At 33.0% G+C, this 115,343-nt stretch carries 105 protein-coding genes, 3 tRNA genes and 1 pseudogene (1 of these 109 running past the window's edge); 45 read left to right on the top strand and 64 right to left on the bottom strand.

Going from position 1 to position 115,343, the window contains the following annotated elements; translation table 11 throughout:
• From J8M14_RS21755 to J8M14_RS21705, 11 genes are all read left to right on the top strand, one after another.
• On the top strand, positions 1 to 330 hold the 3' portion of the coding sequence (locus J8M14_RS21755; protein WP_211076936.1) for a hypothetical protein. The gene continues 306 nt to the left of window position 1, outside the view; 330 of the gene's 636 nt are visible here — the last part of the coding sequence; the start codon falls outside the window, past its left edge; the stop codon is at positions 328 to 330.
• A gap of 3 nt (positions 331 to 333) precedes the next feature.
• On the top strand, positions 334 to 2,463 hold the full coding sequence (scpA, locus tag J8M14_RS21750) for a methylmalonyl-CoA mutase (RefSeq protein WP_211076935.1): 2,130 nt from the start codon (positions 334 to 336) through the stop codon (positions 2,461 to 2,463).
• Positions 2,464 to 2,545: 82 nt separating this feature from the next.
• Positions 2,546 to 3,427, top strand: a complete 882-nt coding sequence (locus tag J8M14_RS21745) for an SDR family oxidoreductase (protein ID WP_211076934.1) — start codon at positions 2,546 to 2,548, stop codon at positions 3,425 to 3,427.
• Positions 3,428 to 3,464: 37 nt separating this feature from the next.
• Entirely contained in the window at positions 3,465 to 6,314 is a 2,850-nt protein-coding gene (locus J8M14_RS21740) for an insulinase family protein (RefSeq protein WP_211076933.1), read from the top strand.
• A 129-nt stretch (positions 6,315 to 6,443) separates the two neighbouring features.
• On the top strand, positions 6,444 to 7,205 hold the full coding sequence (locus J8M14_RS21735; RefSeq protein WP_211076932.1) for an AAA family ATPase: 762 nt from the start codon (positions 6,444 to 6,446) through the stop codon (positions 7,203 to 7,205).
• A gap of 9 nt (positions 7,206 to 7,214) precedes the next feature.
• Positions 7,215 to 8,132: a ParB/RepB/Spo0J family partition protein gene (locus J8M14_RS21730; RefSeq protein ID WP_211076931.1), complete on the top strand. Its 918-nt coding sequence runs from the start codon at positions 7,215 to 7,217 to the stop codon at positions 8,130 to 8,132.
• Entirely contained in the window at positions 8,122 to 8,712 is a 591-nt protein-coding gene (locus tag J8M14_RS21725) for a DUF5683 domain-containing protein (protein ID WP_348772864.1), read from the top strand. The genes J8M14_RS21730 and J8M14_RS21725 overlap by 11 nt, the downstream gene beginning before the upstream one ends.
• Before the next feature lie 42 nt (positions 8,713 to 8,754).
• A complete protein-coding gene (dapB, locus tag J8M14_RS21720) occupies positions 8,755 to 9,453 on the top strand; it encodes a 4-hydroxy-tetrahydrodipicolinate reductase (protein ID WP_211076930.1) in 699 nt (232 codons plus the stop codon).
• Positions 9,454 to 9,505: 52 nt separating this feature from the next.
• On the top strand, positions 9,506 to 11,071 hold the full coding sequence (lepB, locus tag J8M14_RS21715; protein ID WP_211076929.1) for a signal peptidase I: 1,566 nt from the start codon (positions 9,506 to 9,508) through the stop codon (positions 11,069 to 11,071).
• A gap of 26 nt (positions 11,072 to 11,097) precedes the next feature.
• Positions 11,098 to 11,724: a WbqC family protein gene (locus J8M14_RS21710; RefSeq protein WP_211076928.1), complete on the top strand. Its 627-nt coding sequence runs from the start codon at positions 11,098 to 11,100 to the stop codon at positions 11,722 to 11,724.
• Positions 11,721 to 12,029, top strand: a complete 309-nt coding sequence (locus J8M14_RS21705; RefSeq protein WP_211076927.1) for a DUF6122 family protein — start codon at positions 11,721 to 11,723, stop codon at positions 12,027 to 12,029. Before J8M14_RS21710 ends, J8M14_RS21705 begins: the two co-directional genes overlap by 4 nt.
• 2 nt (positions 12,030 to 12,031) lie before the next feature.
• Here J8M14_RS21705 and J8M14_RS21700 read toward each other — a convergent pair whose 3' ends face one another.
• The 9 genes from J8M14_RS21700 to J8M14_RS21660 all read right to left on the bottom strand — a co-directional run bounded on the left by J8M14_RS21700 (position 12,032) and on the right by J8M14_RS21660 (position 20,944).
• Complete coding sequence (locus J8M14_RS21700) at positions 12,032 to 13,261, bottom strand: tetratricopeptide repeat protein (RefSeq protein ID WP_211076926.1); 1,230 nt, start codon at positions 13,259 to 13,261, stop codon at positions 12,032 to 12,034.
• Positions 13,262 to 14,575 (bottom strand): AAA family ATPase, encoded by a 1,314-nt coding sequence (locus J8M14_RS21695; protein ID WP_211076925.1) that lies wholly within the window; start codon positions 14,573 to 14,575, stop codon positions 13,262 to 13,264.
• A 62-nt stretch (positions 14,576 to 14,637) separates the two neighbouring features.
• The gene (locus J8M14_RS21690) at positions 14,638 to 15,621 is read right to left on the bottom strand and encodes an endonuclease/exonuclease/phosphatase family protein (RefSeq protein ID WP_247672737.1); all 984 of its coding nucleotides are present in this window, start codon (positions 15,619 to 15,621) and stop codon (positions 14,638 to 14,640) included.
• A gap of 35 nt (positions 15,622 to 15,656) precedes the next feature.
• Entirely contained in the window at positions 15,657 to 16,532 is an 876-nt protein-coding gene (locus J8M14_RS21685) for a rhomboid family intramembrane serine protease (RefSeq protein ID WP_211076923.1), read from the bottom strand.
• Between the two features lies 1 nt (position 16,533).
• Positions 16,534 to 17,286 (bottom strand): rhomboid family intramembrane serine protease, encoded by a 753-nt coding sequence (locus tag J8M14_RS21680; RefSeq protein ID WP_211076922.1) that lies wholly within the window; start codon positions 17,284 to 17,286, stop codon positions 16,534 to 16,536.
• Positions 17,287 to 17,293: 7 nt separating this feature from the next.
• Positions 17,294 to 19,162, bottom strand: a complete 1,869-nt coding sequence (mutL, locus tag J8M14_RS21675) for a DNA mismatch repair endonuclease MutL (protein WP_211076921.1) — start codon at positions 19,160 to 19,162, stop codon at positions 17,294 to 17,296.
• On the bottom strand, positions 19,163 to 19,456 hold the full coding sequence (locus tag J8M14_RS21670) for a hypothetical protein (protein WP_211076920.1): 294 nt from the start codon (positions 19,454 to 19,456) through the stop codon (positions 19,163 to 19,165).
• Between the two features lie 132 nt (positions 19,457 to 19,588).
• The gene (gene ribH, locus J8M14_RS21665) at positions 19,589 to 20,092 is read right to left on the bottom strand and encodes a 6,7-dimethyl-8-ribityllumazine synthase (RefSeq protein WP_211076919.1); all 504 of its coding nucleotides are present in this window, start codon (positions 20,090 to 20,092) and stop codon (positions 19,589 to 19,591) included.
• Positions 20,093 to 20,173: 81 nt separating this feature from the next.
• The gene (locus tag J8M14_RS21660; protein ID WP_211076918.1) at positions 20,174 to 20,944 is read right to left on the bottom strand and encodes a tetratricopeptide repeat protein; all 771 of its coding nucleotides are present in this window, start codon (positions 20,942 to 20,944) and stop codon (positions 20,174 to 20,176) included.
• A gap of 136 nt (positions 20,945 to 21,080) precedes the next feature.
• Here J8M14_RS21660 and J8M14_RS21655 point away from each other — a divergent pair, with 136 nt between their 5' ends.
• From J8M14_RS21655 to J8M14_RS21645, 3 genes are read left to right on the top strand one after another with little or no spacing between them, the layout of a single operon-like run.
• The gene (locus J8M14_RS21655; protein ID WP_211076917.1) at positions 21,081 to 22,178 is read left to right on the top strand and encodes a DNA replication/repair protein RecF; all 1,098 of its coding nucleotides are present in this window, start codon (positions 21,081 to 21,083) and stop codon (positions 22,176 to 22,178) included.
• A complete protein-coding gene (locus J8M14_RS21650) occupies positions 22,168 to 22,584 on the top strand; it encodes a lipocalin family protein (protein WP_211076916.1) in 417 nt (138 codons plus the stop codon). Before J8M14_RS21655 ends, J8M14_RS21650 begins: the two co-directional genes overlap by 11 nt.
• On the top strand, positions 22,584 to 22,880 hold the full coding sequence (locus J8M14_RS21645) for a DUF721 domain-containing protein (protein ID WP_211076915.1): 297 nt from the start codon (positions 22,584 to 22,586) through the stop codon (positions 22,878 to 22,880). The genes J8M14_RS21650 and J8M14_RS21645 overlap by 1 nt, the downstream gene beginning before the upstream one ends.
• On the opposite strand, the gene J8M14_RS21640 is transcribed toward J8M14_RS21645, so the two are convergent.
• The 3 genes from J8M14_RS21640 to J8M14_RS21630 form a co-directional block, all read right to left on the bottom strand.
• Positions 22,866 to 23,267 (bottom strand): hotdog domain-containing protein, encoded by a 402-nt coding sequence (locus tag J8M14_RS21640; RefSeq protein WP_211076914.1) that lies wholly within the window; start codon positions 23,265 to 23,267, stop codon positions 22,866 to 22,868. The genes J8M14_RS21645 and J8M14_RS21640 overlap by 15 nt on opposite strands.
• 179 nt (positions 23,268 to 23,446) lie before the next feature.
• Positions 23,447 to 24,919, bottom strand: coding sequence for a hypothetical protein (locus J8M14_RS21635; protein ID WP_211076913.1), 1,473 nt, complete (start codon positions 24,917 to 24,919; stop codon positions 23,447 to 23,449).
• A gap of 191 nt (positions 24,920 to 25,110) precedes the next feature.
• Entirely contained in the window at positions 25,111 to 26,547 is a 1,437-nt protein-coding gene (locus J8M14_RS21630) for a hypothetical protein (RefSeq protein WP_211076912.1), read from the bottom strand.
• A 350-nt stretch (positions 26,548 to 26,897) separates the two neighbouring features.
• On the opposite strand from J8M14_RS21630, the gene J8M14_RS21625 reads away from it, so the two are divergent.
• The 3 genes from J8M14_RS21625 to J8M14_RS21615 all read left to right on the top strand — a co-directional run bounded on the left by J8M14_RS21625 (position 26,898) and on the right by J8M14_RS21615 (position 31,033).
• Positions 26,898 to 27,419, top strand: a complete 522-nt coding sequence (locus J8M14_RS21625; RefSeq protein ID WP_211076911.1) for an RNA polymerase sigma-70 factor — start codon at positions 26,898 to 26,900, stop codon at positions 27,417 to 27,419.
• Positions 27,420 to 27,564: 145 nt separating this feature from the next.
• Positions 27,565 to 28,479: a FecR domain-containing protein gene (locus J8M14_RS21620; RefSeq protein ID WP_211076910.1), complete on the top strand. Its 915-nt coding sequence runs from the start codon at positions 27,565 to 27,567 to the stop codon at positions 28,477 to 28,479.
• 4 nt (positions 28,480 to 28,483) lie between these two features.
• Positions 28,484 to 31,033 carry a TonB-dependent receptor gene (locus J8M14_RS21615; protein ID WP_211076909.1) on the top strand — a complete coding sequence of 850 codons (2,550 nt, stop codon included), beginning with the start codon at positions 28,484 to 28,486 and terminating at the stop codon, positions 31,031 to 31,033.
• A 110-nt stretch (positions 31,034 to 31,143) separates the two neighbouring features.
• On the opposite strand, the gene J8M14_RS21610 is transcribed toward J8M14_RS21615, so the two are convergent.
• Complete coding sequence (locus J8M14_RS21610; RefSeq protein ID WP_211076908.1) at positions 31,144 to 31,563, bottom strand: nucleoside-diphosphate kinase; 420 nt, start codon at positions 31,561 to 31,563, stop codon at positions 31,144 to 31,146.
• Between the two features lie 174 nt (positions 31,564 to 31,737).
• Positions 31,738 to 32,769 (bottom strand): alkaline phosphatase D family protein, encoded by a 1,032-nt coding sequence (locus J8M14_RS21605; protein WP_211076907.1) that lies wholly within the window; start codon positions 32,767 to 32,769, stop codon positions 31,738 to 31,740.
• Between the two features lie 78 nt (positions 32,770 to 32,847).
• Between J8M14_RS21605 and J8M14_RS21600 the strand changes: the two genes are divergently transcribed.
• Genes J8M14_RS21600 through J8M14_RS21590 form a run of 3 tightly spaced genes read left to right on the top strand, consistent with a single transcriptional unit; the run spans position 32,848 to position 35,562 of the window.
• Positions 32,848 to 33,864 carry a bifunctional oligoribonuclease/PAP phosphatase NrnA gene (locus J8M14_RS21600; protein WP_211076906.1) on the top strand — a complete coding sequence of 339 codons (1,017 nt, stop codon included), beginning with the start codon at positions 32,848 to 32,850 and terminating at the stop codon, positions 33,862 to 33,864.
• Positions 33,861 to 34,412 (top strand): gliding motility-associated peptidyl-prolyl isomerase GldI, encoded by a 552-nt coding sequence (gldI, locus tag J8M14_RS21595; protein ID WP_211076905.1) that lies wholly within the window; start codon positions 33,861 to 33,863, stop codon positions 34,410 to 34,412. Before J8M14_RS21600 ends, gldI begins: the two co-directional genes overlap by 4 nt.
• Positions 34,413 to 34,428: 16 nt before the next feature.
• A complete protein-coding gene (locus tag J8M14_RS21590) occupies positions 34,429 to 35,562 on the top strand; it encodes a peptidylprolyl isomerase (protein ID WP_211076904.1) in 1,134 nt (377 codons plus the stop codon).
• A 62-nt stretch (positions 35,563 to 35,624) separates the two neighbouring features.
• Here the strand turns inward: J8M14_RS21590 and J8M14_RS21585 are convergent, their stop codons facing one another.
• Entirely contained in the window at positions 35,625 to 37,085 is a 1,461-nt protein-coding gene (locus J8M14_RS21585; RefSeq protein ID WP_211076903.1) for an aminoacyl-histidine dipeptidase, read from the bottom strand.
• On the opposite strand from J8M14_RS21585, the gene J8M14_RS21580 reads away from it, so the two are divergent.
• The 3 genes from J8M14_RS21580 (at position 37,084) to J8M14_RS21570 (ending at position 42,648) form a co-directional block, all read left to right on the top strand.
• Positions 37,084 to 38,259, top strand: a complete 1,176-nt coding sequence (locus tag J8M14_RS21580; protein ID WP_348772863.1) for a DUF3810 domain-containing protein — start codon at positions 37,084 to 37,086, stop codon at positions 38,257 to 38,259. The two genes, J8M14_RS21585 and J8M14_RS21580, sit on opposite strands and share 2 nt — an antisense overlap.
• A gap of 89 nt (positions 38,260 to 38,348) precedes the next feature.
• Positions 38,349 to 41,342, top strand: coding sequence for an amidohydrolase family protein (locus tag J8M14_RS21575; RefSeq protein WP_211076902.1), 2,994 nt, complete (start codon positions 38,349 to 38,351; stop codon positions 41,340 to 41,342).
• 16 nt (positions 41,343 to 41,358) lie between these two features.
• Positions 41,359 to 42,648: an amidohydrolase family protein gene (locus J8M14_RS21570; protein WP_211076901.1), complete on the top strand. Its 1,290-nt coding sequence runs from the start codon at positions 41,359 to 41,361 to the stop codon at positions 42,646 to 42,648.
• Between the two features lie 149 nt (positions 42,649 to 42,797).
• On the opposite strand, the gene J8M14_RS21565 is transcribed toward J8M14_RS21570, so the two are convergent.
• The 9 genes from J8M14_RS21565 to tgt all read right to left on the bottom strand — a co-directional run bounded on the left by J8M14_RS21565 (position 42,798) and on the right by tgt (position 53,548).
• Positions 42,798 to 44,063, bottom strand: coding sequence for a TlpA disulfide reductase family protein (locus tag J8M14_RS21565; protein ID WP_211076900.1), 1,266 nt, complete (start codon positions 44,061 to 44,063; stop codon positions 42,798 to 42,800).
• A 70-nt stretch (positions 44,064 to 44,133) separates the two neighbouring features.
• On the bottom strand, positions 44,134 to 45,258 hold the full coding sequence (locus J8M14_RS21560) for an alanine--glyoxylate aminotransferase family protein (protein WP_211076899.1): 1,125 nt from the start codon (positions 45,256 to 45,258) through the stop codon (positions 44,134 to 44,136).
• A gap of 265 nt (positions 45,259 to 45,523) precedes the next feature.
• Positions 45,524 to 46,333, bottom strand: coding sequence for a DUF6503 family protein (locus tag J8M14_RS21555; RefSeq protein WP_211076898.1), 810 nt, complete (start codon positions 46,331 to 46,333; stop codon positions 45,524 to 45,526).
• A 68-nt stretch (positions 46,334 to 46,401) separates the two neighbouring features.
• The gene (locus J8M14_RS21550) at positions 46,402 to 47,724 is read right to left on the bottom strand and encodes an asparagine synthetase B (protein ID WP_247672736.1); all 1,323 of its coding nucleotides are present in this window, start codon (positions 47,722 to 47,724) and stop codon (positions 46,402 to 46,404) included.
• Positions 47,702 to 49,246, bottom strand: coding sequence for a replicative DNA helicase (gene dnaB / locus J8M14_RS21545; protein WP_211076897.1), 1,545 nt, complete (start codon positions 49,244 to 49,246; stop codon positions 47,702 to 47,704). The genes J8M14_RS21550 and dnaB overlap by 23 nt, the downstream gene beginning before the upstream one ends.
• 169 nt (positions 49,247 to 49,415) lie before the next feature.
• Positions 49,416 to 50,369 (bottom strand): acetyl-CoA carboxylase carboxyltransferase subunit alpha, encoded by a 954-nt coding sequence (locus J8M14_RS21540; protein ID WP_211076896.1) that lies wholly within the window; start codon positions 50,367 to 50,369, stop codon positions 49,416 to 49,418.
• A 51-nt stretch (positions 50,370 to 50,420) separates the two neighbouring features.
• Positions 50,421 to 51,353: a DMT family transporter gene (locus J8M14_RS21535; protein WP_211076895.1), complete on the bottom strand. Its 933-nt coding sequence runs from the start codon at positions 51,351 to 51,353 to the stop codon at positions 50,421 to 50,423.
• On the bottom strand, positions 51,340 to 52,416 hold the full coding sequence (locus tag J8M14_RS21530) for an LptF/LptG family permease (protein WP_211076894.1): 1,077 nt from the start codon (positions 52,414 to 52,416) through the stop codon (positions 51,340 to 51,342). Before J8M14_RS21530 ends, J8M14_RS21535 begins: the two co-directional genes overlap by 14 nt.
• 1 nt (position 52,417) lies before the next feature.
• Positions 52,418 to 53,548: a tRNA guanosine(34) transglycosylase Tgt gene (gene tgt, locus J8M14_RS21525; protein WP_211076893.1), complete on the bottom strand. Its 1,131-nt coding sequence runs from the start codon at positions 53,546 to 53,548 to the stop codon at positions 52,418 to 52,420.
• A 176-nt stretch (positions 53,549 to 53,724) separates the two neighbouring features.
• Between tgt and J8M14_RS21520 the strand changes: the two genes are divergently transcribed.
• Together J8M14_RS21520 and J8M14_RS21515 are read left to right on the top strand one after the other, a co-directional pair.
• Positions 53,725 to 54,570, top strand: coding sequence for a transketolase (locus J8M14_RS21520; RefSeq protein ID WP_211076892.1), 846 nt, complete (start codon positions 53,725 to 53,727; stop codon positions 54,568 to 54,570).
• A 21-nt stretch (positions 54,571 to 54,591) separates the two neighbouring features.
• On the top strand, positions 54,592 to 55,545 hold the full coding sequence (locus tag J8M14_RS21515; RefSeq protein WP_211076891.1) for a transketolase C-terminal domain-containing protein: 954 nt from the start codon (positions 54,592 to 54,594) through the stop codon (positions 55,543 to 55,545).
• A 124-nt stretch (positions 55,546 to 55,669) separates the two neighbouring features.
• Here the strand turns inward: J8M14_RS21515 and J8M14_RS21510 are convergent, their stop codons facing one another.
• Complete coding sequence (locus J8M14_RS21510; protein ID WP_211076890.1) at positions 55,670 to 56,896, bottom strand: hypothetical protein; 1,227 nt, start codon at positions 56,894 to 56,896, stop codon at positions 55,670 to 55,672.
• 89 nt (positions 56,897 to 56,985) lie between these two features.
• Between J8M14_RS21510 and J8M14_RS21505 the strand changes: the two genes are divergently transcribed.
• Together J8M14_RS21505 and J8M14_RS21500 are read left to right on the top strand one after the other, a co-directional pair.
• Positions 56,986 to 57,372 (top strand): S4 domain-containing protein, encoded by a 387-nt coding sequence (locus J8M14_RS21505; RefSeq protein ID WP_211076889.1) that lies wholly within the window; start codon positions 56,986 to 56,988, stop codon positions 57,370 to 57,372.
• Between the two features lie 108 nt (positions 57,373 to 57,480).
• On the top strand, positions 57,481 to 57,981 hold the full coding sequence (locus J8M14_RS21500) for a phosphoribosyltransferase family protein (protein WP_211076888.1): 501 nt from the start codon (positions 57,481 to 57,483) through the stop codon (positions 57,979 to 57,981).
• On the opposite strand, the gene J8M14_RS21495 is transcribed toward J8M14_RS21500, so the two are convergent.
• Entirely contained in the window at positions 57,973 to 58,494 is a 522-nt protein-coding gene (locus J8M14_RS21495) for a shikimate kinase (RefSeq protein WP_211076887.1), read from the bottom strand. The genes J8M14_RS21500 and J8M14_RS21495 overlap by 9 nt on opposite strands.
• Positions 58,495 to 58,627: 133 nt before the next feature.
• Between J8M14_RS21495 and J8M14_RS21490 the strand changes: the two genes are divergently transcribed.
• The 7 genes from J8M14_RS21490 to J8M14_RS21460 all read left to right on the top strand — a co-directional run bounded on the left by J8M14_RS21490 (position 58,628) and on the right by J8M14_RS21460 (position 62,975).
• A tRNA-Lys gene (locus tag J8M14_RS21490) sits at positions 58,628 to 58,700 on the top strand.
• A gap of 62 nt (positions 58,701 to 58,762) precedes the next feature.
• Positions 58,763 to 58,835 (top strand) — tRNA-Lys (locus J8M14_RS21485).
• A gap of 67 nt (positions 58,836 to 58,902) precedes the next feature.
• Positions 58,903 to 58,986, top strand: a tRNA-Leu gene (locus J8M14_RS21480).
• Between the two features lie 270 nt (positions 58,987 to 59,256).
• Entirely contained in the window at positions 59,257 to 60,153 is an 897-nt protein-coding gene (locus J8M14_RS21475; protein ID WP_211076886.1) for a MerR family transcriptional regulator, read from the top strand.
• A gap of 7 nt (positions 60,154 to 60,160) precedes the next feature.
• The gene (gene crtI, locus J8M14_RS21470; protein ID WP_211076885.1) at positions 60,161 to 61,654 is read left to right on the top strand and encodes a phytoene desaturase family protein; all 1,494 of its coding nucleotides are present in this window, start codon (positions 60,161 to 60,163) and stop codon (positions 61,652 to 61,654) included.
• A 24-nt stretch (positions 61,655 to 61,678) separates the two neighbouring features.
• Entirely contained in the window at positions 61,679 to 62,518 is an 840-nt protein-coding gene (locus J8M14_RS21465) for a phytoene/squalene synthase family protein (protein ID WP_211076884.1), read from the top strand.
• A gap of 7 nt (positions 62,519 to 62,525) precedes the next feature.
• Entirely contained in the window at positions 62,526 to 62,975 is a 450-nt protein-coding gene (locus J8M14_RS21460; protein ID WP_211076883.1) for a sterol desaturase family protein, read from the top strand.
• An 11-nt stretch (positions 62,976 to 62,986) separates the two neighbouring features.
• On the opposite strand, the gene J8M14_RS21455 is transcribed toward J8M14_RS21460, so the two are convergent.
• The 21 genes and pseudogenes from J8M14_RS21455 to J8M14_RS21350 form a co-directional block, all read right to left on the bottom strand.
• Positions 62,987 to 63,547, bottom strand: coding sequence for a TlpA disulfide reductase family protein (locus J8M14_RS21455; protein ID WP_211076882.1), 561 nt, complete (start codon positions 63,545 to 63,547; stop codon positions 62,987 to 62,989).
• Between the two features lie 187 nt (positions 63,548 to 63,734).
• On the bottom strand, positions 63,735 to 64,829 hold the full coding sequence (locus J8M14_RS21450; protein ID WP_211076881.1) for a hypothetical protein: 1,095 nt from the start codon (positions 64,827 to 64,829) through the stop codon (positions 63,735 to 63,737).
• Positions 64,830 to 64,914: 85 nt separating this feature from the next.
• Positions 64,915 to 65,583, bottom strand: a complete 669-nt coding sequence (locus tag J8M14_RS21445; RefSeq protein ID WP_211076880.1) for a Crp/Fnr family transcriptional regulator — start codon at positions 65,581 to 65,583, stop codon at positions 64,915 to 64,917.
• Between the two features lie 129 nt (positions 65,584 to 65,712).
• On the bottom strand, positions 65,713 to 67,155 hold the full coding sequence (locus J8M14_RS21440; protein ID WP_211076879.1) for a nicotinate phosphoribosyltransferase: 1,443 nt from the start codon (positions 67,153 to 67,155) through the stop codon (positions 65,713 to 65,715).
• Between the two features lie 111 nt (positions 67,156 to 67,266).
• Positions 67,267 to 68,421, bottom strand: coding sequence for a hypothetical protein (locus tag J8M14_RS21435; RefSeq protein WP_211076878.1), 1,155 nt, complete (start codon positions 68,419 to 68,421; stop codon positions 67,267 to 67,269).
• Between the two features lie 76 nt (positions 68,422 to 68,497).
• Complete coding sequence (locus tag J8M14_RS21430; protein WP_211076877.1) at positions 68,498 to 69,232, bottom strand: metallophosphoesterase family protein; 735 nt, start codon at positions 69,230 to 69,232, stop codon at positions 68,498 to 68,500.
• Between the two features lie 52 nt (positions 69,233 to 69,284).
• Positions 69,285 to 69,830 carry an RNA 2'-phosphotransferase gene (locus J8M14_RS21425; protein ID WP_211076876.1) on the bottom strand — a complete coding sequence of 182 codons (546 nt, stop codon included), beginning with the start codon at positions 69,828 to 69,830 and terminating at the stop codon, positions 69,285 to 69,287.
• 103 nt (positions 69,831 to 69,933) lie between these two features.
• On the bottom strand, positions 69,934 to 70,482 hold the full coding sequence (locus J8M14_RS21420) for an LOG family protein (protein ID WP_211076875.1): 549 nt from the start codon (positions 70,480 to 70,482) through the stop codon (positions 69,934 to 69,936).
• 23 nt (positions 70,483 to 70,505) lie between these two features.
• Positions 70,506 to 71,093, bottom strand: coding sequence for a DUF4291 domain-containing protein (locus J8M14_RS21415; protein WP_211076874.1), 588 nt, complete (start codon positions 71,091 to 71,093; stop codon positions 70,506 to 70,508).
• Positions 71,090 to 71,916, bottom strand: a pseudogene (locus J8M14_RS23215) (TIGR02452 family protein). Before J8M14_RS23215 ends, J8M14_RS21415 begins: the two are co-directional and overlap by 4 nt.
• Before the next feature lie 24 nt (positions 71,917 to 71,940).
• Positions 71,941 to 72,489: an NADAR family protein gene (locus J8M14_RS21400; RefSeq protein WP_211076872.1), complete on the bottom strand. Its 549-nt coding sequence runs from the start codon at positions 72,487 to 72,489 to the stop codon at positions 71,941 to 71,943.
• A complete protein-coding gene (locus J8M14_RS21395; protein WP_211076871.1) occupies positions 72,486 to 72,944 on the bottom strand; it encodes a nucleoside 2-deoxyribosyltransferase domain-containing protein in 459 nt (152 codons plus the stop codon). Before J8M14_RS21395 ends, J8M14_RS21400 begins: the two co-directional genes overlap by 4 nt.
• A gap of 45 nt (positions 72,945 to 72,989) precedes the next feature.
• The gene (gene prs, locus J8M14_RS21390) at positions 72,990 to 73,811 is read right to left on the bottom strand and encodes a ribose-phosphate diphosphokinase (RefSeq protein ID WP_211076870.1); all 822 of its coding nucleotides are present in this window, start codon (positions 73,809 to 73,811) and stop codon (positions 72,990 to 72,992) included.
• Between the two features lie 213 nt (positions 73,812 to 74,024).
• A complete protein-coding gene (locus J8M14_RS21385; RefSeq protein ID WP_211076869.1) occupies positions 74,025 to 74,705 on the bottom strand; it encodes an NUDIX domain-containing protein in 681 nt (226 codons plus the stop codon).
• A gap of 96 nt (positions 74,706 to 74,801) precedes the next feature.
• The gene (locus tag J8M14_RS21380) at positions 74,802 to 77,069 is read right to left on the bottom strand and encodes an aconitate hydratase (protein ID WP_211076868.1); all 2,268 of its coding nucleotides are present in this window, start codon (positions 77,067 to 77,069) and stop codon (positions 74,802 to 74,804) included.
• Between the two features lie 313 nt (positions 77,070 to 77,382).
• Positions 77,383 to 80,160, bottom strand: coding sequence for a bifunctional aconitate hydratase 2/2-methylisocitrate dehydratase (locus J8M14_RS21375; RefSeq protein WP_211076867.1), 2,778 nt, complete (start codon positions 80,158 to 80,160; stop codon positions 77,383 to 77,385).
• 625 nt (positions 80,161 to 80,785) lie between these two features.
• The gene (locus tag J8M14_RS21370; protein WP_211076866.1) at positions 80,786 to 81,196 is read right to left on the bottom strand and encodes a hypothetical protein; all 411 of its coding nucleotides are present in this window, start codon (positions 81,194 to 81,196) and stop codon (positions 80,786 to 80,788) included.
• Between the two features lie 199 nt (positions 81,197 to 81,395).
• Entirely contained in the window at positions 81,396 to 82,352 is a 957-nt protein-coding gene (locus tag J8M14_RS21365) for a MoxR family ATPase (protein ID WP_211076865.1), read from the bottom strand.
• Between the two features lies 1 nt (position 82,353).
• Complete coding sequence (locus J8M14_RS21360; RefSeq protein WP_211076864.1) at positions 82,354 to 83,808, bottom strand: peptidylprolyl isomerase; 1,455 nt, start codon at positions 83,806 to 83,808, stop codon at positions 82,354 to 82,356.
• Positions 83,771 to 84,619 (bottom strand): peptidyl-prolyl cis-trans isomerase, encoded by an 849-nt coding sequence (locus J8M14_RS21355; RefSeq protein WP_211076863.1) that lies wholly within the window; start codon positions 84,617 to 84,619, stop codon positions 83,771 to 83,773. The genes J8M14_RS21360 and J8M14_RS21355 overlap by 38 nt, the downstream gene beginning before the upstream one ends.
• On the bottom strand, positions 84,620 to 86,572 hold the full coding sequence (locus tag J8M14_RS21350; protein ID WP_211076862.1) for a peptidylprolyl isomerase: 1,953 nt from the start codon (positions 86,570 to 86,572) through the stop codon (positions 84,620 to 84,622).
• Positions 86,573 to 86,745: 173 nt separating this feature from the next.
• Here J8M14_RS21350 and J8M14_RS21345 point away from each other — a divergent pair, with 173 nt between their 5' ends.
• Positions 86,746 to 86,985: a hypothetical protein gene (locus J8M14_RS21345; protein WP_211076861.1), complete on the top strand. Its 240-nt coding sequence runs from the start codon at positions 86,746 to 86,748 to the stop codon at positions 86,983 to 86,985.
• Positions 86,986 to 87,073: 88 nt separating this feature from the next.
• Complete coding sequence (locus J8M14_RS21340) at positions 87,074 to 87,589, top strand: OmpH family outer membrane protein (protein ID WP_211076860.1); 516 nt, start codon at positions 87,074 to 87,076, stop codon at positions 87,587 to 87,589.
• 77 nt (positions 87,590 to 87,666) lie between these two features.
• Here the strand turns inward: J8M14_RS21340 and guaB are convergent, their stop codons facing one another.
• Positions 87,667 to 89,142: an IMP dehydrogenase gene (guaB, locus tag J8M14_RS21335; protein WP_211076859.1), complete on the bottom strand. Its 1,476-nt coding sequence runs from the start codon at positions 89,140 to 89,142 to the stop codon at positions 87,667 to 87,669.
• Between the two features lie 347 nt (positions 89,143 to 89,489).
• Here guaB and J8M14_RS21330 point away from each other — a divergent pair, with 347 nt between their 5' ends.
• The 4 genes from J8M14_RS21330 to J8M14_RS21315 all read left to right on the top strand — a co-directional run bounded on the left by J8M14_RS21330 (position 89,490) and on the right by J8M14_RS21315 (position 93,705).
• Complete coding sequence (locus J8M14_RS21330) at positions 89,490 to 90,251, top strand: phosphatase PAP2 family protein (RefSeq protein WP_247672735.1); 762 nt, start codon at positions 89,490 to 89,492, stop codon at positions 90,249 to 90,251.
• A 494-nt stretch (positions 90,252 to 90,745) separates the two neighbouring features.
• Positions 90,746 to 91,600: a family 16 glycosylhydrolase gene (locus tag J8M14_RS21325; RefSeq protein ID WP_211076858.1), complete on the top strand. Its 855-nt coding sequence runs from the start codon at positions 90,746 to 90,748 to the stop codon at positions 91,598 to 91,600.
• A gap of 205 nt (positions 91,601 to 91,805) precedes the next feature.
• Positions 91,806 to 92,546, top strand: coding sequence for a slipin family protein (locus J8M14_RS21320; RefSeq protein ID WP_211076857.1), 741 nt, complete (start codon positions 91,806 to 91,808; stop codon positions 92,544 to 92,546).
• A gap of 82 nt (positions 92,547 to 92,628) precedes the next feature.
• Entirely contained in the window at positions 92,629 to 93,705 is a 1,077-nt protein-coding gene (locus J8M14_RS21315) for an acyloxyacyl hydrolase (protein WP_211076856.1), read from the top strand.
• 40 nt (positions 93,706 to 93,745) lie between these two features.
• Here J8M14_RS21315 and J8M14_RS21310 read toward each other — a convergent pair whose 3' ends face one another.
• The 9 genes from J8M14_RS21310 to J8M14_RS21270 form a co-directional block, all read right to left on the bottom strand.
• The gene (locus J8M14_RS21310; protein ID WP_211076855.1) at positions 93,746 to 95,053 is read right to left on the bottom strand and encodes a sigma-70 family RNA polymerase sigma factor; all 1,308 of its coding nucleotides are present in this window, start codon (positions 95,051 to 95,053) and stop codon (positions 93,746 to 93,748) included.
• Positions 95,031 to 95,375 (bottom strand): YciI family protein, encoded by a 345-nt coding sequence (locus tag J8M14_RS21305; protein WP_211076854.1) that lies wholly within the window; start codon positions 95,373 to 95,375, stop codon positions 95,031 to 95,033. The genes J8M14_RS21310 and J8M14_RS21305 overlap by 23 nt, the downstream gene beginning before the upstream one ends.
• Positions 95,376 to 95,404: 29 nt before the next feature.
• The gene (locus J8M14_RS21300) at positions 95,405 to 95,752 is read right to left on the bottom strand and encodes a YciI family protein (RefSeq protein ID WP_211076853.1); all 348 of its coding nucleotides are present in this window, start codon (positions 95,750 to 95,752) and stop codon (positions 95,405 to 95,407) included.
• Between the two features lie 152 nt (positions 95,753 to 95,904).
• Entirely contained in the window at positions 95,905 to 96,648 is a 744-nt protein-coding gene (locus J8M14_RS21295) for a hypothetical protein (RefSeq protein ID WP_247672734.1), read from the bottom strand.
• Between the two features lie 23 nt (positions 96,649 to 96,671).
• Complete coding sequence (locus J8M14_RS21290; RefSeq protein WP_211076852.1) at positions 96,672 to 97,436, bottom strand: YARHG domain-containing protein; 765 nt, start codon at positions 97,434 to 97,436, stop codon at positions 96,672 to 96,674.
• 453 nt (positions 97,437 to 97,889) lie between these two features.
• Positions 97,890 to 99,125: a DUF3999 family protein gene (locus J8M14_RS21285; protein WP_211076851.1), complete on the bottom strand. Its 1,236-nt coding sequence runs from the start codon at positions 99,123 to 99,125 to the stop codon at positions 97,890 to 97,892.
• A complete protein-coding gene (locus J8M14_RS21280) occupies positions 99,112 to 101,475 on the bottom strand; it encodes a DUF2339 domain-containing protein (RefSeq protein ID WP_211076850.1) in 2,364 nt (787 codons plus the stop codon). Before J8M14_RS21280 ends, J8M14_RS21285 begins: the two co-directional genes overlap by 14 nt.
• A 157-nt stretch (positions 101,476 to 101,632) precedes the next feature.
• Positions 101,633 to 102,559 carry a hypothetical protein gene (locus J8M14_RS21275; RefSeq protein ID WP_247672733.1) on the bottom strand — a complete coding sequence of 309 codons (927 nt, stop codon included), beginning with the start codon at positions 102,557 to 102,559 and terminating at the stop codon, positions 101,633 to 101,635.
• Entirely contained in the window at positions 102,540 to 102,965 is a 426-nt protein-coding gene (locus J8M14_RS21270) for a nuclear transport factor 2 family protein (protein ID WP_211076849.1), read from the bottom strand. Before J8M14_RS21270 ends, J8M14_RS21275 begins: the two co-directional genes overlap by 20 nt.
• 255 nt (positions 102,966 to 103,220) lie before the next feature.
• Between J8M14_RS21270 and J8M14_RS21265 the strand changes: the two genes are divergently transcribed.
• The 5 genes from J8M14_RS21265 to J8M14_RS21245 all read left to right on the top strand — a co-directional run bounded on the left by J8M14_RS21265 (position 103,221) and on the right by J8M14_RS21245 (position 108,604).
• Positions 103,221 to 104,633 (top strand): MBOAT family O-acyltransferase, encoded by a 1,413-nt coding sequence (locus J8M14_RS21265; protein WP_211076848.1) that lies wholly within the window; start codon positions 103,221 to 103,223, stop codon positions 104,631 to 104,633.
• 155 nt (positions 104,634 to 104,788) lie between these two features.
• A complete protein-coding gene (locus J8M14_RS21260; RefSeq protein WP_211076847.1) occupies positions 104,789 to 105,337 on the top strand; it encodes a hypothetical protein in 549 nt (182 codons plus the stop codon).
• A 186-nt stretch (positions 105,338 to 105,523) separates the two neighbouring features.
• Positions 105,524 to 106,114 (top strand): hypothetical protein, encoded by a 591-nt coding sequence (locus tag J8M14_RS21255; RefSeq protein WP_211076846.1) that lies wholly within the window; start codon positions 105,524 to 105,526, stop codon positions 106,112 to 106,114.
• A 518-nt stretch (positions 106,115 to 106,632) separates the two neighbouring features.
• A complete protein-coding gene (locus J8M14_RS21250) occupies positions 106,633 to 107,679 on the top strand; it encodes a glycosyltransferase family 2 protein (protein ID WP_211076845.1) in 1,047 nt (348 codons plus the stop codon).
• Positions 107,680 to 107,683: 4 nt separating this feature from the next.
• Complete coding sequence (locus tag J8M14_RS21245; protein ID WP_211076844.1) at positions 107,684 to 108,604, top strand: glycosyltransferase family 2 protein; 921 nt, start codon at positions 107,684 to 107,686, stop codon at positions 108,602 to 108,604.
• Between the two features lie 29 nt (positions 108,605 to 108,633).
• On the opposite strand, the gene J8M14_RS21240 is transcribed toward J8M14_RS21245, so the two are convergent.
• The 7 genes from J8M14_RS21240 to J8M14_RS21210 all read right to left on the bottom strand — a co-directional run bounded on the left by J8M14_RS21240 (position 108,634) and on the right by J8M14_RS21210 (position 115,337).
• On the bottom strand, positions 108,634 to 110,457 hold the full coding sequence (locus tag J8M14_RS21240; RefSeq protein WP_211076843.1) for an ABC transporter ATP-binding protein: 1,824 nt from the start codon (positions 110,455 to 110,457) through the stop codon (positions 108,634 to 108,636).
• A gap of 442 nt (positions 110,458 to 110,899) precedes the next feature.
• Entirely contained in the window at positions 110,900 to 111,379 is a 480-nt protein-coding gene (locus J8M14_RS21235) for a DUF1203 domain-containing protein (RefSeq protein ID WP_211076842.1), read from the bottom strand.
• 66 nt (positions 111,380 to 111,445) lie between these two features.
• Positions 111,446 to 112,288: a methylated-DNA--[protein]-cysteine S-methyltransferase gene (locus J8M14_RS21230; protein WP_211076841.1), complete on the bottom strand. Its 843-nt coding sequence runs from the start codon at positions 112,286 to 112,288 to the stop codon at positions 111,446 to 111,448.
• A gap of 108 nt (positions 112,289 to 112,396) precedes the next feature.
• On the bottom strand, positions 112,397 to 113,644 hold the full coding sequence (locus J8M14_RS21225; protein WP_247672731.1) for a DUF3570 domain-containing protein: 1,248 nt from the start codon (positions 113,642 to 113,644) through the stop codon (positions 112,397 to 112,399).
• 92 nt (positions 113,645 to 113,736) lie between these two features.
• Positions 113,737 to 113,946, bottom strand: coding sequence for a DUF4266 domain-containing protein (locus tag J8M14_RS21220; protein ID WP_211076840.1), 210 nt, complete (start codon positions 113,944 to 113,946; stop codon positions 113,737 to 113,739).
• A 7-nt stretch (positions 113,947 to 113,953) separates the two neighbouring features.
• Positions 113,954 to 114,847 (bottom strand): FAD:protein FMN transferase, encoded by an 894-nt coding sequence (locus J8M14_RS21215; RefSeq protein WP_211076839.1) that lies wholly within the window; start codon positions 114,845 to 114,847, stop codon positions 113,954 to 113,956.
• Between the two features lie 91 nt (positions 114,848 to 114,938).
• Positions 114,939 to 115,337 carry a thioredoxin family protein gene (locus J8M14_RS21210; RefSeq protein WP_211076942.1) on the bottom strand — a complete coding sequence of 133 codons (399 nt, stop codon included), beginning with the start codon at positions 115,335 to 115,337 and terminating at the stop codon, positions 114,939 to 114,941.
• Positions 115,338 to 115,343 lie beyond the last annotated feature (6 nt).

Here is a 115,343-nt window from a genome sequence, read left to right as displayed (position 1 = left end):
ATCACTGGTTCTACATATACCATAAATACATTCCCATTTACACCATTTAATCGTAATGATGCCAAAATGTTATTGGCAATGATGCGCAAAAATAATGATAAGGTTAGCCTAACCACTGATCTGAATTTCAAAAAAATAACAGCTACTTTTAAGAAAACTGATGATTTCACTATGTTTAGATCTATCTTTCAAATTGATAATATAAAAAACGATCATATTTCTTATAGTAGCACATATTTTATTACAGCAAAAAAGCAAACGTTTGTGATTAATCTAACCACACCATTTCAGGTTAACTTCGATCGTTATATTGAAAAAATGAAGTTCTAAAAAATGACTAGAAAAAATCTTCAACACATAACATTAAATTCAGAATTCAGAATTCAGAATTCTGAATCAAAAATGCATACAACCTCAGAAGGAATTGATATAAAATCATCTTATACTAAAAATGATGTTGAACATCTAGAACACCTAAACTTTGCTGCAGGACTCCCTCCATATTTAAGAGGCCCCTATTCTACAATGTATGTGCGCAGGCCTTGGACAATTAGACAGTATGCCGGATTCTCTACTGCAGAAGAAAGTAATGCTTTCTATAGGCGAAACCTTGCTGCAGGACAAAAAGGGCTTTCGGTTGCATTTGATCTTGCAACGCATAGAGGATATGATAGTGATCACGAACGGGTATTTGGTGATGTGGGTATGGCAGGTGTAGCCATAGATACCGTGGAAGATATGAAGATTCTTTTTGATCAAATTCCATTGGATAAAATGTCTGTTTCTATGACTATGAATGGTGCTGTACTACCTATTATGGCATTCTACATTGTAGCAGCAGAAGAACAAGGTGTTGATAAAAACTTACTTTCCGGGACCATCCAGAATGATATCCTCAAGGAATTTATGGTACGTAATACATATGTGTATCCTCCTACTCCATCGATGCGTATCATTGGTGACATTTTTAAGTATTGCTCCAAGAATATGCCAAAATTTAATCCTATTAGTATCTCAGGATATCACATGCAAGAGGCTGGAGCCACCTGTGATATAGAATTAGCATATACGCTGGCGGATGGTTTAGAATATATCAGAAAAGGAATTGAAGCCGGAATGGATGTAGATGCTTTTGCTCCTCGCTTATCTTTTTTTTGGGCGATTGGAATGAATCATTTTATGGAAATTGCCAAAATGCGCGCAGCACGTATGCTTTGGGCAAAACTGATCAAACAATTCAATCCAAAGAATCCAAAATCTTTAATGCTTCGTACACATTGTCAAACCAGTGGTTGGAGCTTAACTGCTCAAGACCCTTTTAATAATGTAGCTCGTACTTGTATTGAAGCTAGTGCAGCTGCTTTTGGTGGCACACAGAGCTTGCATACCAATGCCCTAGATGAAGCTATTGCATTACCTACAGATTTTTCTGCAAGAATTGCCAGAAATACACAAATCTATTTACAGGAAGAAACTCAAATTACACGAACAGTTGACCCTTGGGCAGGTAGTTATTATGTAGAATCTTTGACCAATGATATAGCAGAAAAAGCCTGGAATCTTATAGAAGAAGTAGAAGAGCTAGGCGGAATGACTAAAGCTATTGAAGCTGGAATTCCTAAAATGCGTATCGAAGAAGCTGCCGCCAGAAAGCAGGCCAGAATTGACAGTGAACAAGACGTCATTATAGGAGTCAACAAATACAAATTAGAGCAGGAAGAAGCTATTAGTACCCTTAAAGTAGATAATCAAGCGGTTAGAGACCAACAAATAGAAAGTTTGACAAGGGTAAAAGCTTCTAGAGATGAAAAAGCAGTAGAACAAGCCTTACTCAATTTAACCAATGGAGCCACTAATGAGACCGAAAATTTATTAGCTTTAGCAGTAGATGCTGCACGATTAAGAGCTACTTTAGGAGAAATTAGTGATGCGCTGGAGAAGAAATTCGGAAGACATAAAGCACAAATTAAAACATTTACAGGAGTGTATGCCAAAGAAATAAAAAATGATGAGTCCTTTAACAAAGCAAGAGAACTAGCGAATCAATTTGCAGAACTTGATGGTCGTAGACCTAGAATTATGATTGCAAAAATGGGACAAGACGGTCATGACCGCGGTGCAAAGGTAGTTGCCACTAGTTATGCAGATGTTGGTTTTGATGTAGATATAGGACCTTTATTCCAAACTCCGATTGAAGCAGCTAAACAAGCTGTGGAGAATGATGTTCACGTAGTTGGTGTTTCTTCGTTAGCAGGTGGACACTCGACTTTAGTACCACAAATCATCGCTGAACTAAAAAAATATGGACGAGAAGACATTATGGTAATTGTTGGTGGTGTAATTCCTCCAGATGATTATGAGTTCTTATTTGAATCTGGTGCAGTGGCTATATTTGGCCCTGGAACTAAAATAAGTGATGCAGCCATAACCATTTTAGACATTTTGATTTCGACATTTGAATAAAATGAATAACAAACAAAAAACTATGCACGCATAGTTTTTTGAAGTATAAATTGTAACTTTCCACCAATAACAATATAACATTATGAAGTATACAGATAAAATGCTTCGGGATGGAGCGCTCGAAGGAAAAAATATAGTGGTTACCGGAGGAGGTAGCGGATTAGGAAAAGCAATGACTAAATACTTTATGGAACTTGGAGCTAAAGTTGCCATAACTTCCAGAAATCTAGAAAAACTTCAAGGCACTGCAAAAGAACTTGAGGAAGAAACTGGTGGTACTTGTTTGCCTTTACAATGTGATGTAAGACACTATGATCAGGTCGAAAAAATGAAAGATGATGTTCTGGAAGCATTTGGATCAGTAGACGTTTTGCTTAATAATGCCGCAGGAAATTTTATTTCACCAACCGAACGTTTATCTGCTAATGCTTTTGATACTATAATAGATATTGTACTTAAAGGTACTAAAAACTGTACTCTGGCATTTGGAAAACACTGGATTGATACTAAATATCAAAATACTACTGTACTTAACATTGTTACAACATATGCCTGGACTGGTTCTGCCTATGTAGTACCTAGTGCTACTGCCAAAGCTGGGGTTTTAGCATTGACTAGATCACTAGCCGTGGAATGGGCAAAATACGGAATGCGTTTTAATGCTATTGCTCCGGGACCATTTCCTACCAAAGGAGCTTGGGACAGATTAATGCCTGGTGATCTTAAGGAAAAACTAGATATCACAAAACAAGTACCTCTAGGACGTGTTGGAAACCATCAAGAATTAGCCAATCTAGCCGCTTATCTAGTGTCAGATTTCTCTGCTTATGTTAATGGAGAAGTAATGACTATAGATGGTGGAGAATGGTTAAAAGGCGCTGGGGAGTTTAACATGTTAGAACAGGTTCCGGAAGCTATGTGGGATATGTTAGAAGCTTCAATTCGCTCTAAAAACAAAAAGTAAGTAAACTAAAATAACATTTATATTAAACAATTCATCAATGAATAAATCGATTTTGAATTTTTTTATTGGAGCTTTTATTTTAAGTACTCCAATTATATGTCATGGTCAAAATACTGCAAATGCAGAGCTAAAAACTTCGGCTGCTATAAACGAAGGAATCATTCCGGTTGATCCTAACGTAAAAGTAGGCAAATTAGATAATGGCCTTACCTATTACATTCGCAACAATGGTAAGCCTGAAGATAAAGTAGAGCTAAGACTTGTAGTGAATGCTGGTTCAATACTAGAAGATGAAAGTCAATTAGGTTTGGCTCATTTTATGGAACACATGAACTTTAACGGGACTAAAAATTTCAAGAAAAATGATTTAATCGATTATCTTCAGAGCATAGGTGTAAAATTTGGCGCTGACCTTAATGCTTATACCAGTTTTGATCAAACGGTATATATTCTGCCAATTCCAAGTGATGATCCTGAAAAGTTAGAAAAGGGATTTCAAATCCTTGAAGACTGGGCTCATAATGCGGAACTTACAGAAGAAGCCATCGATGGAGAAAGAGGTGTGGTATTAGAAGAATATCGTTTAGGACAAGGTGCTCAACAAAGAATGTTACAAAAATATCTTCCTTTAATTGCTTATAACTCTAAATACTCTGAAAGACTTCCTATAGGAACTAAAGAAGTTTTAGAAAACTTCAAATATGAAGATGTAAGAAGATTTTATAAGGATTGGTACAGACCAGACCTTATGTCTGTAATCGCTGTAGGTGACCTTGATGTGGCTACTTTGGAGAAAAAAATTAAAGATCATTTTACCGGACTTAAAATGCCGGAAAATCCAAAGAAAAGAGAATATTTTGACACTCCAAATCACAAAGAAACATTAGTAGCTGTTGTCTCAGACAAAGAAGCTCCTAATTCTGTAGTTAGGCTTATCTATAAGGACAGGGAAATGTCTCAACCAATGAAAACGATTGCTGACTATAGAGGTAACCTCATAGAAGGGCTTTTTGCTCAGATGATGAACAATCGCCTTAATGAATTAAGGAATAAACCAAATCCTCCATTCATTTTTGCAGGAAGTAGTCATAGTGGAACATTTGCAAGAAAAAGAGAAGCTTATCAATCATTTGCTTTAACTTCTGAAACCGGTCAATTAGATGCTCTTAAAGCTATATTACAAGAAAACAAAAGAGTACAGCAATACGGATTCAAAAACGGTGAGTTCGATAGAGCAAAAAAAGATGTAATTGCCAGTATAGAAAAGTTATTTAAAGACAAAGATAAAAGAGAGTCTTCCAGAATTATCGGAGAATATATAAACAATTATTTAGAAGAAGAAGCAATTCCTGGTCTTGAGTGGGAATATGAACAAACCGTTTCGCAACTACCAACTATCAAGTTAGAAGAAGTGAATTCGTTAATAAAAAACTTCTTGCACGATGATAACAGAGCCGTTGTAATGACCGGGCCTGAAAAAGAAGAACTAAAGCAAGTTACTAAAGAAGAGGTGTTAAAACTATTAAAAGAAGTTGAAACTTCTAAAATAGAAGACTACGAGGATGAAAAAGTGCGTGAAAATTTAATTGAAAAAATGCCAACTCCCGGAAAAATAGTAGATACCAAGAAAAATGAAGAGTTTGACTATACGGTATTAGAGCTAAGTAATGGCGCAAAAGTGACATACAAAAAAACTGATTTCAAAAATGATGAGGTTTTATTTACTGCGTATAGTTATGGAGGAAGCTCTCTATATTCTGATGAAGATTATCACCAGACTGTTTTCGCAAACAATAGTATATCACAAACTGGTCTTGGAGGACTGTCATTAAATGACATGAATAAAATGATGTCAGGAAAAATAGTTAATGTAAGACCTTTTATTGGAGGTATCTCTGAAGGGTTTAGCGGTTCTTCTACACCAAAAGACTTAGAAACTTTATTCCAACAAGTATACCTATACTATACAGGTGTAAACAAAGACAAAGAAGCCTGGAAATCTGATATGGATAAACAAAAAGGATTCTTGGCCAATATTTTGGCAAACCCACAAAACTATTTTAGCATCGAATTTGGAAAATTCCAAAATCAAGGTAATCCAAGATATTCTGGTTTTCCAACTCCAGAAAAGTTAGATGCTGCAAATTACGAATTAGCATACCAAAAATATAAAGAAAGGTTTGCCGGTGCAGGAGGTTTTAACTTCTATTTTGTAGGTAACATTGATGAAGCAAAACTAAAAGAATATGCTGAGAAGTATATCGCTAGTTTACCAGATACCGGAAAAGATGAAACTTATAAAGTATTTAACTACAGACCTTTATCCGGATCGCATGAAAAAATAATTTATAAAGGAGCAGATCCTAAAAGTACAGTTAATATTATCTGGAGAGGTGAAACTAAATACGACAAAAAGGAAGATCTAGCATTAGCAGCTACTGGTGAAATCTTAACGATTAAACTTATCGAAAAGCTAAGAGAAGAAGAAGGTGGTGTATATGGTGTTGGAGCAAGAGGAAATATAAATAAATTACCTTATGGTAGTTACAGCTTTAGCATAGGATTTCCTTGTGGACCTGAAAATGTAAAAAAATTAACTGAAGCAGCTCTTGCAGAACTTAAGAAAATAATCAACGAAGGACCTACCGATAAAGATCTAGCTAAAATAAAAGAAGCTAGGCTATTAGATTACAAAGAAAAAAGCAAGCAAAATAAATTCTGGCTGGATAATCTTAAAAACACAGATTACAATCAGCAATCCATGGAGAATTCAAAAAGTTATACAACTATGGTAAACAACATTTCAAAAGAAGAAATCCAGGAAGTAGCCAAAAAATATTTAGACAAAGGTCATATCCTAGGGGTGCTTATGCCAGAGAAAAAATAATTTTTTATAAATGTTTATGCAACAGACCACCTGAGAAGGTGGTCTTTTTTATAATCATCTGTTAATATTTTTCATTTTTATAATATATAATTAATTGTATTTTTACCTCTTAAATCCAAATCTCCCCACATGGGTAAAATAATAGCGATTGCCAATCAAAAAGGTGGAGTCGGAAAAACGACTACCTCAGTAAATTTAGCTGCTTCTCTTGGTGTTTTAGAGAAAAAAGTGCTTCTAATCGATGCGGATCCGCAGGCTAATGCGACTTCAGGTCTAGGCTTGGATGTAGAAACCATTGAGAAAGGAACATATCAAATTCTGGAACATACCGTAAAGCCAGAAGAAGCAATTGTAAAAACCAGTTCCCCTAACGTGGATATTATTCCGGCTCATATTGATCTGGTAGCCATAGAAATTGAATTGGTTGATAAAGATCAGCGAGAATATATGCTAAAAACAGCAATTGAAGGGCTACAATCACAATATGATTATATCCTGATTGACTGTGCTCCTTCTCTAGGACTATTAACTCTAAATGCTTTGACAGCATCGAATTCGGTTCTTATTCCTATTCAGTGTGAGTATTTTGCATTAGAAGGTCTGGGAAAGTTATTAAATACTATAAAAAGTGTTCAAAAGATTCACAACACTACATTAGATATAGAAGGGCTTTTATTAACAATGTATGACTCCAGACTAAGATTATCTAATCAGGTAGTTGAAGAAGTTCAAAAGCACTTTAATGAAATGGTGTTCAAAACAATCATTCAAAGGAATATTCGTTTAAGTGAAGCACCTAGTTATGGAGAAAGCATAATTAACTATGATGCCACTAGTAAAGGAGCAAGTAATTACTTAAGTTTGGCACACGAAATTATAAAGAAAAATTAGTAAGGATTTATGGCGAAGGCAACGAAAAAACAAGCATTAGGAAGAGGCCTTTCAGCTTTGCTGAAAGACCCTGAGAATGATATTAAGTCAGCAGATGATAAAAATGCAGATAAAGTAGTTGGTAATATCATAGAGTTAGAACTCGAAAGCATTGAGGTTAACCCTTTTCAACCACGTACCAGTTTCAATGATGAAACCTTACGCGAATTGGCAACCTCAATCAAAGAAATCGGTGTTATACAACCGATTACTGTACGTAAACTCGACTTCAATAAATTTCAGCTCGTAAGTGGAGAAAGACGTTATCGTGCTTCTAAGTTAGCCGGTATAGAAAAAATACCTGCTTATATAAGAATTGCAAACGATCAAGAGTCTTTAACCATGGCTTTGGTCGAGAATATACAACGTCAGGATTTAGATCCTATCGAAATTGCACTATCTTATCAACGTCTTATCGATGAAATCAATCTTACACAAGAACAATTAAGTGATAGAGTTGGTAAAAAAAGATCCACCATTGCTAATTATTTAAGATTATTAAAATTAGACCCTATTGTTCAGACAGGAATGCGAGATGGCTTTATCTCTATGGGGCATGGTCGTGCATTGATCAATATTGAAAACCAACAAGAACAACTTGACATATACGAAAAGATTATAGGCAACTCACTTTCTGTTCGTGATACAGAAAGCTTAGTACGATCCTTAAACAATAAAGATGAGAAGCCTAATATCAAGGGATCAAGTGCTAGTTCTAAAAACGAAATGCCAAGACATATTGCCAAAGGAATTAAAGATTTTTCAGAATATTTTGGTGCAAAAATTGATGTAAAGGTTTCAAGCAAAGGAAGTGGTAAACTAATCATTCCATTTTCTTCTGAAGAAGATTTTAAACGCTTAAAGAAACTTATCAATAGTGAAGAGTAAATCCTTTTATATTATTCTTTTTTTTACGTGTTTAATTACTCAAAATATTTTCTCACAGGAAGATGAAGAATTAAAGATTACTACAGAAGAAGTTGTTGTAAAAAAGAAAAAAGAAAAGAAGAGTAGACCTTATGAACCTTTGGCTCCAGCACGTGCAGCATTTTATTCTGCAATACTTCCAGGTTTAGGACAAGCTTATTCTGGCAAATACTGGAAAATACCTATTGTATATGCCGCTTTAGGCACAGGAATTTATTTTTATATTGATAACAATAATAACTATAATAGATTTAGAGATGCCTATAAGCTTAGATTAGCAGGCTTACCTATTAATGATGCTCAAATTGAAAATTTTTCTAATGATAGACTTATTGATTTGCAAAGACGTTTTCGACGAGAACAAGAATTATCTTTATTAGTAACAGTAGGGTTATATGTCCTTAATATTGTTGACGCCAATGTGACCGCGCATTTACAGCAGTATAATGTCTCAGAAGACTTATCATTAAAACCAAAAGTTAATTTTAATAATCTTGATGCAAAACCCAGTTTTGGATTATCGCTTAATTATAGTTTTTAGCAACTAAAAATTTAAACCAAGAACACTAACCACCAAAAGAATATGAAAATTGCACTGCTAGGATATGGCAAAATGGGTAAAACAATAGAAAAAATTGCTATTGAAAGAGGCCATACAATTGTACTCAAAGTTGATAAAGATGATAAAGATTACAATGTTTCAGTAGCAGATGTAGCAATTGACTTTAGTATTCCCTCTGCTGCGGTTAGCAATATTACCAATTGTTTTAATGCTAATGTGCCTATAGTTTCTGGTACAACAGGCTGGTTGGAACACTATGAGCAGATATTAGAGTTATGCAAAGAAAAAAAAGGAGCTTTTATCTATGCTTCTAATTATAGTTTAGGTGTTAACCTTTTCTTTGAACTTAACAAAAAATTAGCCAGTATGATGAACAATGTCGAAGGTTATGATATTGCCATGGAAGAAATTCATCATACTGAAAAACTGGATGCACCAAGTGGTACAGCAATCACCCTTGCTGAAGGCGTTATAGAAAACTCAAGCAAAAAAGATTGGAAATTGGATCAAGGAGATGACAATACAATTCCTATAGTAGCAAAAAGAATAGATAAAGTTCCTGGAACTCATACTGTGGCATACACCTCCGCGGTAGATGATATAGAAATTAAGCATACTGCACATAACCGTAACGGATTTGCACTAGGTGCGGTAGTTGCAGCAGAATGGTTACATGATAAAACCGGAATTTTTACAATGAAAGACGTTTTAGGTTTATAATATTGTAACACATTAGAAAGAAAAAGTACTTATACTAAAAAAATACTGACAAATGACACTTACTGAATGGTTTATATTTTTCCTTGTACTACAGGTTATTCATTTTCTGGGAACCTGGAAATTATACATTAAAGCTGGCAGAAAGGCTTGGGAAGCTGCAGTACCTGTATATAATGCTGTAATTTTAATGAAAATCATTAACCGCCCTTGGTGGTGGGTAATTCTGTTATTCGTTCCGGTAATCAACGTAATCATGCTACCCGTGATTTGGGTAGAAACCATCAGAAGTTTTGGGAGAAATAATAGAAACGATACCATATTAGTCTTGGTAACTTTAGGTTTCTATATTTTTTATGTCAATTATATGCTTGATGTAACCTATATAGAAGATCGAAGCTTAAAACCTAGAACATCTCTTGGAGAATGGGTTAGTTCTATTGTATTTGCGGTTGTAGCAGCAACGATAGTACACACCTATTTTATGCAGCCCTATACGATCCCTACAGGATCATTAGAAAGAACATTGCTTGTTGGTGATTTCTTATTCGTAAGTAAGTTTCATTATGGAGCGAGAACTCCAATGACATCTATAACCTTTCCTATGGTACATGATACCATTCCCGTGTTAAGAAAGAAGTCTTATTTTAGTAAACTTCAATATCCATTTTTTAGAATACCAGGTTTTCAAAAAATAAAAAGAAACGATATTGTTGTATTTAGCTGGCCTATAGATACTGTTAATGCATTTCAGCAATGGGGAGATGGTAAATATCATTACAAACCTATTGACAAAAAATCAAACTACGTAAAACGTTGTGTAGGTGTTCCCGGAGATTCACTGGCTGTAGTTGATGGATATGTTCATATTAATGGAGCACGGACAGAATTACCTGATCGAGCTGAAGTTCAGTTTTCTCATTTAGTTACTCCAAAAGGAGGAAGATTTAATCCTCAGAATCTTTATGACCGCTATAAGATCAAACCTACCGAATTTATTCCTCTGAATAATGGAAGGTTTAGAGTCTTGTTAACAAAAGAAAACGCACAGAAGTTTAAAAACCATCCAAATGTTGTAAGTGTAGAAAGAAATATTGCCCCAAAAGGAGCGAAAGACCCGAGAATTTTCCCAAATAATGGCAAAGTAAATTGGAACATAGATAATTTTGGCGCTATATATATCCCAAAAGCCGGAGTTACCGTAAAAATGGACCTAAAAAGCTTTTCTCTATATCGTAGAATCATAGAAGTTTATGAAGGATCTGAATTGGGTATTGATAATAAATTAACTGCAAACGGAACTCAAATTTTACTTAACGGGGAGCCTATAGATAGTTACACCTTTAAACAAGACTACTATTGGATGATGGGTGATAATCGTCATAATAGTGAGGATAGTAGAAATTGGGGGTATGTTCCCGCTAATCATATAGTAGGTAAACCTGTTTTTGTATGGTTTAGCTGGGATACTAATGGTAAAGGTTTCAATAAAATAAGATGGGATCGTATGTTCACTACCGTTGGAGGAAGTGGAGAGCCTGTTTCTTATTTCAAATACTTCTTAATTGTCCTATTTGGTTGGATTATTTATGGTCAGTATAAAAAGAGAAAAAAGGCTTAATAAAAAACCTTTTATGGTTTGAAATTATGAATCCTACCCTACTACACCCTATGTATTTTGGATCTATAGCTCAATATATAGCTATAGCTCAATCAGATTCGATAGTTTTTGAAAATACAGATAATTATCAAAAACAAACCTATCGTAATAGAACCTATATCTATGGAGCTAATGGAAAGTTATTATTAACTATTCCTATAAAACATACAGGAAATGGAGATCGTCAGCTATATAAAGATGTTCGTGTTGAAAATGATTTTCAATGGCAAATCTTACATTGGAGATCCCTGGAAACCGCTTATAGAACATCTCCATTTTTTGAATATTATGAAGACGAATTTGCTCATTTATTTGAGAAACCAAAAGAATTTCTTTTAGATTTCAATTATGAATGTATGGAAGCGGTTTTTGATTGCCTTCAATTAGATAGTAATTACACAAAGACAGAAGTCTTTCAAAAAAATCCTGAAGAAATCAATGATCTAAGAAATCTGGTTAATGCCAAAAAAGAAAAAACCTATGATATGAAATCCTATATCCAGGTATTTTCAGAAAAATATGGGTTCCTCTCTAATCTTTCTATTTTGGATTTGCTTTTTAATGAAGGTACTAATGCTTTGACTTATCTGGAGAGTCAATCTATTTTTTCATGATTCGACCAATCATACACTACGGGTTTCATTTTATTGTTCCATTATGTATAGCGCTACTTTTCTTCCCTAAACAATGGAAAAAAGTGTATTTCATATGTATAGCAGCTATGCTTATTGATCTGGATCATTTGATTGCCAATCCTATTTTTGACCCTAATCGTTGTAGCGTTGGGTTTCACCCTTTACATAGCTATTATGTAATAGGTGGGTATTTTATATTATGCATACCTAAAAAAACAAGAATTATTGGTTTAGCCCTGTTATGGCATATTTTTTCAGATCAAATAGATTGTTGGATGATGTAAGTTTACTCTTTTAAAAGCCCATAAATCCATGTATAAGCAACCACTCCTAGTGGCACCGAAGCACCCAACCAAAAAAGATTTTTAATAAAAAGAAAACCAAAAAACCCCATAAAAAAAGTATAACCGACAATAGCAAAACTTACTATTTTGGTCAACCTATTATCAACTAGAATCCCTTTACTTGCAGGGATTATTGATGCAAAAAACGATATTGAAATTAAAAACAATAACACATGACCCCAAATAAAATACGAAACAATACTAAAGGTTCCTAGTACTAATAATATAAAAAAGACAACCCCGGAAACCTTCTGTTTATTGGTTAACAAGTATTTTCCAAAACTATTAAACCTCAAAATCATATTGGATAAAGGGTCGACTATCCACCCCCCTAAAACGAATATCAAATAAGGAATAATTACAATATATGCCATATTCTCGTTACCCGAAGATTCTAAAACTTTTACTAATATCCTATAGACAATAAATAACCCAATAATAAAAGCAAATTGATTTTTGGAACTCTTATTAGACATCCAAAATGCGTACTTTAAATAACCTCTATAGACAAAGTTTTTAGCTTTAATAGCTTCCAGCATGCCCTCTTGTGCATATCTTGAAGTAGGGTCATTCTTAAGGGATTCCTTAAAATGTGTCATTGCTTCTTTATGATTCCCATGCTCTAATTGAACCCAACCCACATTAGCATGAGAAAAACTACCTTCTGGATCCTGATTTAGGGTATTACCAATAGTTTCTTGTGCTTCTTCTTTTCTTTTTAGTTTAGTAAGAGCTTGTGCCCTAACATTTAAACAAAGTACATTGTTAGGATCTAATTCTAATCCTTTATTAGCATAATTCAGGCTTGGTTGATACTGTTTAGATTCTAAAAATAAAAAACCTTTATATCCAAAGTAATCCGGTTCATAAGGATTTAGTCTTATAGCTTCATCGATAGCCTTCTTAGCCTCAGTGTTATTTTCATTATGTCTTTCAATAACAGATCTATTATAAAATAAATCATCTTCGTTTGGATATTCGGAGATCAATAATTCATTTAGTGATTCTGCTTTTTGGTAATCCTCCAATTCTAGATAACATTTAATCAGAAGATTTTTAGAAAGATAATCCTCCGGATCTTTTTGCAATCCTTCTTGTAAATATCTTATTGCCTCATTATATTTTTTTACCTGAAATAGCTGAAAACCTCTTTCAAAAAGCACATTATCCATTTACTTCTTTATTTTCAAATAGGTTAATATTTCATCATACAATCCAGAATCATTAGCATACAGAGCATAATTCTTTGAAGTTGTAAACCACTCTTTAGTACTTGGGTTGACCTGTTTTATTGCTTTAAGAATATCTTTTGTAGATAATGGTTTAGGAATTCCATCACTAAAGGACTGCATCAACTTTTGTTCAATTGCAACATCAACTGAAGCTTTTATATCTGCTCCAGAAAATTCTTTTGAGTTCTTTGCTAAAACATTATAATCTATTCTTTCTATAGGCTTATCCTTCAACATAATTTCATAAATGGCAGATTTTGCTTTGATATCTGGAGGTGAAACAAAAATAATTCGATCAAACCTACCTGGCCTTCTAAAAGCCGGATCCAAATGCCAAGGAGTATTTGTCGCCCCAAGTATCAAAATACCATCATTATCGCTATCAATACCATCTAATTCAGCAAGAAATTGATTAATAACATTCCTACCTGCTGATTTATTCATATCATTCCTATTAGCGCCGAGAGCGTCTATTTCATCAATAAAAATAACACAGGGAGTATTCTTTCTAGCAGTTTCAAATACTTCATGAAGATTTTGTTCACTGCTTCCAATCCACATATCCAATATATCATTAATACCTATACTAATAAAATTGGCATTAATCTCTCCTGCCGTAGCTCTTGCCAGATGTGTCTTCCCGCATCCCGGAGGGCCATAAAGTAATATTCCTCCACCAATTTTTTTACCGTAAGCTTTATATAAATCTTTATGTTCCAAAGGTTTAATGATTTTTAAAGAAATTTGATTCTTTACTTCATCCATACCTCCAACATCTGAAAAATCAATAGTAGGTTTTTTAAGAAATTTTTTAGCATCATTATCCACAAAGTTTTCCTCTTTACTAGGACCGCTCATTAATCTTAATTTATGATCAAAATCATCGTTCTGATATAAGCTGTCTATATTCAATATAGTTTGATAAGTATCCTTTGCTTCTGAAATATTATTTGATTCTAATTGACAATAACAAAGTAATTCTAAATAAGAAATATTACGATTATCAACATCTAATAATTCTTCTAAAATAATTTCTGCGGGTGCGACCTTATTCAGCTTATAATAACAATTTGCTAATCCAAATTTAGCTTCGATAATATCATGCTGGAGATTAATAACTTCTAAATAATGTTGCTCTGCATTACTAAAATCACTTTTATCAAAGTATGACTTTGCTATCCTAAGTCTTAGCGGAATATTATCTGGAGAAAACGAAAGTGCTTCTAACAGATCATTTATAAAATCGTTGCTCATTAAATAAATTATTTACAAATCAATATACTCGATTAACTCCCCATCCAAAAAGTAAAACAAATCTAAAATTTTATTCTAGAAAGAATTGGATAATGATCAGAAAGTTCCATATCAAAATTGTTAAACCCTAACACTTCGAATTCTTCTGAAACCAATATAAAATCAATCCTTACCGGAAATAAGTCAAACTCATATGTTTTGCCAAATCCTTTACCCGCTTCCTTAAATGTATCCTGAAGATTTTCGGAAGTAATTTTGTTATATATATATGAGTATGCGGTATTATTAAAGTCCCCCATCACAATATTCTTATACGGAGAAGTTTTTAAATGTTCTAAAATTTTATCCACTTGCTCCTGTTGTCTTTCAAAAGAAAACTGGATTCTTTGTAATAGTTTTTGCGAATCTTCTTTAGCCAGCATATCCGTATCAGGATTGATTTTATGAGATTGCAAATGCACATTATATACTCGTACAGTATCATTTTTTATGACAATATCTGTAAAAATAGCATTGTTTGCAGTCTTCTTAAATCCTAAAGAGCCACGATTAATAATGGGAAATTTTGAAAAAACAACTAATGCCAACTCTCCATTGTCATTATTAAAATCCTGATATTCGTATGGATATTGGCTAAAATCTATATCTGGATTATTATAAAACTCTTGTGCACAAAATATATCCGGGTTCTGAGCTTTTACCAACTTAGAAATATCTTGTGGAATATTATCAGAATCTATCCAATCAAAACGATTAAAACTATGGACGTTAAAAGTCATCAATGAAATACTTCCTTCTGCAGCATCAGATGACTTACCACTTAACTTATACAAAGATGATACATGCGAAATTCCTAAAACCAAGACAACCAAAGATAATATTGCTTTCTTATTCAACAGAACAACCCAATACAATAAAAAAAACAAATTGATGATAATCAAAATAGGTACCGTTAAACTCAGTACTGATAATAATGGAAATGATTTAGGAGATACATAAGGTAAAAGATATGATAACAACAATGCAAATGCTGCGACAGAATTCATTACAAAAACTATCTTGTTTATCAATTTCCTCATTCTTACTCCTTACCTGCTTTAAACAAAAAGTCTTTTTCTTCCTTGGTTAAACTATCATATCCACTTTTACTGATTTTATCCAAAATAGCATCAATCTGAGCTTGATTTGGGTTTTTAGTGGCAGTTTTGGTCTTTTTGGCTGTTGTTTTTCTTGACTTAGATTTATGAACCGTTTTTAAAGGGCTTTTCTTTTTGGGTTTAAACATGGTAGCTATCCCATCCATTAGTTTTTCGAACCAGGCTCCAATATCTTTCCCTTTTTTAAGCTGAATAGCGTAGAGATAACCAAAAACAGCCCCTCCTAAATGTGCTATTAAACCTCCCGCATTTCCTGAGTTCGGTAACTGAATTAAATCTGATAATACAACAAACAAACCTATTTGCCATAATTTAACATTAAAAAAGATGATCCTAACTTCAGAGTTTGGCGTATATGCTGCAATAAAGATCATAATTGCTCTCACTGCAGCCGAAGCACCAATCAAATAAGCCATTGTACCGTTCAAAACAGGAAAAACGTTATAAGCTACTACAAACAAAATCCCTCCACATATGGCACCTAACAAATAAATAGTAAGAAACCTTTTCTCTGTAAATAAATTAAGTACGTATTGACCAAACCAATACAAAATCAACATATTCCAGAAGATATGCCAAAAATCAAAATGTAAAAAACTATAGGTAAGAACACCCCACACTTGAAGGATAAGAGATTCTAACTCCGTTGGCAGCACGAACCACTTCATTAAAGCTCCAGGGGTTATATTAAATATCCAGGATCCTAATGTTGCAAACAAAAATAATAGAGTATTGATTACAATAAGCTTAACAATGATGTTAGCCGTTTTATATTGATATGTTAGGTTATTTGCTGCCATATTAATACCAACGATGTTGATTAAACGAATTCTTTTTCCAATACCACATAGTTATAAAACCAATTACAGCACCCCCAATATGCGCCCAATGTGCTATATTAGAAACTCCATAAAAACTCGTACTAGTAATTGCACCCATTATATCAGGTACGAAATAAAGTAGCATTAAATATTTTGCTTTTATTGGAAAAGGAATAAAAAGAAGATATATCTTTTCGTTCCAAAATAAAATTCCAAATGCAGCGATAACTCCTGATACAGCACCGGAAGCGCCAACCATATGACTATAATAAGAACGATACATGTTAGTTACAGTATCTTGATCAGTAAATTGCAAAACAGCTGTGTTATATCTTTCTTCTCTCATAAATTCTAGGATTTCATTTTTAACGAAACCTGCATCAATAAATGCTTGATAACCTGGAATGAAGTATAAATAATAAAATAATAGTTGTAGAGCTAACGCTCCAAATCCAGCTGAAAAATACAAAAACAAAAACTTTTTTTGACCTATACGATATTCCAAATCACTACCAAGCAGAAACAATAATAACATATTAAAAAAGATATGTGATATCCCCTGATGACTATGCATAAACATATATGTTAATATCTGCCAAAAATGAAAGTTATCATTATATGGAAACCAAAAAGCAAATAAACTAAATGATGTTCCTTGTAGTGTCAATGAACCAATAAAAAATATTACATTGACAATAATTAAAACCTTAACTGTTTCTGTAATTCTCCCCATTTAGTTTTTAAAATTTCTTATCAATCTCATCAACTGTTAACGTGATGAAAGTTGGCTTATTATCTGGTGATATGGTTGGTTCTGTACAAGCAAATAAGCTATTGACCATATACTTTTGTTGCTCAGGGTCCAAATCAACTCCTGATCGAATTGCAATATCCTTAGACATTGATTTAGCTAGTAAATCTGTTTGCGAGAAACCACTGTCTGGCACTTCGTTTTCCAGGTCGCTTAACAATTGTTCTAACAACTGAGAGACTTCTTTCTCTGAAGCCACACTAGGAATCCCAGTAATCTCAATCTCTCCTAGTGCAAATTCTCCAAAAATAAACCCTGTATTCTGTAGTTGCTCTTTTACAGTTTCTAATAACGTAATTTCTTTTTTAGAAAAAGAAAGTTTCAGAGGAAATAACAATTGCTGACTAACAGCACTTGCCATCGTAATATTACGAAGTAATTCTTCATATACAATTCGCTGATGGGCACGATGCTGATTAATTATGACCATACCGCTTTTAATCGTAGTTACTATATATTTACGATTAAGCTGATATGTAGTGTGTTGTTCCAATTCTTTTTTCTTATCGCCTTCAAACAAAGAACCTGTTACTTCGGTACTTTCAAATTGAACAGACGAGAAATCATTCTCATTAGATGTTGGAGTAGTCATCTCTGATTCTAATCCTACATACAGATTTTCCCAATCTCCTGCTGACTCTTTTTTATATCCTGTATAATTTTTTCCTGAGCTGCTTGATGACTTCTCCTCCTTAAAGGGATTAAAACTACGGTCAACTTCTATATGAGGAGTCTGAGCAACTTTGCTTTTATACTCATACGGAGTATCCATAGAAGCGTCTCTATTAAAATCCAATATAGGAGCAACGTTAAACTGTCCTAGACTATGTTTTATAGTAGATCGAAGCATGGCATACAATGCATGTTCATCATCAAACTTAATCTCAGTTTTAGTTGGATGAATATTAATATCTATAGAATTGGGATCTACTTCCAGATAAATAAAATAACTAGGATGCGCTTTATCTTTTAATAATCCTTCAAAAGCTGCATTAACCGCATGATTCAGGTATGCACTTTTGATAAATCTATTATTTACAAAGAAAAATTGCTCTCCTCTAGTTCTTTTAGCATATTCAGGTTTACCTACAAAACCTCCAATAGTCACTAAATCCGTTTCCTCCTTAATCGGAACTAACTTTTCATTAGTTTTTCCTCCAAAAACATGAACAATTCGCTGCCGCTGATTCGAAGTAGGCAATTTAAACACTTCACTATCATTATGATACATATCAAATCGAATATCCGGGTGCGCCATAGCTACACGATGAAATTCATCAATAATATGTCGAAGCTCTACCGAATTTGATTTCAAAAAATTACGTCTGGCAGGTATATTATAAAATAAGTTTTTAACACTAATTGAAGTTCCTTTTGGAGTAACACATACTTCTTGCGAGGTTACTTCACTGCCTTCTATTTTGATTTCGGTTCCTACTTCATCTTTTTCTTGGCGTGTTTTTAGCTCCACATGAGCAATCGCAGCAATAGAAGCTAAAGCTTCTCCTCTAAAACCTTTAGTATTTAACTCAAAAAGATCTTCTGCAGTTTTTATTTTAGAAGTAGCATGACGCTCAAAACTAAGTCTGGCATCAGTGACACTCATTCCTACTCCATCATCAATAACCTGAATAAGTGTTTTACCTGCTTCTTTAATAATTAATTTTATCTGGGTAGCTTTAGCATCAATGGCATTTTCCAGTAATTCTTTTACCACTGAAGCAGGTCTTTGAACCACCTCTCCAGCAGCGATCTGATTAGCTACGTGATCTGGTAATAGTTGAATGATATCAGACATTTATCGTCTTGCAGTAAATATGGATAAATCAAACTCGATTAAATACAAAAAGATGAAAACCAGAATAACGACAATATAAATTATCCTTTTATTAATTTCTCGATTTCCACGGTGTCTACTCGCTTTACGAGCTTCTGCCCAGTGAGACCCAAAATCAATATCGTTAGTAGTATCCCTATATTTGGTAATTCTATTCTCGAAATCATAGATGTTACCTTCACTCTTACCATTATAATACCGTGGGGTATAGTTATATCTTCGGTTCGTTCTTCTCTTAGGGATATTAAACTTCACAATCTGTTCCTATCTTAATATTATCCAAATATACTTAAAATGCAGTGTAATCTAAAGCTTTTAGCATTACAATAACATCGATATACCATCAACAAGGATCATACCGCTTTTTAAAACCTGTAAAAGAAAATACTATTTATAGAACTTAGCGTCTTTGCGAAGTTGCGCCATTTTTATAGCTGCTATCGCAGCTTCTGTTCCTTTATTACCGTGTTTACCTCCAGAACGATCTATTGATTGTTGCAATGTATTATCAGTAAGTACACAAAAAATTACAGGGATGTCATTATTGATATTTAAATCTTTAATTCCTTGGGTCACCCCTTCACAAACAAAATCAAAATGTTTGGTTTCGCCCTGAATCACAGAACCGATAGCAATAACAGCATCAAGCATATCAAAAGATTCTTGCATTTTTTTGCAGCCATAGATCAATTCGAAACTACCGGGAACATTCCATCTCACGATATTTTCTTTAATAGCTCCGCAATCAATAAAAGCATCAAAAGCGCCTTGAAAAAGTCCTTCTGTAATTTGGTCATTCCATTCTGAAACAACAATCCCAAACCGAAAGTTCTTCGCGTTTGGGATTGTCGACTTATCGTATTGTGATAAATTTTTATTTTCTGTAGCCATTAGTTTATGGTTAAAGGTTTCTTGCTTGTAGCTTGTTGCACTCCATAACCTGAAACCGCAAACCAGAAACTACAAACTATACTATTGCATCGCTTTAGCTCTTCCTAAATGTACATCTACCTGATTAGCTTCTACACTTTTAGAAAATTCTTCTTTGATTCTTTCTAAATGAGGAATCGCAACTTCAGGCTTATTCAGTGAAATTGCAGTTAGTGCAGCTTTTAGTAAAAACTTAGGAGTAGTATACTCATTATTCTTTGTAGCAGCAGCTTTTTCATAGTATGATAATGCCTCTTCAGTTTGGTCCAACTGAGAAAAAGCATCACCTATTCCTCCAATTGCCAAAGGACCTAACATCTCATCATCACTTTTAAAAGCATCTAGATAATCAATAGCTTCCTGATACTTTTTCATATTCAGGTAAGCAAAGCCTGCATAATAATTAGATAAATTAGCTGCTTTTGTTCCTCCATAATTATCTATAATCTGTAGGAAACCATATTTACCTTCTCCACCATTAAGTGCTAAAGTATATAATGAATCACGTAAGGTGCTATTGCCATTTACTGCATTATCAAAATACTGCTGAGCTTTGAACATTTCGTTAGAAGCTTCTTGCTCTTTTGGCTCCTGAATAAACTTATCATATCCAAGATATCCTAAAACTACAAGTGCTACAACTCCAACTATTATAAAAATATATTTTTGATTAGCCGCAACCCATTCTTCTGTTTTAGAAGCTGTTTCATCCAGGGTATTAAATACTTCTGCAGTTGTAGATTGATCTTCTATCTGTTCTACCTCTTCAGTTTTAGTTTTAGGTTTATATCCTCGTTTCTTATACGTTGCCATAAATTTTCTTTAATGAACGGCAAAAATAAAATTTTTATTCATAATTAAAAGCACAACTATTTAATATTTTTCAATATTTTGCGCAAGATAGTTACGAATATTACAACAATCACGACTCCTTGACGATCAACGATTTATGATTTTAAAATCACTTTCTTTAATAAATTATAAGAATTTTGAATCCATCAATTTTGATTTTGATGATAAGATAAATTGCTTCGTGGGAAATAATGGGGTCGGAAAAACGAATATTCTGGATGCTATTTACCACCTCTCTTTTGGTAAAAGTTATTTTAACCCTATTACCGGACAAAACATTAGACATGATTCTGATTTTTTTGTTGTAGAAGGTCTTTATGAAAAAGAAAACAGGGAAGAAAAGGTAATTGTAAGTGCTAAAAGAGGACAAAAGAAAGTTATAAAACGTAACGGAAAGGCGTATGACACTTTTAGCGAGCATATCGGGTTTTTACCTTTAGTTATTATCTCCCCTGCAGACAGAGATCTTATTACCGAGGGAAGCGATACTCGCCGTAAATTTATTGATGGGGTCATCTCACAAAGCGACCATAACTATCTAACTACCCTTATAAAATATTCTAAAATTGTATCTCAGCGTAATTCATTATTAAAATATTTTACGGTTAATAATACTTTTGACGGTACCACACTAGAGGTTTATAATCAACAACTTCACGAGTATGGGACAATTATTTTTCAAAAGAGGGCAGCTTTTCTGGAAACCTTCATCCCTATATTTATTAAACGTTATGAAGCTATTACCTCGGGTAGCGAGACAGTATCTCTACAGTACCAAAGTAAATTGGCTGATTCGGATCTTTTAACCTTATTAGAACAAAATATTGCCAAGGATAGAATGCTTCAATACACAAGTGTTGGAGTTCATAAAGATGATTTATCTTTTGAGATTGATGGGTATCCTATAAAGAAATTTGGCAGTCAGGGACAACAAAAATCCTTTCTTATAGCATTAAAGCTAGCACAATTTGATTTTATCAAAAAACAAAGCAAAGTAAATCCAATATTACTTTTGGATGATATTTTTGATAAATTAGATGAGAAACGTGTAGAGCATATCATCAAACTGGTTGATGATCAAAATTTTGGCCAATTATTTATTAGTGACACTCACGCCGACAGAACAGAAGGTGTTGTAAAAAAGATTTCTCAATCCTACAAAATCATAAAATTAGAAGAGAACAATGCTGAATAAAATTCTATATATAACATCGTTTTTATTTTTTGTTTCTTGCTCTTCTTCTAACCCTGAAGCACAAATACAGTATCTCGATGGTTATTGGGAAATTGAAAAAGTAATATTATCAGACGGGACAGAAAAGAAATACAATTTTAACCAGAGTATTGATTTTTTTGAAGTTAAGGATTCTGTTGGTATCAGAAAAAAGCTACAACCTCAGCTAAACGGAAATTTTATTTCTACAAAAGATAATGAGACATTTACTCTTAAAATTGAACAAGATAGCCTTAGAATATATTACAAAACTCCGCAATCAAGCTGGAAAGAAACCATAATTTCTGCTAAAGAAAACAGAATGACGATTACAAATAATACCGGAAATGTTTATTTTTACAAGCGATATCAAAAGCTATCATTATAATGGCAAAACGTCAGAATGAACATCAAAGTTTAAGCGAAGTATTAAAGGATTTTGTCGCTGATAATAAACTCCAGAAAGGTCTTGACAAAGTCGAGGTAAGAGATGTTTGGGAACAAATTATGGGGCCTGCCATTACCAAATACACTCAATCTATAAAACTAGAAAGAAGCACTTTATTTATACAACTCACCTCTTCGGTACTTAGAGAAGAACTAAGCTATGGGAAAGAAAAAATAATCTCTAATCTTAATGAAGGCCTGGGTAAAGAATTGATTAAAAAATTAGTGCTTAGATGATCTTTCTAATCTATCCTTAACAAACTCTATTTGTGTTTTTCCATGTGATTTTGGTTTACCGTTCTCATCAAGATTGACCATGGTAATATTTTCTACCTGGATGATCGTCTTACGAGTAAGTTTATTTCTCACTTCACATTTAAGTATTAAAGAAGATCTGCCGAATTTAACCACATCCATTCCAATCTCAACAATATCTCCCTGAACAGCAGAACTCACAAAATTAATTTCAGACATAAACTTAGTTACTACTCTTCGGCTTTCTAGCTGTATCACTGCATATAATGCCGCTTCCTCATCAATCCATTCTAACAATCTTCCTCCAAATAATGTTTCATTAGGATTTAAATCTCCAGGTTTTACAATTTTACGTGTATGATATCTCATATTCCCATATTTTCTTACAAAATTAGTTATAAATAAGGAAGAAATATTAAGTTTAAACGTAACAGCAAATGATTTATCACTTCTTGAATTTATAAGCAATGATTCTATTAAATTGAAAATTTCAAATAAAAAAGATTGTCATTTTATAAACCGAAAATAATAGGAATTAAAAAGAAAAATTATTGCACTATCAATTCTTGACAATACTGTATTCCTTCGGGACAAGTAGGTGTTTCTGTTCTAATACATATTTCATAAGTTCCAGGGCTAAATTGAAAGAACAATGTATTATCACCATTAGAACCTCCATCATCTTCGATGATATCATTGTTTATCACCCACTCATAAGTTACATTAGCAATATCAGGAAACTCAGCAAAGAAATTATAACTTGGTGTATCACCTTCTTGTTCAACAGTAAAGAATAAATCAGGGCAAATAGGTTCTACTAATACCTCTTTACAAAACTCTTTACCATCCGGACAAAGAGGAGAAGTATGTTTTATACACACTTCATGCATACCAGGATCTAGTGTTTGCAATAATTGATTATCTGCTCCAGGACCGCCATCCAACTCTATTTGTTGACCATCTACAAACCATTGATACCTTATACTTCCAATATCAGCAAATTCTGCCGTAAACACGTACTCTAACGTACCTGGTTCCTGTACAAATTCAAATAATAGGTCAGGACAGATTTGTTCTACAGTGATCTCTTTACAAAACTTAATACCTTCCGGGCAATCAGGAGTTTCAACTTTTAAACATACTTCATAATTACCTGGACCACCAGGAACACTGCCATCTAATACCGCCAGAAAATTATAATCGAAAGTAGGTCTAGCAACATCTCCAACCAATTCATTATTAATAAACCAGAAGAAAACAACATCACTTTGCTCTATAGTAGATATAAATCGATATGTCGCTGGACTTTCTATCAATTCCTTTGTAAACTCCGGATTAGGACACCCTACGCAATCATTGATTATTTCATAGAATTCGAAATAAGTATTTATCCTCTTTGATGAAAAATCAGGAGCAACCAATAAATTAACAGGAAACTTTAATTCTGGCTGATAGTCTGCTCCCTGACTAGAATAAAAACTATTAAATTCTTCCTTAGAAGATAATACAATCTCTCTTCTATCTCTATTTATTAGAGTTACCGGATAATCAAACTTAAAACATTGACTGAATAATCTATCAAAATCATGTCTTAACGTATCAAAATTACATTCCTGAAGCACATTTATTAAAGCAGCTTCATTATTTACTGTGAATTGAGTATCACTATTTCCATTAAATACAATCTGAACCGGAAACTGAAGTCCAGAAATATTAAAATTATTACTCTGACTAGACATCACACTTACCAGTCCATCATAGTTATCTATTCTAATACTGGAATCTGTATTATATCCTAATACTATTGGGTATACAAACCTGAAACACAGTTCTCTTTCAGAAATGATTACATCACCAGAGCCGGGACGAAAATTATTAAGTACCGTAACTAATGCTGTGCTCTGAGTTATATTGTCTCCAACTTCATCCGGGAAGAAAGAATCATCATTGACACAAGAACTTACCAACACAATTAATGCCAGTAATAATCCTTTGTAATATGTAATAAATTTCTTCAACATAAATCTGTCTTATATAAATATAACGTTTAGAATATAGTTTACCCTACCCCCTTTTATGAATTATAATCGTTCAAAGTATAAAAAATTAAATCAGAATCAAAAAACTTAGGTTTATACAAATACAAATTCCCTGGAAACGTATGGCAACGTTCCCAGGGAATAACCTAATTAATCTAACCTAACCAACTTTTTTATTCTATAACTAGTGTTTTACAATATTTAATTCCTTGAGGACAATTTGGCGTTTCAGTTTCTATACAAATCTCATAAGTACCTGGTCCAAACTGATAATACATATAATTATCTTTATCATCATTAGGCCCAACCATTTCTTCATCTACAACATCTCCATTAATTGTCCACCAAAATGATGTGTCTTGCATTCCATCAAAGCTTGCATAGAAGTTATATCCGGGAGTATTGCCTTCTTGTTCCATTTCAAAAAACAAATCAGGACAAGATACAGGGTCTTCAATTTCTATAACTTTACAGTAAGAAGTTCCTTCAGGACATTCTGGTGTTTCTGTTTTTAAACACACTTCATATCTTCCTGGACTAAATTGATAATAGAATCTATTATTATCTCCGTTATTAGAATCTTCCACAAACTCACCATTGATATACCATCCTAACCACTCTATATTTGAAGCGTTTTCAAACTCAACCTGAAAATAGTATGCTGGATTATCACCATCTTTTTCTGCAATGAAAAATAACTCCGGACACTCATTCTCTCCTCTTACTTCAATTTCTTTACAATAAATTACTCCTTCTGGACAATCCTCTGTAAACACTTTTAAACATACTTTGTATACTCCCGGATCAAATTGATAAGTTAACACTCTACTTCCTCCTTGTTGATCACTTGGGTTTTCTATCAACTGATCATTAATATACCAATCCAATTCAGCCACAGCATCCGTACCTTCTATTTGCGCTTCGAATACATACACTCCATTAGTACCTGGCTCCATTTCTTTGGTAAAAGAAACCTCTGGACAAACATCACTTACTTCTTCTATTACAATTTCCTTACAATATCTAGTTCCATTAGGACATTCTGGTGTTTCAGTAGCAATACATACTTCGTATACTCCAGGCTCTTTAAAATCATAGATAAGATAGTTACTTTCATTTGGAGAAGAATCTTCTACAAACTCACCATTAATAAACCATCCATAAGATACTTCTTCGATTCCTCTAAAATCAGCTATAAACTTATATTGAGAAGGTCTTTCGTACTGTCTTGATTCAAAGAATAGATCAGGGCAAGGATCTGTTTCATCTCTTTCTACAACAATATCGGTGCAGACTTCGATAGGACAGTTTTCACTTGCAACCTTTACACAAACTTTATATTCTCCAGGTTCGAATCTATAATCCAAAATCTGATCTTTTACATCACTAAGGCTACCTGTATCTACCTCATCTCCATTAATTGTCCAAGTAAATCTTACATCTTCTATTCCGTCAATCTGTGCAGCAAAACGATATACGGCACTACCAGTTTCATTATCAACAGTTACATTTACCTCTGGACAGTTATCAAATTCTTCTATTTGATCGCAGGAATTAAATCCTATTAATAGTGTAAAGATCATTACACTCCAAATGCTAAGTTTTTTCATGGTATCAAAATATTTTAGGGTTATTCAAATAATTAATTTCACTGAAGGCTTTTTAGCGCCTCACATAAATAAAACGCACCTAAAAAAAAATACCCTACCCCCAAGATTTATTTTTTCTAAATTTTATAGCTACCTATAGCTACCATGGCGTGTACTGCTAAGGCAGACCGGGCTATCCATTATATCTTTTATAAACTCCTAAATTTATATGCACAGCGGTGACAGTTTATAAAAGGATGCCATTTCTATCCCTCACGCAATACTTTAGTTTTAATTGAAATTTATAGGCTGCTCTTTTGATACGAAAGAAAAAAAATCTAGATTTGGACATCAATTTTTCATACCCCCTAATGTCTGATAACAAAAACTCTACCTGTAACGAACAAGCATTTGATCAGTTCTTTAAAAGTCAATCAAAACTTTTGAGAAACTATATCTATTATAAATTCGGTGATTTGGAACAAGCAGAAGATATTGTTCAGGATACCTTTATAAAATTGTGGAATAACTGTTCTAAGGTTCCACTTGATAAAGCCAAAAGTTATATATATACTATAGCGACTAATCTTGGGATAAGCATCACAAGACATCAAAAAGTAAGATTTAAATATCAAGATTATATTACTCAGAGAAAAAGTGATGTCACGAATGAATCTCCAGAATTCATTGCTCTTGAAAAAGAATACATGGAGAAACTAAAAAATGCAATTGCAGATTTACCAGAACGACAAAGAGAAGTTTTTCTGTTAAGTAGAATAGATAAAAAAACATATAAGGAAATAGCAGAAATGTCTAATGTTTCCGTTAAAGCTATTGAAAAACTAATGCATAAAGCACTGTTAGCAATGCGAAAGAAAATTGGTAATATTTAAAATCTGGTTTAATAAACAAACTAAAAAGCTAAAAAAAATTATTTAGTCAAAAAACTAAGAACCAAAAACCTAAAAAAATATTTTTTTTTTAATAAAGGGTAGGGTAAATTAATAATAAAACGTTTTCATTATATAGACCGAAGTTATGTTAGACGATAAAAAAGACGAAATATTCTTATCCAGATGGATTAACGGCGAGCTTTCTGAAGAAGAGCTTCGTGAGTTTAAATCTCATCCTGAATATGAGTATTATATGAAAATAATGGCTGGTGCGGATGCTTTGGACCTTAAGGGTTATGATGTAGAAAAAGAATTAACCATTATAAAATCCAAGAGAGGTAATAACACCATAAAAAAATCAAGCTCAGTAATTAAATTATGGCCATATTTTGCTGTTGCAGCATCTGTGGCGATTATATTAGGATTATTTTTATTTGGCCCAAACGAATCTTTCACTACCAATTACGGAGAACAGCTGGCTGTTACACTACCAGATGGTTCAGAAATGATCCTTAATGCAAAATCAAATGCTAGTTTTGACAAAGATAGTTGGGAAGAAAACAGAACTGTATCACTAGAAGGTGAAGCATATTTTAAGGTAAAAAAAGGAAGTAAATTTACAGTTACCACTAAAAACGGAGAAGTTTCCGTACTCGGAACTGAATTTAACGTACAATCCTATACTTCTTTCTTTGAAGTAGCTTGTTATGAAGGTAAAGTAAGTGTTACAAATGATCAACAACGTAAGGTTCTGACTGCAGGAAATGCCTACAGAAATTTAAAGAACATCGCCCCTGAAAGTTGGACATTTGTAGCACAAACCCCTTCATGGATTAACAGTACTAGTACTTTTAGAAGCGTACCGATTAAATATGTATTTAAAGAAATAGAAGAACAATATAATATTAAAGTAGATACCTCTAATATAAACACCGGTGTAATCTATACTGGTACTTTTCCTAATGATAATATAGAAGTTGCTCTTAAAACAGTTTTTAGTACCTTAGGCATGGACTATAGCCTATCTCAAGATGGCAAGACCGTCGTACTAGAAAAGTAGAAGCATGAATAGACTTTTATATGCATTTATATTTTTATGGAGCATATCTGTTTTTTCACAAGAAGAAACAAAAGTCGTTGTATTAGAAGATAAAACACTCTCTGAAGCCATTCCGCTTATTGAAAAACAGTTTAATGTAAAATTCTCATACATTAATCAAGTAATCGAAGGAAAAAAAATCTCTTTACGTTTAGCACCTGATACTTCATTAAAAGATCTAGCCAAAACATTAGAAACACTTACTTTTCTAAAGTTTAACCTTACCGGGAACAATTTTATAACCATAAGTAATTATACTAAAAAAGATCACATCTCAGTATGCGGTTATATTCTTGATGAAGAACTAAAACCTCTTAAAGATATTGGTGTGTTTTTTAAAACTACAAGAACCAATATTACTACAGATGAAAATGGCTATTTCACAAAAGATAGTATCCCTTTTAATTCGGTAATTCTGATCAGTGCTCCGGGTTTTAGGCAAAGAGTACTTAACTCTAAATCTTTTTTAGCGGGAGAATGCCCAAAAATTTATCTAATCAATAGAGAACAAATACTTGATGAAATCCTAATACAAGAATACTTAACAAAAGGAATCACAAAAAACAAAAATGTTGTTCATATAGATCTTAAAGATGTAGAAACACTTCCGGGACTTACTGAACCAGATATTTTGCAGAGCATTCAACAAACTCCTGGAGTTAATAACCCATTTGAAACCGCATCTGGAATATTTGTCAGAGGAAGTGCTCCTCACCAAAACCTAGTATTATGGAACGATATCAAAACATATCATCAAGGTCATTTATTTGGAATGCTATCCGCTTTTAATCCGTATGTAGCTAATGAGGTGAATTTTATAAAAAATGGAGTTAGTGCAAAATATGGAGGCAGAATTGCAGGTGTTATTGATATCAAATCAGAAAATGAAATTACAGAATATTTTACAGGAAATGCTGGTTTTAACATGATCAATGCAGATGTGGTAGTTCATACACCAATCGTTAAAGATAAAATATCTCTGCAAGTATCTGGTAGAAGATCCTATACAGATGCTCTTGAAACATTTACATATCAGCAATTATCTGATCGAGTATTCCAAAACACCAAAATATCAGAAACTACACTATTTGAAAAAGAAAATAATGATTTTTTCTATGTTGATTATAATGCAAATCTAATTATGGAGCCTTCTGATAGTGATAAAATTGAAGTAAACACCATTTATAGCAAAAATGATTTAGATTTTAGAAGAAGTGATAATTTGGAATCTTTTAGCGATGATTTAATCACTGAAAATGAAGGATATAATCTAAAATGGAATCATGAATACAGTAATACTTTTAATACAGAAGTAAGCGGATATTACACTAAGTACTTATTGAATTATCAGTTTACAACAAGGAGTGCAAGCATTATTTCAGAAATAGAAAGTAAGAAAAATAGTGTAAGAGAATTTGGTGCAACTTTAGGCTTTAATTATAGGCTATCTGCCTATCAAAATCTTATAGGTGGTTATCAACTTTCTAATAATAATATCCGATATGCTTTTGTTACCACAACACCTAGCTATGAACTGATTTTAGATCAGGATGACAGTTTTCTAAATACACATTCCTTTTATACTGAATATACCTACGAGAATCCGAAGAACCTCTTTATTTCAGCCGGGTTACGTTTTAATAATTACTCTGAGTTAAAAAAATCTTTCATCGAGCCTCGGGTTTTAGTTCAAAAAAACATTACCAAAAACCTAAAAATAAATTTCACAGGAGAATACAGAAGTCAAGCAGCTAGTCAAATTAGAGAATCGGTGGTCAGTGACTTATCTCTAGAAAATCAAGTATGGACATTGGCTAATGAAGAGGAGTTTCCCATTATATCTAGTTACCAATTTACATTAGGAAGCAGCTTTAGAAAGAACAAATGGCTTTTTGACATAGACGGATATTATAAACAAATTGATGATATTACAACACTCACAGCTGGATTTCTAAATCCTATTGACAATACTTATCATATCGGAGAAAGTAGAATATTTGGCATAGATGTTTTTCTAAAGAAAAGGTTCAGAAATTATAAAAGCTGGGTTAGCTATTCATACATTAATACTCGTAATAAATTTGAGGATATTAATAATAATGAATCCTTTCCTGGTAACTGGAATATTGAACACACCATCAAATGGTCTCATTTTTATAAAATCAATAATCTTCAGTTTTCATTAGGTTGGGTATGGCATACAGGTAAAGCATTTACCAATGTATCAGGAATAGATGAAAGTGGTGAGATTATATTATTAGAATATGATGAGATCAACAGTAACACATTACCCATCTATCACAGGCTCGATTTTTCTACAATCTATGATTTTAAGATAGGACAAAACTCGAACATAAAATATCGTGTAGGATTATCAATTCTTAATTTATATGATCGGCAAAACATATTAAATCGAGAATTCAGAACCACGAATTCATTAGATAATCGCTTTATCAATGCTGACATTTTATCCGTGGGGATTACTCCTAATATTAGTTTTAGAGTATTTTGGTAAAAGAACTATTTCTTTACATATTTTTAACCAATACCCATGTTTATAAAGAACAATAAAAAAGCCTGTCCAATAACATGAACAGGCTTTTTTCAACGTGTATTATTTTCTTCTTAGAACTGCTCTCTTCCAGAGAAATGAAAAGCACCCTCGATAGCAGCGTTTTCATCACTATCACTTCCGTGTACTGCGTTCTCACTAATTGAAGTTGCAAATTTCTTACGAATTGTTCCCTCAGCAGCTTCTTCCGGATTCGTTGCTCCAATTAACGTTCTAAAATCTTCAACCGCATTTTCTTTTTCTAAAATTGCAGCTACGATAGGCCCACTGGTCATATATTCTACTAATTCTCCATAAAAAGGACGTTCGCTATGAACTGCATAAAATTCTTTAGCATCATCAGTAGTAAGTTGAGTTAATTTCATTGCCACCACTCTAAAACCTGAAGCAGTGATTTGTTCAAGGATAGCCCCGATATATCCTTTTCTTACCGCATCCGGCTTAAGCATTGTAAAAGTTCTGTTTGTTGCCATTGTAAAAATGTATTTGTTGTAATTTCCTCTTCTAAAAGGAAACTTTCTAATTATTTACTTCGGTAAAACAACCGAATCTCTAAATTTTGTGCAAAAGTATGTATAAAAGCTTCAAAAACAAGAATAATTATTTAGAAAGTATATAGTTTTAGTTTTTCAAACTTCTTATTTCAATTACCTAGGATATTTTTGTTTGAATTTTTGCAATAACATATTATTTTCTCCCCTCATCTCCATAACTACCTCATTAGCATCAAAATTAAATTTTAACAAACCAAAACTTGGTACAGATACCACGTTTCCTAATCTATATTTATTTGACTCTCCTTTATAAGCCGTATAAGCGTGTGTCAAACCACTAGATGTAAAATCGACCAGAGGATAATTAAGTCCCGATACTTTGGTCATAGAAAGTTCAGAAATATGACGGTCTCCGCTAAGTAAAATTATATTTTTCACCTTTTTATCAATCAATAAACGTTTCAAACGCTCGACTTCGTGAGGAAAGTTACCCCAAGTTTCAAAACCATGTTCCGCCGATAGGAATTGAATACTACTTACTATAATATTAAAGTCTGCATAACTCGAAGCTAATTCTTCTTCTAACCATTTCCATTGAGTATCCCCTAAAATAGTTCCTTCGCCATTATCCCATGGTTCATATCTTTTCTTTTCATTACTATCTTTTCTCTGTAATGCCGATCTAAAGTATCTCGTATCTAATATGATAACTTTTATAGTCGCTTTTTCCAGTTCAAAAACCTTAGATAAATAAATCCCTTCTTGTGATCGCCTAAGATCACCTTTCGGTACATCCAAAAAGTCTAAGAATAATTGCTGACTCTCTTTTTTCTTCTCCCACTCTACTCCAGCATCATTTTTACCATAATCATGATCATCCCAGGTAGCAAGAACGGGAACAGTCTTCTTTAGTTTCTGATACTCAGGGTTATTATTTTGCAATTTATAATCATTGGCTATCTTTTGCATATCATCAGAATCTCCATAAATATTATCGCCTCCCCAAATAAAGAGATTTGGAGTATTCTTTAACACCTCATTCCATAATGGTTGAGGTTCGTTTTGCTTATTACAACTACCAAATGCAATTACATAATCACTTTTGTCATCATTGTTTTTATTCTGAGTAAAACAAAATGATGTAATACTCAAAAACAGGAATAGTAAAACATATTGATTTTTCATAGCTTCCATATTAAAAACTCAATAAAATTAATACTTCTAATATTACCAAAATATTATTTATTGTATATTCGCTGACTTATGAATACGCAAGAAATTAATGAAATAAAGGAGCTTTTATCTACTCCAAAAAATATAGTCATTGTACCTCATAAAAACCCTGATGGAGATGCAATTGGTTCGACTTTAGCATTATCGCATTATCTTACAGCATTAGGGCATCAAACTTCGGTTATTTCGCCTAATGAATATCCTGGTTTTTTAAAATGGATTCCAGGAGAAGATACTATTATCAAATATAACGAAAGTACTTCTACTGCAAAATCTAAAATTGAGAATGCAGAAATCATTTTTACTTTAGACTTTAACCATTTATCCAGAATAGGTGATATGGAAGAAAGCTTATCTAAAGCAGAAGCTACATTTATTATGATTGACCATCATCAACAACCAGATGACTATGCAAAATATACGTATAGTGACACATCTATGAGTTCTACATGTCAGATGGTTTATCATTTTATAGAAAAATTAGATGATCTAAAAAAGATCTCCCCGGAAATTGCCACTTGTATTTATGTAGGAATTATGACTGATACCGGGTCCTTTAGGTTTAGGTCAACAACCAGTGTAACACATCGTGTAGTTTCGGATTTAATCGACCGTGGTGCTGATAACACTGCTATTCATGAAAACATATACGATACAAATACTTTATCTCGTTTACAGCTTAAGGGAGTAGCGCTTAATAATCTAAAAGTATTACCAGAATATAAAACTGCCTATATTTCCTTATCGCAAAAAGAATTAGACGATCACAATTTTAGAAAAGGTGATACAGAAGGCTTTGTTAACCTGGGATTATCTATAGAAGGTATTAAATTTGCAGTAATATTTATAGAAAATAAAGGAGAAGGTATTATCAAAATATCCTTACGCTCTAAAGGCGATTTTTCTGTAAATGAAGTATCTAGAAAACATTTTGAAGGAGGAGGCCATCATAATGCGGCAGGAGGTAAAAGTAATCTATCGTTGCAAGATACGATTGAAAAATTTATTAGTATCTTACCGTCTTATAAAAATGTCCTAAATCCATGAGACAAATCTTTCCAATTCTTAGCCTATTAATTCTATTTTTTTCTTGCAAGACACCAGAAGCCAGAAAACCAATTACCGTAAAATCTGGATCTTTTATCAGTGAATCTATTAATAGAAATAAACAATTAGCCGCTAAAGAAGAAGCTAGAATTCAAAAAATTATTGATCAAGATAGTACCAATAATTATATTTCGTCTAAAGGAGGTTTTTGGTATTATTACTCAACAAAAGATACAATATCTAATATACAACCACAATTTGGTGATATTGTAAACTTTAACTATGATATAAAAGACCTTAGCGGAAATGTAATTTATACCAAGGAAGAACTAGACACGGTTAACTACATTATTGATAAGGAAGAACTTTTTCTCGGCCTTCGAGAAGGTTTAAAGCTTATGAAAGCCGGAGAAACAGTTACCTTTTTATTTCCTTCTTACCAAGCTTATGGATATTATGGGGATGATGATAAGATTGGAACAAATATTCCGTTAATGTCTAAAGTAACTTTACATACAATCATAAAAGAATCAACAACAGAAAATTAAATAAGTAACTCAAAAAATGAAAAAATTAAATCTTTTATTCTTAGCCGTTATTGCAATCACATTAAGTAGCTGTAAAGATAAGTACCCTGATCTAGGAGATGGTATCTATGCAGAAATTGTAACTAATAAGGGGATTGCTGTTGCCAAACTGTATTATGACCAAACTCCGATGACTGTAGCTAATTTTGTTTCTCTTGCAGAAGGTACTAATACTATGGTAGATAGCACATATAAAGGCAAGAAGTATTATAATGGAATCATATTTCACCGTGTTATTAAAGATTTCATGGTTCAGACTGGTGATCCTCTAGGTACAGGAACAGGAGATCCTGGTTATAAATTTCCTGATGAAATTGTAGATTCTCTTTCACATAAATCAAAAGGGATTTTATCTATGGCAAATTCGGGTCCCGGAACCAACGGAAGTCAATTTTTTATTACTCTTAAAGATACTCCTTGGCTAAATGGAAAGCATACCGTTTTTGGAGAGATCGTAATAGGACAAGATGTTATCGATAGTATAGGATCTGCGCCTGTTGCAGGATCAAAACCAAAAGAAGAAATCAAAATGCAAGAAGTCAATATCATACGTAAAGGATCTGCAGCAAAAGCTTTTGATACAGACAAAGCTTTTAATGATAAATTAAAAGCTCTTGAAGCAGAAAAAGCAGAAAAAGAACGCAAACAAAAAGAACTGAATGATGAAACAGCTGCTAAATTCGAAGAATTAAAAGCAAAAGCTACCATCCTAGAAAGTGGTTTAGGAATTTATTTCTTAAATCAGGGAGATGGTGAGCAACCTAAATTAGGAGATAACGTAAATGTGTTTTATGCTGGTTATTTTACTGATGGTAAAGTATTTGACACCAATAATGCTGAAACTGCCAAAGCACAAGGAGTATATGATGAAAGAAGAGCTGCTGATCCTAGAGGTTATGCTCCTATTCCTATGCCTTACTCTCCAGAAGCACAAATGATTGCTGGATTTAAAGAAGGTGTGCAAAAAATGAAAGTAGGTGATAAAGCAGTATTGTTTATTCCTTCGCATTTAGGATATGGAGAAAGAGGAAGAAGACCAATTCCACCAAATACGGATCTTATCTTTGAATTAGAAATGGTAAGCATCCAAGGCAAAGAAGAAGGTAAATAAACTGTCCCTTCTTATAAAAGATAAAAATCCCAAATCGACTTGATTTGGGATTTTTTTTAAGTTTATTTTGTTGGAATCTCCTTCAACGTTTCTTTTACAAACTTCCAATATTTCTGCACTGACGAAATACTAGCTCGTTCATCAGGAGAATGAGCTCCAAGAATAGTTGGACCAAAAGAGATCATATCCATCTCCGGATAGTTTTGCCCCAGGATTCCACATTCCAATCCAGCATGACAAGCTGCTACATGAGCTTTTTCTCCATTGAGCTTTTGATATAAAGTATCCATTACTTTAAGAATTGGTGAATCCATGTTAGGTGCCCAACCTGGATAATCACCACTAGTGGTTACTTCGCAACCTATTAGCTCAAAAGTAGCTCTCAATTTATTAACCATATCTATTTTTGACGACTCCACACTACTACGGGTCAGACATTCTATGGTAATCTCACCGGTTCCTATAGTGACTTTGGCAATATTATTAGACGTTTCCACAAGATCTTTTATCGAAGCGCTCATAGTATATACTCCATTATGTGCAGCATATACAGCTTTCAAAACACCTTCTTGCACTCCTAATTCCATTACCTTGTCGGGTATGCTCGTAGTTTTAACTTCGATTTGAAGCCCAGCATCTACAATTTCCAACTCGCTTGCTATAATCTTAGACAACTCACCAATCTCAAATTCAAAAGCCTCCGCTTGAATAGTATCCACTACAATAGTTGCAAAACTTTCTCTAGGAATAGCATTACGTAAGCTCCCCCCTTTAATTTCATGAATTCGCATCCCAAAATTTTCAAAACCATCAAACAATAAACGATTCATGATTCTATTGGCATTACCCAATCCTTTATGAATATCCATTCCGGAATGCCCTCCATTTAGTCCTGTAACAGAAATAGTATACGCAGTTTTTCCTTCAGGGACAGATTCTTCCTCATAAGTTCGTTTCGCAGTTACATCAATTCCTCCAGCACAGCCTACACCAATTTCATCATCTTCTTCAGTATCTAAATTAAGTAAAATATCACCTTGTAACCAACCGCCTTCTAATCCCATTGCTCCAGTCATACCAGTTTCTTCATCAATAGTAAATAAAGCTTCAATTGCCGGATGCTCAATATCTTTAGATTCCAAGATAGCCATAATAGTAGCTACTCCCAGTCCATTATCAGCTCCTAGGGTAGTTCCTTTTGCCATTACCCAATCTCCATCTACATACATTTCTATACCCTGCGTATCAAAATCAAAATCTGTATCAGCATTCTTCTGATGTACCATATCTAAATGTGATTGCATCACCACAATTTTACGATCTTCCATACCAGGTGTTGCTGGTTTTTTAATCAGCACATTACCAACTTTATCAACCTCAGTAATTAACCCAAGAGATTCACCAAAGTTTTTCATAAAAGCTATAACTCGTTCTTCTTTTTTTGATGGACGAGGTACTTCATTAAGATCTGCAAATTTATTCCAAAGAGTTTTAGGCTCAAGAGCTCTTATTTCTGAATTCATGTATATTGTATTTTCAGCAAATGTACATTATGATAATCTTAAATCAAATGAAGCTCCAAATGTTGTAGTTTTGTTTATCAGAATATTAACACAAATGCAATCCAAAACAAAATTATATCTTTCGATCTTACTTCCTGTTCAGATCATTTTTATTCAAATAATTTCTTTTTTTCCGGAATTTATAGAGCGTTTTTACAGTAATGGTTTTTTTACTTATACTTCTAAAGCACTACGTTATGTATTTGGATGGTTACCTTTTTCCTTTGGTGATCTTTTATATTCTGTATTGATCATTTTATTAATTCGTTTTTTATTTCTAAAGGTTTTTCGAAGAAATATTGCCTGGAAAAAAGTATTACTCGATATTGGAGCTACTCTTTCTATAGTATATGCCAGTTTTCATATTCTTTGGGGAATGAACTACTACAGACTTCCATTACACGAAATATTAAACCTTGATGATCAATATACTGAAGCCGAATTGATCAGCGTGTCTGAAAAATTAATCATCCAGGCTAATGCGCTTCATTCTAAGCTGGAGCCTATCGATTCTCTAGCTATTAAAATACCATACACTAAAGATGAAGTATTTAAGAAAACTATACCCGCATATCAACAACTAAATAATATTTTTCCGGATCTTGATTATCACCCAAAAAGTATAAAAACCTCACTACTCAGTATACCATTGACTTATATGGGGTTTAGCGGTTATTTAAATCCGATTACTAATGAAGCCCAAGTTAATGGGCTAATTCTTAATTATAAAGCTCCAACCACCAGTTGTCATGAAGAAGCGCATCAGCTAGGTTTTGCCAAAGAAAATGAAGCTAATTTTATAGCCGCACTGACAACTATAAATTATGATGATATATACTTTAATTACAGTGGAGCCACTTTTGCTTTAAAGTTTTGTTTAAACGATTTATACCTTCGCAACGAAGAAAAAGCCATTTGCCTTATCGAAAAGCTTCGCCCAGGAATACGAAAAAATTATCGTGAGGTTAATGAATTTTGGGAATCTTATGAAAACCCTTTAGAACCTATCTTTAAGAGTACATATGATAGTTATCTAAAAGTCAATAACCAACCAGATGGTATGGAAACTTATAGCTACGTGGTTGCGTTATTGGTAAATTATTTTAAATCAAATCCTATTGCGTTTCATGAGTAGCTTTAGTTTGTTAAAATATTATTAATTAACGACCTCTTTCTCCCTCAACCCCTATCTTTAAAGGCTATTGAACACTTTACACAATTCAAATGAGAAAACTATTATTATCACTTGCGGTGATATGTGGTGGTCTTACCCTTCAGGCTCAGGATTATTTCCCTAAAAATGATGGAGTTAAAACCACAAATGATAACTACACCGTATTTCAGAATGCAACAATTCACACTACCCCTAGTACAGTAATCAAAAAAGGAACTCTAATTATCCGAAAAGGTAAAATTGTACAGGTAGGAACATCATTAAAAATTCCATACAATAGTGTAGTGATTGACCTAAAAGGAAAGCATATTTATGCTTCTTTTATTGATCCTTTTACCAGTTTTGGTATAAAAAAACCCAAAGCACAGGGAGGTAATATCTTTAGTTCTAATGAGCAACCTCAATGGAAAGCCGGAAGAGAAGGTTATTACTGGAATGATCATATTCGTCCAGAAGTTAGTGCCCTTACTGATTTTAAATATGATGATAAAAAAGCTACTGAATATGTAAAAGAAGGGTTCGGAGTACTCAATACCCATATGCCAGATGGTATTATAAGAGGAACAGGCGCCTTAGTTGCATTAAATAATAAGAGCAGTGAAGGTGAACGATTACTAAGTGATCGATCCGCTCAGTTTTTATCTTTCGCCAAAAGCAATAAAAGTAAGCAAGTATACCCTACATCTTTAATGGGGGCAATGGCATTACTTCGCCAGGTATATCTAGATTCTAAATGGTATGCTTCAGGTAATACAGATAATAAAGATCTGACGCTGGAGGCTTTAAACCGGAATAAAGGTTTACCACAAATCTTTGAAGCCGGAAGTAGATTAAATGGTTTCAGAGCTGATAAAGTTGGGGATGAGTCTGGAATACAATATATAATTGTAGGCGGAGGTGATGAATATGCAAGAATTAATAAAGTAAAAGCAACAAATGCTAAATATATTATTCCACTTGACTTTCCTGAAGCTTATGATGTATCTGATCCTTACCTAGCCAATATGGTGAGTTTAGGAGATATGCGTCATTGGAATCAAGCTCCCACTAACCCTTCGGTATTGGCTAAAAATGGTATTACCTTTTCTTTTACTACTCATAAGCTCAAAAAAATATCTGATCTAAAAAGTAGAATAGAAAAAGCTATCGAACACGGATTAAATAAGAAAACTGCTCTGGCTGCCCTCACTACAATTCCTGCGCAGATTTTAGGGAAAAGTAGTCTTTTAGGAAGCATAAAAAAAGGGGCATACGCCAATTTCCTTATTACTAAAGGAGAACTATTTACCAAAGACAATATTATTTATGAAAATTGGATTCAGGGTCATAAAAATGTGGTAAACAATATGAACATAACTGATATTAATGGAAGTTATGAATTGACTGTAGCGGAAAAAACATATAATCTTTCTATATCAGGTACTTCTGCAAAACCAAAAGCTAAAGTAAAATCTGGTGAAACCACATTGGGAACAAAAATTAATTATAAGGATGATTGGGTGACCCTTACATTCACTAGCGAAGACAGTACCAAAATTGAATATACAAGAGTTGTTACTGCTATTGGGGATAGTCCTGATCTTTGGAATGGTAAAGCGGTGCTCCCTAATGGAGTTGAAACTACGTTTACGGTTAAAAAGAAACCGAAGGAGACGAAAAAAGACGATAAAAAGAAAAAATCTAACAAAAAGGAAAAGCCTGAAGTACTACCTATAACTTATCCAAACATTGCCTATGGCAATCCCAAAGTACCTACTTCAAAAGTTACTTTATTCAAAAATGCTACTGTATGGACCAATGAATCTAAAGGAATTTTGGAACAAACCGACGTTTTGGTAAAGAATGGAAAAATCGCTGCTATTGGAAAAAATCTAAGAGCCCGTGGTGCCATAGTTGTTGATGCAACAGGAAAACACTTGACTGCAGGTATTATTGATGAGCATTCTCATATTGCAGCAGCAGCTATTAACGAAGCTGGACATAACTCTTCTGCCGAAGTGACTATCGAAGATGTAGTCTCACCAGATGATATTAATATATATAGAAATCTAGCTGGTGGAGTTACCTCTATACAGATACTACATGGTTCTGCTAATCCTATTGGTGGTCGTTCAGCAATTATCAAATTAAAATGGGGTAAGAGTGCTGAAGATCTTATTTATAGAAACTCTCCTAAGTTTATCAAATTTGCGCTGGGAGAAAATGTAAAACAAAGTAATTGGGGTAGCAATGCTAATAATAGATTCCCACAAACTAGAATGGGTGTGGAGCAAGTATATACAGATTACTTCTCACGTGCTAAAAAATATGGTCAAAATAAAAAAAGTGGAAAATATCGTAAAGATATCGAAATGGAAACCCTGCTTGAGGTTCTTAATGGTCGACGTTATATTAGTTGTCACTCTTATGTGCAAAGCGAAATAAATATGCTAATGAAGGTTGCAGAAAAATTTAACTTCAGAATAAATACCTTCACCCATATTCTAGAAGGATACAAAGTAGCTGATAAAATGGCGAAACACGGAGTTGGTGGATCTACATTTTCCGATTGGTGGGCTTATAAATATGAAGTAAATGATGCGATTCCTTATAATGCTTCTATAATGCATAATCAAGGAGTAGTTACTGCAATTAACAGTGATGATCCCGAAATGTCTCGCCGTCTTAATCAAGAAGCAGCGAAATCTGTAAAATACGGTGGAGTATCTGAAGAAGACGCACTAAAATTCGTTACACTTAATCCTGCTAAACTACTTCATATAGACAAGCGTGTGGGAAGTATAAAGGTAGGTAAAGATGCAGATCTTGTATTATGGACTGATCACCCACTTTCTATTTATGCCAAGGCTGAAAAAACAATGATTGAAGGAGTGACTTATTTTGATCTTAATATTGACAAAATGATGAGGGAATCCATTGCTGAGGAAAGAAATAAGCTTTCCACAATGATGTTAAAGGCTAAAAACAATGGTCTTAAGACTCAACCTCCTAAGAAAAAAGAGAAGCAAAATTTTGAGTGTCAAACTATTGAGACCATTCATTAAATTAAAGATTCTAAAAATGAAAAAAATAGTATATATAATATTACTCGTTTCTTTCGTCGGAAAAGTAACAGCACAACAAACTCCTGCAAAAGTTCAAACAGAGGCCATAACTATAACAGGAGCGACAGCTCATATTGGCAATGGCGAAATCATAGAAGATAGTGTGATCATCTTTGAGAAAGGAAAAATAAAAGCTATTGGAGAAAAAGGAAAAGTTCCCCCACAAGGAAAAACTATCAATGCAGGAGGAAAACATATATATCCAGGATTCATAGCGCCTAACTCCACTCTAGGTTTAGTAGAAATTGGTGCAGTTAGAGCAACAGATGATGATAGTGAACTAGGATCTTACAATCCACATATACGAAGTATTATTGCTTATAACGCAGAAAGCAAAATTGTAGAAAGCATGAGACCTAATGGCGTGTTAATTGCTCAGGTAACCCCAAGAGGAGGAAGAATATCCGGAACATCTTCTATTGTTCAATTAGATGCCTGGAACTGGGAAGATGCCGCTATAAAAATAGATGATGGTATTCACATGAACTGGCCAAGCCCGTATACAAGAGGAAGATGGTGGTTAGGTGAAGATTCTGGTTTTAAACCAAATAAAAAATATGTAGAACAGGTTACAGAGTTTAAAGATTTTATCAATCAAGCAAAAGCTACAATAAGGTCAAAATCTTCTAATAAAAATCTTCCACATCTGGCTATGAAAAAAGTTTTTGATAATTCACAAACTTTATTTGTCCATGTAAGTTCTGAAAAAGCTATTCTGGATGTTATTGCTTTTTCTAAAGAATACGACATCAAAAAAGTAGTAATAATTGGTGGTGATGAAGCTTATAAATTAGTAAAGGAGCTAAAGGATAGCAATATTGCTGTGTTATTAAAAAGAACACATACTACTCCAAGTTATGAAGATGACCATTATGATCAACCCTATAAAAATGCAAAATTATTAATGGATGCAGGTGTATTGGTCGCTTTACAAAATAGTGGACAGATGGAACGTGCTAATGCTAGAAATCTTCCTTTTCAAGCAGGTACTGTTGCAGCTCACGGATTAGATAAAGAAAAAGCATTGCAATTAATCACAGGTAATAGTGCTAAAATTTTAGGTATTGATGACATCACCGGAACTCTTGAAGTTGGTAAAGACGCTACTCTTTTTATCAGTGGCGGAGATGCTCTCGATATGCGCACCAATCAATTAGAAAAAGCATATATTCAAGGTCGTGAAATTAGCCTGGAAAGTCATCAGACTAAACTTTGGAAAAGATATAGTGATAAATATGGTCAGTAATATTAGGTAAAAATCTCTGAGGGAAAACCTCGAACATAGAACAGATTTCTAGTTTTTAGACTTTTTAGTTATAGCGAGTAGCGAACTACGGCTATAAACCTAATAAGAAAATAAAACCCCATCAACAAGTAGTTGATGGGGTTTTATTTTTATGATTGCTTTACCGTCAGAATTTCTTTTGTCTTTTCTAATGCCTCCACCCCTGTTCCTCTAACAAGGATATTCAGATCTTTGTCCAGCAAAATAAATGTTGGAAATGCATCAATTTTAAGATCTTTTAAAATTTTAGGATATTTCTCTAACCCCCCTTTTAAATCTCTTTGTAAGAAGACATGATTCCATTTCATTTGATATTCTTTAATGTGCTCAAAAACTTCACCTCTTTCATCATCATATGCAAAACTTAAAATTGAAAGACGATCAGAATAATCATTATTAAGTTTTATAACTTCTGGATTAAGTTTTAAACAAGGTGCACACCAGGTTCCCCAAAAATCTATTAGTAAATATTCCTTTTGTGATATCTGTTTGGAAAAGCTAGTAGATTGGTATTTTAGGTCATTAAACTTCAAGTCTTTTATATTATCTCCTTCAGTATACCCGTGTGGTTTTTCTTTAATCTTTAAATCTTTAAAAAACAATTCCGAGAAATCTGAAGTAATACTATCTATACTAAAATATGAATCTGCAATTTGAACCGTATCTTTAAGTTTTGTCTCAACAAAATTATAATCCGAATAAGTTAGAAAATCTTCATTTTGCTTAGCAACTGCAAATGAAACGCCTAGAGGACCAGGGTTAGCGGAAATTTTGTAGTCTTTTTCTTCTAAAGTAAAAACCCCATTCCACCAGTGATCATAAGCTTGCATGATTATTACAAGATCAGTATACATCGAATCATCGGGTTTGCGAATGGTACCATTATTTGGAATTACCTTGTAAACCAAGCTACTATTCCTTATTTTGTTTTCTTTATATTCAGAGTAATCCAGGGTATCATATTTTACATCCTTACCATAATTAATACTCATTTTCCATTTACCGAATTGACGATCAAAATAATGTTTTTGATCATCACTCAAATCTTTATTAAAATTAAGATCATATGCTAAAAAATACTTTCCATTTTCATATCCGGAATATGCATATATCTTATTAGGTGATATAGAATCCGGGCTAAGAGCACTTCTGAAAGTAAAATACTGAAGTTTCATAGTATCTAACTTAGGTACTCCGGATAATTCTTTTGGAATAGAATCTAATATTTTAAAAGGACGTGCTGACATTCCTCCAGAATCGATTTTTTCGCTCAATACAACAGAAAAATCTTCTGTTTCAGAAACACTTTTCGAATCTTTATTATGGTTACAGGACAAAAACGGAAGGATAATTATTAGCAATAATAGTTTTCTCATGGGATCAATTTTAATGATTAAGCCGGTAAACATAAGGAAATTGGAAATTAACACCAACTTTTAAGTCTTTTTATCCATTTTGAAACTCCTTCATATCGTCAAGAGCGCTAATCAGCATGTTAACGTGATTAAGTGTACAACTTTCACCCATAATACCAATCCTCCATATCTTACCTGCAAAAGCTCCTAGTCCTCCTCCTACTTCGATATTATAACTATTAAGTAACTTGTTTCTTATAAGTGCTTCATCATTTCCTTCAGGAAGGAAAACAGAATTTAAGTTTGGTAATCTGTATTGTTCTTCTACTAAATACCTAAATCCTAGATTTTCTAATTTTGTTTTTAAAACCTGATGTACCTGTTGATGACGCTTCCATCGGTTTTCTAATCCTTCTTCCAATACTATTCTTAATGATTCTCTAAGCGCAAATACCGAGGATACCGGTGCTGTATGATGATAAGCTCGCTTAGCTCCACCCCAATAGTTTTTTACTAAACTCAAATCTAAAAACCAACTCTGTACTTTTGTCTTACGATTCTCCAGCACCTTAACTGCTCTATCCGAAAAACTGACTGGTGATAATCCAGGAGGGGCACTTAGGTTTTTTTGAGTCCCAGTATAGATTGCATCGATATTCCAATCGTCAACTCTCAATTCCATACCACAGTACGAAGTAACTGCATCCACCATTAACAAGCCACCAGCATTATGTACCAAATCACTGATCTCCTTTATTGGTTGTAAAGCACCTGTAGAAGTTTCAGCATGAACTAACGCTACTAATTTTGGATTTGGGCATTTATCAAGTACCTTTTTAATATCATCCGGCTCGATCACTCTTCCCCATTCCACTTCAACTTTATGAACAATTGCCCCACAACGTTCGGCAATGTCTGCCATTCTTCCCCCAAAAACTCCATTAATACAAATAATCACTTCATCACTTGGTTCCAAAAGGTTGACCAAACAGGTCTCCATACCGGCACTACCTGGAGCAGATACAACAAAAGTTAAATTATTCTTAGTAAGGAATGTGTCTTGCACCATTGTTTTCACTTCATCCATAATGGTAACAAATTCGGGATCGAGATGACCAATTAATGGTGTAGACATGGCTTTAAGTACCCTAGGATTGGCATCAGAAGGTCCGGGTCCCATAAGAATTCTATTACTTGTGTTAAGTTCTTTATACATAAATCTGGTTTTATTATTTAATCTACTATATCGTTTTCGTAAAAATAAATAATTAAAAAAAGTTCTATTTAAACCGAAACGGCACGTAAAGAAAAAAACACCTGTATATTATCAATTTGACAATCCTAGAACTACTAATCAGTAATAGATTGTGTTATTTTGAAAAAAGCAGCTTTATTTTTGTCAAAAAAAATCTAACCCCTAATAAGAAATCCCCTCAATGAAAATCATTAAGGGGATTTATAAAATTTTTAGTTAGCTCTTATTAAAGTGTCCCTCCTTTTTCAATAGTAGGTTTCTTGAATAAAGAATACGTAGGCTTATCTTTACTAGCCTTAGCATCTACAAAATTCCTCTCACTTTTGACTTCCTCTACTATTCCATTTTTATATGTTCTCCATTTTAATGTTTTAGGCAATAATAACCCATTAACATCATTCCAATCCGCATACTCTATCAAGCTTATTTTCTCACTACTTTCTTTACTGAAAAAAGTTACGGTATACCCTAAGTATTTCATTTGATATGATTTAGCATCATAATACAGGAAGTAATTATCTTTTGGAGAATCACCTACTCCTTCAGCATAAGATATTTTATAGCCTGGATAGGTTTGATCTCCTACCTTAAGATCTTCTACTTTTTCATATGTAATACCATCATCACCAAGTACAAATGGCATTGCATAAAAATAAAACATTAGGTTATGATAAAAACGAGGATTACCTTTAAAATATGTAGAGTCTTGCTCTATCCACACTTCTTTACCATCAAACCCTAAAACAAATTTATCCGTTTCTACCCTTGCATGGCGAGTTTTGAGATTAGTAGTATGTTTTTCGTTCCCCTCTGGGTTACTTAATTCAAAAACCAAAGTATTCATCTGATCAAAAGCTTGAATTCCGCCATGAGCTTTAAAAACGGCAGCAATATCTTTAGGAAAGCTATTTGATCTATCTACTATTACTTCTTCTTTTAGTTCCTCTTTAATTTCAGTTGTGTTTTCAGATTTCGTTTCTTGTTTACAAGAAATTAAAACCAAGAGCATTAAAAATAATGTGATCAGTTTTTTCATTTCAATTAAGGTTATGATTTATTTTTTAAGAAGATATAGTCGTATTATCTAAATAACCTTACAATGTATCAAGTTTTTTGCTTTTTCTTTTTGGCAGCTGGAAAAAGTACATTATTTAAAATCAAACGGTATCCCGGAGAATTAGGATGAAGCTCTAATTCGGTCTTAGGATCACCAACTCTATGTGTATAATCTTCAGGATCATGTCCTCCATAGAAAGTAAAGAATCCTTTACCTTTAATTCCATGGATATATCTAGCTTCGTTATTGGTTTTATTTTCACCTAAAATCAAAACATTAGACTTAATTTCATTTGGGTTATATGCTGTAGTTTGTCCCATAAAACCTTTTACCAAAGCTGTATGGTTCTGACACAACATGGTAGGAATAGGGTCCCACTTTGCAGAAAAATCCATCAAAGTAAAGTAATCTGTGGTTTTAGAAATACGTCGATTTCTCGTCATATCTATTGAAGAAAACTCATATACATTTGGACTGCGTTCTAATGTAAAATCTTTAAACGCAAAAGTTTTACTATAATTTATTTTAGATTGATATCCCGGTTCGCTAGGATCTCCATCAAACATTGGTTCACAAATATCCACTCCCTCCGCTGCTAAAGCTATCTCAAAACTATCTGTGGCACTACACATTGCAAACATAAAACCTCCACCTACTACATAATCACGTATTTTAAGAGCTACGGCTAATTTTTCTTCAGAAACTTTAGAATAGCCCAAACTCTTTGCTAGCTTTTCGGCAGCTGCCTTTTCCTTGATATACCATGGATGTGCACGATACGTCGCATAAAATTTACCATACTGCCCAGTAAAATCTTCATGATGTAAGTGTAACCAATCATATAGAATTAGATTATCTTCTAAAACCTCTTGATCATATATAGTTTCATAAGGGATTTCTGCAAAAGTCAAGACCATCGTTACTGCATCATCCCAAGGTTGGTTTCCTTTAGGAGAATATACTGCAATTTTAGGAGCTTTCTCCAGAACTACTGCTTCCATATTTTGAGATGGACTACTAATTTCTTCCAGAATTCCAGCAGTTTCTGTATCGCTTAAAACTTCATATGATACTCCTCTAATAGTACATTCTTTCCTAATCGCATCGGTATCAGGCAATAAAAAAGATCCTCCCCTATAATTGAGCAACCATTTAACCTTTAGATCTTTGCTTAAGGTCCAATATGTAATTCCATATGCTTTGAGATGATTCTGCTGACCTTCAACATCCATCGGAATCAAAACATAGGACGCATAGGATTGGGTAGCAAATAAAAATATTAAACCAACTACAACAGACCGTACAGGTATTTTTAATGTAAAAACATCATTAAAACACAGCTTTATTTTAGAAAGGAACTTCGTCATCATCATTAGAATCATTTATGCTACTCCCAAAAGCTTCATCCGCGCTTGGAAGATGTCCAGTATTAAATGGTTCATCTTCTTCACCTTCATTCATTTTAGAATGAAACTCGAAAGGAGTGCTAAAGTCATCTAAGTTATCAAATTTACCCAAGTGACCAATAAATTTTAACCTAATATTCTCTAATCCACCATTACGGTGTTTAGCAACAATAAATTCTCCTTGACCTTGGGTTGGAGATCTTTCCTCATCATCCCATTCATCAATTTTATAATATTCTGGTCGGTAAATAAATGATACAATATCTGCATCCTGTTCAATCGCTCCAGATTCACGAAGGTCACTAAGCAGTGGTCTTTTACTACCTCCACGAGTTTCTACAGCACGCGATAACTGTGATAATGCAATTACAGGAACATTCAATTCTTTTGCCAAAGCTTTCAGGTTACGAGAAATCGTAGAAATCTCTTGCTCCCGGTTACCGTTCTTACCAGATCCTCCAGCTGTCATTAATTGCAAATAATCAATAACGATCATTCTTATACCGTGCTGAGAAGAAAGACGACGTGCTTTTGCTCTCAGGTCAAAAATAGATAAAGAAGGAGTGTCATCTATAAATAACGGTGCTTTTTCAAGATCTTTTACTTTGACATTAAGCTGTTCCCACTCGTGCTTTTCGAGTTTACCGGTACGTAACTTTTCTGAAGACAAACCTGTTTCTGAAGAGATCAAACGAGTAATTAATTGCACGGAAGACATCTCCAGTGAGAAGAAAGCCACAGGTATATTCTGCCCAACTGCCATATTTCTAGCCATCGAAAGCGTTAAAGCCGTTTTACCCATACCCGGACGGGCAGCCACAATGATCAAATCACTAGGCTGCCAGCCTGAAGTAAGTTTATCCAATTTATCAAAACCAGACGGGATTCCACTTAAACCTTCTTTGTTAGAAATTTCCTGAATCTTTTTCTTTGCTTGAATAACAAGATTCTGTGCAGTTTCTGTTGATCTTTTAATATTTCCCTGGGTTACTTCATATAACCTGGATTCTGCCATATCCAACAGATCAAAAACATCTGTAGTCTCATCATAAGACTCTTCAATAATTTCATTTGATATTTTAATCAAACTACGTTGAATATATTTCTGAAGAATTATCCTAGCATGAAACTCAATATGTGCTGAAGATGCTACTTTTTGAGTCAATTGAATCAAATAATAATCACCTCCGGCAAGCTCTAGCCTTGAATCCTTCTTAAGTTGGCTAGAAACCGTTAATAAGTCTATTGGTTCGGAGTTTTCGAAGAGTTTAAATATCGCTTCGAATATGTATTGATGCGCTTCTCGATAAAAAACATCGGGGTTAAGTATATCAATAATTTCATCAACTCCTTTTTTATCAATCATCATTGCCCCAAGCACAACTTCCTCTAAATCAACTGCTTGAGGGGGTATTTTTCCTTTCTCAAGCGAGATTACGTTCCCCCGACCGTAACTCTTCTGTTGAGCTTGCTGTACTTTTTCCATGACTACGAATGTAAAAAAATTGTAAAGAGATGTACCTAAATACAAAGGTACGAATGTTCACCAGTCCTTAACAAATGAACTGTTAATAAGTAATTTTTATTGTTAATAAGCATAAAAAAAACCTGAAGCACGAAACTTCAGATTTAGTTAGCAAGTGATTTTTTAAGGGTTATCCTTTAAAGACTCCCATCTCTGCATATTTGTCCATGCGTTTTTCGACAAGTTCTTCTGGTGATAAGTTTTTTAATTCATCAAAAGTTGCAAGAATCTTATCTCTAACAGTTTTGAATATTTTTTCTCTATCACTATGTGCTCCGCCTAAAGGTTCCTTGACAATCTCGTCGATAAGCTTTTGCTTTTTCATATCTGTAGCTGTAAGCTTAAGCGCTTCTGCAGCTTGTTCTTTAAACTCCCAACTCCTCCAAAGAATAGATGAACAAGATTCTGGGGAAATTACAGAATACCAAGTATTTTCTAGCATTAGAACTTTATCACCAACACCTATACCTAATGCTCCGCCACTAGCTCCTTCTCCTATAATAACTACAGTAATAGGAACTTTAAGCCTTGTCATTTCCAGAATATTTCGAGCAATTGCTTCTCCTTGTCCTCTTTCTTCTGCTTCTAGTCCCGGATAGGCTCCCGGAGTATCAACAAAACACACTACAGGAATCCCAAATTTCTCTGCACTCTTCATCAGACGAAGTGCTTTGCGATATCCTTCAGGATTTGCCATACCAAAATTACGATACTGCCTTGTCTTAGTATTATATCCTTTTTGTTGACCTACAAACATAAAGCTCTGATTGCCAATCTTACCCAGACCGCCAATCATTGCCTTATCATCTTTTACATTTCTGTCACCGTGTAGTTCTAAAAACGATTCTCCACAAATGGCATCTATATAATCTAATGTATATGGCCTGGATGGATGCCTCGATAGCTGAACTCGCTGCCAAGGAGTAAGGTTTTTATAAATTTCCTTTTTGGTGTCTTTCAGTTTTTTCTCTATCTGCTTGCAGGTATCTGTAACATCTACTTCACTCTCTTCGCCAATTGCGCAAGCTTTTTCAAATTGTTCTTCGAGCTCTTTAATAGGGAGTTCAAATTCTAAATATTCCATAATTAAGAATATATTTATTTTAACTAGGGTTAGCTGACAAATATAAAAACTTTACTTCGTATTGTTATGCAAAGTTACGTCTCTTTTTCTTTTTTTCACATTTTTGAATATTCCGTTCAAGATTACAGTGCTAAGTATAATCAAAGCTCCATAGTAAAATCCAGGATTCATTTTTTCTGAATCTCCAAAAATCAAAAATGCTAATATAATACCATAAACCGGTTCTAAATTAATTGTAAGCATCACAGTATAAGGGCTTAAATACTTCATTACTTGTACAGAACCAATAAATGCATATGCCGTACATACCGAGGCTAGTAGCAGCATATAAAGCCAATCTGAAGATGATAATTGAAAAAAAGCAATGGAAAAACCTTCTGTTTGATTACCAAAAAAAGTAATTCCTAGTAGATAAAGAGTTACAACTCCTACTCCACTTAATAATTCATAAAAAGAAATCATTGACGGGTTATATTGTTGCGCAATTTTACCATTCATCAAGGAGAATACTGATGATAAAAAAGCCGAACACAGGGCATACACTATCCCCAAAAAATAATCTCCTTCAACTTTAAAAATTATATATAAACCTACAATAACCAATACTCCAAAAAGGATTTCGTACCAAATCACTTTTCGTTTATAAAAAATAGGTTCTAAAATTGAAGTAAAAAATGCTCCTGTAGATAAAAGCGCTAACGTAATTGATACATTAGAAACCTTAATGGCAGCGAAAAAAGTAATCCAATGAAGCGCAATAACTATTCCTGCTATAAAAAGGGTAATAAATAGCTTTCTAGTAACTACTAAAGAAATTTTTCTGAAATAAATAAATAAGTAGATAAACCCAGAAGCTAGTAGCATTCTATACCAAACTAAAGGCAAAGCATCAATAGATATTAATTCTCCGAGTATTGCAGTAAATCCCCATATAAATATAATGAAATGTAGATGAAAATAATTTTGAAGTTTAGCGTTTGGCATTATATAAAAGATAAATTGCTAAAATTCCAAAAGTGAAATTCGGAAACCATACCGCAACTATTGGAGGAAAATCTGACTGATTGGCCAAAGTACCTAATACTTTATCAAAAAAGATAAATACAAATGCTAATGATATCCCTACTGCGAGATTGACCCCCATTCCTCCTCTTCTTTTCATAGAAGAAACGGCAACACCTATAACCGTAAGAATGAATGCAGAAATAGGAATACTCCATCGCTTATAGGCGACCACTTTATATCTATTAACATCAGAAGACCCTCTTTTACTTTCTTTCTTAATAAATTTATTTAACTCTGTATAATTAAGAGTTTCAGCAACATAGGTCACAGGCGTAAATTCATCTATATTAAAAGGTAAAATAGTGTCCTTTTTCCTTGCTCTTTCTATAATATCACTATCCTCTAATACTGTTCTTTTTACAAAATCCCTTAACTCGTATATACTATCTTTTTCTATAAAAGTAATCTTTCTTGCAGAAATCTTAGTATCTAATCTATTACCATCAAAATATTCTAAGGTAAAGTTGGTCGCAGATTTCTTTAATGGTTGAAAATTATTTGCATATAAAAATATACTATCATTTAACTGCCTATAAACATTTCTAGTTTCTTGTACTTTTTTATGTTTTTTGAGATGAGTATACTTAAATTCATTAAACCCTTGACTAGCTTTTGGCGCCAAAAACAATCCCATTGCTAAGGCACCAACACATATTATAACTGCTCCAATCATATAAGGCCTTAGAAATCTCCAGAAAGAAACTCCAGAACTCAGAAAAGCAATAATTTCAGTTTTATTAGCTAATTTAGAAGTAAACCAAATTACTGAAAGAAATACAAAAAGAGGAAATAGAAGATTTGCAAAATAAACTGTAAAATCAAGATAGTATGTTACAATAGCATTAAATGGAACATCGTTCTTCAGCATATTATCTATCTTCTCAGAAACATCTACAATAATTCCTATAGGTATAAATAGAAGAATCATGGTAAAGAATGTACCCAGATATCTTTTAAGTATGTACCAGTCTAATATTTTCAAACTATAACCTTTTATCCATTTGTTTAACCATCAGATTCTTCCAGGAATAAAAATCTCCAGCTAAGATATGTTTTCTTGCTTCGCGAACCAACCATAGATAGAATCCAAGATTATGAATAGTTGCTATTTGTCTTCCCAACATCTCATTAACTGTAAAAAGATGCTTTAAATATGCTTTTGAATATTCTGTATCTACAAACGTAATTCCCATCTCATCAATTGGAGAAAAATCATCTTTCCATTTCTGATTCTTAATATTAATGGTTCCGTGCGCTGTAAACAACATTCCATTTCGCCCATTACGGGTAGGCATTACACAATCAAACATATCAACACCTAACGCAATATTTTCTAAAATATTAATGGGTGTACCTACTCCCATAAGGTAACGCGGCTTATCTTCCGGCAAAATATCAGTTACCACTTCTGTCATAGCATACATCTCTTCTGCAGGTTCTCCTACCGACAATCCTCCTATTGCATTACCTTTAGCACCTGCATTTGCTATGTATTCTGCAGATTGTTTTCTAAGGTCTTTATAGGTACTACCTTGCACTATCGGAAAAAATGTCTGATCATATCCATATTTAACAGGTATTTTATCCAAATGTTGCATACAACGATCTAACCACCTATGTGTCATGTGCATACTACGTTTGGCATATTGATAATCACAAGGATATGGAGTACACTCATCAAAAGCCATAATAATATCAGCTCCGATAGTGCGCTGAATTTCCATTACATTCTCTGGAGTAAAAAAATGAGTAGAACCATCAATATGAGATTTAAATTTCACTCCTTCTTCTTTAATCTTTCTGTTAGCAGACAAAGAATATACTTGATATCCTCCACTATCGGTAAGAATATTACGATCCCAATTCATAAACTTATGCAATCCTCCAGCTTTTTCCAGTATCGGAGTTTGTGGTCTTAGATATAAATGATATGTATTACCCAAAATAATATCTGGGTTTATATCATTTTTTAATTCTCTTTGATGTACGCCTTTTACGGTTGCTACTGTACCTACTGGCATAAAAATAGGAGTTTCTATTACTCCATGATCTGTAGTGATTTTTCCAGCTCTGGCTTTACTCTCAGGATCTTTTGATAAAAGGTCAAATTGCATAGTTTCTATTTCATCGAGCGCAAAGATAACTAACTAAAATTACTTTGATAGATCCTTGTTTTCGAAAACTTTTCGTTATTAACAACACTTTCTTAATTAAAAGCTATCCAGACATTTTGCCACAGTATACAAAACCTGTATTTTTGAGCCTTTATTAAAAGATAACTAGCATCATAATGCCAAAAACACAACAATTAGAGGATTTTGTAACACAAGTACGCAGAGATATTTTGCGTCAGGTACATAAAGTAAATTCAGGGCACCCAGGAGGTTCTTTGGGTTGTACAGAATTTTTTGTAGCACTCTATCAAGAAATAATGGATAGAAAAGATGGATTTGATATGGATGGAATAGGTGAAGACCTTTTCTTCCTTTCGAATGGTCATATCTCACCTGTTTTCTATAGTGTATTAGCCCGTAGCGGATATTTTCCGGTTGAGGAGTTAAATACTTTTAGATTAATTGACTCTCGTTTGCAAGGACACCCAACAACACATGAAGGCTTACCTGGTGTAAGGATCGCTTCGGGTTCATTGGGCCAAGGAATGTCTGTTGCCATAGGAGCTGCACAAGCAAAAAAACTTAACAATGATAATCACATAGTATATAGTTTACATGGTGATGGTGAACTTCAAGAAGGTCAGAATTGGGAAGCAATTATGTATGCCTCTGCAAAAAAAGTAGATAATCTTATTTCTACAATTGATCTTAATGGGCAACAAATTGACGGTTCCACAGATGATGTTTTGCCAATGGGAAGTATCAAAGGCAAATTTGAAGCATTTGGCTGGGATGTATTAGAAATCAAAGAAGGTAATAATATTACTGCTGTTATTGAAGGCTTAAAGGAAGCTAAAAGTAAAACCGGAAAAGGAAAACCTGTTTGCGTATTATTGCATACTGTTATGGGTAATGGTGTAGATTTTATGATGCACACACACGCTTGGCATGGAAAAGCTCCAAACGATGAGCAGTTAGCAATAGGTTTAGAACAAAATCCAGAAACTCTTGGGGATTACTAATTTATCCAAACTAAAAAGAAAATGAAAAAATATATAGACACAGGAAAAAAGGATACACGTTCAGGCTTTGGAGCTGGTTTGGAAGTTTTAGGAAAAACAAATGAGAATGTGGTTGCATTATGTGCCGATCTTATCGGTTCTCTAAAAATGGATGCCTTTATAGCTAATAATCCAGAACGTTTTTTTCAGGTTGGAATTGCTGAAGCAAATATGATGGGTATTGCAGCTGGATTGACAATTGGTGGTAAAATTCCTTTTACAGGGACATTTGCTAACTTTTCTACAGGACGCGTATATGACCAAATTCGTCAATCTATCGCTTATAGTGGAAAAAATGTAAAAATCTGTGCTTCACATGCAGGTTTAACTCTTGGAGAGGATGGGGCTACGCATCAGATTCTTGAAGATATTGGTTTAATGAAAATGCTTCCAGGAATGACTGTAATCAATACCTGTGATTATAATCAGACCAAAGCAGCTACAATTGCTATTGCAGACCATGAAGGACCAGTTTATTTACGTTTCGGAAGACCAAAAGTGGCTAACTTTACTGCAGAGGATCAAAAATTCGAAATCGGAAAAGCAGTGCAGCTTCAAGAAGGTAATGATGTTACTATTGTAGCAACAGGTCACTTGGTATGGGAAGCATTGCGAGCTGCAGAAACCCTAAACGAAAATGGTATCACTGCAGATGTGATCAATATACATACTATAAAACCTCTAGACGAAGAAGCAATTCTTAATTCTGTAAAGAAAACAGGTTGTGTTGTAACTGCTGAAGAACATAACTTCTTAGGAGGGTTAGGAGAAAGTGTTTCTAGAGTTTTAGTAAAAAACCTACCAGTACCTCAAGAATTTATTGCTACCAATGATACTTTTGGAGAAAGTGGTACTCCAGAACAACTTATGGAAAAATATGGTTTAAATGCTGCAGCTATAGTTAATGCAGTAGAAAAAGTTATAAAAAGAAAATAAGTTCATTACTTTATAAATAAAAAGCTTTCAGATATCTGAAAGCTTTTTTGTTTCTTGTCAAAAAGAAGATATAAAAAACTCCGGCAAGACCGGAGTTTTTTTATTTGTATATAACTAAATTGATTTAATTATTCTTGAACTCTCTATCATCAGCGTCTAAATGATTCCAAACTCCATCACCATCATCATCATAGAAAATAATTTCTCTTTGATCTAAAGGAATATCTTGATTAATATCTATTGATCCATCATTGTTTAAATCTCCAACAAAGGTAACCTCATCAGCTGTTGGAACTCGATCTCCATCATCATCCAGGTCAAAATAATTTGGTGAACTATCACCATCGGTATTATCATCATTATCTATAACTAATCCATCACCATCTAAATCTTCTAAATACGAAGGTATACCATCTCTATCATGATCAGATTCGTTTACATCATATAATTGTACATTAAAAATCAATGGAGCATATGCGGCAATTTGACTATTAGGTGGTCTATCATAATAAGCCAAACCTGATGGCATAAACACAACAAAATTACCAAAACCACTATAGGTAACTGTTCCATCCGGATTAGATGCAGGATTACCATCCACTGCTCCAAAAAAGTCGACAGTTGCTTCTCTGAAACCACTTACAACACTAACCAAATCAAACCACACAGGTGTGATAGCACTATCGAATACTCGACGATTAGGATCGTTATTATCTACAGGATCTTTATCATCAATGATACCATCTCCATCGGAGTCTGGTTCTGAAGCTAAGTCAGGGTTATCTACATCACTATTATCCGCTATACCGTCATCATCTGCATCTGGTCTACGATCTTCTCCATCACCTAAAGCACTACCATCTTCATTAGAATCTATGTCCGCTATATCTGGTATTCCATCTGCATCTCTATCCTGATTATCATAAAAAACCTCTCCCCTATAAGTAAGAAAAGTAGAATCCGCAGCTTTTGGTTGATTTTTTTCATCCGGAGTATCGGTACCTCTATTTAAGTTTAATATATATAAAGTATAATCAACATCATTTCTGGTTACTGTTTTTGTACTTAAAAGACCAGAACTCATGATTGAAGCTTCTCCACTATTAACTCCGGCAATAGTATCAAAATGTACCGTTTCATATTCTGGAGTACCATCATCATTTACATCTACATTAACCCTAGTATAAAAATGCGTTTCCAAATAATCTTTTAATACTATTTCTTCAGCCGCTTGTTGAGTTGTGAAGTCTCTTGGAGGAATAGTTGTAGGTCCATCATCATCATCGTTATTACACGCACATAATGCCAGTATGGCAAATCCTGTAGCGTAACAATATTTTCTTAAGTTCATCTCTTTGACTTTTTGAGGGCGCAAGATACAATTTTCTTGTACTTTTGTTTCACTATTTTTAGATATAAAACGCATTTTTAAACTTTTTTATGCGAGTTGACAAATATTTATGGTGTATCCGATACTTTAAAACAAGAAGTATAGCTACTAAAGCCTGTAAGGAAGGTAAAGTTAGAGTCAATGATGATCTAATAAAACCTTCTAGAGAAATTTATCCGATGGATAAAATTACTGTTCGTAAAAACCAAGTAAACTATGAACTTGTTGTATTAGATACACCTGACAATCGCGTTGGTGCTAAATTGGTTGATATATACCGTAAAGACACTACTCCAAAAGAAGCGTTGCAAAAATTAGATCTTTTAAAATATTCTAAAGATTATTATCGCAAAAAAGGTACCGGTAGACCTACAAAAAAAGATCGTAGAGATATTGACGAGTGGTTTGAACCTGATACTAAAGATGAAGAAGAATAAGTTGTGCTTTTAATTTGTTATATCTGTTATTAAGAGTAACAAACTCTTTTTTATCTTTGAGAATTCATAATAGATCCAACACTAATGGTGTTTTCAATATTCTAAAGCATGCAAACTGACAATAATATTATCCTTACTCACGAGCAGATTCAGCATAAAATAAAACGAATTGCTTATCAGATTTATGAATCTAATGTTAATGAAACAGAAATTGTTATTGCAGGTATTGCTAAAAATGGTTTTGTTTTCGCTAAACGCCTAAAAGACATTTTAGAGGAAATCTCAGATATTAAAGTAATTCTCTGTGAAGTTACAATGGATAAAACTGCTCCACAAAATACTGTACAGACTTCTATAGAAGTTTCTGACTATGAAGACAAAGCCCTAATACTAATAGATGATGTTTTAAATTCTGGAACGGCACTTATATATGGTGTAAAACATTTTCTTGAGGTGCCTTTAAAGAGATTTAAAACAGCTGTTCTTGTAAACCGAAATCATAAAAAGTATCCTATTAAAGCTGATTTCAAAGGAATTTCATTATCTACATCATTACACGAACACGTAAAGGTAACTTTTGGTGACAAAGATGTTGCTATTTTAGAATAGCAAGGTCATAATTTCGTTTACAATTTGATCAGAAGTTTTTTTATCGGTTATGATCTTATACTCTGCTTGATTATAGTAAAACGATCTTTCGAATAAATGTTTTCTAACAAAATCTTTCAGTTCCTCTTCGGAATTGGTGTGAGAAATCAGAGGTCGTTTGTTTCGTTCCTTAAATAATCTTTGTACCAATTCTTCTAATGATGTGTTAAGATAAATACTTTTCGCTTTCTCATTCTGTTTTACAATTTCTATGTTACCCGCAAAACAAGGAGTCCCTCCTCCTAAAGATATAATCGTATTATTATAGTTTCCTAAAACTTCTTCAAGATAAAATGATTCCTTTTTTCTAAAATATATTTCTCCATGATTTTCAAAAATTTCTGGAATTGTTTTTTTTTCACAGGTTTCTATATAATCATCTAAATCTAAATAATCCATTTGAACCATTTCACTTAAACTTCTTCCAATCAAGGATTTACCACTCCCCATATACCCCATCAAAACAATATTCATACGATCAATTTTATATAGCTTTTATTCAAAAAAAATATCATTTAAAATAAAATGCAAATTTATATGAATTTCTTCTTGAAAAATAAATTAATGATAGTATATTTGCACCCGCATTCAAGGAAAAAGAATGTATGACCTGGTAGCTCAGTTGGTAGAGCATCTCCCTTTTAAGGAGAGGGTCCTGGGTTCGAGCCCCAGCCCGGTCACAATAAATGGATACTACTATTCATTATGTTCTTAAAAATACTTTGATAATAATTTTATCAATGACCTGGTAGCTCAGTTGGTAGAGCATCTCCCTTTTAAGGAGAGGGTCCTGGGTTCGAGCCCCAGCCAGGTCACTAAAAAGTATCGTATATTCTGCGATACTTTTTTGGTTTTATACTATATTAGAATATTATTACACCTACCCGGGTGCTGGAATTGGTAGACAGGCATGGTTGAGGGCCATGTGTCCATTAGGGCGTGTGGGTTCGACTCCCATCCCGGGTACTTTTCTTTTCAAACTTAAAACTACAGATCAGTAAAAATAAACTCTTGATGATTTCATTTTTTTAACTAATCTTTTATAATTTTCGAATTACAAAAACTTTATATATCCAACTGTATGTTTGGTATACTCTTATGAATATATTCAAATGTTTTACCATAAGTTTTTGTAAAACATTTCACTTTTTAACAGTTTCATTCTTTTTTTTAACAAATCATAAAAAGATAAACGCTAATATTTGAGTAGTTTTGTTTAACACTTACAATAAAAAGGTGAACAATATTAAACAAATTTTCAGCATTAAAGACCTCGAAAACTTATGCGGGGTTAAAGCACATACCATCCGAATTTGGGAAAAGAGGTATAATCTGTTAAGTCCAAATCGTACTGAAACCAATATAAGGACTTATAGTTTAAAAAGCTTACAGAAATTACTAAATGTTACTTATCTGGTAAATAGTGGCTATAAAATATCTCGAATATCAAAGTTAAATGAAGAGGAAATCAATGAATATGTAAGAAGAATAGTCTCTGATAATAGCACCAAAAACCAAGCGATTAATTCATTTAAAATTGCAATGCTCAATTATGACTTGGAACTGTTTTTAAGCACTTATGAGCAACTATCCGAAAAAAGAACATTTAGACAAGTCTTCTGCGATGTATTCATTCCATTATTAACTGAGATCGGGTTACTATGGCAAACAGATACTATAAATCCTTCACATGAGCATTTTATAACCAATCTTATTAAACAAAAACTTCTGGTTAACATTGAAAAATTACAATATGCTCAACCCACTAAAACTGATAAGGCTTTTATTCTTTATTTACCAGAAAATGAGATCCACGAACTCGGTCTTTTATATGTAAACTACGAAATTTTACTTAGAGGCTATAGAGCTGTTTATTTAGGTGCTAGTATACCTTTAGATAGCCTTCCTAATATGTTAGGTTTTCATGAAAACACAATATTTGTATCATACTTCACCATAAAACCAGAAAAGGAAAAAATAGCAGAATATGTACAAGAGTTTAATGACATTGTATGTTCTGATAAAAAGAACGAATTATGGATGTTAGGCAAACAGATTATTCACGTATCACAAAATAGCGCTAACAATCATCGTTACTTTAACTCTATTAATGATCTAATTCTAGAACTTTAGAATATATATGCCCAAAAAAGTAGTAATTATAGGTTCAGGATTTTCGTCTCTCTCAGCATCATGTTATTTATCACAGTTAGGATATGATGTAACGATTTATGAAAAAAACTCTACTATCGGAGGAAGAGCAAACCAACTAAAAAAACAAGGTTTCACATTTGATATGGGACCTTCTTGGTATTGGATGCCTGATGTTTTTGAAAGTTTTTTTAATGATTTTGACTTTTCTACATCGGATTTTTATAGTTTACAAAAACTTAATCCTGCATATAAAGTCTTCTTTAAAAACAATGAAAATATATCTATTGCCGATTCTATGGAAAAGATATGTGACACATTTGAACAAGAAGAAAAAGGTAGTGCAGATAAACTAAAAGAATTTATTAATACCGCTAGAGACAACTACGAAATAGCTATTAATAATTTGGTATATCGTCCCGGGATTTCAGCTGCAGAGTTGGTAACAAAAGATACCATAACAAGGTTAGGAAGATTTTTTAGTACTATTTCTAGAGATGTACGGAAGGATTTTAAAAACGAAAAGTTAGTCAAGATTCTGGAATTTCCTGTATTATTTCTGGGAGCAAAACCTAGCAATACACCTGCATTTTATAGTTTTATGAACTATGCAGATTTTGGATTAGGAACCTGGCATCCCAAAGGTGGAATGTATCAGGTTATTTTAGGAATGGAAAAGTTGGCAAAATCTCTGGGAGTTGAAATCTATACCAAAACTAACGTAGAAAAAATCATTGTAGAAAAGAAAATGTCTACAGGCATATTAGTGAATTCTAAAAGAATCGATGCAGATATAGTATTATGCGGAGCCGATTATCATCATGGAGAATCACTTCTGGATCCTGAACATAGACAATATTCTGAAAAATATTGGTCGAATAAAACCTTTGCTCCTTCTTCTTTACTTTTTTATGTTGGTTTTGACAAAAAGCTAAAAAACATTAATCATCATAATTTATTTTTTGACACTGATTTTGATACTCACACCAAAGACATTTATGATAACCCCAAGTGGCCGAAAGAACCTCTTTTTTATGCAAATTTCACATCATTAACGGATAGTGATACAGCTCCGGAAGGTTGTGAAAATGGTTTTTTCCTTATTCCTTTAGCTCCGGGAATTGAAGATACAGCAGAACTTAGGGAAACTTATTTTAACAAAATTATAACCCGTTTTGAAAATCTAACTGATCAAAACGTTCAAAATAATATTATCTTTAAAGAAAGCTTTTGTGTTAAAGACTTTATAAAAGAGTATAATTCATATAAAGGAAATGCCTATGGAATGGCAAATACCTTAATGCAGACAGCATTTCTGAGACCAAAGTTAAAAAGTAAAAAAGTAAAAAACTTATTTTTTACTGGGCAGCTTACCGTACCAGGACCTGGAGTGCCTCCGTCGTTAATTTCAGGAAAACTGGTAGCAGGATTAATTGAAGATCAATATAAATTATCAAAAAAAGCAATATTACAGCCAGTATAACAACTCCTTAAAACACCCATATACATGAAATCGATTTTTGATTCCGTTTCTTACAATTGCAGTAAACTTGTTACCAACTCTTATAGCACCTCTTTTTCGCTAGCATCAAAAATGTTATCGGATTCTATAAGACAAGACACCTATAATATATATGGTTTTGTAAGATTTGCCGATGAAATTGTAGATTCTTTTCACGACTATGACAAAGAGAAATTGTTGAATGATTTTGAAGCTGAAACACATAAAGCAATTAAAGAAAAAATAAGCCTCAACCCAATTCTTAACTCCTTCCAAAGTACTGTACATAAGTACAACATTCAACCAGAACTATATCAAGCATTTATTAACAGCATGCGTCTGGATTTACATAAAACTACTTATCATACAGATCAAGAGTATAAAGATTACATTTATGGATCTGCCGATGTTGTTGGACTAATGTGCTTAAAGGTTTTTGTAAAAGGAGATGAAAAAAAATATAATGAACTTAAGGATAGTGCAATGAGTTTAGGATCAGCATTCCAAAAAGTTAATTTTCTAAGAGATCTTAAAGAAGATTATGAGGATTTAAATAGAACTTATTTTCCGAACACCGATCTTAGAGAATTGGATGAAGCTTCTAAAATAAGAATCATTAAAGAAATAGAAGAAGATTTTGAAAAAGGACTAAAAGGTGTTTTAAGACTTCCTGTAGAAGCTAAATTTGGAGTATACACCTCATATATTTATTATAAAAAATTACTTAATAAATTAAAATCTACACCTTCATTAGAAATCAAAAACACTCGTATAAGAGTACCTAATTATCAAAAAATTGGTTTATTAGCTAAATCATATTTCGATTATCGATTGAATCTAATCTAAATACCCAATGAGTATCTTAGTCTGGATATTAGTTTTCCTTGCTGCATTTTGCTTTATGGAATTTATGGCATGGTTTACCCATAAATACGTAATGCATGGTTTTCTATGGTCATTACACAAAGACCATCACCATAAAGATCATAATAGCTGGTGGGAACGTAATGATCTATTCTTCGTGTTTTATGCAGTGATTAGTATGTCTTGTATTATGTTACACGACCCAATTACTTTTTGGGTAGGAAAACCTATTGGATTTGGTATTCTGGCATACGGAATTGCTTATTTTATAGTTCATGACATTTTTATACATCAACGATTTAAATTATTCAGAAATGTAAATCATTGGTATGCCAAAGGCGTGAGAAGAGCTCACAAAATTCATCATAAACATTTAGACAAAAGTAAAGGAGAATGTTTTGGGATGTTGTTTGTTCCTTTTAAGTATTTTAAACAGTAAAGTTTTAACAATTATTCTGCCAGAAGCTGGTCTAAGGTTTCTCTTACTTTATCACTATTCCAATTTGCAGCCCCAACTTTATGAATAACAATATTTCCTTTTTTATCTATAACATATGTTCCCGGAATAGGTTTATGCTGAAAAGGTTTGGGATGCGCAGATAAAGATCTATATATTGGATAATAATAGTTTTTATCGTTCATAAACTTATTCAGTTCAGGGTCATCATCTTCTGTAAGAAAAACGAAAACAACCTTATCCTTATAATCATTATATAGTTTCTGAAGCGAAGGCATCTCTGCAATACAAGGCGGACACCAGGTAGCCCAATAATTTAGTACAACAACTTTTCCTTGTGCAGTATCAAAATTCATAGACTCTGTATTGACTCCATGAAGTTTCCAATCATAACTTGCCACTTGGGTTCTTTCATCAACTTCTACTATACCCGGACTAAAAGAAAATATTCTGGTTAAAAAAATCTGCATCATCCCTCTTGTATTGGGTATGAAAAAAAGTATTAAAAGAATTACAAAAAGTAAGTTAGAAATGTTCTTTTTATTGAACTTCATGCATGTTTATTTTAAATCAATATTAATTCTGTCTCAAAATTCTCATCAGCTTACAAATTTATATAAATTAATAAAGCGCAATCAATGATCGCGCTTTAAACTAACAAAAAAACAACAATGAACTATTTTTATTATACTCTCCGGCTAAAGAAGGTATTAAGTTCAAAATGTATTCTTATATTTTTTATTAAGGTGCATTACGAGTTACTTTAATTGAGTTAGAAAGACTAAAACACCCTTTTAGATCATTAGCATTCATTCCTACTTCTGCACCTTCTAATCCATCTTCAAAACGCAGATACCAAATCAAACAAACTCCAACGCCAGTATCGTCAAAGTCTATTCCTTGCACCATTTCCAGCGTACCTGGTAACCCAAGTATTTCACCCTGGTCATCAGTTATTACCCAAGTTCTATTTGTTCCTGAAGCATCACCGCTTAATGTGATCCCACTTACCATGTCTGGTGTTCCATCAACAGTAAAAACAAACTCATTATTAGTCCCACCAGATATCATTCCTGCATTGGCATTACAGTTTCGAACTACTTCAATAGAATTAGATAAATCAAATGTTCCTGTAATGTCACCTACTGTGGCAGCAGTTGCTATATTAGAATCGTCTTCGTAACGAGCATACCAGATAAAACAAGTTCCCGGTCCAGCTGCATTAAAATCAACACCCTCTACCATTTCTAAAGTTCCCGGACGTCCTAAAATATTATCCATTTCGTCTGTAATCACCCAAGTACTGTTGGTACCAAAGGCATTGGTATCATCTAGCATGATACCGCTTACCATATCCGGTGTTCCATCTACATCAAAACTGAAAGGTCCTCCAGAAATTTTACCTGCATTGGTTACTTGATTTCTAACCACTTCAATAGAGTTAGATAAATCAAATCTTCCTGTAATTTCGCCTACAGTAGCTGCTGTTGTGATATTAGAATCATCTTCAAAGCGTGCATACCAAATAAAACAGTTACCCGGTCCTGCATCATCGAAATTTACACCTTCTACCATTTCTAAAGTTCCAGGGCGCCCCAAGATATTATCAGAATCATCAGTAATTACCCAGGTACTATTACTCCCAATAGCACCGGCGCTGTTTAATGTAATTCCGGAAACCATATCAGGTTCTCCATCTACATCAAAACTAAATGGTCCTCCTGAAATAGTTCCTGCATTAGGTATTACAGGTAATACAGGTGTATCATCATCATCGCTACAAGAGGTTGCAACAAATCCTATTGCTAAAACCCCTATAATTAATTTTTTAAACATTGCTTTTTGTTTTATGATTATTATTACAGGATAAAAATATCCACATAAAACATTATAAAATGTTAGCTAACTAACATTGACCTTATTAAGCAACATTTTTAAATCGAATTTCTTTCCTATTGAAGTCAATAACATTTGATTCTTTGAGTTCATTCATTAAGATATTGAGGGTAGGCCTCGAAGATCCTATCAAATTAGCTATATCCTTTTGGGTATACGGATGCTGAATAACGGTATCCCCTGTTTCGGGACAGCAATAGCCATAGTCTTCTTTTAGTTCATCCAAAAATTCTAACAACCTGGTTTTAGTATCTTTAAAAAGAAGTAATTGCAACCTTCTTTCTAATCGTTTAAAACGCAAGCCTATAAATTTGTACACCTTAAGGCTAAAGGTTTGATTATCTCGCATCAATTCGTGCATTGTCTGCACTCCGATCGGACAAATGGAAGTAGTATTATCTAAAGATTGGGCAAATTCACTTCTTTTGTTTTCACCTAGTATTGCTTTTTCCCCAAAAATCTCACCTCTAGTTAAAATAGCTTTTACTACTTCTTGTCCTTCTTCAGAATAATATCCTATCTTGACCTTACCGTGCTCTATCAGATAGACTTTGTTGGCTGAGTCTTCCTCAAAATAGATATAGTCATTTTTCTTGTAGGCATCAAAATCATGATCCTTCTTGTACTTTTTAAATTTATGAGGACACAACACTTTAAACAGGTTGGCATCCTCAAAAAACCATATTGAACCCATGATGATTGTGTTTTAAGATGTTAGTTATGAGTTCTTGTCGTAAAAATTTCAACAACCTTACAGTAAAACACAAAAAACTCCCAAAGAATTATCTTCGGGAGTTATGAGGTATTTTAATGCAATGACCTATTAAATAATTCTATCTCGAATCGTTGATAAACTATCATTGGACAAAAGTTTTCCATCTTTAAAAACGGTTTTTAGCAATCCAAGATCTTCTTCCTGTTTAGTTACTTGATCTTTAAACCTTACTTCTCCCTCTTCTTCATATATATGAATCAAACCTTTTGCGGACTTTTTGGTTCCATCGTCTGTAACTGGATCCTTGAAAATTTCTCTTCCTTCGCCATTAACTTCTACATATGTTGCTTTCATAGCAAAACCAAAGGTATCCCGAGTATTATATTGATATGTAAAGCTTCCAATTCCCAATACTACATTGGTAGAAGCAAATCCCTTTTGTTTTAATCGCTCACATATTTGTGTAGCTCTATCTATAGTAATACTATCACCATAAATAGCTCCAATTTTTGGATTTAGTACCTTATATCCTTGTTCATTTATTGTTCCTCCGAATTCATCCCAAAGTAATTCGATCACGCCTTTGGCGATTATAGGATTTTCATCTTCACAACCACATATGATATCTACGGGATCTCCAGAATCCGGTCTAATGACTAGCTTACCTTCTCTTTCTAGAATTTCATTTTTTAACTTAGGAAGATATTCTGTAAGTACTTTCCAGAGATCCCAGGTATCAGACACTACTGATAAAATTCCTGTCGGGTAAGTTTCTAATAATCTTCTAAATGTACCAATCTCATCATCTTTACTACCAGCACACATCACACTGTGCTCCGTTGCATTAACACTACCAATTACTAATTCTTTGGTCACATCTGCATTATAATACGTTTCAAAAGCCTTAGCGACTGGAAGCGTATCACTACCGGAAAAAGACAAGGCGTGTCCCATACCACTGAGAATAGAAGATTCTGTTCCAGACATACCCCGCATAGAAAAGTCATGACCTTGCCAAGTTATAAAACCAGTATTATCTCTATCAGTTTCTGAAGCAAAAGCCATTAATATCTTCTGATATTGTTTAGCAATAGTAGCAGAAGTACAAGGTTGCCAAATAATATTAGACAATAAGGTTTCCAGATAATTTGTGAGCCAAAAGAACTCAGGTTTGGTGTTGACCAGCGTAAACATTGGCACTCGAATCGGAACCTCTGTACCCTCTGCTAATGCTTTAATTTCTATTGGCAAAAATCCTAAATCATGAAGCTGTTCTATATGAGTAATATCATAATCAATGCCTAAATAATGATCAACATACTTTTTATATTCTGAAACCACCTGTTCTTTTGGGGCATTAAAAAAATGTTCATCAAATTGCTTAATAAGATATTCCTTAATAAAATACTGCAACCCAAAAAATACTACATTATCAATTCCTTCTATTCTACTTTTTCTGGGAGTCCAGTTAGAATACACTAAAGTGGTACCATCTGGATATTGTTCTCTATGTCCTAATTTATAACCGTCTGTTAATAGTAGTGGATTCATAGCTTATATTATTTTGCGTTAATTATACGCAAATATAGTTTTTATTTTTAAACTGATAAAATTTTGAAAGAATTTTCTTTTGGATTATTTCAAAAATTGGCAGGAAACATGCTAGTTTTCATACTTGCGATTCATGTATTCTTTAAATACTTTTTGAAAACCACTAAGATCTACCTTTGCCTTTTTAACTTCTGAAGCTTCCTTGTATTCTATGTAGTTGGTCTTCCCTTCTTTCGCAAAGAACCGTATACCCTCTATTACTTTTCCCTTGTCTCCCGTGACTACATATCCTCTAAAAACTTCAGGATCTTTTGGACGTTGTTTCTCCCCTTTTTGCATTTCATTAATTAAAGCCACCATAAAATCGTTAAAAAAAGAATGTATATCCTTATGAGAAAAAATTTCTGGGTTCTCAAAATACATTTTCTGAATATCTACCAAATCTAACTTGCCCGAATGTTCCCGAAAACCAGTGGTTCCATAACCATATGTTTGATCATTTTGATCATATATAAATATGGTGCTATTTGCCGGTAGATTATCAACATTTCCTTTTATATAATATTTTGATCCTATATTCTCTCCATTTATATTATAAGAAGTAATCCAACTATTGTTCTCTCTAAATAATTGTATTTCCAGCTTCTCTCCTGCCGCAGCTAAGGTTGGTGACCCTATGATAATACTATCTCCTTGCTGAATCATAGAAGTTCGCTGATAATAGTGCATTGCAAATACATCTATATACAATTCTGCAATTTTTTGGTTCACTACTTTCTTAGAGAATATACCCGAAGGTACTTCTTCATACTCATATCCATCTATTATTTTATCATTCTTATAAACCGATTTGATGTTTAATTTTGGTTTATACAAATCTTTCGTATAAGCTTCATATTGTTCTTCATTCATCACCTCCCCTTCTTCCTCCTGGAAACCTTCTTTTTCAGTAGCTTCAGCTCCTAATGCCATTTGATAGACATCCAAAGAATATTGAAATTTTGCTTCTCCATTCTCATAATAATCTACTCTGGGGAACTCACTATTACCTTTTGAGAAATAACCATTATATGGTTTGCCATTATTATAAAAACCTTTATATGTTTTTTGGGGTTTTTCGACAATAATAAAGGAATCGTATTCAATGAAGTCATCCATATTTTGAGAATTTACAAGATTAGATAAAACGATACAGCATATTAAAAGAAGAGTAACTCTGACGCTACTTTTAGTTTTATATCCTAAAGGAAATTTGACAGCAATCATATATAGAATTTTAGAAGATAAAAATCGATACTATTTTTCACAAAAAACACTTTGTTTTCAGCTAAAACAGGGCGCACTAATTTCGGCCTTTTTCATCAGGATACAAAGAAGGTAGTGGATCACTTTGCCAAAGTTCTTTGGTATTGACATCTAATATGGTGAGTTTTCCGGTAAAAGCAGCACCTGTATCTACGTTCCAAAGGTTATATGCTTTTATTGGGGTATACTTTTTATAATCCGTAGTAGGTGTATGCCCTATATAAATTTCTTGGTAATGATTGAATCGTTTTGGAGAAGTAAGCATATCTGCTAGGTTTTTTTCTTCTACTTTATCTGCCAGTAAAGCTGCTTCCCATAAGGTTCTGTCCCAGAAATAATTAGACTCATATTCTTCCTTCCCTACTCCATGCATAGATGTAAATCCAGCGTGAACAAAAAGCCTGTTTTCTGTATCTATATAATAATTCTGAAGTTCATTAAAAAACTGTCGATGTGAATCATTCGTAAGCAAGCCAGATTGAATATAACTATCAATTGTTTCTTTTCCTCCGTGCGCTAACCAAACTGGATTGGTTGCCCCTTTATCCAACCATAAACCGCACCACAAATCGTGATTCCCTCTTATAAAGACACAGGAATTAGTTTCTGATAATTCAATAAGTTTCTGAATAGTTTCTGCAGATTCACTCCATCCATCAACATAATCTCCTAAGAAAATTAAAGTATCTTCTGCTGTTACTTTAGCCCTGTCCAAAACTTGTATCAGTGCTTTATATCCTCCGTGTATATCTCCAATTACTAGTATTCTCATAACCATTTCTTTCAGACCTGTCAGGTTTTTAAAACCTGACAGGTCTATTATTTCAAGCTTTAAACTCAATATATTCTGGAGCAACCATGTCTGTTAACCAAACTCCGTTATCTGATTGATAAAACTCAATACCCTTTCGATACATATCTCCGGATCTAACCGTTAATATTATTGGAACCCCTCTTCCGGAACCTACTCGCATAGCTGTTTCTCTTTCCTCACTAAGATGTACGTGATGTCGATTCATTTTTAGTAAACCATTTCTTTTAATATCTTCTCTAAACTTACCTACTGTTCCATGATATAAAAATTCTGGTGGCTTTATAGGTGTGTACTCCAAATCAACTTGTATAGAATGGCCTTGATTTGCTCTGATCTTTGTTTCATCTTCATTGAATGCAAAACGTTTTTTATCATTTGTTTCAACAACTTCTTTTAAGATATCTATATTTAATTGCTTACGCTGTGTATTCGCCTTGTTTATTAATTCGCCTACATTTGCCCAGCCATTTTCATCCAGCTCTAGTCCAATCTTACCCGGATTGTGTCTAAGGATAAGGCTTAGAAATTTACTTATTTGTTTTGTATTTGTTTTCATTGTTTTTCTTTTTGTCAATCTGCTCCCGTCTGAGAGTAATTCTTCTATAAATTTACTTCGACAATGCCTGTCCTGAGTTTATCGAAGGGCTCAGCATGACACTTTAACTCGATTTACCAGTTCTACTTATTATTCTTTTTAATTCTTCATAATCCGAAAGCACCGTAAAAAGATCATGTTCACATTCAGGTATAATATTTAATTTTAATGAGTTTATAATTTCATTCCAAAAATCACCAATTAAAAATATTTTAGGTCTATTAACTTTTGACTCTTTTCTAATAATATCTAATGTTAAAAACACTTCTGACAATGTTCCAATACCTCCTTTTTGAACAATAAAAAGATCTGTATTATCAATTAATATTTCTAATCGCTGATAAAGGGTTTCTGTCACAATGGTTTCAGTTAGAAAATCATTTCCTTTTTCTGGCCCTACTTGTTTACAAGTAACTCCAACAGCCTTTCCTCCTTCATCGGTAATTCCTTTAGAAACAGCTTCCATCATTCCTCCGTACCCTCCGTTTTTAACTGCATACCCTTTTTCAGCTAAGAAGGAACCAATTAATAAGGTTTCTTTATACTCTTTACTTTCTCGATTCTTACCAGATCCTCCAAATAGTGCCGCGTATTTCACTTCTTTCATTTTCATCTCTAATTACATTTTGAACTCTATTACCTAATTCCGATTCTTTGTTTTATATCATCAGAAACTTCATATATCTTTTCGTTAGGTACTAATCTTTTGGCTTCTTTATACTTTCCTTGTTTTAGTAATAATCTAATTTTTTTTGTCAATGGAGTCAAATCAGTTATTTCTTGTATCCACTCCTCATTATATTCTTTAATCAAATCTCTACCAATTCCAACCTGTATAGATCGTATTTTCATCTTAGCTCCTTTCAAAGTTCTTTCTGGATCCCATTGGATATGGACCTTTGCATTTTGAAATTCTTTATTCCAAGAGGCCCCACTCTTATAAATAGCTTTATCAGGATCTGTAAGAACACCTAAAGACAAAGCCTTTTCCCAACTGGCTCTCTTTATTTTTACAACTAGAATGTATTCTTGATTAGATTTTGTCCCCCAATTACTTCGTTCCATCAACCATAGATAGGAGGGTTTGATCCAAGTCATTCGATTAAATGAAAAGGGGGATTCGAATCTATTATTTTTGATTGCAGGTAATGCAATAGATTTACCATATGCTTGATATACGGTAATTGTCTCTCGATTATAATCTGCTCTTATTTCCTGAATCATGCTTCAAACTCTTTCTGAAAAGCTTCGATAAACCTTTTGTTTTTTGCATAAATCGCGAACACTACTTTTTCGAATACTCCTTCATATTTTTCTTTTAATAATTCAGAAAACAATCCTGCAATCATTTTAGGATCATTCTGAAACACACCACATCCCCAAGCTCCTAAAATCAATGTCTTATGGTCTTGACTTGCGGATAACATCAATAATTTATCGATTCTTTTCTTCATTATATTCGGTATATCACCAATTCTCTCTTCTTCAAACCTCTTCACTACCCCAGTATTAACAGCTGCAGCAGTAATTATTGAACTAAGAATGGGTATGTCAAAAATTCCCCACTATCTTTTCGGATTACAAGAACTTTAGGACTATAAATCATACCATCTGTATATGTGCAAGATTTCATTGCTTTATGCGTTTCATAAAACTCTATTGCCGATAGTTGACATGGATATAATCCTGAAGACCTGGCTATACTTTCCTCTTGCGCTTGTGCTCCATTAAAAAAACCTCCTCCAGGATTCTTAGCAGAAGCAAAGTTTAAACACATAGGATTTAAGAATCCTAAAGACGTGAGTCTTTGAATACTGCTGATTGTTGTTTCTTCCACTACTTCAAAAGAAGTTTCATTATTACTATTTATATTCGTTTTATCAAGTAAATCATCTAATTCTTTAGTATCATAAAACTTTGTCCCTGAGACCGCAGCCTTCTGAATTTCAGAAATATCTATTCTTTCTTCTTTGGTATTTATATAAAACCCTTGTTCTGTTATCTCAAGTGTTTCTTTGGCTGTTATTTTACGTAATGTCTTTTGCATTTTTACTAATTTTAAAATTGTCCATTATGGACTTAGCATATCCCTCACTTCCATCAGTGCAAAACCCAGTAGGTTCCGTCCTCTCCACAAATTCGGGTTTTGTGCTTTTTCATTTGCTTGTCCCATTCCAATTCCCCATATACGATCTCGTGGACTTGCTTCTACAATAACTCTTTTCTTGGTATTCAATAAAAACGCTGCAAGTTCTTCATCTTGGGAGAACTTATAATAGTTTCCTTGTTTTACAATCTCATATTTATGAGCGTCCCATATCTTAGGATCAAAGTTCTTTACTTTTCTACCTAATTGTTTAGCTTCCATAGGATGATTACATTCAATGATCTCATTCAACATGGCAACGTCCTCAAATAATTTTGCTTTTCCGGCCATCATCCAGTGTTCTGCTGTTTTATACATAACATCTTCTACTTCGAAAGGCTGACTCCACCATTGACTAAAACAGCTTTTACCAATACTTCCATCTTTATTAGGTGTATGTCCCCAGAAAAAGAGATACTTTAGGCTTTTTCCTCTGTTGAATTGTTCTTGTATGTTTTGTAATGTGTATTTCATTTCAATTTTTTCTTTACTTCATTAATCAATTCCCGTAATCCAGTCACCTGTTGTACTACATATCGATCACAAACAACATCCACATTCCCTTTTCTCCAGAATCCATCGGGACAACAAACGATTAACTTACCGCTTCTAGCAAACAACCCTAATTCTAATAATGTAATGGGTGACTTCGTATTTTTATCAAAGTACATCACAATCATATCAGACTGTTCTAAAGCTTCTAACTCCCAACTTACCTGCTCTTTAAAAACCGGATTGTCTATTTCTTGTTTCCAACTAGCATCCCAACTTGGTCTTCTAGGGTTTAGTACCGTTACATTTTCTTCTAATAATTCTTTTATTACTTTATCCTGCCACCTTTCTGCAACACCAACTTCTATGCTTCCGGCTAGAAAAATACTTAGGTTTTTATTTAGTTCTATTTTTGATGGTGCTGTTATTAGATTCATAGTTTCATTTTTTACGTTGAAATTTCAGTAGGACGTTCAAAAAATCTATATGCAGGAAAACTGCACCACTTTTTCCTCTTCTATATCTCTAAAAGAATTCGTCGTAAAGACAGTGTTAAAAGACTTATTTAATGTTTCAAAACCTTTGCTGAAAATTCCGTGACTTACAATTAAACTTAATTTTCCAGCTTTTTTTTCTTTTAATGCGGTTGCTAGTCCTAAAAATGTTCCTCCTCCATCACAAATATCATCTACAATTACACAATGTTTTCCTTTCAGATCTTCTTCATATACTCTAAATCCAGAAAGCTTTCCTGTTTTTACATCTCTTTTTTTAGAGCATTCTATCACTTCTATTCCACCTAAATACTCAGATACTTTATAAATCTTCTTTAAAGCACCTCCATCAGGAGATATCAACACAACATCTTCTTTAATATAATCCAAACATTGTCTTACGAATTCATAATTCTGGATCACCTTTACATTATTTAACAACGCTGGAGTCACCTCAGAATGTGGATCAAAAACTGTTACCAGATTATAATTTTGCGCATTTATAATATCTGCATAGACTTTTACACTTAACGATTCTCCAGATACCATCACACGATCTTGTCTAGCTGCCGGAAAATATGGAATGAGTACATTAATTAATTTCACATCCATTCTACGTAATGCATCTGTAGCAACTAACAACAAACCAACATCATTAAATGAATTCAATCGATGTGTTATGATTACTTCGTTTCCAATAGATTCCTCCGAGATCTTAATATGGGGTTCTCCTCCATTAAAAACAAAAGAAGTAAACGCTATAGATGTACCGAAAGGAGTAAATGATGGATCTAAATGTAAATACTGCATAATTGTGTTATTTTTACGCAAATATAAAAGAGATCCTTATATCAACAAAATATTTTGCGTAAAAAATACAATAAAAATGTTTGATAAGCTTTGAATCAACAGAATTACTCAACCCTTCTGTCTTTTCTAAAACAAAATTATTTTAGAAAATCCACCTTCCCTTGCAAGGGAAGGAACCTTTATTTTGGCAATGATTACTTTTAAAGTAAGAGCTTACTTTATATCAAAAAGAAAGCCCTCTTCTTTAAGCTGGAAGTATTGTTTCTGGTTGAATTTAAAGAGGTTTGCAGGTCTCCCTCTTCCTTCTGATATTTTTTCTTCTAGTTCTTCTAAGATACCAAAACTTAGAATCTTCTTTCTAAAATTTCTACGATCGATTTGCTTATCCAGAATAGTCATATATAATTTCTCTAAATCAGAGAATAAAAACTTATCAGCAAGTAAATCAAAACCTATAGGTTCATAGGTCAATTTATTACGTAGTCGTTTTTTGGCCATATCCAATATGGTAGCATGATCAAAAGCCAACTCAGGAAGGTCATTGATATCAAACCAAGCTACATCACTTGCATCGGTATCTGCTTTTATATTATGATGTTCTGGTTTTACAAGACAAAAATAGGTAACACTTACCACTCGATTTCTAGGATCCCTATCAGGTTTTCCAAAAGAGTATAGTTGTTCTAAATAATCTACGGTAACGTTCGTCTCTTCTTTAAGTTCACGTTCTACAGCATTTTCCAGGCTTTCATCTTCTAAAACCAAACCACCGGGTAAAGCCCACGAATCCTTAAAGGGGTCTACATCTCTTTTAATTAAAAGTACATGCAATGCTTTATCTTTATACCCAAAGACTACTGCATCTACCGCTACTTTAATATTTTGGCGTACCATATACGCAAAATTACAAAATTACAACTCTTTATAAAACAAAAACTCCCGAAGAATCATCTTCGGGAGTTTTCAATATAATTTTATATTATTTAAAATTTAAGCGTTTTGCTTTTTAATTAAATTCAAAGCAGAACCTTCTTTAAACCATTCTATTTGTGAATCGTTATAAGTATGATTTACTTCGATCACATCTTTAGAACCATCTGCATGAACAAACTCTATATTTAAAGTTTTTCCTGGTGCAAAAGCATCTAAGTCTAAGAAGTTGATAGTATCATCTTCCTGGATTTTATCATAATCCGCTTCGTTTACAAACGTAAGCCCTAACATACCTTGTTTTTTAAGGTTTGTTTCGTGAATACGGGCAAACGATTTTACAATTACCGCAACAACACCTAAGTGTCTTGGCTCCATTGCAGCGTGCTCACGAGAAGATCCTTCTCCATAGTTATGATCCCCCACAACTATCGTAGGAACTCCTGCAGCTTTATAAGCTCTTTGTACATTAGGAACCCCATCATACTCACCATTCAACTGATTTTTCACAAAGTTGGTTTTCTTATTGTAAGCATTTACCGCTCCAATCAGACAGTTATTAGAAATATTATCTAAATGTCCTCTATAACGTAACCAAGGTCCTGCCATAGAAATATGATCTGTGGTACATTTACCAAAAGCTTTTATCAATAATTTAGCTCCTTTAATTTCATTTCCTATTGGTTCAAAAGGAGTTAATAATTGCAGTCTTTCCGAAGTAGGACTGACCTTGACTTCAACATTTGAACCATCTTCTTGAGGTGCCAGATATCCTGCGTCTTCAACCTCAAACCCTTTGGGAGGTAATTCCCATCCAGTTGGTTCATCAAACATTACTTCTTGTCCATCTTCATTAAGCAACTTATCTGTTAACGGATTAAAATCCAATCGCCCGGAAACAGCAATTGCTGCCGTTAACTCCGGTGATGCTACAAAAGCATGCGTATTAGGATTTCCATCTGCACGTTTCGCAAAGTTTCTATTAAAAGAGTGAACGATACTATTCTTAGGGGCATTTTTAGGGTCACTATATCTTGCCCATTGTCCGATACACGGTCCACATGCATTTGTAAAAATTTTAGCATCTAGTTTTTCAAATATTCCAAGAATACCGTCCCTCTCAGCTGTATATCTTACTTGTTCAGAACCAGGATTAATTCCTAATTCTGATTTCATTTTTAAACCTTTATCCAACGCTTGTTGCGCGATAGAAGAGGCACGTGATAAATCTTCATATGAAGAATTGGTACAAGAACCAATCAATCCCCATTCTACCTGCAATGGCCAATCATTAGCTTTTGCTTTATCTGTCATTGCTATACCAACTTCTGTTGATAAATCTGGAGTAAACGGCCCATTTAATAAGGGCCCTAATTCCGACAGATTAATTTCTATAACTTGATCAAAATATTGCTCAGGATTTGCATATACTTCTGGATCTGCCGTTAAATGCTCTTTTACTTTATTAGCAGCATCAGCTACTTCAGCTCTTTCTGTGGCACGCAAATAACGTTCCATGGATTCGTCGTAACCAAATGTAGATGTTGTAGCACCAATTTCGGCTCCCATATTACAAATGGTTCCTTTTCCAGTACAAGACATTGACGTCGCTCCCGGACCAAAATATTCTACAATAGCGTCAGTTCCACCTTTTACAGTAAGAATCTCGGCCACTTTTAAAATCACATCTTTTGGTGCTGTCCAACCAGAAAGTTTACCCGTTAATTTTACACCTATTAATTTAGGAAACTTCAACTCCCAAGGCATTCCTGCCATTACATCTACAGCATCAGCTCCACCAACACCAATTGCCACCATTCCTAATCCTCCGGCATTTACTGTATGAGAATCCGTGCCGATCATCATACCTCCAGGAAATGCATAATTTTCGAGTACTACTTGATGTATAATTCCGGCTCCAGGTTTCCAGAATCCAATTCCATACTTATCAGATACTGATTCTAAAAAATTAAACACTTCGCTACTAGTATTCATAGCAGATTGCAAATCCTTATCTGCACCAACTTTGGCTTGGATCAAGTGATCACAGTGCACTGTAGTTGGTACAGCAACCTTCTTTTTTCCTGCTTGCATAAATTGCAATAATGCCATCTGAGCCGTTGCATCTTGACACGCGATACGGTCTGGAGCAAAATCAACATAATCTTTTCCTCTGGTAAACGCTTTTTTTGTCTTAACGTCCCAAAGATGTGAGTACAAAATTTTCTCTGATAGTGTTAAAGGTTTTCCGGTTACTCCTCGTGCGGCATCTACTCGTTCTGCAACCTGAGCATACACCTTTTTTATCATATCGATATCGAATGCCATAAGACTTGTATATATTTCTGTTATTTTATTTAAGAACTTCAAGATACAAAATATAGAGTGACTACGAAAAGGATATAAAGAATATAGAATGATTATAAAAAAAAGTATGTTACCCCAATAATGAACATTTCAAAAACCAAAATAGTTATCACAAAAACTAAATAAAAGAGAGTAATTTTAAACCCGATTAACTAAACAAACTATTGCTTGATAGAAAGTCTATTACAAAAACCGAAATACCACTTATTAATACACAAAAAAGCCTTAGTATAACAAATACTAAGGCTTTTAAATTATTATGATAAACCTTCGATTATATAACTAATTGTTTTTGAGATGGTTTAAATTTAGTTAATACAATACCATCAACTGCAGCTTCATACTCTTCCATCGTAGGAGTTCTTCCTAAAATTGTGGACAAAACTACTACTGGCGTAGATGATAACAAAGACTCTCCTTTTTTCTCACCAGAATCTTTTACAACTCTTCCTTGGAATAAACGAGTAGAAGTTGCCATTACCGTATCTCCAGGCTCTGCTTTTTCTTGGTTACCCATACATAAGTTACATCCTGGACGCTCTAAATAAAGCATATTTTCATATTTAGTACGTGCTAAACCTTTTGGTGCGCTATCATCGAACTCAAAGCCCGAGTATTTTTGTAACACTTCCCAATCGCCTTCAGCTTTTAACTCATCAACAATATTATATGTTGGAGGAGCAACTACTAATGGAGCATTAAACTCAACTTTACCTTCTTGCGCCTCTATGTTCTTTAGCATTTGAGCCAAAATTTTCATATCCCCTTTGTGAACCATACAAGATCCTACAAATCCTAAATCGACTTTCTTAGTACCTCCATAATATGATAAAGGTCTGATGGTATCGTGTGTATAACGCTTAGAAACATCCTCATTGTTCACATCTGGATCCGCTATCATAGGCTCTGCAATCTCATCTAAATCAATAACTACCTCGGCATAGTATTTAGCGTCAGCATCAGGTTTTAAAGCTGATTTTATACCAGTTTTAAGCTCTTGAATTCTAGTATTTGCTTTATCTACTAAACCTTGTAGCATTTGCTTTTCGTTATCCATCCCTTTTTCAATCATAATATGGATACGATCTCTAGCTATTTCTAAGGATTCGATTAATGTTTCATCTTCTGAAATACAGATTGAAGCTTTCGCTTTCATCTCTGCAGTCCAATCTGTAAATGTGAATGCTTGATCAGAAGTTAACGTGCCAATATGCACCTCAATGATTCTACCTTGGAATACATTTTCTCCACCAAATTGCTTTAACATTTGTTGTTGTGTTGCATGAACTACATCACGGAAGTCCATGTAACTTTTCATATCTCCTTTAAAAGTTACTTTTACAGATTGTGGAATTGGCATTGTAGCCTCACCTGTTGCTAAAGCTAAGGCAACTGTTCCTGAATCTGCTCCAAAAGCAACTCCTTTTGACATACGAGTGTGTGAATCCCCACCAATAATAATATCCCAATCACCTACTGTAATATCATTTAATACCTTATGAATTACATCTGTCATCGCATGGTATTGCCCTTTAGGATCACGAGCTGTAATTAATCCAAAGTCATTCATAAAGCTCATTAACCTTGGGATATTAGCTTTAGATTTATCATCCCATACTGAAGCTGTATGACAACCTGATTGATAACCCGCATCAACAATTGGAGAAATAACTGTTGCAGCCATCATCTCTAATTCTTGAGAAGTCATTAATCCTGTAGTATCTTGAGAGCCTACAATATTTACCTCAACACGAACATTAGAACCTGCGTGTAATGTTTTTCCTGGCGTAGTTCCTACTGCATTTTTATTAAATATTTTTTCTACTGCTGTTAATCCCTGCCCTTCAATAGAAATCTCTTTTGAAGTAGCATATACTTGAGGAATATCTATTCCTAAAATTTTACACGCTATAGTTTGTAGTTTTTTACCAAAAACAACTGCATAAGAACCACCAGCTTTTATAAACTCCATTTTTTGTGGAGTTAATGCTGTAGAAATATCTTTTAATTCTTTGTCTCCGTTATATAATTTCTTTGTCTTTGTATTTATAGTAAGTACTGTACCAGTAGCTACAGAGTATACTTCTTTCAGTATAGGTTCACCATCTTCATCTACAATCGTATTACCATCAGCATCTTTTTGCTTTACCCAGTTTTTTAAATCGATACCAATACCACCAGTTACCCCAACCGTAGTTAAGAAAATCGGAGCAATCCCATTAGTACCTGCAATTACTGGAGCAATATTAATAAATGGCACATATGGGCTAGAAGAAATACCTGTCCATAACGCTACATTGTTTACTCCAGACATTCTTGAAGAACCAACTCCCATAGTCCCTTTTTCAGCTACCAACATCACACGCTTATCAGGGTGTTTTTCTTTTAAAGCCAATAGTTCTTGTTGCATTTCCTTATTATGCTCAAACATACATTGCCCATGTAATTCACGATCTGATCTAGAGTGTGCATCTGCTCCTGGAGATAATAAATCTGTAGAAATATCACCTACACCAGCTACATATGTTACTATTTCTATTTCTTCATCAACTTCTGGTAAAGAAGTAAAGAACTCAGCCTTTGCATAACTTTCTAATAATTCTTTAGCTATAGGATTCCCCGCTTTGTATGCTTTTTCTAACTGCTCAGTATCTGCTTCATACAAGAAAACTTGTGTTTTCAGAACTTTAGCAGCTTCTTGTGCAATAGCTTCATCATTTCCTAAAGCTAAATCTAATAATACTTTTACCGAAGGGCCGCCTTTCATGTGAGATAATTGTTCAAATGCAAAGGCTGGTGTAATTTCTTCAACAACAAAATCACCAAGAATAATTTCTTTTAAAAATTTAGCTTTTATACCGGCAGCGCTTGTTGTACCTGGTAAAACATTATAAATAAAAAAGTTAAGAGAATCTTCTCGATGTGCGTTATCTTTATCTTTAATTTGCGAAATAATTTCGCTTAATAACTCAGCTCCATCAATTGGTTTAGGGTGTAACCCTTGAGATTTTCTTTCTTCAATTTCCTTGATGTAATTGTTATAAATGCTCATATAATATATAATAGAATTCTTTTAATGTTAAATGTAAGTATATAAATAACCCATAAATTTCTTTTTTTCTTGACGCCATACATTACAATACAATAACTCCATTTATATAATTGTATGATGGTTAACTATAAGATCTTTATTGAAATCAACATATTCCTTACATCCTTACTTAGTTTTAACTTCTCAAAAGTGTGAACATAAAATTTTCTCTATTAACTTTAAATGATATCCAGTCGCTTTAATAACAGCATCTACTCGATCGTCAACCTAGGCACACACCCTTTTTTATCATATCGATATCGAATACCATATATTTGTGTTTTATATTTTGAAAAGTCCAACAAAAATAAGCTTTTTAAAGGATTTTATTAAATGAATACTTCTAATAGCTTCTTTTTACATTTTTCAAAAAAACAGCACTTACATTTCCTCAAATTCATAAATTCTATTTATGAAAACTATGAAATCATTAAAAAAATTGAAAAGAAAATGACAGTTGATTTATAATTTTACGAAAACGTTATAGTAAACTATTCTAAATACCACTAAAAAATGTCAAATTTTAGCATAAAACAAAAAAGTGAAGCCTGTTAGACTCCACTTTTCATTAATCCATTAATAAGATTTAATCTTCTGATTTTCTTCTTTTATGCCTTTTACCTTTTCCTCTATGCCTTTTTAGCTCTTCATGCATTTTTAACTGATTTTCATTTAAAGAAGCAACAAACTTATCTTTCTCAGCTTTCATAGTTTCTTTATGCTTACTTCTTAAAGCCTTTTGTTCCTCTGACAAAGTTTCTTTTAGTGCTTTTTTCTTTTCTTTTTTTGAAAGACTCTTATCATTAGTAATAGCTAATTGCTCTTCTGTATAGGTAGCTTCAAAAGTTGCTTTTTGTTCTTTATGCAATGTTTTATGTTGTTCTAATTGTTCTTTTTGAGTATCAGAAAGACTCTCATGAAATTCTTTTCTTAACTCCTTTTTCGGTCCACGTCTCTCTTCTGTCTGTGCGGATAATGATGCAATTCCTGCACTCATAATACATATTAATATAAACACTTTTTTAATCATAACTTCTATTATTATTTTTAGATTTAATGATTAGACTCTAAGAAATGAAAAAGGTTTAATCTGCTTGACACAAATTGAACCTTTCACAATACAATTTTCTAAATTTTATACTCCTAAACTAAATAACTGATCTTTTGCTCAATATTGTACTTATAACATTTCTTACTTAAAACAAACTCTTGATAACATCTTCGATGCTAACACCTTCTGCTTCTGCTTTGTAGTTTTTGATCATACGATGACGAAGAATACCTGTTGCTACAGTCTGTACGTCTTCTATATCCGGTGAGAATTTACCTTTAATTGCCGCATTAGCTTTAGCTGCTAATATAAGGTTTTGTGAAGCTCTGGGTCCTGCACCCCAATCAATATAGTTTTTGACCAATTCTGCAGCATTCTCGTTGTCAGGCCTAGTTTTACCAACCATACTTACTGCATATTCTATCACATTATCTGCAACTGGTATGCGACGAATTAAATGCTGAAAATCAATGATCTCCTGAGACGTAAATAGTGGATTAATTTTTTCGGAAGTATCACCTGTAGTTCTTTTAACTACTTCTACTTCTTCCTGAAAACTAGGATATTTTAGCTCTATAGCAAACATAAAACGGTCTAATTGAGCTTCTGGTAAGGGATATGTTCCTTCTTGTTCTATTGGATTTTGCGTTGCTAGCACAAAATAAGGCAAATCTAATTTATAATGATGCCCCGCCACAGTAACCGCTCTTTCTTGCATAGCTTCTAACAATGCAGCTTGTGTTTTTGGAGGGGTACGATTAATCTCATCTGCAAGAATAATATTTGAAAACACAGGTCCCTTAATGAATTTAAAGTGACGTGTTTCGTCCAGAATTTCACTTCCTAAGATATCACTAGGCATTAAATCAGGAGTAAACTGAATCCTCTTGAAATCCAAACCTAGGGCTTGAGAAATTGTGTTAACCATTAAGGTTTTAGCCAATCCCGGCACTCCTATTAATAAAGCATGTCCTCCTGAAAATATAGAAAGAAGTATCTGATCGATTACTTCTTCCTGACCTATAATTACTTTTGCAATTTCTTTTTTGAGTTCGGCATGTTTGCTTACCAGTTTTTTTACTGCTGCAACGTCGTCTGACATACTATTTTTCTTTTTTTAACCAGTTACCACTGTACTCACAGTCTCTGTACTCTCCATTAATTTTTATATAAGTATCTGTAATTTTTTCTTCTTGCCACTTACGAATTGTCTCAATTTGCTTTTTTCTAAGCGCCAATTCCTGAATTTTCAAATAATCTTTAGCATAATCTGCAATATGCTCATCAAAACGATTAAGTACCGTAATTAATTTATACTTTTTTCGTCCTTGACGATCCTGATCAGGAATAACCAGTGACACTTCATTGGTTTTTAATTTGGATACTTGATCGTACAATATAGGGTCTATTTTGGTAAGTTCAAAACGAGAATCTCCAGTTGTAGGGTTAATTAATTGCCCCCCATCCTCACGTGTTTCTTTCTCATCGCTAAACTTTCTCGCAGCTTCCTTGAATTCAATAGATCCCGAAACAATACTGGTTCTTACAGAATCAACAAGTTTTTTTGCCTGTGAAACACTCGTACTAGTAACTTCGGGAACCAACAATATATGTCTTACATCGACCTCTTCGCCTCTAATCTTATCTACTTTTACAATATGCCATCCAAAATCAGTTTTAAAAGGCTCACTTACTTCTCCTTCTTGTAAACTAAATGCTACATCTTTAAATTCTTTTGCAAATGGCGCTTGTCTATTAATGGAGTATTTACCCCCAGTCGGTTTAGAACCCGGATCCTGAGAATACAATACAGCCTTTGTAGCAAAACTTGCTCCGTTTTCTACAATATCAGTTCTGAACTGTTTAAGTCGATCTACTACTTTTTGCTCTTCTTCTTCAGGGATTTTAGGCTCAATAACAATCTGCGCTAATTCTAACTCTGTACCAAATAGTGGTCTTTCTGCCTCTGGTATATCATCAAAAAACTCTCTAACCTCCTCTGGAGTAACTTCTACATCTTGAATGATGTTAGAACGCATATTGTCTGCAAGCTTATTGGATTTATTGATATCAAAAAGCTCCTTTTTAAAATCTTCAACATCGTCTTTTTTATAGAATTTAAGTACTTTTTCTAATGTACCCAATTCTCTGGTCATATAGCTTAATTGCTGATCTACCATAGCATTAACTTCTGCATCAGAAACAATAATACTATCCTGAACTGCATGATGCGCATATAATTTATTTTCGAATAAACTTCCTGCTAATTGACAACGACCAACATCCTGAGCAGAAACACCTTCGCTTATTAACTGCTGATATGCAATATCTATATCACTATCCAAAATTACATGCTCGCCAATCACAGCTGCTACTCCATCTATCTTAATTCTCTGAGACTGAGTTTGTACATCTACATTCTCTGCCACATCTTCCTTTTTCTCATCTTCAATAATCTCTTGTGCATTTATTTGCATACCTATGCATCCTGCAAAAAGTAGCATTAAAAATGTTTTGGCTTTAATTGAAGACCTCAAATTGTTTGTTTGTAATTGCATCTTTTGTAATATCCTTTTCTAAATTCTTTATCAATTCTCGCTTACGCTGATTTAATATAATTTGCCGTATCGTTGATTTCATATACTGCAAAGGAGCTTTTTCATTTCTTTTTAATACTTCCTGAATTCTAAACATATAAACCCCTGTACTATCACGAAGTCTAATATATTTTTTATTCTGTAATACCTCATTCCTTTTTCTTTTCTTAAGAATAGGCATTTTATTAAGCACTAAATCGAAAGAAACCCAAGTTGAGTCATTAAATGAGTAAGCCATATACTCCTGCTTTATACCATCTAAGTATTCTTTATCCTCATTATTAAAACGAATCAATTTCTGTTGCGTTGCAACAGTGTTACCATAATCGGTTGGCAAATGTAAGTAACGTAACTTTACTATCTCCTCTTGAAGCTTAAAATTTTCATTATTTTGTTCGTAAAAAGTTTGTAAATCCTGATCTGTTATCTCCATATTGATTGATTTGGTGATCACAGCATCTTTATACGCATTGATATACAATGTATTTTTATAGTCTTCTACAAGTTCATCAAAGTTTTTTAACTCTTTTTCTGTAAGATTACGTTTCGCTTGATCTATAAATAATCTTTCTGTAGCCCAAGTATTGATATAATTATTCACAATACTGGTACTATCATCTTTTGATGCTCCCTTTGGCACCAAATCTTTAATATCCTCTTGATATAGATAAAAATCATTTACTCTCGCAATAGCCTCTTGAGCAGTTTTTTTATTAAATTTTGCACAAGAAACACTTATAAAAAGTGGTAATACTAGTATAATATATCGCATTTATATTGAAATATCTTTTTTGATCCTTTTTACTATTTTCTTATTCACTTTTACAGTGTATTTTTCTCTTAACTGTTTTAACCAATTACTTTCTAAATATTCCTGAAAGTCATTAATTACCTTACCTTTAGTTTCATCAAAAGATTTTATCCTAGAAGGCAGTATTTCTTTTATCTGAATTAATACATTATAATTATTTTCCTGATTAACACCTATTTCTCCAACCTTTACTAACATACCTTTTGGCAGTGCATCTTCTCCTTTGACTAACTCTTCTTCAGAGAAAATTACAGATGGCTTCTTATTCAAGTTAATTTCTTTTTTTATATCATCTATTGTTTTCCCTTCTAAAAGAAATTCTTTGATTTTATTCACAGTTTTCTGATCAGATGAAGAAGCTTTCAACACCTTATATGTTTCTTCCTGAACATAATTATTTTTCTTTTCTTCATAGAATTTTTGTAACCCAATCGAATCCGTCTTAGCCGCATTCCATATTTTGGACTCCATAAGATCAAAAAGCAGTAGTCCATCTCTATATTCTGCAAGTACATTGGCAAAATCCTCATTATCTTCTTCTAAGTGTTCTTCATAATACCCCAGTAATCTTATACTTTCAAAATCATTATACATTTCTTCTACAAAAATACCTGTATCAGAATAACTTCTTCCCCTTCCCCCTTTTTCTTTCAAAAATTGTGCAAAGTCATCATAAGTATACGATTGTTTCCCTATCGTTAGTATATTTTTTTTGACATTATCAGTATCCGGAATATTCCAGTTTTCATTAAGAACCGTAGAAGGTATAGTCTTTTTAAAATATGAAATTGCCTTTATATTACGCTCTAGCTTATATTTTTTTCTAAGTGAATTAATAAAAGATTTGCTAACTAGTTTAGATCTACTATCACGCTTCACTTGTTTGGTCAAATTACTTTTTTGTTCATCAAAAGTCTTTGGAGGGTGTTTCTCCAATAATTTAATGATATGCCATCCATAATTTGTCTTAACAGGTTCAGACAATTCTCCTGGTTTCTTAAGAGCAAATGCGTTCTTTTCAAATTCTAAGGAATTTAGTGCTCCTTGTCCAAATCTATTTATTTTACCTCCGTTAATTGCAGTATTACGATCATCACTATATTCTTTGGCTAAAGATTCGAAAGATACTCCTTGTTTTAATTGCTGATTAATCTCATTAACTCTTTCCTCTGCCCCTTTTTCGGTTCTTTCGCTATTTATAGCTACCATAATATGAGCAACTGTAACTTCGCCAAGCTTTTTTTCTTTATTATTTACTTTGAGAATATGATAACCAAATTGCGTTCTAAAAGGTTCAGAAATATCTCCTACTTTGGTTTTATATGCGGCATCTTCAAAAGGATATACCATTCTAAATACTGAGAACCATCCTAAATCTCCTGCATTTCGTTTTACCGAGGGATCTTCACTATATAAATTTGCTACAGTTTTAAAGTCTTCTCCATTAATAATTTTATTACGCGCTTCGGTTATTTTCTGATAAGCAGCCAAAGTATCTTTTTCAGAAGCATTTGGTTTTACATTAATCAGAATATGACTGGCATTCACTCTTTCCAGAGATCGGTTATACGCTTCTTTGACTAAAGCTTCAGAAGCATCAGAATCTGTAAGATATCCTGAGGAAAGCTGCTTTTTGTATCCTGCCAGCTCCTTAAGATAAGATTCTTTTTTATCCAATCCTTGCGACTTTGCTTCTTCTAATTTTAACTTGTAATTAATAAATAATTCTAAATACTCGTCAATATCCTTTTGTGACTCATCTTTAACAAGATCAATATTTTTAAGATATACTCTTTTGAATTCTTTAGAATAGACTGGTGAATCATCAATAGTAAGCAGCACATCTTGTTGTTGTGCATTAATTGACGAAAAAAAAGTAATTACTATTAAAAATAAAAGTGATTTTCTGTGCATGATTTAAAAAAATAAAGCCCTTAATGGACAAAAATAACAATATTAAGAGGTTTTACAAGCCGTAATACTAACGAAAGCAAAATGTATATAGTATTCATTTTTAAAACTTTGATAATCTATTCATAAACAACTAAGTTTGTTTTGTAATTATATTATCATTTTAAAAATATGTTTTGGAACGAAAATTAAAACTCATTTGGGATTTTAGAGGTCCTAGTGCCAGTAAAACTGCACAACATCATCAAATTCACTTAAAAGAATATATTGTTTCAGAAAAATTATCTTTGGACATAACTGGTCATCAGGACTTAAATGACATGCATAGTATAGCATTTATGATAGTAACAGATTCAGAGATGAAACCTGTAAGAGACGCATTAAAGCCACATCGAGGGCAACTGTATACCGAATAATTTTTAAAAAAAATATGCCTTGGCACATATATTGATTTAGACCTTTTATATTTGCAAAAATTTAAAAATCAGTAAACAAGAAATTAAGATGAAGAAAATTATAGTAGCACTTCTGGTATTGATCTCAAGTTTTTCATTAACTGCTCAAACCAAGACCGGTACGATAGATAGCGAATTTATTCTTTCTAAAATGCCAGAACTAACTAAAGTTGAGGAAGACCTAAAAGCTTACAACAAAAAATTAGAGGACGAATTAAAGATTAAGGTTGATGATTATCAGGCTAAAGTAAAGGATTATCAGGAAAAGGTTGCAACTATGACTGAACCTATGAAAAAAACCAAGCAAGAAGAGATCATTAATCTAGAAAATGATATTGCTAAGTTCAGACAAAACGGATCTCAATTAGTACAAATTGAACAAAACAGACTTTTACAACCGTTATATCAAAAAATTGGTAAAACCCTTGAAGAAGTTGCTAAAGCAGAAGGGTACTCTCAGGTATTTACTATAACCACTAGTGGTTTAGCCTTTATAGATCCTAAATATGATCTTACCAAAACAGTAATATCTAAATTAGGCATCAAACTTGAAGAAGGAAAATAATAATTAGTAGTTTATAAAAAACAAAAACGCATCATTAAATAATAATGATGCGTTTTTTATTGCTCTTTTCAGAATATCTATCTCCTACTATAATTAGGAGCTTCTTTAGTAATAGTAACATCGTGCGGATGACTTTCATGGATACCGCTAGCTGTAATTTTTACAAAACGTCCGTTATCTTGAAGCGCCTGAATATCTTTTGCTCCACAGTATCCCATTCCAGCTCGTAATCCACCTACAAATTGATGAATACTCTCTATCAAATCACCTTTATAAGCTACTCTACCCACAATTCCTTCTGGGACTAGTTTTTTAATATCATCTTCTACATCCTGAAAATAACGATCTTTTGATCCTTTCTTCATTGCTTCTACAGATCCCATCCCTCTATAAGACTTAAATTTTCGTCCTTCATAAATAATTGTTTCCCCTGGAGATTCTTTGGTTCCAGCCAGTAGAGAACCTAACATTACAGTATCTGCCCCAGCTGCTATCGCTTTTGGGATATCACCTGTATATCTGATTCCTCCATCAGCAATGACTGGTACACCAGAACCTTTGATTGCTGAAGCTACTTCTAATACTGCAGAAAATTGAGGAAATCCTACTCCCGCAACCACTCTTGTAGTACATATAGAACCAGGACCTATTCCTACTTTTACGGCATCTGCTCCGGCTTCTACTAAGTATTTTGCCGCTTCAGCAGTAGCTATATTACCTACAACCACTTCTAAATCAGGAAATTTTGTTTTTACACTTTTTAAAACAGTAACCACTCCTTTAGTATGCCCATGAGCTGTATCAATCACTACTGCATCAACACCAGCCTTTACCAACGCTTCTGCACGATCTACAGCATCACCCGTAACACCAATAGCAGCCGCAACGCGAAGACGTCCTAATTCATCTTTGTTAGCCATTGGTTTTAGAGTTAACTTGGTAATATCTCTAAAAGTAATTAAGCCCACTAAGGTGTTACTATTATCTACAACTGGTAATTTTTCTATCTTATTATCTTGTAAAATAACCTCAGCCTCCTGCAAAGAAGTCCCTTCAGCAACGGTTACCAAGTTCTTACTTGTCATTACCTCAGAGATTGGGCGATCATCATTTTTCTCAAAACGTAAATCTCTGTTGGTAACAATACCAATTAATTTATGCTCCTTATCTACAATCGGGATTCCTCCAATACTATGCTCACGCATATTATTTTTGGCATCAATCACTTTAGCATCTCTAGGCAAAGTAACGGGATCTATAATCATACCGCTTTCTGCACGTTTCACTTTACGAACCTTCATAGCTTGTTGCTCAATGGTCATATTTTTATGCAAAACTCCAATACCTCCCTCCTGAGCCATAGCAATAGCCATTCTACTTTCAGTAACTGTATCCATAGCTGCAGAAACTATAGGAACATTAAGTGTTATGTTTCTTGTAAATTTTGTTTGAATACTTACTTCGCGCGGTAATACTTCAGAAAATGCTGGGACTAATAAGACGTCGTCATAAGTTAGACCTTCTCCAAGGATTTTGGATTCGTGTGCTGTCATAGCAATTAAAAATTTAATTGCGTGCAAATATACATCTTTTTTAAAGTAATAGTTAAATGATTTTGGTTTTATTTAATGATAATCACACCAATCAGCTTTCAGTAAAAAATTAAAACAATACTTGAGATTAAAAAGACACTTCTAATATTTACTTCTTGCTAAATAACCTATAGTATTCAAAAAACAAATTTTAACATTTCTCTCAACCCTATGTTTCAATAGGGTTTCTAAATTATTTGTTAAAAAATTTAACTTATTTAACAATATTTTAATATTAATACGTTATCTTTCAATACCTTAAAAATGATTAATAACCTACTTAAAAATAGTAAAAGCCCCAAAATACTATGAGAGTGATTCTATGCCTATTGATGATATGCATGTGTTTTAACAATACCAATGCACAATACAACAAAGATTTAATTAAAGAAGTTAATTTCCCTAAACTAGGAAAAAAAGAGATACGTACTAATACCCTAACAGAAAGAATTGTACCACTCGCTATGATAGCTGGTGGAATACTTCTATCGAAGACCGATTTTGAAAAATCTTTACAAAAGGATCTTAGAAATTCTATGGGAGATGATTTTTACTTTAAGATGGATGACTACACCAGGTACGCCCCTATAGTTCAAATGTACAGTGCAGATCTTTTTGGAGTTCAATCAAGAAATCATTGGTTCGATCAAACTAAAAACTTGGCGCTATCTGCTATTATTGCAAATACCGCTTCTACTGTGCTAAAAAAAGAAGTTGGTAAAGGAAGACCAGGAAATCCAAATGAGAAAAATTCTTTTCCATCCGGTCATACTACGACTGCCTTTGCAACCGCATCAGTTTTATATGAAGAATTTATTGATACTAGCCCTCTTTTGGCATACAGTGGATATATTTTTGCTGCAACAACTGGAGGACTAAGAATGTTAAATAACAAGCATTATCTTTCTGATGTACTGGTTGGAGCTGGAATTGGTATCCTTTCTACAAAACTTGTATATGCTTTGGAAGAATATATTTCATGGAATCCTTTTAAGAAAACTGAAGGTCTAGCATTCGCTCCGCAATTTGGAGAAGATCATTTTGGTTTTTACTTATCTCAAACATTTTAATAATAGTTCTTTAAAAATTACTCAAAACCCCTAGACAACATACCCCTTTAAAAATCAGTTATTTACCCCTCTTTAAAAACCCTAATATTGTGTACTTTTGAAATAAGGAAGTTGTAACAATTTGAGTTAGCCAATTAAATAGTTCTCTTTTACAAAAACCTGAAAAACAAAATAATGTCAACACTCTCATCGAGAGCATGGGCCAACCGTAATGGGGAGTATAAAGCATCACTATAGGGAAGATTTGTGATTTACAACGGTAAAGTGGAAGTGCTCTTAAAACCAAGGATATTTTTAGTTTTTTCAGGTTTTTTTGTTAGGATATCACTATTTAATATCTAACAGGCAGTTATTGTTCAGTATAAAAGTACATCCATCTTCGATACAATACTGTTAAGCTCCAAAACTTATCTGAAGAGCTATTTTATTTCTTTAAAAAAAGTGACTACAATACTTTTGTAAAATCACGTAACTCTTCTAACCTAACTTAAGTCATGAAAACTTTTCTCAATAATTATTTATTAATACTAGCCATACTATTCTTATCAGGTTGTACCAATGAAGAATTAGATACTGATTTCACAAACATTGAAAACTCAAATACACAAACTCTTAAATCTACTATCCACCAAGGATTTTGGGAAAATGTATTTACGGATCAATTTAATGGAGCATCATATGTCAGTTTTGAAAATAACTGGAATTATCTATACCCTTGGGGTAGTGACCATAATGGATCTGCAAGAATGTATGGCAGTTCCTCAGATCACAATCATATATATAAAAACGGCCGTGGATATCTTACTATAAAGGCATCTCGTATTAACTGGAACGAAGGAAACAGTTCTCACGACCCTTGGTTACCAATTCGTTACCATTCTGGTGCCATTTACGCAAAGAAAAAAGTAAATATCAGTGATCAATTCCCTGAATGGTCTCTAGAAGCTAGAATTGCTGCTCCCTCATCTCGGGGCACCTGGCCCGCATTCTGGATCACTCACGATGGCCCTTGGAATGCAGAGAGTGATATTATGGAGTATAAAGGCTCTAAAGTATGTTGGCAAAACACTTGGGATCTAGGTTGGGAAGAAACAAAAACCACAGTTTACAAGCCTGGATACTGGCACACTTATAAAGTATGGATTACCAAAGAAGGCAATCACGTAGACCTCCACTATTACATAGATGGTATTTGGAAAGGACAACATAGAGGTAATTATTTTACATATAAAAACCTAAACATTATTTTAAACCTACAGATGGAAGGTGCTTCTGGCAACTATGGTCCTGCTGGTAACACTTATATGTTTATTGACTGGATAACTGTTGATAGAAAAAGAGCATATTAATATTTATATAAATTCATACCTATAATGGTATTCTTGTTTTGCACTCCGGACCAATTTTCGTAACTTTAGTAGGAACTTCTATAACAAATCAGGGAGTCTCCCCTTCTTCCTTTTTACGTTACTTTTAAAAAAACTTATAATTGAGATTATTTCCCGTTCTCTTTTTTAAACGTTTTTATATAAATATAATCAGAATACAAAAGTCATGAATCCAATCGCAATTTTTAGCACTTTATTTATAATATTTCTTTTAGCCGGTATCCGAGTTGTTTTTGAGTACAAAAGAGCATTAAAATTCAGGTTCGGAAAGTATATAAAAACATTAGAACCTGGTTTTAGATGGATTATCCCTATAGTAGAAAGCATTCAGGTCGTAGATATAAGAGTAATTACAATCAATATTCTTTCGCAAGAAGTAATGACTGAAGACAATGTACCCTGTAGTATTGATGGAGTGGTCTTTTTTAGAATTAACAACCCCGAAAAAGCTGTTTTGGAGGTTGAGGAATTTAAGTTTGCTATTTCCCAATTATCCCAGGCGGCGCTTCGGGATGTTTGTGGTAAAGTTGAACTGGATATCATTTTATCTAAACGAGAAGAAATGGGTAAAAACATAAAGGCTATTGTGGAAATAGAAACTAAAGAATGGGGAATTGAGATTATAGATGTTAAAATCAAAGATATTCAATTACCAGAAAATATGAAAAGAATGATGGCTAACCAAGCAGAAGCTGAACGATCTCGAAGAGCGCGAATTATATTAGCTGAAGCAGAAGAACAAGCAGCTGGAAAATTATTAGAAGCAGGAAAAATGATTGATCAATCACCTTCTGCAATAAAATTAAGATTATACCAGACGTTATCCAATATTGCTGCAGAAAAAAACTCAACCATCTTATTTCCTTTTCCGGAAGAAGTATTACCCAGAAAGGCTGAGGAAAACTAAACCATTTTTATAATCCTAAATTAATAATAAAATCAATCATTAATTCTCATTTTTAAGTACATTTAGTATTAACCAATGTACTATGAAAAAATGTTTGTTTGTCATATGGATTGCCTGCTACCCAATTTTTGGACAAACCAACGCTACATTCTACGGTTTAAAATCCCACTACGGTTTCATTATTGCACATTCTGAAGAACTAAAACCGATATCCCAAACTAATCCATATGGTGCACAATTAGAACTAAGTTGGTTAAGAAAAAGTGACAAAGCCTGGAAGACCTGTCATTGTTATGGAAGAAGTGGATTCTCTTTTGCTTATTTTAATTATGCCAACCCTTCTGTTTTAGGTAGTTCTTATAACTTAATCTACTTTGTGGAGCCTTACTTTACCTATCAGGGACCATTAAAGTTTTCTCTTCGAGGATCTGTAGGTGCAACATACCTGGATACTATATTTGATGAACAATCTAATCCCGAAAACCTCTTATTCAGTACACAGCTCAGTTTTTTTTTAGCTTTATCCCTAAATCTTAATTATCACCTAAGTGACCAATATGCATTAAATCTATCAGCCAATTATAATCATATTTCTAATGGAGGTCAAAAACAACCTAATAAAGGAATGAACTTTCCTACCTTTTCTATTGGAATTGATAAAATTATAGATTACAAGTCTCTAAAACCTAAGCCCCAGTCACTCAAAACATATAGTAAATCGCTAAAATATTATGCTGGTACTTTTTTTAGTTTACGATCTTCTGATCGAGAATCAGAAGCTACTAATCATCCTTTAATTGGTATAACGGGTGGAGCATTAAAACCGCTTTCTGGGATTAATGGTATTAATGCAGGTATCGAGTTTTGGTATGATTGGTCAGATCGAAAAATTGCACAACAAAGAGTAATCGATGACTCTGCTTTTTCTTCTGCTCTTAACTTAGGGCATCACTTTTCCTTTGGAGATTTTTATTTCTTGCAACAATTTGGTTTCTATATAACTCGACCTAAAAACATACAAGGTAATTCTTTATATCAGCGATATTCTTTTTGGTATAGTATTGGAAAAACTAAGCGATGGACCATTGGAGCTTCCTTAATCGCTTATGGTAAAGTTGCAGATCACATGGATGGTAGATTAATATATATAATTAATTAATTTTTTGAAAGGTTTTATAGCTCTAAAATAACACCCTAACTTAATTTAAAATACCAGCGATCTTATTACGCAGAAACTGTTGTTCTATTTTGGATTGGGTGAGTTGTAAAGCCTTATTATAATATTTTATTGCTTGTGCAGTTTGTCTTAGTCTATGATATATTTCTCCTAAAACTGCATGGTATAAATAGTACTTTTCCATAGTTTTTTGATCATTAATTTCATAAACGGTATCTAAAGCTTTTTCTGCACCTTCCAGTTCTAAAATCACTAAACAACGGTTTAGAAACACTATGGGATCCGTGGTAATCTTTAATAATAAATCATAATAGCTCAATATCTTTTTCCAATCTGTTTTATTATATCTTGTGGCTATACAATGTTGGTAGGCAATGGCCGCTTCAATATGATAGGTAGTTAGGGCATCACCAAATGCCGCTCTATTAAGGTAGTTATTTCCTGCTGCTATAAGTTTCTTATCCCATATATTTCTATCCTGATCTGGTAGTAAAATTAAAGTTCCTTCTGCAGTAACTCGACTCTCTATTCTTGCTGCGTGAAAATGCATTAATGCCATCAATGCATAAGCTTCTGGAAGTTGGGTTTGTAAATTCTGTAATAACGACCTACATAATAAAATTGCTTGCGCAATCAGATCTTTGCGTATCAATTGATCTGTGTGAGTAGCATTATAACCTTCATTAAACATAAGGTAAATAGCACTCAGTACTGTACTAGTTCTGGAATTAATTGCTGCTTTGGGTGGTATTTCAGGACGAATCTTATGTTCTCTAAAGTATTCTTTGGTGCGATACAATCGCTTAGAGATAGTATCTTCTGAGGTTAGAAAGGATTTAGCCACTTCTTTAGTACTAAATCCACATAACGACTTTAGAATAAAAGTAATTTGATTTTCCTGTGAGATATCAGGGTGACAACAGGCATACATCATTCCTAAAAAATCATCTTGAATATGATTCTCTTCCCAAAAGTTATTCATTGTTGTTGTCAAAGTATATTCTGAAGTCAATAATTGTTTCTTAGGATCTGAGAAATCGATAAGGTGACTATGTTTTTTTCTTCTTATGATATCTATCGCCTTGTTTTTTGCTGTGCGATATAACCATGCTTTGGGGTTATCCGGCATTCCCCTATATTTCCAGGTTTCTAAAGCGCTTACCAAAGCATCCTGAACCACATCTTCTGCCAGTTCAATATTTTCTGTACCGAAAATTTTAACCAAAACCGCAACCATCTTCCCAGACTCCTGTCTAAAAAGATGGTTTAATGTTTGGTCTATATGGTCTTTATTTTCCAAAAAAGAATTATTCCATTGGACTAATTTCACGTACCTCTATACTACAATTGTACTCAAGGCTTGGGCAATCCTTTGCAATCTTTGCAGCTTCATCTATTGAGTTTGCTTTAATTAACAAATACCCTCCTATAAGTTCTTTACCTTCAGCAAGCGGCCTATCGATTACTTTTGCACCTCCATCAATAAGAGTTTTAGCTTCGTTCATTAACGGTTGTCCACCAACAAGTTTACCTTGTTCTGCAAGTCCTCCCATCCATTGTTGCCAGTGCTCCATGTGTTTTTGCATTTGTTCAGGAGAGTTTTTTTCATATACTTCTTGACCTCCACGTATAATATATAAGAATTCTTTCATCTTTTTATAGTTTTAAATTATGGTAATCATTAAACCTCATCTGGCCATACTTCTCTAACTTCAACTGAAGATTCCCATTGTAGTCCAGGACATCCTTTTGCCATTTGAGTAGCTTCATCTAATGTGTTTGCCTTAACTATAATATATCCACCAACTAACTCTTTAGCCTCGGTAAGTGGCCTATCCGTCACTTTGGTTCCACCAGGAAGAACAGTATTACCTCCTGGATAAAGACGCTCACCCCCCAGGTACTGTTCTTTTTTTGCAATTTCATCAATCCATTCTATCCAATGTTGCATATGAGTTTCTTGTTCTTCTGGAGACTTGGAATCCCATAATTCATCTCCTCCTTTAAAAAGTAACATAAATTGTTTCATAATCTTAATTTTTTAAAAGTTTATTTATCTATTACATTATGATGACGAACCCAATATTGATATTTGGACAGACCTTTATAAAATTATCATAAAAAACTTCAAATAGCTATTTAAAAACTAGGATGAACTAAGGTAAGAAAGATAATAAGTGGTTAAAAACCAGTTGTAAATAAGTTGCGTGCTCCTCTGATACCACAATTTTGATATTTATGATAGGTCCGTGCCGCATGTTCTTCTATATCGTCTCCAGTACCATTCATTATCCAAACAGTAATGGCAGAATCCAATGTATATGCTTCTGGAGCCATAAGGTGAGTAGTCCATAGTAATGGATTAGCTTTTGCATCCTGAATTTCTGACATAAAAAAATTCTTGCTGTAACATGCCAAAATCATGATGTCTCTCTTGCCTTTAGGGTTGCTATTATAACTAATATCAACATCGAAATCCATTAATCCATCATGCCCCACATATGATATTAGATTTGACCCGCCACCAAAAAACAAAGATGTTTCATTATGTTTTAGTGTTATCGAATTTTGCCCATTGGATGCTTTAAGAAAATCTTCAGTACATGTCTGAATATATTCTCCGTCATATGCTTCAGCCAACATATATATATCTTCAGTTACGTGCTTAAATAATAGTCTATCTAGAACGTAAGATGTATCTGAAGCAACATTTTTTATAAATTTCCAATCTTTAGCTTTCTTCTTAAAGAAGGTTTTCACCCCATAACCTGCACCCCAATATAAATTATTTTCAGGGTCCTGTCCGTTACCAATTTTCTCTGGGACAGGCACAATACCCTGAAACTTATTATCACATAAAGCGACATACACATGAATTGTTCTGGTTTGCCCAAAAGATTTTAAAGCAAAAAAAATAATTAACAAGATTGATATGTATAATTTATTCTTCAATTCACCTCCATATTTTTGATTAATTCTAAATTCTTCTTTTCGATCACTGTCAACTTATTCGTTACATTGGTTTCGGTAGGGTCATACCAAGGTTTTGGTGCAAAGAAATTTTGCCATTTAGGAGTTTTAAAAATATATCCGTGAGATGCAAAAATCTCATTTCTAATAACAGCTAATTCTTCTTTGGTTTTACCTAATAAATCTGATTCATTTAAGATACTAATAGAAGCGTCATAATGATCTCTATCTAATGATATAATTTCTGTAATTAATCTTCTAAATTCTCCATTATCAGCTACAGGAAGGAATTCTAACCATACTTTTTGTCCCATTATTTTTTTATCTTCCAAACAATTAAGTTTTTGTCTAGTTTCTTTAAAAACAAATAAAGAATCGGATTCATATATCAATTCTCGGGTATCATTAAAAGAACAGCCAATCATAGTGCGCCTTAAAACTGTTTTCCCCATCTGCTCTCCCTTTAAATTAAAGGTGGTTAAATCATATATTTCACATTGTTTTCCTGCGTCACAACTAACTTTTGTAGAAAATGCAATATAGTTATCGGTTTGTACTATAATTCGATCGGTTAATAATTTATCAACATCTTCAGTTGGTTTAAATCCAAAGTATATTTCAGATAAGTCCTTAGGTATTTCTGTTCCTGAGGTATCAAATAATTGTATTAAAGCATTAAAATTGTTTTGTTGCGCATAACTATTTGACACCAAAAAAGTTATAGCAAGAAATAAAATTCTCATTAGAGTAATTATTAAGATGACTGACGGTTCGTGTGATTTTTAGCGATAAATATAACCCAAATTACCCACAAAAAATATAACGGAAACAGAGAATATCTTATATTAAAGCTAAATATTTCTCTTTTATAACGTGTAAATGATGTAATTCGTGCCCAAGAATATGGTAACATTGTTTTATCATTTCTGGCAAAGGCTAATACTCGATAGGCATAAATTCTTTCATCATCTATAATATGGCCCAAGATTTCCTTTACTGACCATTTATTAGATGCATATTTGAAACTTAATGCTTAATTTCATAATGAAACTATAAAATCTTTTGTTTCTGCCAAACTATAATTGAGCTGTTGTATCAAACTTCCATCTCTTTTTACATATTTCATATACATCTCAGTATAGGATGGATATTCTGTATTTGAAGGAAATTCAATGGTTTTGTATATCAGAAATTTGTTATTTCTTTTTAATCATCATTAAAGTAAACCAACCTAATAAAACAATAATTACCACCATAACTGCCCATAACCATATTTTGTTAACAAATAAAGGTTCCTTAACTGACTCTTTCTTTTTGTCAATTAATTGTTCCTCTCCTACTTTTATGATTGTCAAACTATCTGGTAATTTAGACGGCAAATAATTAATATCATAGTTAGGCTTACTTGCTTTAGGATTGTTGTAGGTTAAATAATATTTAGCTGGAGTTGTAAAGCGAGCCATCAATTTATGCATATACCCTTTTACAGATATATCTTCAATAGTTAATGGTTGATTATCGTGATTATCAATTATCACTTGTAGTTTCTTAGTAATTATACTACTTAATCGAAATTCATTTTCCTCTATAGAACTTAGGGTTCCTGATTTAAGTGTTCGATATTGATATTTCCAACCTTTGGTTGTTTTTATACTATCTGACAAATATCGAATCGCTATTGGTCTATAGTAATCAAAATCATCTGCAACTTTGATTTTAAGATAACTTACCGGAACAGGGAAATCTAAATCAACATCTATAATGCTTTGCTTGTTTTGCTTATGATTTTTAGAATCAAACTTAATAACCGGATAATCTTTATAACCAGCTTCCTTTACTTCTCGAAGGGTTACTTGAGCTTTCTTTAATACAGGTTTTTCTTTCGTTCTTATAAATAATCGAAAATAACGATACTGAGCATTAGGAATATTAAGTGTTGTAAATTTATAATTAGTTAAATCATTAACAATAGATAATATTCGATAATCTTCTGTCACAGTAAACCACTCTTTTTGGTCTGAACTACCCTGAAGAGTAACTAACCAATCAAAATTAATTTGATCAAATTCCAAATCTATACGATTAATGGTCGTTTCTGATGGAATTCCCAGAGTGATATAAGAACCTTTATGGTTAAAGGTTGTATTCAGAATTTTAAATTGAACTGTTTTACTAGATATTTTCCCTCTCATCAGTTTTAAAAGATATGGAGCCTCTACCGTATCTTTTTCTTTGGTTATCCCAAAAATTCTAACATCAGAAAGATTATGATGCGTTTTACCAAAAACTTCATCAGGAAGTACTATTGAATGCCATTGTTCCTCTATTTCTAAAACTTCTCTTTTATAACCATATTCACTCATTTGAGCATTAGAATACACAAAACATAATAATAAAAGACAACTACTAAAACTTATTTTAATCCTCTTCATCTGCGATGACATTTTTGTATTTGTTGTATAAAAATGAAATAATCAATAATAGAATTCCTAATGACAAAAAGACAATAGTTTTTGGAATCGTTTCTAAGTGAGATATATCATAGAAGAAAAGCTTAATTAATGTAATCCCAAACCATATAAAAGCCAGAATACGCAAATATTGTTTTTTCTTCCAGATACCCAAAACGATAAGAAACAATGAGTATACCCCCCATAAAATACTCAAGCCAAGTTTATATGTAGCAGATGAATTCGCCATATCTAACCAATGAATGAGCTCACTACTAAGAATCCATATAACACTAATATGCATGATAAAATCAAACGCTACTATAAAAGTTCTTTTAAGGAATTTTTGTCTTACATATCGATAACATGCAAAGAGTAATAAAATGATGAACAACAATGAAACATAGCGTATCCAGATATAAAACCAGTTACTTTGGTTAAATTCCGAAAGTTGTTGTTCCAGATAACTTTCTCGAAGTTCACTTAATACATATAAGCTCCTGGTCAAAAAGAATAAAATTGCCAATACATTTATAGGTAATGTAATGTACCCCAAAAGGCTATCTTTTAACTTACGGATATTGACAAAAGATAAAACTGTTAAAAAGAGCAACGTATAATTAATCAACCATACCGCTTTGAAATCTCTTAAATTTTGCAATTTATCATATAACAGATTCTTATACTCTGATGATCCTTTATCTTGGTACGTTAGTACCTGTGCGTTGGCATATAACTGATTCCAATATGCTGCAATCTCCATTCTAAAGGCAAAATATAACGTAAACAAACATAAAGCCCCCAAGCCAATCATAATCATTTTATACAACCATTGAAGATTAGCCCACGGAAATGGAAATTTCTTATTCTTATGCAGATAATACATAAATCCAAAAGATAATGTACAAAGCAATGATGTGAGTAAATTAATATTAAGTATAGGTATAATCTTAGTTTCGGGCTTCTCAGGAATATATCCGGAATATACATTTGACCAATCATGCAGAATACTAAAAAATATCAATAAGATTAATGGATAAGACAGTTTTTCATATAATGGAACTTTTTTTGTTCTTCCAACCCAAAACAATAAGGCAGCTTCACCCGCCCATAATAATGTTACCCAATTACCGTCTAACTGAACAGGAAAAGCAATTGTTAAAAACACCAATACCATTCCTGAAACAAAGTAAAACAAGTTTCGATCCGCAAGCTTCAGCTTGTAAATAATTATACTTACTACAAAATGTATGACAGCATTACCCAATGTAAATACTCCTAATAATTCCTGGCCAACCTCATGATCATCTAGTAAAGAAAATCCAATACCATAAAATATGAAAGAATTAGTTAGCTGAAGGATTAAATCTCCAATCCCAAAATTTTCTTTTTTCTTTAGTTTATACAATAAAAACATAAGATAGCTTATCACGAAGAAAATAATCAGAAAAGTAAATGCCCATGTAAAATGATCATCTTTTGTATAATCAATTACATACCAGGAAAAGTAAATTAGCCAGGTAAATATAAATGACGAGACATAAAGTGATTTCCAATACTTTTTTAACGCAATAATCAATATTCCAATATTTATGATTGCTACATAACTAAATAAGATCAAAAAATTACCAGAACCATCACTAAGCAGAAAAGGCACGGCATAAGCCCCAACTAGACCGATATGCGCGATAATCTGTTTATTATATTGTAAAGCCGTAAAAACTGTAAACGCAGTAAATACTACCATCAATACAAAGGCAAAAAGTTGAGGAAAAAGGTCATATAAACTATAACCAAGAAACGTAATGAAGTACATAATAGCCATAGCACCACTAACTAATACAGCGCTATAATTTTCATACTTTTTCTTTAGTTTCATCCCAACACCTAAAAGTCCAAGCCCAGTCAAGTACCCTAGAATAATTCTAGTAAGTGGGCTTATCAAATCATTCTCAATAGAATACTTTGCTCCAATGGCTACTCCAATTACAGTAATTATAATCCCTATTTTATTAATCAGGTTTTCTCCAATAAACTTCTCTAGATTAGATTTAGTTTTAGGTTTATTAATTTTTGGACTGTTAATTACCTTTGGTCGGTCTACTGTTTGTTTTTCAATCTGAGAAGGAGAATCATCAATAGATGCTTTTTGATTCTTTTCAGTGATTTTCGGAAGTGGTATTTCTGTCTTCGGTTTAGATTCTTCTGAAGGTTTTAATAAATATATTTCTTTTTTAAGATTTTGTATTTCTTCAAAAAAAACTTGTTGTTGTTTCTGAAGAATTTCTAACTTTTCAAGAAGTTGACGAATTCGATCTTGGTTATCTGCCATAGTTTTTTAATATACTTCGCATTTTGATAATAAAAATTATAAAAGTCTTAGTATTATCTCACCACTCTTAAAAAGATGCGAGGTTATATAAAACTAATCGAATTTTATTATTTGTTAAATATAACTAAACTTTTTACGAAGCAAAATTGAAGGGGTTTTATGGAGAACGGTACTGCTGTATGATTTTAGCATCAACCCAATAAATATCCTGATTACTGGTATAAAATAAATATTTACCATCTTTTGTCACAAAAGGGCACAACTCATGATTTTTACTATTGATAGGTTCATCCATATTTTTAGATGGAGTCCAGGTTCCATCAGCATTCTTAAAACTTATGTATAGATCACCTCTTCCTAAACCATTCTTTCGTGTAGCACAAAAAATAATATAGGATTCATCCGGGGCCACAAAAACATCAGCTTCATATGCTTTGGTATTTACTGCATCACTTAACTTTTTAGGTTTTTGAAACTCCCCATCAATAAATTTTGAAGTATAAATATCAAAATCACTGTTATTGTTCTTTTCTGCAGCAACATTAGAGCTAAAATACATGGTGCCATCATTCGTAAATGACATATAGTATTCATTTCTATCCGAGTTTATATTTACTCCGGCGTTTATAGGTTTTGACCAGCCATATGGTCGTTTTTCTGAATACCAAATATCATGATCTTTATTACTTCCTTTACCATTTAACGGTCGATCTGATATATAATACAATCGATACTCATCCGGAGATAAGAATGGGTCATTATGACCATAACTTTTGTGCGAAATAATAGTTTTTGGTGTGGTCCAGGAATCTTTTTCTAATCTGGTATACCTTGTTTCAGCTCTTCCATTAATATCAACTCCATAGAAAAACTCTGTACCATCTTTAGAAAACACTGAACCAAATTCTGATTCTCCGGGCTTTGATATCATATCTGGCGCAAAGACCTTTGGGATTAATGATGGTGGTTCTTCGCCTAAATACTTCAGGGATTCATCAATTTGAGCAGACAACATTACACCTTGGAATATTATAAACAGATAGGATATTATAAACGTTTTCTTCTTACTTTGATGATGTCTCATGCGCTTTTTTATAAAAAATCTTACTTACTATCTTCCATTCACCATCAATCTTAAGCAAACTCATATAATCAATAAATGTAAATGTAGGATATTCAATTTCTAATCTGGCAGTAGCCGCATGACCAGATATATCGACATTGACAACCTTTGTTTTCCTGTTCTGTTTAGGACCAGGCTTCATTACTTTTTTAAAAAATTCTAAAGCATTAACATCTTGATAACCTTCTCTGATATATCTCATAGTGGCCGTTTTATGAAAAGCTTTTTTTAAAGTCTCAAAATCATTATTGGTTCCTCCTTCCAAATAATAGTTAACAGTTTTTTTTACCGCTTCATATTCAGAGTTCTGACCATTAATGGACGAAGCAGTAATAAGTAATAACGATAAGATTAGAAAATGTTTCATTTTGTTTATTTTATGATTGATACGAAATAGGTTCTTGGTCTAATGTAGAAAAACATTTTTGATAATATTCATAAAGATTCCTTAATCCTTTTAGGGTCATACATTTAGTTTAATTAAACAACAAATATAAATTATTAGAATACTATCATTATAATTAAAACATTAAGCTTCTAAAAACTGCTTTTTAATAATCATTATTTAATACTAATCCACAATTAGTTTTTATATTTGCACGTTTTAAGATGATAACCCTAAATGGTATTTAGTAGCGCTTATTTTTTACTCCTTTTTTTCCCTCTGACTATACTCCTTTACTTTATTGTTCCAAAAAAGTTTAGGAATCTTGTTTTACTTATTGCCAGTATATATTTCTATACTTATGGAGAGGAACTTTTGGTATTGGTAATGATATTCTCGACTCTTGTCGATTATAAATGCGGTATTCTAATTGAGGAAGGGAAGCGAAAACTTGGCTTAAGGATTTCTCTCCTTACCAACCTACTAACGCTGGGGATATTTAAGTATTTTAACTTTGCTATTGATAACTTATATACGCTACTGGATTCACTCCAAATTGATGGAGAAAGTTTACATAGTCTGCCTGAGATAATACTACCTCTAGGAATTAGTTTTTATGTATTTCAGACTATGTCTTATACTATTGATGTCTATCGTGGCGATGTTAAAGCAAATAGAAATCTTATTGAGTTTGCTACATACGTAACTATGTTCCCTCAACTAGTAGCTGGCCCGATCGTAAGGTATATAGATATCCATAAAGAAGTTTCTGATAGAGAGGTAACATTAATTGGCTTTGCTAAAGGGTTAGAACGTTTTGCCATTGGCCTCGCAAAAAAAATGCTTATAGCTAATACATTTGCCAGCGCAGCTGATATCATCTTCACAGAAAGTGGAGGAGGTTTTTCTACATATTACGCTTGGTTTGGTGTAATCGCATATTCATTTCAGATATATTATGATTTTTCAGGTTATTCTGACATGGCTATTGGATTAGGTAAAATGTTTGGTTTTAACTTTTTGGAAAACTTTAATTACCCATACATCTCTAAAAGCATACAAGAATTTTGGAGAAGATGGCATATCTCTCTTTCTACCTGGTTTAGAGACTATCTATATATTCCTCTAGGAGGTAACCGAAAAGGTAAGTATCGTACATACTTTAATTTGTTCGTTGTATTTTTTATTACAGGCTTATGGCACGGAGCCGCATGGAACTTTATAATTTGGGGATTATTTCACGGACTTTTTATTATTATAGAAAGAATAGGATTTAAAAAGATATTAGAAAAGATTTGGATTCCTTTTCAACACCTATATGCACTGTTTATTGTTCTTGTAGGATGGGTGCTTTTTAGAGCTGACAATTGGGATTCTGCACTATCTTATCTAAAAACTATGTTTGTCTACACAGAAGGTAATCAGACAGTAAATGATTTTATAGCTTACTTTAATAACATTAACGAATTAGCATTCACAAGTGTATTAGCTATACTATTTTCTACACCTATCTATCCATATATAGAAAGCAAGCTAAAAAATCCAAATCTATTGATCATAAGATATTCTTGTATAATTATAATGCTCGTCATTTCTATTATTTACGTAGCAGCAGATTCTTATAATCCATTCATTTATTTTAGATTTTAATAAATAATTCTTTCAAAATCAACACTATACTCGTTACTATATTTTCTTTACTTGTTTTTATCTGCAACAAAGTAATAGTGCTAACGTTTTTTAGGATGTATAATTTATAACCCAATTAATCTTTTAACAGGGTCTAATAAACAAATCAAAAAACGATGAAATATTTTAAACTACTTTTAATTACAATTACATTAATATCAACCTTTTCATGTTCATCAGATGATGATAATCAAGATCATATAGGTATCTGGAAATTTACTGTTGGATCTGTAAAAAGTTCTTCAGTTAACGATAATAAAGTTGCTCCAATATCTACAGAAATAACCAACTCTGATTGTTTCATAAATCAAATTATTATAAACCCCAATAATACAGCAACAATAATAACTTCTTCTAGACTTGATGTAACATTACAAAAGTTGCCAGAAACGACTAATGAATTTGAACAACAAATTAATTGTGTAACTCAGCAAGAATCGTCCAAAACATATCCTTGGATTAAAGAGGTCACATATTTTGGTGGTTATGAAGAGATTACCCTTTTTGACGAAAACCTCAATACATATCTTACTTTTATTTTATATCCTAATGGTGTATTAAACGCACTTCCTAGAGATGGAAACATTGCTCATAAAATAATTGAAATAGATGGAGAATCAGTGATAGTTGAAGAGAAAATATCCCTAAACTATGAAAAACAATAAATTAAGTTATTCTGATATAATCAAAATTTAGTAAAATATATCTATCAAAATCAACGCCATAATAGTTACTATACTTTCTTTAATTCTATTGTCTGCAACAAAATAATTGTACAAATGTATTTTAGGATGTATAATCTATAACCTAATTAATCTTTTAACAGGGTCTAATAAACAAATCAAAAAACGATGAAATATTTTAAACTATTTTTAATTACAATTACATTAATATCAGCCTTTTCATGTTCATCAGATGATGAAACCTATGACTTTACAGGAACTTGGAAACTTACCAGTGTATCTTCTTTTAATTATTCCCCTGATAATAAAGAAATTCAAGTTTCTAATCAAATCAATCCTAGTGAGAATTGTTTACAAAATGAGTTTTTGATTATTAGTAATGATGGTAAGGCTACATTTAATTCAAGTTCTGAACTAGAAATATATTTACAATTAGTTGAAGGTACTACAGATCAATTAGAACAACAAGTTAATTGTATTGAAAAAGAATCCAATACTATCTACTCCTGGACAAGCGGAGATTACGTTAGAACCAATGAAGATGGAAGTTTTTCTACCATTAATTCTTCCGGATTTAATACTATTACATTAGTAGATGAAACTGAAAGTACTTTTATAACGGTTAATGTTTTACCCGAAAACGAATCGAGAATAATATTTGGGTCACACCCTAATGAAACAGAAAGTCATTTTATTGAATTTGAAGGAGAGACTATAGAAATAAATGAGATTAGATACCTAACTTATGAAAGGCAATAAATAGATCTGTTCTACTCAAATACAAACCAATTAAAATTAAAAAATAGGATCACCCCTCAGGATGATCCTATTTTTTAATTTTAATTCGTTAGAAATCCTCGCGATATTCAAAAAGACATTGTAAGAATACTCCAAACTCCCCAAGAAATCCAAGTTAAATTATTAATTTTGCAAAAAATTTAATCGAATAAATGTGAAGTTTTATTCTTTTTTAGGGTAACAAAATTACTCTGAAAGGCATTAAGAATAGTAAAAAGTTCTTAAATGCAAAAGCTTAACTATTCAGGTTGCTTATCAAGAAAAATTCTTTTGGAAAAACTTTTTTGATACTAAACCAATCCCGAATACCGTATTAGATATTAAAAATGATTTTAAGGGTGTAAATTTTAATTTTCATACCTTAGGTGATAATATAAGTGCTGTGAGATTATAGAAAGAAATATTGATATTTTATTGACAAAAAACTTTCAAAATTATCCAAACTAAACTTGTAAACTATATAATTACATAAATCCTTTATGCCTGCTTACGAAGAAAAAACACTACCATTGGTTTCTATATGTATTCCAACATATAATGGAAGTAATCATATTAAAGAGACTTTAGACAGTGCAATTAACCAATCATATAAAAACATTGAGATCATTATTACCGATGATCATTCTTCTGATGACACCTTGACTATTTGCGAATCATATGCAGAGGAAGATAGTAGAATAAAGGTGCATAAAAACGAAAAAAATCTAGGTTTAGTAGGTAATTGGTGTGCATCCCTAGAAAGGGCTTCTTCTAAATGGGTTAAGTTTTTGTTTCAGGATGATTTATTACAAGAAAACTGTGTTGAACGCATGATAAAATGTGCTATAGAACATAGTGTTGATTTTGTAATTTGCAATAGAGAATATTTTTTTGAAGAAGGATTTAATCCAAAAATAAAAAGGTATTATTCAGAAAAGCTTCCAAAGACTGAAAATATTTTTAATGAGGAACGCGTTTATACTCCAAAAGAAACTTCTAAATTGATATCTAATCATATTTTTAATAACTGTATTGGTGAACCTCCTACATTTCTTTTTAACAAAGAAAAATATTCAAGGAGTGATTTTCCTGACAATTATTTCCAGCTGATAGATTACATTTTTATTTTAAATAAAATTCTAGTTCATAATTTTGTTTTTATAAGTGATAAATTAGTAAAATTCAGAGTTCATACTTCTTCTGAATCTATGAAGAATAGTAAAGTTAATACCGAAAACACAAAAGAGTTTCATAAATTTTTATATATCCAGTATTACGAAAAAATTCAAATCTGTTATGAGATTTTGAACAACCCTATTTTTAGTGAGGTAAAAAAACATATTCCTGAAAAACATATTACAGTTATTAAAAATCTTTATGCCGGATCTTCATATAAAAGACATGGTTTTGATAAAGTATTTCAATTTTATAAGAAATCCGATCTTAGCAGTTTTATTTTAGATAAATTTTCTTCCAGCTATACTTATCTATCGTATAAAGTATATAAAACGATATATAAAAAGGTTAGAAAAAAATACAAAATATGATCTCATGGAATTAGTATCTGTAGTTATCGGCACATATAATGGCTCTGAGTACATTGAGGATCAATTACAAAGCATTCTTAACCAAACATATTCTAAAATAGAGGTTATAATTGTTGATGATGCATCAAATGACACCACTATAGATATCGTTACTGAATTCAGTAAAAAACACAAAAATATCATCATTCACGCTTTTGATAAGAATGTTGGATATATCAAAAATTTCGAACGAGGTATTGATTTAGCCAATGGAAAATATATTGCGTTATCCGATCAGGATGATTGGTGGGCTCCTACTAAGATAGAGAAGTTAATAAATTCGATTAGTGATTATGATTTGGTGTACTGTAATTCTACTTTTGTAGACGAAAAACTAAATTGTTTAGGCAACAGTTTTTCCAGCACAAAGAACTTAATTAATTCTAATACTCCTCTAAATTTTTTATTAGACAACTGTGTTTCTGGACACGCTTCTTTGTTTACAAAATCTCTTTATAATAATGCTAAACCATTTCCTGAATTAATTCCTCATGATTGGTGGTTGGCTTATGTAGCTTCTTTAGGAAATGGTCTATTTTATCTAGATGAGCCTTTAGTAAAATACCGACATCATCAAGATAACGTAATTGCATCAAATAATAAAGATAAAAAAGACAAGAAAAAGAATAAAAAGTCAAAAGGTCAAAAATTTAAAGAAAGAAGACATCGTATTAATAACTTCTATGATAGATGTCCTGATGAATTACAAGAAGAAAAAAGAATTATTTTATCCGTAAAGGAGTCATACAGCAACTTCTCTCTCTCCAATAACCTTAAAAGAGTAGCAGTACTATTTTCTAACAGAAAAGAAATACTAAAAATTAATAAAAAGAATGATCTTGAAAAAATGTTTTATTTAGCAAATATGTTCTTTAAAATAAAATAGGTTCAAAATCATATTTCCTTTATTAACTCTTATAGCGACTGCATACTTACTAATTTTTTATACATCCCATCCTTAGCAAGTAATTCTTGATGAGTACCTTGCTCGACTATTTCTCCTTTTTGCATTACCACAATAGCATCTGCTTTCTGTATTGTAGATAATCTGTGTGCAATAACAATAGAGGTCCTGTTTTGCATCATTTTCTCCAAGGCATCCTGAACTAAGCGTTCGCTCTCCGTATCTAATGCTGAAGTAGCTTCATCTAAAATCATTATCGGAGGGTTTTTAAGCACCGCTCTGGCAATACTTAAACGTTGCTTCTGTCCGCCAGAAAGTTTTCCTCCTGAGTCTCCAATATTAGTATCTATACCTTTTGGTAAATCTTTAACAAACTCCCAGGCATTAGCAATATTTAATGCATCAATAATTTCTTCGTCACTTGCATCTTCTTTTCCTAAAAGAATATTGTTTTTAACGGTATCATTGAATAAAATAGAATCTTGTGTGACTAGTCCCATCAAATGACGTAAAGACTTTTTCGAGAGATCCTTAATATTTTCTCCATCGATAGAAATATCTCCTTTATTCACATCATAAAATCGAGTTACCAAATTAGCAATAGTAGATTTACCACTTCCTGATTGCCCAACTAATGCTACTGTTTTTCCTTTTTCTATTTTCAACGAAAAATCTTTTAAGACATATTCATCTTCATATTTAAAAGAAATATTATTAAAAGAGACATCACTATTAAAACCATTTTTCTCTAAAGCATCCGGTTTATCTTTTAATGGTGAAATGGTATCTAAAATCTCCAATACACGATCTGCAGCTGCATTTCCGGATCGTACTCTATAACTAGCCTTACTGATCGCTTTTGCCGGAGTTAATATTTGATAGGACAGTGCCATATATCCAATAAAAGCACCACCTGATAAAGTCTGCTCTACCAGAACCATACTCCCGCCATACCATAATAAAGCTGCAATGGTCACAATCCCTAAAAATTCACTAGTAGGTGACGCCAAGTTTTGTCGGTGACCAAGACTATTAGAAAATCGAAAAAATCTACTTGTCGAATCTTGAAACCTTTTATTAAAATGCGATTCAGAATTAAATCCTTTGATCACTCTTAATCCACTTAACGTTTCCTCTAAAGTGGATAAAAATAATCCTTGTTCCTCCTGAACTTTTTGTGAATGTTTCTTTAACCGCTTACCAATCAAAGAAATAATAAATCCAGCAATCGGAATAAAAAGAAAAACAAATAAAGTAAGTTTTGCACTTATAATAAACATCGTTATAATAGCAAAAACTATAGTTAATGGCTCTCTTACAATTAGTTCTAAAACAGATAATAATGACACCTGAACTTCAGCCACATCACCTGAAATACGAGCGATAATATCTCCTTTTCTTTTTTCTGAATAATAAGAAATTGGTAAATTAATTACTTTATCATAAATACTATTCCTAAGGTCTTTCAGTACACCATTCCTAAGATATGTAACAAAAAACACAGCTAAGTAACTAAACAAGTTCTTTAATAAGAATAAACTAATGATCATAATAATCATATATAACAAGGCTTGTTGAGGTCCCTCTGCCTCTGAAACAGATGTAACAAAATAGTTTAATGAATCCTCTGCAAAAGATTTAATTTTAGTTAATCCCTCATATGTAGGTTTTACTGTTACTTTTTTACTTTCTCCAAATAATACATTAATCATAGGCATTAGAGATACCATTGCAAGCGTACTAAATAAAGCATAAAACACATTACATATGATATTAAGAATTGCAAATCTTTTATAGGGTAGAATAAAATGTGATAACTTCTTTAAGTAATTCATTAATTATAATTGATTAAAAAATGTGCAGTTTTTACTAATGAAAAAAGATAGTTTTCATTTTTATCCTGCACAATTAGAATTTGACACAAAAATAGAACTTATTTTTGGTTATGATACCTCCTATGGTATCAACTATAATACCAGCTTAGTTTTATTGATCAAATTATATGACTATATGACAACTTTGTCAGTCCTTTTCATACAGAACAAGTCAGTTTTGGAATATCCTAAGATTATGGGTCCCACAGATTACTTTTTAAAATCAACAATTAATTCTTACAATAAAAAAGTAAATCAGGGTAGGGTATTTTAATATACAAACGTTTTTAATATAGATATTCATACGATATCTACATACCTTGAACACACCTACAATATGGCAAAAAGGAGATACTTAGACTATAGTAACTCCTTTTTCTCTTTTCTTTTAATAAGATCAATATTATGCTCTTTCTATTTTACAAATAAAACAGCCAGCCTCTGCATTTCTGGCATGTAGATAAGCTATTTCATCATGTGCATTGAATATTCGAGGAATCATAAGATCTATATCATTATCCCCCACCAACTTGGCAAAAACCATATGTTGTTCTTTACTATATCCAATTAATGATAACGGGAAGTTTTCCTTATCAGCTTTAATTTCAGATGGAAATCGATGAATATCTTTATATGATTGTACTTCTTCTTTATGAATAAATATAGGTCCTGGTTGATTAAAAGCATTGTCAATTTCAAAAGGGCTATAACTACATAACAATCTCTTATCTTGTCCAGGTTCAAAAGGTTTTAATGATACCCTACAAGGGCCGAAACCTGTTGCTACCTGTTCAATTACACTGTTATCAAATTCGTCTATACGTTTACTACGAATCTTAGATGCGTATTGCTCTGTTAAAGGAATAATTCTAAACTGGTTCATGTAATTTGTTTTAAGATTATATACAAAGATGTTTCTAAAACCAAACATCTTCTACCCGAATCTTGCTCAGTTTGCATCTACTTTTGCAGCTTCCCAGCCTATAATTGCTGTTTTTCGAGTATTTCCCCAATGATATCCACCTAAATCCCCAGAAGATTGTATTACACGATGACAAGGAATTAAAAACGCCACAGGATTATTACCAATAGCTGTACCAACAGCTCTGGAAGCTTTTGGTTTATCGATTTGCTTGGCAATACTTCCATAGGTAGTTAATCCTCCTAATGGGATTTTGAGCAGTGTTTGCCATACCTTAAGTTGAAAATCAGTTCCTTTAAGATGTAACTTTATCTCATCCGGTTTTTCCCAATCCTTAGTAAAAATGAATAACGCATTTTGTTGTATCCTATCTACTACCTGATTAAAAATTGAGTTAGGAAAACGTTGTTTCAAACTCTTAAAAGCCTGTTCTTCATTATCAATAAATGCCATATGACAGATCCCTTTTGATGTAGAAGCTACTAGAACCCTTCCAAAAGGAGTTTCTGCATAACTATAATTAATAGATAGTTGTTCTCCTCCATTTTTATACTCTCCCGGAGTCATTCCTTCGATTTTCACAAATAAATCATGTAGTCTGCCTGTACCAGAGAGGCCTGTTTGATAGGCTACGTCAAACAATGAGGTTTGTCGATTTTTAAGCACCTGTTTAGCATATTCTAAACTAGTATATTGCAAAAATTTCTTAGGACTCACACCTACCCAATCAGTAAATAATCGTTGAAAATGAAAAGGACTTATATGTACTTTTTCCGCAATCTCTTCTAGAGTAGGTTGCTCCTTAAAATTCTCTTTGATATATGCTATTGCTTCAGCAATACGGTTATAATTAAAATCATTCTGGCTCATTACTATATTCTTATTAGACACTATAAAAGTATATTGCTTTAGTTTGGTTTAAAACCCAAAACTTGCTCAATTTAATGTACTAAAGAAAATAATAAACATATCAACACATTAATCCATCACAAAGCTAAGTCCACCAGAAAAAATACTAGCACTTAATCCTGTACTACGTTCGTATTGTCTAAATCGTAAATCCAGACTCTTTAGACCAAATTTCCAGATGTGTAGTTTTGTAAATATATCTGTATAGCTTACTCCGAATCCATATTGGTTAGCATCAAAATCTGACAAATCATAATCAGAGGTATAGAATTCTGATGTGGATAAATGTTGATTAAATGGTGCAAAATAGTCTGCAGCCGTTTGGTTATAAAAACGATAGCTCGGATATAATGTAAATTTATCCGTTATTTTAATAGGTACTTCTATACTGGCAGTATGCGAATTGATACCCCAATCATCAGTGTAATATCTGTAAAATGTACGTATGGTAAAAAATTCGTTAATGTAATAATGTAATCTTCCTCCAGCTGCAATTTTAAACCTGGAATCTGGTAGCCTTTCTATATCATCTCCAATAATGAAATTTTGAACAACCACATCAGCTACATCTGCAAATTGCACTCGCTGAAAAGGAGTGGATAAGAGACCTTCCTGTTGAATAACATCTAACACCAAGGATCCTTGCAATTTTTTAGATAATATCTGAGAAAAACCTAAACCTAAAGAGTAGGAGTTTCTGGATTCATCATCAAAAGATATAAAATCTGGTTGATCTCTTAACTCTGAGGGATAAATTGCGTTCCAAGTATCTAGAAACACATTGGCTTTTAAACTTAACTCTGTATTCTTTTCATTAAATAATTTGGTATAGCTTCCTCCAAAACCGATAGAGAAATAATCATATTCGCTTGCTACAGAGACATTAGCTGACCATATATCATTACGGTCATCGCTGCTATGACTATAAGTAGTTGCAAAACTTACTAAAACGTCTTTTTTTGATGCCCCTGAGGATGCTACAAAGGGATCAGCCGGGACATCTCCATCATAAGGATCAACATTACTAGAAGAAGCAGAAGTATATGCCGAAATTCCAGCATCTATAGCCAAAACATCATCATCATTTAATGGAATAGAAACAACAATAGTAGGAGTAATATCAGTAAGCTCTTCAGTTCCTATTCCTCCAGTAACCGCAGCATTGTCACCATCTTGAGTATAATAACTCATTAAATAATCTACTTCTGTTGCTTCTAATACTCTTTTTTTATAGGTTCTGCTGGTATCTTCTTGTTCTTCCTGGGCAACTACTAGTGCTGTGAATAAAAAGACAAATATGATGAGGAGTTTTTTCAAAAGGTATATTGTTTCTAAAGTTTTTAGTATTTACTATAATTTCAGTTTTCAGGTTAATTAGACCTCGCTCAACAAAAGGATAAGGAACTTACTTAATTGCATCCACAACCACCACCTGTTTTTCCTCCGTTGGCTCCTGCTGCTGATTCTCTATATGCCTGAAAATTGGTCTCGAAGCGATCAATCTTTTTAGAAGCTAACTCCATATCCGGATCATTAATTGCTACTTTTTCGTATTCTTTTACCACTACACAAGAATGTAGAGATAATAACACTACTAAAATTATAATAAGCTTCTTCATAAATATATTATTTATCTATTTTTATATGATCAGAAGTATGTATGTTCCCCTGATCATCAATTATGATGCATTCAATTCCTTTTAATTGTTTTATTCTATTCAATCCAACTTCTATTCCCATCACAAAAATAGAAGTAGCTAAAGCGTCTGCTAATTCAGCCTTTGGAGCAAAAACTGTTGCACTTACTATTCCGTTTGACGGGTAACCAGTCCTGGGATCAATAATATGAGAATAACGTTTACCATCCAACACTACGTATTTTTCATAATTACCAGAAGTCACAACTGCTTTATTAATCAAAGGCAATAATCCAAAAGCATTGTCTTTATTTAATGGATTTGTAATTGCTACTTTCCAAGGAACTCCATCAGGTTGTCTCCCCCAGGTATTCATATCTCCTGAAGCATTAATGATTCCTCCATCTACTCCCATAGACATTAAAAGATCTTTTGCTTTATCGGCTGCATAACCTTTACCTATTCCTCCAAAACCTATTTTCATTCCTTTTAACTTTAGGAATACTGTAGATTTTTCTTTGTCCAATATAATGTTTTGGTATCCTACTTTATAAATAGAAGCCTTAATTTTGGTTTCAGAAGGCATTTTATTCATACTTCCATCGAATTTCCAAATTCTATCCATTGATGCATAACTAATATCAAAGGCTCCATCGGTTAATTTAGAAATTCCTATTGCTCTTTGGATTAAATCAAAAAGTTCCTGATCAATTATTACGGGTTCAATTCCTGCTTTGGTATTTATCAAAGAGGTTTGTGAATTTTTATCCCAGGAAGAGATTAATTTTTCAATCCTTTGGATCTCTTCTACTGCTATATCTATGTATTGATCAGCACTTGTTTTATCTTCTGCAACAACGGTTATATCAAAATCACTACCCATTAAGGTGAGTGTTCGCTTATATATTTTTTGCGAAAGACAGTTAGTACTAACAAAAAGTGAAATCAAAAATACAAGTATATATTTCAAAATATTATTTAATCATTCTATTTAGAGTTTCTATATAAAAGGCTGGAGTTACCTTTTTATACCCTGTTTCTCCAAGCTTCTTTCCTTCTTTATCCAAAACTACAACTAATGGAAAACCTCCACTTTTATTATAGATTTCGGCCAACTTTATATTTTGATTCTGTAGTGATTCTGGCAATTGATTTTTTTTCTTTCTGGGAAAATCGGCTTTAAGTAATACATAATTTTCCTTAGCATACTTCTGAAACTCTTCGGTTTCTAGAATTTGTTTTTCTAATTTAATACAAGGCGCACACCAATCAGAACCAGCAAACACTAAAATTATATGTTTATTATCTTCTTTGGCCTTTTTCCTAGCGATTTCAAAATCAGTTAACCATTCCTGTGCGCTTAAGAAATTAATTCCAGA

It is taken from the genome of Aquimarina sp. MMG016 (assembly GCF_018100805.1).
Lineage (GTDB): Bacteria > Bacteroidota > Bacteroidia > Flavobacteriales > Flavobacteriaceae > Aquimarina.
This window is presented reverse-complemented; position numbering and strand designations above follow the sequence as displayed.

Coding starts and splice junctions, on each gene's coding strand:
- scpA (WP_211076935.1), top strand. CDS start 334: ATGACTAGAAAAAATCTTCAACACATAACATTAAATTCAGAATTCAGA.
- J8M14_RS21745 (WP_211076934.1), top strand. CDS start 2,546: ATGAAGTATACAGATAAAATGCTTCGGGATGGAGCGCTCGAAGGAAAA.
- J8M14_RS21740 (WP_211076933.1), top strand. CDS start 3,465: ATGAATAAATCGATTTTGAATTTTTTTATTGGAGCTTTTATTTTAAGT.
- J8M14_RS21735 (WP_211076932.1), top strand. CDS start 6,444: ATGGGTAAAATAATAGCGATTGCCAATCAAAAAGGTGGAGTCGGAAAA.
- J8M14_RS21730 (WP_211076931.1), top strand. CDS start 7,215: ATGGCGAAGGCAACGAAAAAACAAGCATTAGGAAGAGGCCTTTCAGCT.
- dapB (WP_211076930.1), top strand. CDS start 8,755: ATGAAAATTGCACTGCTAGGATATGGCAAAATGGGTAAAACAATAGAA.
- lepB (WP_211076929.1), top strand. CDS start 9,506: ATGACACTTACTGAATGGTTTATATTTTTCCTTGTACTACAGGTTATT.
- J8M14_RS21710 (WP_211076928.1), top strand. CDS start 11,098: ATGAATCCTACCCTACTACACCCTATGTATTTTGGATCTATAGCTCAA.
- J8M14_RS21705 (WP_211076927.1), top strand. CDS start 11,721: ATGATTCGACCAATCATACACTACGGGTTTCATTTTATTGTTCCATTA.
- J8M14_RS21700 (WP_211076926.1), bottom strand. CDS start 13,261: ATGGATAATGTGCTTTTTGAAAGAGGTTTTCAGCTATTTCAGGTAAAA.
- J8M14_RS21695 (WP_211076925.1), bottom strand. CDS start 14,575: ATGAGCAACGATTTTATAAATGATCTGTTAGAAGCACTTTCGTTTTCT.
- J8M14_RS21690 (WP_247672737.1), bottom strand. CDS start 15,621: ATGAATTCTGTCGCAGCATTTGCATTGTTGTTATCATATCTTTTACCT.
- J8M14_RS21685 (WP_211076923.1), bottom strand. CDS start 16,532: ATGGCAGCAAATAACCTAACATATCAATATAAAACGGCTAACATCATT.
- J8M14_RS21680 (WP_211076922.1), bottom strand. CDS start 17,286: ATGGGGAGAATTACAGAAACAGTTAAGGTTTTAATTATTGTCAATGTA.
- mutL (WP_211076921.1), bottom strand. CDS start 19,162: ATGTCTGATATCATTCAACTATTACCAGATCACGTAGCTAATCAGATC.
- ribH (WP_211076919.1), bottom strand. CDS start 20,092: ATGGCTACAGAAAATAAAAATTTATCACAATACGATAAGTCGACAATC.
- J8M14_RS21660 (WP_211076918.1), bottom strand. CDS start 20,944: ATGGCAACGTATAAGAAACGAGGATATAAACCTAAAACTAAAACTGAA.
- J8M14_RS21655 (WP_211076917.1), top strand. CDS start 21,081: ATGATTTTAAAATCACTTTCTTTAATAAATTATAAGAATTTTGAATCC.
- J8M14_RS21650 (WP_211076916.1), top strand. CDS start 22,168: ATGCTGAATAAAATTCTATATATAACATCGTTTTTATTTTTTGTTTCT.
- J8M14_RS21645 (WP_211076915.1), top strand. CDS start 22,584: ATGGCAAAACGTCAGAATGAACATCAAAGTTTAAGCGAAGTATTAAAG.
- J8M14_RS21640 (WP_211076914.1), bottom strand. CDS start 23,267: ATGAGATATCATACACGTAAAATTGTAAAACCTGGAGATTTAAATCCT.
- J8M14_RS21635 (WP_211076913.1), bottom strand. CDS start 24,919: ATGTTGAAGAAATTTATTACATATTACAAAGGATTATTACTGGCATTA.
- J8M14_RS21630 (WP_211076912.1), bottom strand. CDS start 26,547: ATGAAAAAACTTAGCATTTGGAGTGTAATGATCTTTACACTATTAATA.
- J8M14_RS21625 (WP_211076911.1), top strand. CDS start 26,898: ATGTCTGATAACAAAAACTCTACCTGTAACGAACAAGCATTTGATCAG.
- J8M14_RS21620 (WP_211076910.1), top strand. CDS start 27,565: ATGTTAGACGATAAAAAAGACGAAATATTCTTATCCAGATGGATTAAC.
- J8M14_RS21615 (WP_211076909.1), top strand. CDS start 28,484: ATGAATAGACTTTTATATGCATTTATATTTTTATGGAGCATATCTGTT.
- J8M14_RS21610 (WP_211076908.1), bottom strand. CDS start 31,563: ATGGCAACAAACAGAACTTTTACAATGCTTAAGCCGGATGCGGTAAGA.
- J8M14_RS21605 (WP_211076907.1), bottom strand. CDS start 32,769: ATGAAAAATCAATATGTTTTACTATTCCTGTTTTTGAGTATTACATCA.
- J8M14_RS21600 (WP_211076906.1), top strand. CDS start 32,848: ATGAATACGCAAGAAATTAATGAAATAAAGGAGCTTTTATCTACTCCA.
- gldI (WP_211076905.1), top strand. CDS start 33,861: ATGAGACAAATCTTTCCAATTCTTAGCCTATTAATTCTATTTTTTTCT.
- J8M14_RS21590 (WP_211076904.1), top strand. CDS start 34,429: ATGAAAAAATTAAATCTTTTATTCTTAGCCGTTATTGCAATCACATTA.
- J8M14_RS21580 (WP_348772863.1), top strand. CDS start 37,084: ATGTATATTGTATTTTCAGCAAATGTACATTATGATAATCTTAAATCA.
- J8M14_RS21585 (WP_211076903.1), bottom strand. CDS start 37,085: ATGAATTCAGAAATAAGAGCTCTTGAGCCTAAAACTCTTTGGAATAAA.
- J8M14_RS21575 (WP_211076902.1), top strand. CDS start 38,349: ATGAGAAAACTATTATTATCACTTGCGGTGATATGTGGTGGTCTTACC.
- J8M14_RS21570 (WP_211076901.1), top strand. CDS start 41,359: ATGAAAAAAATAGTATATATAATATTACTCGTTTCTTTCGTCGGAAAA.
- J8M14_RS21565 (WP_211076900.1), bottom strand. CDS start 44,063: ATGAGAAAACTATTATTGCTAATAATTATCCTTCCGTTTTTGTCCTGT.
- J8M14_RS21560 (WP_211076899.1), bottom strand. CDS start 45,258: ATGTATAAAGAACTTAACACAAGTAATAGAATTCTTATGGGACCCGGA.
- J8M14_RS21555 (WP_211076898.1), bottom strand. CDS start 46,333: ATGAAAAAACTGATCACATTATTTTTAATGCTCTTGGTTTTAATTTCT.
- J8M14_RS21550 (WP_247672736.1), bottom strand. CDS start 47,724: ATGATGACGAAGTTCCTTTCTAAAATAAAGCTGTGTTTTAATGATGTT.
- dnaB (WP_211076897.1), bottom strand. CDS start 49,246: ATGGAAAAAGTACAGCAAGCTCAACAGAAGAGTTACGGTCGGGGGAAC.
- J8M14_RS21540 (WP_211076896.1), bottom strand. CDS start 50,369: ATGGAATATTTAGAATTTGAACTCCCTATTAAAGAGCTCGAAGAACAA.
- J8M14_RS21535 (WP_211076895.1), bottom strand. CDS start 51,353: ATGCCAAACGCTAAACTTCAAAATTATTTTCATCTACATTTCATTATA.
- tgt (WP_211076893.1), bottom strand. CDS start 53,548: ATGCAATTTGACCTTTTATCAAAAGATCCTGAGAGTAAAGCCAGAGCT.
- J8M14_RS21520 (WP_211076892.1), top strand. CDS start 53,725: ATGCCAAAAACACAACAATTAGAGGATTTTGTAACACAAGTACGCAGA.
- J8M14_RS21515 (WP_211076891.1), top strand. CDS start 54,592: ATGAAAAAATATATAGACACAGGAAAAAAGGATACACGTTCAGGCTTT.
- J8M14_RS21510 (WP_211076890.1), bottom strand. CDS start 56,896: ATGAACTTAAGAAAATATTGTTACGCTACAGGATTTGCCATACTGGCA.
- J8M14_RS21505 (WP_211076889.1), top strand. CDS start 56,986: ATGCGAGTTGACAAATATTTATGGTGTATCCGATACTTTAAAACAAGA.
- J8M14_RS21500 (WP_211076888.1), top strand. CDS start 57,481: ATGCAAACTGACAATAATATTATCCTTACTCACGAGCAGATTCAGCAT.
- J8M14_RS21495 (WP_211076887.1), bottom strand. CDS start 58,494: ATGAATATTGTTTTGATGGGGTATATGGGGAGTGGTAAATCCTTGATT.
- crtI (WP_211076885.1), top strand. CDS start 60,161: ATGCCCAAAAAAGTAGTAATTATAGGTTCAGGATTTTCGTCTCTCTCA.
- J8M14_RS21465 (WP_211076884.1), top strand. CDS start 61,679: ATGAAATCGATTTTTGATTCCGTTTCTTACAATTGCAGTAAACTTGTT.
- J8M14_RS21460 (WP_211076883.1), top strand. CDS start 62,526: ATGAGTATCTTAGTCTGGATATTAGTTTTCCTTGCTGCATTTTGCTTT.
- J8M14_RS21455 (WP_211076882.1), bottom strand. CDS start 63,547: ATGAAGTTCAATAAAAAGAACATTTCTAACTTACTTTTTGTAATTCTT.
- J8M14_RS21450 (WP_211076881.1), bottom strand. CDS start 64,829: ATGTTTAAAAAATTAATTATAGGGGTTTTAGCAATAGGATTTGTTGCA.
- J8M14_RS21445 (WP_211076880.1), bottom strand. CDS start 65,583: ATGGGTTCAATATGGTTTTTTGAGGATGCCAACCTGTTTAAAGTGTTG.
- J8M14_RS21440 (WP_211076879.1), bottom strand. CDS start 67,155: ATGAATCCACTACTATTAACAGACGGTTATAAATTAGGACATAGAGAA.
- J8M14_RS21435 (WP_211076878.1), bottom strand. CDS start 68,421: ATGATTGCTGTCAAATTTCCTTTAGGATATAAAACTAAAAGTAGCGTC.
- J8M14_RS21430 (WP_211076877.1), bottom strand. CDS start 69,232: ATGAGAATACTAGTAATTGGAGATATACACGGAGGATATAAAGCACTG.
- J8M14_RS21425 (WP_211076876.1), bottom strand. CDS start 69,830: ATGAAAACAAATACAAAACAAATAAGTAAATTTCTAAGCCTTATCCTT.
- J8M14_RS21420 (WP_211076875.1), bottom strand. CDS start 70,482: ATGAAAATGAAAGAAGTGAAATACGCGGCACTATTTGGAGGATCTGGT.
- J8M14_RS21415 (WP_211076874.1), bottom strand. CDS start 71,093: ATGATTCAGGAAATAAGAGCAGATTATAATCGAGAGACAATTACCGTA.
- J8M14_RS21400 (WP_211076872.1), bottom strand. CDS start 72,489: ATGAAATACACATTACAAAACATACAAGAACAATTCAACAGAGGAAAA.
- J8M14_RS21395 (WP_211076871.1), bottom strand. CDS start 72,944: ATGAATCTAATAACAGCACCATCAAAAATAGAACTAAATAAAAACCTA.
- prs (WP_211076870.1), bottom strand. CDS start 73,811: ATGCAGTATTTACATTTAGATCCATCATTTACTCCTTTCGGTACATCT.
- J8M14_RS21385 (WP_211076869.1), bottom strand. CDS start 74,705: ATGGTACGCCAAAATATTAAAGTAGCGGTAGATGCAGTAGTCTTTGGG.
- J8M14_RS21380 (WP_211076868.1), bottom strand. CDS start 77,069: ATGGCATTCGATATCGATATGATAAAAAAGGTGTATGCTCAGGTTGCA.
- J8M14_RS21375 (WP_211076867.1), bottom strand. CDS start 80,160: ATGAGCATTTATAACAATTACATCAAGGAAATTGAAGAAAGAAAATCT.
- J8M14_RS21370 (WP_211076866.1), bottom strand. CDS start 81,196: ATGAGTGCAGGAATTGCATCATTATCCGCACAGACAGAAGAGAGACGT.
- J8M14_RS21365 (WP_211076865.1), bottom strand. CDS start 82,352: ATGTCAGACGACGTTGCAGCAGTAAAAAAACTGGTAAGCAAACATGCC.
- J8M14_RS21360 (WP_211076864.1), bottom strand. CDS start 83,808: ATGCAATTACAAACAAACAATTTGAGGTCTTCAATTAAAGCCAAAACA.
- J8M14_RS21355 (WP_211076863.1), bottom strand. CDS start 84,619: ATGCGATATATTATACTAGTATTACCACTTTTTATAAGTGTTTCTTGT.
- J8M14_RS21350 (WP_211076862.1), bottom strand. CDS start 86,572: ATGCACAGAAAATCACTTTTATTTTTAATAGTAATTACTTTTTTTTCG.
- J8M14_RS21340 (WP_211076860.1), top strand. CDS start 87,074: ATGAAGAAAATTATAGTAGCACTTCTGGTATTGATCTCAAGTTTTTCA.
- guaB (WP_211076859.1), bottom strand. CDS start 89,142: ATGACAGCACACGAATCCAAAATCCTTGGAGAAGGTCTAACTTATGAC.
- J8M14_RS21330 (WP_247672735.1), top strand. CDS start 89,490: ATGAGAGTGATTCTATGCCTATTGATGATATGCATGTGTTTTAACAAT.
- J8M14_RS21325 (WP_211076858.1), top strand. CDS start 90,746: ATGAAAACTTTTCTCAATAATTATTTATTAATACTAGCCATACTATTC.
- J8M14_RS21320 (WP_211076857.1), top strand. CDS start 91,806: ATGAATCCAATCGCAATTTTTAGCACTTTATTTATAATATTTCTTTTA.
- J8M14_RS21315 (WP_211076856.1), top strand. CDS start 92,629: ATGAAAAAATGTTTGTTTGTCATATGGATTGCCTGCTACCCAATTTTT.
- J8M14_RS21305 (WP_211076854.1), bottom strand. CDS start 95,375: ATGAAAGAATTCTTATATATTATACGTGGAGGTCAAGAAGTATATGAA.
- J8M14_RS21300 (WP_211076853.1), bottom strand. CDS start 95,752: ATGAAACAATTTATGTTACTTTTTAAAGGAGGAGATGAATTATGGGAT.
- J8M14_RS21290 (WP_211076852.1), bottom strand. CDS start 97,436: ATGAGAATTTTATTTCTTGCTATAACTTTTTTGGTGTCAAATAGTTAT.
- J8M14_RS21285 (WP_211076851.1), bottom strand. CDS start 99,125: ATGAAGAGGATTAAAATAAGTTTTAGTAGTTGTCTTTTATTATTATGT.
- J8M14_RS21280 (WP_211076850.1), bottom strand. CDS start 101,475: ATGGCAGATAACCAAGATCGAATTCGTCAACTTCTTGAAAAGTTAGAA.
- J8M14_RS21275 (WP_247672733.1), bottom strand. CDS start 102,559: ATGAGACATCATCAAAGTAAGAAGAAAACGTTTATAATATCCTATCTG.
- J8M14_RS21270 (WP_211076849.1), bottom strand. CDS start 102,965: ATGAAACATTTTCTAATCTTATCGTTATTACTTATTACTGCTTCGTCC.
- J8M14_RS21265 (WP_211076848.1), top strand. CDS start 103,221: ATGGTATTTAGTAGCGCTTATTTTTTACTCCTTTTTTTCCCTCTGACT.
- J8M14_RS21260 (WP_211076847.1), top strand. CDS start 104,789: ATGAAATATTTTAAACTACTTTTAATTACAATTACATTAATATCAACC.
- J8M14_RS21255 (WP_211076846.1), top strand. CDS start 105,524: ATGAAATATTTTAAACTATTTTTAATTACAATTACATTAATATCAGCC.
- J8M14_RS21250 (WP_211076845.1), top strand. CDS start 106,633: ATGCCTGCTTACGAAGAAAAAACACTACCATTGGTTTCTATATGTATT.
- J8M14_RS21245 (WP_211076844.1), top strand. CDS start 107,684: ATGGAATTAGTATCTGTAGTTATCGGCACATATAATGGCTCTGAGTAC.
- J8M14_RS21240 (WP_211076843.1), bottom strand. CDS start 110,457: ATGAATTACTTAAAGAAGTTATCACATTTTATTCTACCCTATAAAAGA.
- J8M14_RS21235 (WP_211076842.1), bottom strand. CDS start 111,379: ATGAACCAGTTTAGAATTATTCCTTTAACAGAGCAATACGCATCTAAG.
- J8M14_RS21230 (WP_211076841.1), bottom strand. CDS start 112,288: ATGAGCCAGAATGATTTTAATTATAACCGTATTGCTGAAGCAATAGCA.
- J8M14_RS21220 (WP_211076840.1), bottom strand. CDS start 113,946: ATGAAGAAGCTTATTATAATTTTAGTAGTGTTATTATCTCTACATTCT.
- J8M14_RS21215 (WP_211076839.1), bottom strand. CDS start 114,847: ATGGGTAGTGATTTTGATATAACCGTTGTTGCAGAAGATAAAACAAGT.